This is a genomic window from Qipengyuania sp. ABI-127-1 (assembly GCA_022953095.1).
GTDB lineage: Bacteria > Pseudomonadota > Alphaproteobacteria > Sphingomonadales > Sphingomonadaceae > Qipengyuania.
The window spans coordinates 683462-793332 of the sequence record JALJCR010000001.1; the positions used below are offsets into that span (position 1 = coordinate 683462).

The window sequence follows — 109871 nt, forward strand, 5'->3', positions numbered from 1 at the left end:
ATGAGCATGGTGATCTGCCGCCCCCTCCCGCGAGCCATCAGCACGGCGAAGGCCAGCAGCGGCCACACCAGTGGGACGAGCGCGAGGACCATGACATTGGCATCGGCCTCTGCCGACCGCCAGCCGACCGCCAGACTGCGTGCTGCCAGCGCAGCAGCCACCGCCACCGCCAGCGCGACCGGGCCGGCCAGGAGGAAGGTTGCTCCCCCGCGAGCCCAGTCTCCCCGTCCGCCCGTGGCTATCGCTCTGATCGGTGCGGGCGTGCGGCGTACCGAGCGCGGCTGTTCCAGTGCGGCCCGGGCAATGAACAGCGCCGCGGTTCCCATGGCGAAAAGTGCGTCGACAGCCACACCCCACGCCCCCTCGGCCATTCCGGCCAGCAGGCTGCCGCCGGCCAGCATCCCCCAGCCCAGCGTATTGAGCCGGGCGGATCGCGCGGCGCGGCTCCACGACAGCCGCAATATGGTAACGCCGCCGGGGGTGAGCGCGCAGCCGAGCCACAACATGGCGTCGCCCGGCATCAGAAGCTGCCCCGCAGGGTAAGCGTGTAATTGCGCGGGGCCGCGTAATAGGCCTGCTCCCAATAGAGGCTGGCGAGATGTTTCTTGTCGGTCACATTGGCGACATTCGCTTGCAGTTCGAGCGAGTCCGTAAGCTGGAAACCGGCCTGCAACTGCACTGTCGCATAGGCATCCTCTTCGATCCGCCCGACCGCTGTGTCGAGATAGACATCGTCCTGCCAGCCGAGGATCGCGCCGAGCGAAAGGCGCTCGGTCGGCTGCCAGCGCAGGGCGATGTCCGCCGTGGTCCGCGGCACATAGGTGCGGACCTCATTACCCTGATCGTCTTCCAGCGAGAGATGCGTGATGCCCGCCTGGATCAGCAGCCCTTCGGCGATACGGCCGGTTATCTCGGCCTCCACGCCTTTGCTGACCACCTCGATCCCGGTGTAGAGTGTCAGCCCCGATGCCGGATCGAAGCCGGCGGATTCGGCGATATTCGATTGTTCGGCGCGAAACACTGCCAGCGTGCCGAGCAACGCGCCATCGGCTGTCTGCGCCTTGAGGCCCGCTTCCATGCTCTCCCCCTTCGCCGCGCCCAACGGCGTGAGGTCGGTGCCGGTTTCACTCTGGGGCAGGAAGATATCCGAATAGCTGGCATAGAGTTTGACCCCGTCGATCGCCTCGAAGGTCAGCCCGGCAAATGGGCTGAGCGCCTTTTCGCTGCGCCCGAAATCGGCGCCGAAACTGAAGCCTTCCGATTGGACATCGATGTAATTCGCCCCGCCGATCAGGCTCAGCCGGTCGCTCAGCGCCAGCCGGGTCGCGGCATAGGTGCGCCACATGCGGTAATCGAAATCGGCTTGTACCGCAGGGGCATCGTAGGCGGGGCGTCCGACTTCGCGCCCGGTCCAGTCGGGCAGGGCGGGCAAGGCGCCCCAGGCGGGATCGCTGCGGGGCACCGAGCGGCCGAGATAGTCGAAATCCGTGTCGCTGTACTGGATGCCCACACTCACATCGTGCTCGCGCCCGAAGGCCGCGAAAGTGCCGCTCAGTTCGGTGTCGGAAATCCATCCCTTGGTGTCGAAATCGTACGCACCGGGAAAGCCGAACAGGCCGAGGCCGCTATCGGGATCGGGCGTGCCATAGACGTAGAATATCTCCGACAGGCTGCCGATCTCCTGGCGGGTCAGGACGGTGCGCAGCGTCCAGTCACTCGCAAGGTCCCATGCCAGCTCGGCAAAGGCGCGGCTATTGGTCGTGTTCCAGAAGGTCCAGTCCTGCGTGGTCGAGGTTCCTACCGGGAAATCGGTCGGCGTGCCGTCGGTATAGAGCAGCGGCAGCGCACCCCACAGGACGTCGTCGGCTTCGTTGAGCTGATGCGAATAGCCGAGGGCGAGCGAGAGGTCGGGCGTGATTTCGCCCGCCAGGATCACCTGACCGGCATAACGGGTGGATGTATAGTCGCGCAGATAGGAATCCCCGCTAGTGACTGCCCCCGTCGCGCGCAGGCCCCAGTCGCCGTTTTCCGTCATCGCGAGGTCGAGATCGGCCTCGGCGCGCGCGGTATTCCACGATCCGAAGCTCATCGCCGCCGACCCGCCGGTTTCGCCCGTTGGCCTGCGGCGCACGAAATTGATCGTGCCCGCCGGATTGCCGATGCCCGACAGCAGCGCATTGGCGCCGCGCACCACCTCGATGCGGCTGTAGAATACCGTGTCGAGCGAACCGCCGGTCGGGCCATAGACATTCGGCGTGGCCAGGCCGTCGACCATCAGCCAGCTAATGTCGAAGCCGCGCGCGGTGTAATAGGTGCGGTCGGTTTCGACCTGCTCGACCTGGATGCCGGGGACCACGGCCAGCGCATCGTTGATCTCGTCGAAGCCGAAATCCTCGATCAGATCCTCGCCCAGCACGGAAACCGATTGCGGCGTATCGACCACTTCCAGCGGGAGCTTGGTCGCGCTGCGCGGGGCATCCTCCACGCGATCACCCCAGACGACGATACGCGGTGCGTCTTCCGCGCTATCCACCGTGTCATCGGCATGGGCCGGGGCGCTGACCGCGACGAGGGATGCCAATGCCAACGCAGCACCCGATAAGCCGTGGCGCATGGTCGATCCCCGCAGTGGCCTCGGGCCATCGGGCAGCACACTATGCTGTGCGCCGGTGGCGAGCCCCGCCATCGCTTGAAAGCGGTTGCTCTTCACTGCCTTATACGGCTGTCTCATTGAGTTGCTGACCTTTCTACAGTCGAAATTGGGAATGCGTCGCATGTGCAGTGCTGCCTCGGAGCCGGGCAGGCGGACGCGGGATATTCGTGGGTGGAGGCGGGGTTGGGGGCGGGTGCTTTCGCGGGGACGGGTGCGATCTTGATGCACCCGCCCACAGTTCCTCGATCGCTCAGCTTTGCGACGTGTGCGATGCGATCAGGCCGCGCGCCTTGGCGATTGCTTCGGCCTGATCGAGCTCTCCCGCCAGGATCGCATCGCCCAATTGCAGCAGTTCTCCGCTGATTACTGTGCCCGTCTGCGCCTCTTCCTCGATCGCGATCCCGCCATTGGCATCGGCGATCCGAGTCCACTGGTCGCGTACGGCCGCCCAATATTCGCTGGTGGCCGCCCAGTATCGATCCGCCGCTGCCGTGTCGTAGCCATCGAAGCGGGCATAGGTGTTGAGAACATATTCCTGCACCACCGGCTGGTGCTTCCCCTCGACCAGCTCCATTTTGGTGTTGTCCTGCCAGTGGATCCAGCCATCGGGGGTAAGCTGGTGGCGGTTGATCGCGGTATAGAGGTCATAGACCGGATCGCGCACCGCATCCCTGCGGGCGAGCGGGCGCTGCGTCCAGTTGCTGCGCCAGCGGCGGATGCCATTGGTGGTTTCCCACTGACCCCATCCGGCATAGCGCGGGCTGTCATCGACCTGGTACACGGTCTGCGACCAGCGTCCCCTGCGCATCGGTTCGGGCACATCCGACCATACCCAGCGGTTCGGGCCTTGATAGGTCAAAATGCGTTCGGGTTCATATTCCCAGTCCTGCCGCCAGTGCTTGATGACGAAGGCATCCTGGCCCGAGCCCACCACCAGCAGGTGCTGCAGCACGATCCGCGTGCCTGTATCCTCGATCACCCGCACCGATTCATGACCGCCCGAAATCTTGCGCTCCAGCGGTTCGTAGCCTTCGCGCCAGGGCGTCGATTCCTGCATGTCGAAACGAACCTTATAGTCGCCTGCCATCGCCAGGATATTTGCGCGATCCTGCTCGAAGACGGCGGCTTCGGCTGCTTCGCCGCGCTCCTTCACAGGGGCGTCCGCCAATGCCGGACCGACCGGCAGCGCCAGGGTGAAAAGGGCCGTGCCGATCAGCGCGGCGGAAGTGTATCTGCGGATATTCATGATGCTGTCCTCCATCAGAACGTAAAGCTGGCCGACACGCTGAAATTGCGTCCGGGTCGGGTATATGCCTCGGTCACCCTGCTGGCGGCCGACAGCCCGCGCACGTCGGACCAATAGGCATAGGTTTCGTCGGTCAGGTTGAAGATGCCGCCGCGCAGCTTGATCCGCTCGGTTACGGAGAACCAGGCGAGCAGGTCGAGCACGACGAAGGAATCGGGCCGGAAGCATTCGGTGCTGCACACACCGGCGGTATCTTCGAGCGATTTGCGGGCATTATAGATCGCCGACAGTTCGGTGCCGAACCGGCCTTCGGGATCACGATATCCCGCGCCGACCACCAGGCTGAAAGGATCGATCGTGCCCAGCGGCTGTCCTGCCGCCCCGGGGGTACGCCTGTCGCCATCCGCATAAGCTGCGGCGAGGCGTCCGAAAATCCCGTTGTCGAGGTCGAACGATGCGCGGGCCTCGACCCCTTCGATCCGCGCGCTGTCGATATTGACGAACTGGTATTGCGCCGGATCTGCAGGCGTGAAGGAGCCACCGACCACCTCCTGGCTGATGAAGTCGTCGTAGTCGGCGCGGAAGGCGCTGGCCGACAGCGTCACGTTATCGCCGATAAAGCGCAGTCCGGCCTCGTAGCTCTCGCTACGTTCCGGCCCGAGGTCGGGATTGGGCAGCGACGTATAGCCGAAGGCCAGGTTTTCGAAGAAATTGTTCACCTGGCTGGGTGTCGGCGCGCGAAACCCGGTGCCGAAATTGGCGAAGAACAGAACAGTGTCCGACAGGTCCACCGTCAGGCCGATCTTGGGAGATAGGCGGCTGTCGCTCTGGCCCTTGCCGGCAAAGTTCGGCAGCAGCGGGTCCTCCGTCGGGTCGAGCTCGTAGAAATCGAAGCGCAGCGCGGGAAAGAGCGTCACTCTCCCGTCGAACAGGGCGATCTCGTCGGCCAGGAAGATCCCGCCCAACATGAAATCGGTGGCGGGAAAGGCGCGCGTGGGAAAACTCTCGCCAAAGGATGGCTCCACCCCGTCGCGAAGCCCCTCCTGCCGCGTCCATGATATGTCCCCGCCGAAGGCCAGCACATGATCGGCCGATCCGGTGGCGAAGGTGGAGCGCGCTTCGGCCACCGCGCCGTACACCTCGTTCTCGAACGTGTTCAGGCGCTCGCGATCGGGGCGGGGTCGGGGGCCGACGGGGGAACGGTCCTCGTCGGTGAACTGCACGTCTTCGCCATCCTGATAATACAGCGCCAGATGCGCATATTTGAGCGTGCCTTCGCCTTCCCAGGTCCAGTCGATGGAGGTGCGGATGCGCTCGGCAGTGTCACGTGCTGTAAGCGCGTCGACGATCCAGCTCGGCGTGGGGCCGAACAGGAAGGCCGGGCCCTGGCCCGTCAGCACGTCGCTGGTCAGCTTGCTCTCGTAATATTCGCCGGTCAGGCGCAGCCGGTGGCCGCCATCGGCCCAGACCAGCTTGCCGAGCAGGGCGTTGGAATGGCCATTTTGCGGGTTGGGCAGCGTGCGGGTTTCGCCGATACCGCCCACCGTGCCTCTATTGTCGAGCTCCTGAAAATCCCGCCGACTATAGGCGATCATGCCCGACAGCGCGCCGCTACTGGCGGCCAAGGCCAGCGTTTCGGCGAACTCTTCGTCGGCCGTCTGATATTGCGCGGTCGCGAAACCGCCAAAGCTCTCGCCCTCGGCTATCAGGTCCGCCGGATCACGGGTAGTGAAGCTGACCGCCCCGGCCAGCCCGTCGCTGCCATAGAGCGCGGATGCCGGGCCGCGCAGGATCTCGACTGATTTGATCAGCGAAATGTCCGAATAGCCGCCGCGCCCGGCATCCTGCGCGCCGAAGCCGAAACCCTGGGGGCTGCGGATTCCATCGACCTGGATCAGCACCCGATTGCCGCCGATGCCGCGGATCGCGATATCCTCGTTACGTGCGCGGCCCGTGGCGCCCAGCGCCGCCCCGAAGCGGGCCGGGGCGCGGCGGACGGTGACGCCGGGTTCGTAACGCACCAGGTCCTTGATATCGGTCGCGTGCATGTCGGCGATCTCTTCCGCATCGATCACCGTGACCGTGGCCGGAGCCTCGATTTCGGCCACCGGAATGCGCGTGGCGGTCACCGTGATCGTGCGATCCTGCGACGCCTCCTCGGCGGTTTCGCTCTCCTCGGCAGCTTGCGCTTGCGGTGCGAGCAGGGCGAAAGCCATGGCCAGCGATGCGCAGGCTGGCCGCGCCGCGCGAAGTGACGGGGCCGCGCGTCCAGTGCCTGTCTGCCGATATGTTCGCCCAAGCCCGAACGCCTGCTTGTGATCCTTCATGAGTTCCGCCCATCCATCATTTACTGAGAATGATTCGCAATTGCAGAATAGCGGAACCGGCGTCAACCTATTTTGCAAATGAGTCGCAATCGCACTCAAAATCGGGTTCGACTGCGATGGACACGCGGCACCAAACCGCCTAAAGACGCTCTATCCCCGGGGAGCCAGCAGAGCCTTTGCGCTTTGGGCTGAGAGGGGCAGGTTGCGCTGCCCGACCCGTCGAACCTGAACCGATTAGCATCGGCGGAGGGAGTGGACCGGGTCAGGCCCGCAATCCGCTCTCCCGCCACGAGGAGAGAACTCGCATGGCCGACATCAACAGCAAATTCGACATCGGTGTTACCACCGGGCCGATCCGGGGCAGCCGCAAGGTGCACATCGGCGCGAAGTCGGGCAGCGGCGTGCGCGTCGCCATGCGCGAGATCGACCTCGAGGGCGGCGAATTGCCTGTGCGCGTCTACGACACTTCCGGCCCCTATACCGACCCCGATGCGACCATCGATATCAACAAGGGCCTACCCCAGCTACGCCGCGAATGGATCATGGCGCGCGGCGATGTCGAGGAATACGATGCGCGCGAGGTGAAGCCGGAAGATAACGGCCAGCTCGGCCCCGACCGTTCGGGCGGTGTCCCTGCCTATCCCAATGTGGTCCAGCGCCCGCTGCGCGCCAAGCCCGGCCAAAACGTCAGCCAGATGCACTATGCGAGGGCCGGCATCATCACGCCTGAGATGGAATATGTGGCGGAACGCGAGAACCTCGGCCGCGAAATGCTGCGCGACGAGGCCGCGCGTCTCACCGCACGTAACGATGGCCAGCCCTGGGGCGCAGAGCTGCCCGATTATGTCACCCCCGAATTCGTCCGCGACGAGGTCGCCCGCGGCCGCGCGATCATCCCCTCCAACATCAACCACCCCGAAACCGAGCCCATGGCGATCGGGCGCAATTTCCTCGTCAAGATCAACGCCAATATCGGCAATTCCGCCGTTGCATCGGACGTGGCGAGCGAGGTCGACAAGATGGTCTGGTCGATCCGCTGGGGCGCGGACACCGTCATGGACCTTTCCACCGGCCGCAACATCCACGACACGCGCGAATGGATAATCCGCAATTCGCCCGTCCCCATCGGTACCGTGCCGATCTACCAGGCGCTGGAAAAGGTCGGCGGCATTGCCGAGGACCTGACATGGGAAATCTTCCGCGACACGCTGATCGAGCAGGCCGAACAGGGCGTCGACTATTTCACCATCCACGCCGGCGTGCGCCTCCCCTATGTCCCGATGACCGCGAAGCGCGTCACCGGCATCGTGTCACGCGGCGGAAGTATCATGGCGAAATGGTGCCTCGCGCATCACAAGGAGAGCTTCCTCTACGAGCGCTTCGACGAGATCACCGAGATCATGAAGGCCTACGACATCGCCTATTCGCTGGGCGACGGCCTGCGCCCCGGCTCCATCGCCGACGCCAATGACGAAGCCCAGTTCGCGGAGCTCTATACCCTGGGCGAACTCACCAAGCGCGCCTGGGAGCAGGATGTGCAGGTGATGATCGAAGGCCCCGGCCACGTGCCGATGCACAAGATCAAGGAGAATATGGACAAGCAGCTGGAAGCCTGCGGCGAAGCGCCCTTCTATACGCTCGGCCCCCTCGTCACCGATATCGCGCCGGGATACGACCACATCACCAGCGGCATCGGCGCGGCGCAGATCGGCTGGTACGGCACCGCCATGCTCTGCTACGTCACGCCCAAGGAACACCTCGGCCTGCCCGACCGCGACGATGTGAAAGTGGGCGTGGTGACCTACAAGCTCGCCGCCCACGCCGCCGACCTCGCCAAGGGCCACCCGGCCGCCAAGGTCCGCGACGACGCATTGAGCAAAGCCCGCTTCGAGTTCCGCTGGCGCGACCAGTTCAACCTCAGCCTCGACCCCGACACGGCCGAGCAATACCACGACCAGACCCTCCCCGCAGAAGGCGCCAAGACCGCCCACTTCTGCAGCATGTGCGGGCCCAAGTTCTGCTCGATGAAGATCACGCAGGAAGTGCGGGACTTTGCGGCGAAGCAAAATTCGGACAGCTATTTGGCGAGCGAAAACATCAAGCGCGAGACCTCAGCCGAGGAGGCCGAGCAAGCGCGCGAGGGGATGGAGGAGATGAGCAAGGTGTACCGGGAGAAGGGTGAGAAGTTGTATTTGCCGGAGGGGGACACTCCCGAGTGAGCACTCCTCCTGCGTCGATCACTCATGAGGCGATGAGACTTATCTTCGCTTCCATGAGTGCGGTCGGACCAGGCTCTCAAGTGTCATTCATAATTCAGAAGCCCGGACAAATTGGAATGGGCGGGCTTGGGACAGAAGTCTTCTTTAGATCTCCTGAAATATTGGAGGCTGCGTTCTTCCTCCGAAGAGAAGGTGCGTCCTTTTTGCGCGACGTTTCAATGTCGTTCATACAATCAGAAATAAAAAATTTCGTCACGCAGAACTATTTTCGGATTATTGACCACGCATTCTCAAATGATGATCGCACATACGATAAATTCGTAACAGGAAGCCAATTGAAAAACATGGCGGATGCCCTTGCTTTATCGCGCTTGTTTACGCCACCTGCCTCGTTGCACCTTTTCCCTCTCGTGACAGTAGAAGTAAGAGAGCCACTTAAAGGTTCGGTGGCGAGCCTATGGAGCGCCGACCAACTTGCGGATGAGTTTGCTTCCGAGTCAAGATTCTCGGGCTTAGATGCAAGGTTCTTCCCGCCATTGTCCGAAAAACGTCCGCTGCAGCACCGGCCACTGAGCTGGTTGGGCGTGCGCTCACCGGCCAAGGAGGCTTCAAGAAAAGCTCGAAATGCGCTGCTAGGAGCAGTCCAGCTAAAGGTCTCGCATAGATACCGCTACCTTTGGACCGGACGGGAAGTGTTTGGTGGGTGGTGCGAGATTGATGGTGGCAGAGTCACATATTCGCTTTCCGATAAGTTAACCCCCTCGCTTTCCAATGACATTATTCTCACCGAGCAAGACGAGGCGTGGTTCAGAGAATTGGATAGAATGCTTCCGTCCCCGCAATCCGCAGACATTCGTGCGAGGAAAGGTCTAGAGTATTATTATCGTTCTTGGTTCCTGCCGGAGAGCGATCGCTTTCCAGTTTTGTGTATGGCACTCGATGCACTCTACGGGGATGTTGCCGCTGCCACACAGTCGCTCATCAAGGGCATTCAAGATACGCTCTTGGCGCCTGCAGATGAGACGCGCCTGCGTCTGATGATCAAGCTGAGAGCGTCAGTTATACATGGCGGTGCGCCAGACGTGTACGAATCATCCAAGTATGAGAAATATTATCGGGATTATGGTGTTAACCCGATAAAGGACATGGAGGTTCTCGTTGCTGAGTGCTTCCGTCGAAAGGTCTTCGACGGTTCGATTGAGGCAAACGTTGATCCATATGCCGATGTTATTAAAGCAGAACAAGAAGCTGGCCGGTTTCCGCTCAATCTGCATGACGATCTGATTGTGGCGGGCGGAAGTTGAAGACCAGAAAGGTTGGTTGATTCCGACGATGAGCTGACTTTGACACAGAGGAGTTTTTGATGGGATTACCCTCAACCAACGAAGCATTGGCAAGCTCTATACGATCGCTCACTCCGATGGATGCTACCGAGGCGCTAAATCGGATCCGTACATTGGTTCAGACGGAGCCGAATTTCCGAGCGATCGGAGATGATTCAGAGATCGTCCCCGAGACGCTCAAATGGATAGGTCAACTCGGAGCGGTGTTGCACGGGATGAAGCTGAGCGTGGAAGAAGGGATGCTTGCCGCCACGACCAACACGTTGGTGCGAAGCCAAGGTCGCGATGGGGGCGGTGAAATTCGCGCAATTTTATATCGTGCATTGGGAAAAGCTGAGTTCAATGCGCCCGCGTCTGAACAAGGTGCATTTATTGCTGCTGGAGAAGAGATGGATGCGTACGCAGCCATTTCGCGCGTGCTACAGTCTGCCGACGGGCGACTTTTGATCGTCGATCCTTACATGGATGGAAAGGCACTCACAGATTTCCTACCTAGTGCAAATGAGGGAGTTGAACTGCGGGTATTAACCGACAAGGCGACGATGAAGCCGACCTTGAACCCTGCGGCTGAGAAGTGGGTGTCGCAGTATAAGACTTCACGACCGCTGGAATTGCGTGCCGCATCATCAAAGTCGTTACATGATCGACTGATTGTCGTGGACGAGGCCACCGTATGGTCACTCACTCAGTCGTTAAAGGATTTTGCGAGACGGTCTCACGGCGCAATCTTGAAGGTAGATTCTGAGACCGCATCACTGAAGATCGGTGCGTATTTAGATACGTGGGATCACTCTGAGCGGCTGGAGCTGTAGTCTTCCCATCCCCACCAGCACCCGGTCTAGCGCCTGCAGAAACCGCCAGCGATCCGCCTTGCCGAAGGGCGGCGGGCCGCCACCGACCCCGTCCATGCCGGCGCGCAGGACTTCCATGACCGCTTCGGCGGATTGAGGGGACAGTAAACTTAATTCTCTCGGCGCCCAATACGCCCTCCCCGCGAAACCATCCCTCCCTCCCGCCGTTGTTGCAATGCAGCATCTCGTTGCCGGAGCATCTCCCATGACCAAGACCCCCACCAAAGCGCCCCAGAAATCTTGGCCCGAACTCGCGATTGAGGGGTGGATGCTCGGGGCGGAGATGTCCGCTGTAATCTGGCTGCGTAGCTTGCGGATGATGACGGGCGGCAGGCTGGCGACCCGCGAGGCGGAGCGGATGGTGGGCGAGAAGATTACCGCCGCGATGACCCTCGTGCCCTCGATCATAGCGGGCGGCATCGGGCAATCGGCGGAAGAGGCGACGGGCCGCGCCATCGCGCATTACCGCAAGCCGGTCCGCGCCAATCGCAAGCGCCTGAGTAGGTGATACCCGGCACCGCTGGCGTTCCTCTACTGGTTTTCTGGGCCACCAGCGCCCATAGCGGCCTATGGCCGATCTCTACCGCAAGAACCTCGAGTCCGAACGTCGCAAGCTGTGGGGCGAATGCCGCCTCAAGGGGCTCAAGCCCGATACGCCGCAGCGGTTGCGGATTGCCGAGATCGACCGGCTGCTGGCGGAGCACACAGCGAAACAGCAGCAGCCGCCGGTCGAGCGCGAAGAGGGCTAAGGCCCCCTAGCTGTTACGCATATTCTCCAGCCCCTTGATCGCGCCGGGCTTGGTGCTGGGGTTGGAGGCATTCTGCTTGGGCGGCTGTTCCTTCTTGGGCTTGCGGTTCTCGCGGCTTTTCTTCTGCTGGCCCTTGGCCATGGTCTCTTCCAATCGGGGCGGTATGCCCCGCTTGCGGCCCTACACCCGATCGGCAGGCAACCCTGCATCAATTCGGCAGGCTGGCACTAGCGCCGCAATGAGGTCAGCACCCGGTCGAGCGCCTGCAGGAACCGCGAGCGATCCGCCTTGCTGAACGGAGGCGGGCCGCCACCCATTCCGTCCATCCCGGCGCGCAGGTCTTCCATGATCGCGCGGGTGGCGATGGCGCTGCCGATGCTCGCGGCGGTGAACGCCTCGCCATTGTGCTTGAGCACGCGCGCGCCTGCTTTCAGGCAGCGTTCGGCGAGCAATATGTCGGCGGTGATGACCACGCTGCGTTCGTCGGCGTTCACCGCAATCCAGTCGTCCGCCGCATCGAAGCTGTCGGAGACCACCACGCGCTTGACCCGCTCGCTCACCGGCACGCGAAAAGGGCTGTTGCTGACCACGCGGACATGCGCGGCGTGCCGTTCGGCGACGCGGTAGACCTCCTCCTTCACCGGGCAGGCATCGGCATCGACGAGGATGGTGAGCGGGGGTGGGGCGGACAGGCTCATGAAAAGCGCTCTAACCCCGTGCGATTGTGCTGGAAAGTGCCGCGCGAGGACCCATATCGGAAAGCGGACGGGATAAAGAGAATAAGAGGAAGTCACACATGCAGGTCCAGTTCAATTCCGACAGCAGCGTCATGGGCACGGAAAACGTTGCCGAACGCATCGAAGCGTCCGTGCGCGACAAGCTGGCGCGGTTCGAGGATCGGCTGACGCGGCTCGAAATTCATGTTCGCGACGAGAATGGCGCGAAGGGCGGGGCCGACGACAAGGCCTGCACCATCGAGGCGCGGCCCAGCGGTGGGCGGGCGATCGGCGTGACCGAACATGCCTCCACTGTCGATGATGCCGCGCGCAAGGCCGCCGCCACGCTCTCCCAGCGGCTCGACCGGCATTTCGGCAAGAGCGAGAAGCATAAGCACGACGCGCGTCCCGACAAGGTGATGTAGGAGCCGCTGCCGGGGACTGGAGCCGAACCCGCCCTGGCGGGTTCGCCCTTTCTCGCCGCTTCATCGGGAAGCCCGTAATAGGGTTAGGTGTTTCGCCACGGGCGTGGTAGAGCATCTCTGCTGACGTCGAAATTTGCGACGGACTTCGGATTTTGACGACGCCGCTTGCCCCCTTGCTTTGCATTCGTGGCCCCGGCGAAAACCAGACGACGACTTCCTTTCTTCGGACGACCTTACGCACGACCGTTCCGCATGTCGCGGCGCGGTAAACCCTCGCGTTCTTGAAAGGAACGACACATGAGCAAGACTGGCACAGTCAAATTCTTCAACTCCGACAAGGGCTATGGCTTCATCCAGCCCGATGACGGTTCGGACGACAGCTTCGTCCACATCAGCGCCGTACAGGCCGCTGGCATGACCACGCTCGATAAGGAGCAGCGGCTCAACTACGAAGTCGAAATGGGCCGCAACGGCAAGGCCAGCGCGGTGAACCTGTCTAGCGCAGACTGATCGCACGCGTCGCGCGCCGTTTCGGCTTTGGCCGGCGGCGCGCGGCATACCCTCAGAACGCTCGAAAGGGGCACGTCATGAGCCAGACCTACGACTTTTACGCTGCACGTGCTCGCGAAGCGCGCGCCGCGGCCGAGGAGGCCACGCTCGACAATGTGCGCCAACGCGAAATGCGCGCCGCCGCCACCTGGACCGAGCTGGCCGATCAGGCACGGCGGGTAGCCGAAGGCCGCGCCAAGGTGGAACGCGAAAAAGCCGCAGCGCGCGATGCGTTGGCCGCACAGGGCGGCTGACTCTTTCTTTTGCCATCAAGGCCCCAGACCTTACCCCGCAGCACGGGTGAACCGGTTCCCCGCAGCACCGCCAATCCGGACAACCCCGCCAGAGGGGTGATGAGACATCGACTTTCGACGGGCTGTTCGCCCGCACCGGCCAGGCCGTGCCCTCCGCGTGCATCTTGCCACGGCTTAACGCACACACGCGCCGCTTCGGCACAATGAGACGGATGTTCGAAACATCCATGCGCGCCCATCGTTCGTATTTAGAAGCACCGGCCGGATGACTCGGCTCTGGGCATGCTCACGGACTACCGAAGAAGGACCTATCATGAACAAGCTAACCCTCGCACTCGCCTCTACTGCATCGCTGGCGCTTGCCGCCTGCGCGGAAACGCCTCCGGAAAGCGATACCTATGAAGAAGCCGCCGCCGCCGATCAGATGGCCAATGCCGAAGCAATGGCGCCAGGCACGGTTGTGGAAGTCGCGCAGGGCGACGAGACCTTTTCCACCCTGGTCGGCGCGGTGACTGCCGCAGGTCTGGGCGAGACGCTGTCGGGCGAAGGGCCGTACACTGTCTTTGCACCGACCAACGATGCCTTCGCCAAGATCCCCGAGGCGACGCTTACCGAACTGACCACCAACGACACCGAGACGCTCGGCACCATCCTCACTTACCATGTGGTGGAAGGTAATGTGGACGCCGCCACGCTGACGCAGGCCATCAGCGATGCGGGGGAGGACGGACACACCATCACCACCCTCAATGGCGGTACGCTGACCGCCACTGTGGTCGACGGCAATGTCGTGCTGACCGACGCTGCGGGCGGTACGTCGACCGTCACCGCGACCGACGTCGCGGCCTCCAACGGCGTGATCCATGTGATCGATACGGTGCTGATGCCGCAATAGGCAGACCGCGCCAGGTCGTAGGAATGCGAGGCGGTCCCGGCGACGGGGCCGCCTTTCGTTTATCGGGCTTCCCAGCATGGTTTCCGGCAATATCGGTTGGCCTATTCGCTCGATGTAGCGGCCTGCCCGAGCGCTGTTTCCTCCAAGCCGGGCTGAGGCATGGCAACGGGCGCCGCAATTGGCCCCGATGCCCGTGTGATGGCTTCGTCACGCGATTGCGGGGAAGAAACCACCACATGCGGTATCTGCCCGGTTACGACCGCACGATCCGCAAGACCGGCGCGGGCAAGGCTCGGCTGCCACTGATCGAGCCGGTCGATCTCCGCATCGCTCAGCTCGCGGCCATAATCGGCGCCGAGCAGGGTTCGATCCTCGGCATGGCGGCTGACGGTTTGCCATTCATCGCGCAGACGCCCGTGGCGAGCCAGCTCCGTCACCGGAATCGTGCCGGACGGCGTGACGAGTGGATAGTGGTTGGGCGGGGGCTTGCGCGTATCGAGGCGAAATTCGCCGATACCGGCATTGCGCGGCGCCTCGGGGATCATGCTCTCGCTCCGCGCAAGGATCGGCGTCGACCCGATCGCGCTGCCACTGAGCGCCCCCGCCGCGAGGATTGCGGCAATGAGCGGGGCGGCGTACCAGCGGGGATCGAGGCGGGGTAGCTTCATGGGAATGCGTCTTTCGTCCGGTCAACGCCTATCCAGGCCCTGATGTTCCGACACGCTGCGTTCCGGCGCGCTGTCGGGGCCTTTGCCGTTTATGGGGCGGGCGGAGACGAAGGCGGGGGCGGCGAGATGAGCAGCGACTGTGCTGGACACGCGCATCGGCCGGGCTAGTCTCGCGCGACGAATGGAGGGAGAGGAAGGTATGAAGCGTTTCGAAGGCGGCTGTCTATGCGGCCAGGTCCGCTACACGATCGAAGGCGATCCGGCGGCATCGATGGTGTGCCATTGCAGCCATTGCCAAAAACAGTCGGGAAGCGCGTTTTCCACGATCATCGGGGTGCCCGAAAATCAGGTGTCCATAAGCGGGGAACCCGTGACCTATCGCGATAGCGGTGAAAGCGGCAGATCGGTTGAAAGGCAATTCTGCGGCACCTGCGGTTCGCCGCTCTTCTCAAGGGTGGAGGTGTCGCCGGGGATGTTGTGGGTCAAGGCGGGGACGCTAGACGATCCGTCCGGTTATCAACCGTCCGCGCATATCTGGACGCGCAGCAAGCAATGCTGGGTCGATACGGGCGACATTCCCGCTTTCGATACGAACCCGGGCTGAGGGAACGAGACAAATGGCCAGTATCCGCGCGCGCCTCGTCAACCTCGCTCTGCCCTTGCTCGGCATCAAGCGTTTTTTCGCCGAACCCGACAGACTCGATGAAAGGATCGCGAAACTGCGCGCGCGAAAGCCGGTCCGTCCCCGGGCCAAATGGCATAAGCGCTTCGACATTCGCGAATTCGCCAGTCGCGGCTTTCCTGTGGTCACGATCGAGCCGAGGGGCGGGGCCAGGCCCGGTGCGTCGCACCTGTTCTACCTCCATGGTGGCGGCTATGTGATGGATATTGCCGCCGTGCACTGGGACACTGTGGCGGATCTGTGCGAGCGGCTGGGGGCCTCGGCAACGGTGCCGGTCTATCCGCTCGCGCCGGAAAACAAGGCGCCCGAGGTGCTCGCAGCGATGCATTCGCTTTATCTCGAATTGGCAGCTCGCCATGGCGCGCAGAACATCACCGTGATGGGCGACAGTGCGGGTGGCGGGATGAGCCTGGCGCTGGCGCAAATGCTCAAGGCGGATGGCGGCCTGATGCCCGGCACCCTGGTGCTTTATTCGCCCTGGCTCGACGCGACCGCCACCGCCGAAGGTCAGCGCGCGATCGAGCGGCGCGACCGGATGCTGGCAGTGACCGGGCTGGAAGCCTGCGGCGCGATGTATAGTGGCGATCTGGCGCGCGACGATCCCCGTGTCAGCCCGCTGTTCGGCGACCTCGAAGGCCTGCCGCCGATAGCCATATTCTCGGGCACTTCGGACATTCTGATCGTCGACGGTCGTCGGCTGGCGAAACGGCTGGATGAACCGGGGATGCCCGAACATGTCTATTACGAGTATAAGGACATGTTCCATGTCTGGATGTTGCTGCCGGTGCCCGAAGCCAAGCAGGCGCGCAGCCAGACGGTCGATTTCATCCGCGAACACAGGAGAGCGGCTTGATCAAGATTACGAGTTTCACACTTTGCGCGGCGCTGGCCTTGGCGGGATGCAGCGGTAACGACGATCCGGGACCCGGTTCGCTGCAGAGCTCGACCTTTGACGGTATCGCCGATGCCGAAGTGGTCCATTACACCGGAACGGAACCGTTCTGGGGTGGCGCGGCCGGGAGCGGCATGGCGACCTATTCGACACCCGAAAATCCCGATGGTGCAGAGTTTCCCGTCGACCGCTTTGCAGGCAATAACGGGCTCGGCATCAGCGGCACGATCGGGGGTGCAGGGTTCGACCTCACCATTACGCCGGGCGAATGCTCCGACGGGATGAGCGATCGCACCTATCCCTTCACCGCCACCCTGCTGATCGGCAACGAGCAGCGACAAGGATGCGCGTGGACTGAAAGCCAACCTTTCACCGGGCCGGAAATGCCCTGATGATCGACCGGTATCGGATCGCTGGCGCATCTTTCCCGCGCTTGCTGTCGCCTGCAATCCGGCTATCGGCCTCGGGATCATCCTCGGTGCCAATCGGCGGGGCGCAGCGGTGAATAGTGTGCCTGCCTGGCCGCGCTGGCTCGGCCTGACCGGACTGCTGCCGCAATTGGCCTGTGTGGCGATTCTTTATGTCGGCCCCGGCGAATGGCGCGGCGCGGCTCTGGGCGTCGCTTTCGCTTACGCAGCGCTTATCCTGTCATTCCTCGGCGGGATGTGGTGGGGGATCGCCGCCGCCGCACCCGCTGCGGAGCGCCGCCGTACGCTCGGCTGGCTGTGGGTCGCGGCCGTCCTGCCCAGCCTGCTTGCCCTGGCGGCTTTCCTGCCCTGGGTTTTCGAGTGGCCATGGCCCGAGCCTTCGCTGGCCATGTTGGGCGGCGCCTTGCTGGTCAGCCTCGGCGTCGATGCCAAGCTCGGCCCCCTTGCGCCGCGTTGGTGGATGGCGCTGCGCGTGCCCTTGTCGGCCGGGTTGGGGCTGACGACACTGGCCGCCGCGCTCGCCTAGGTGCGGGAAACGCCCGCTGCTTTCAGCTCGGGCTCCAGCCTGCCTGTCAGCCACAGCCACCACATGCGAAAATCGGCGCGCAGGCTCCACAATGGATAGGTGAAGGTGGCCGGGCGGTTCTTCTCGTGCCCGAAATGTGCGATCCAGGCGAAGAAATACCCGGCCACCGGCATAGCAGCCAGCAACAGCCATCGACCCGTCAGCACTGCCGCCACGGCGAGCGCGACGACCAGCGTGGTGCCGACATAATGCAGGGCACGCGTGCCCGGGCGCGAATGCTCACGCAGATAGAACGGCCAGAATTCGGCAAAGGTCGAATAGCGATGCTGGGTCATAATAGCCCCGGCACCTCGAGTTGAGCGGGGCTGGGCGTATCGGGCATCATCAGTTGCTGCCTGTCCGGGTCCTCGCTGCCCGATGCTGTCGTGCCCGGCGCGGCACCTATGGCCGAACAACTGCGCCCGGCAAGGAAATCGAGTGCTGCGGCGATCGAGGCTTCACCCGGATCGCCCAGCGGCGTGAGAATGTCGTCCACGGCAGCACAGGTTCGTGGCATTACGCTGGCAAGGCCGCTGTAATAGCCGCCCTGATCGTTCGCATTGACCGAACGGAAGGCAACCACCCGCAGGCGATCGTCGCAAGCCGAACGGTCGCGGGCGATCTGGCCAACCGGCTTGCCGAACGTATTCGAACCGACCAACGCGATATTATTGCCCAGATAGGGGATGAAGGCGTTGGCCACCAGCTCGCTTGCCGATGCCGTCGCGCGCGTGCCGATGACTGCAATCTTGGTCGCTGCGATTGCCTGTGGTTCCGCGCCGAAGGGCCGCGTTTCGTTGAACGCGCTTTTCGAACTGCGGTACAATGTGCGGCTGAAAACCTGGCCGGTCCTGTTATCGGCCAGCAGATCGCCAAGCACTTCCGCGACCGAAACGAGCCCGCCGCCATTGTACCGAAAATCGAGGATAATTTGTGTCACGCCTTCGGCACGGAACACGCCAAAAGCGTCGCGCAATTGCTGGGCGGCATTGTCGATGATGAAGGTGCGCAGGTTGATATAGCCGACCTTCGTGCCGCCATTGTCCAGTATCTTCGCGCCGTAGCGGTCGGAAACGGGATCGAGCGAGAATTCGGCCTTGGTGATGGTGACGGTGCTTTCGCTACCGTTCGGCTGGCGGATGCGCAGCGAGCGAGTAACGCCCGCATCATTCGCGCCTAACGCGTTGACGACCGCTTGCGGCCCGCCGCTCGACATCAGCGCGCTGACGCTCTGCCCCCCGATTTCCAAGATTTGCGTGCCCCGGTCGATGCCTTCCGCGAATGCGGGGGCATTTTCGAACGCCTCGGCCACGAACACCGTCTGGACGTTCTCGTTATAAATCAGACGAATACCGAAGCCGGCGTTCGAGCCGCTGTTTATCAGCGCGTTCTCTTCCTGAATCGATGTGATGTAGGTGAAGAAGCGGTCTCTGTTCTGCGCACGCGCGGGTGCGACCAGAGCGTCGATATAGCCCTGCACCGAGCCGAAATTGGCTTTGTTTACCGTCTGGTCGATCAGGTCGGGGAACAGATACCATTCGTCGATCTGGCCACGCACCCAGTCCTGTCGACTGCCGAGCGAGCAGACATTGGTGCCGCCGCCCCCGCTGCTGCTGCCCCCGGCGGTGGTCCCGCCTCCGCCGGAGCTTCCGCCACCGCCGCCACATGCGGCGAGCGAGAATGCCAGAATTGCGCTGATTGCGGTGCGACCCATACCCATGCAGCTATTTCCCCTCCGAGACATCCGGTCCCAAGCAGGCACCGGCCCGCCTTCTTCATGGCGGTATTATCGGTTCCGGGCAACATGTCTGACGTGGGTCTTGCGGTCTTGTGCCGGTGAAAACGGTGCAAATTTCCCGCGTCGGGATGGTTTGTCGGGCCGAGCTATGCCTTAAAGGTTGGCTGAAAGGTGCCTGAAAAGGCGAAAAAGAGGAGTTTTCATGGCTAGCGGCGTTGTGCCCTGGGTTCAAAAGGCGGTTGGCGGAAGTCCGGCCGGGCATGGATTGACGCTTGGAAAGGTGGCGGATGAGCGCGTGATGGGACGTGGCGGCTTCACCCTCAAAAGTGCAGCATTTGCCCATGGGGGTGAACTCGATCCCTCCTTCACCGCGATCGAAGAAGATTCGGTGGCTCCCCCACTCGAGTGGACGGCGCCGCCACCCGGCACCCAGGAACTGGTGCTGATCGCCGAGGACGCGGACAAGGGACACGTCCACTGGACCGTCTGGGGCCTGGCGCCACAGAAGGGCAAGCTGATGGAAGGCGAAGTCCCCCCACGCACGGGCAAGAACGCCCAGGGCAATTCGGAATGGCTGTTGCCCGATCCGCCGCTGGGCGAAGAACATCGTTACGTTTTCCAGCTTTTTGCGATCGACCTCCCGCTCACATTGATGCCGGGGGCGACGCATGAGGAACTCGTCCGCAATCTGGACGGACACGTGACCGCCGCCGCGGTTCTCACTGCCCGGTTCGAAGGCCATGAGGTCGAAGAGCTGGATATCGAGGATCTGGGCGACGTAGAATGAAGCATAGCCAAGGAAAGGATTAGTCATGGCTGGCAAGAACAACGCACTGCAGAAGCCGGTGAACCTGTCGCCGCAGCTCGAAAATGTGGTCGGCAAGGGTCCGCTGACCCGTGCGCAGGTGACCTCGAAAGTGTGGGATTACATCAAGGCCAAGGGCCTGCAGGATTCCAACGATAAGCGCATGATCAATCCCGACGACACGCTCGGCGGCGTGATCGGCAAGGAACAGATCTCCATGTTTAAGATGACGGGCGCCGTCTCGAAGCACATGAGCTAAAGTCTGGTTATCGGCGGCGGCACGGCCAGTCCGTGACGCCGCCGGTCCACAGCGCCAGCCAGACAAGAACCGGCTGCGCGAGCATACGCGGGACGTGGTAACCCAGTCCCAGCCCGCCATCGGGCCGCGCCATGTCGAGTGCGAAATGATGGATGTTCGCCGGAAACACGCAGATTGCGTAGAGCGCGAGGCCCACAGCACCCGCGCGGCGCAAGCGCGAATTGGCCCATTGCACCAGCGCTGCCGCGCCGAGCAGTTCGGCAATTCCGGTCCAGAAAACCACCGCTTGTGGGGCGGGTACCCAGCCCGGCATGATCGCCAGGAACGGTGCCGGATCGGCGAGATGCATATATCCCGCAAAGGCATAGAAAGCACCGAGCAGCCAGCGTAGCCCGGTTCGGATCATGTGCCGGGGTGCCAGTCTGCGGCGGCCAGTTCGAAGCCGGAAAATTCGAACCCCGGCGATACGATACAGGACATGAGCGCGTAGCCAGCCTTGCCTTGCGCCGATCGTGCTGCCTGCCACCAGTGCGGTGGAACGACATGCTGAACCGCCTGCCCGCCGATAACGTCTGACCCGAGCAGAACGGTTTCGATGGGGCCGTCGTCACCCTTCGCAAGCGACAATTCGAGCGTGTCGCCCGCATGCCAAAGCCAGATTTCGGCCGCATCGACCCGGTGCCAGTGCGAGCCTTGGCCATGTTCGAGGAGGAAATGGATCGCCGTCGCGCTTGCTCGCTGGCCATCGGCGACAGGCGCCCGCCAGGTCTCGCGGTACCATCCGCCCTCCGGATGTCGCGCCAGACCGAGCTTCTCGATAATCGCCGCGGCGGATGTCACGCCTCGACCACCTCGACGCCGTTCCAGAACGCGATCCGGTCCCTGATCTTGGCCGCCGCCTCTTTCGGCTCGGGATAATACCAGGCGGCGTCGGTGTTCATTTCACCGCCGGCATTGATCGAGTAATAGTTCGCCGTGCCCTTCCACGGGCAGTGGCTGGTCGTCTCACTCGGCACCAGCACGCCGCGCGCGACATCACCCGCCGGGAAATAGTGATTGCCTTCGACGACGACTGTGTCGTCGCTGCGCGCCAGCGTCTCGCCGTTCCAGCGGGCGGTGATGGTCATGAATGAGGCCTTTCCTTGCCGATCCTCTTTGCTAGGACAGCCCGCAAGATGATAAGGGGTTCCTGAATATGCGCCAATTTCTGTTTGCCACCGCTGCTGCAACCGCTCTTGCCATCGCGGGTCCGGCGTCCGCCCAGAACGGTGCGGAGAAAACAGCCGCCGCGGCGCTCGAAGCGGCGCCGGTGTGGGACGGTCATAACGACGTGCCGATCCAGCTACGCTCGCGTTTGGGCAACCGGATCAACGATTTCGATTTCCGCGATACGCTGGATACCGCGCGTGACGGGCGCAGCGCCATGCATTCCGACCTGTTGCGCCTGCGCCAGGGCAAGGTCGGGGCGCAGTGGTGGTCGGTCTATGTCAGCGCCAGCCTGCCCGAACCCGAAGCGGTACAGGCGACCATCGAGCAGATCGATGTGACCAAACGGCTGATCGCGCGCTATCCCGACGATCTGCAACTGGCGCTGACCGCCGACGATGTCGAACAGGCGATGGAAGCGGGCCGGATCGCTTCGCTTCTGGGCATGGAGGGCGGCCATTCCATCGGCTCGAGCCTCGCCGTGCTGCGCCAAATGTACGATATGGGCGCGCGCTACATGACGCTGACGCATGGCAAGACGTTGAGCTGGGCCGACAGCGCGACCGACGCGCCCAGGCATGACGGGCTCAACGCCTTCGGCATGGACGTGGTGCGCGAGATGAACCGCATCGGTATGCTGGTTGATCTCAGCCATGTGAGCGAAGCGGCAATGCACGATGCGCTCGACGTGGCGAAGGCTCCGGTCATTTTCAGCCATTCGGGTGCGCGGGCGATCAACGGCCATCTGCGCAACGTGCCCGATGGCGTTCTCGCCCGTCTGCCTGAAAATGGCGGGCTCGTGATGGTGGTCGCGCTGCCGTGGTTCATCACCGAAGACCTGCGCAACCATGCTGCCGACCGCGCGGCGGAGAAGGCGCGGCTCGAAGCGCTCCTTCCCGGCCTGCCCGACACGGTGGAGGCGCAACTGGCGAAATGGGATGCCGAAAATCGCCCGCCGGTTTCGACCATTTCCGACATGGCCGACCATATTGATCATATTCGTGATGTCGCGGGGATCGATCATATCGGGATTGGCGGCGATTACGACGGCATGCCCACCGGCCCGATCGGGATGGAGGATGTAACCGGCTATCCGGCGCTGTTCGTCGAACTGGCCAAGCGCGGCTATTCGCAGGAGGATCTCGAGAAGATCGCCTCGCGTAATATGATGCGGGTGATGCGCGATGCCGAGATCTATGCGGCGAGCGTGGGCGACATGGTTCCGTTCGAATATGCCGCGGGCGAGCCGCGCGACGCTGGCGAATAGGCGTCAGCGGAGCTTCCCGTCCTCGCCTTCGAGGCGGCCGAGTATGCGGACGAAGAAGGCGGTCGACCATCCCAGCAGGATGATGCCGACCACGCCTTCCAATGCCGCGACCATGCGCCATTCCTGATGGATCGAAGCATCCGAGTAGCCGATCGTCGCATAGCTGATGGTCGAGAAATACAGCGCCTCGCTGAAGGAATGCAGCGCGCCTAGGTAGTCGTAGAGGAAGGCGAACAGCCAGATTTCGACGAAGTGGATGAAGATGATCGCGAACACGGCGATCAGCGTGAATCCCGCCCCGGTGACGGACAAGGGGCGCAGTTTCTCGAACCGCTCGGTCATCCGTTCTCCGGAAAGAATGCGCTGGATCGTGAACAGGCCCATGCCGTGAATGACGACGCATACTGCGATCATCGCGGCACCTATCAGCAATTGCTGATTGAAGGTCGCGCTGATGACCTGGGCATTATCGGGCAGGCTGCTGGTCATCGCTTTGCGAGCGTCAGCGGGTCACGCTCGCCATCGTAGAACCGATCCAGCGCATCGACGCATGGTTGCGCGTCGTCATCGCTGCAAAATTCGTAGCCTATGCGGCGGGCCATCAATCCCCGTCCGCGTTTTCCGGCAGGTCGGAGCGGTCGGTGGATGCCATTTCCTCCAGCTCTTTTTCGCTCATACCGTCATACATCTGCCGGGATGCACCCTGGAGGTCACCGATATCGGTTTCCCCGCGCTTGGCCGCCAGCGCCGCACCGGCGGCTCGCTGCTGGGCCTTGCTTTTGGCTTCCGGCATGGTTCAGTCCTGCGCTTCGAGTTCGCTGCCGCGCTTGAGCACCTCGTCGCCATCATCCTGCCGGATGAGATAGGCCGGATTGTCCTCGTCTCCGCTTTTGGTGACCTCGGTACCTTGCAAGGTGCGGGTAACTTCGCGCTCGAAACGCTCCTTGATCTGGCCGCAACCGGTGCCGTCGCCCCAGTTCCATTTGACGTATTGGTTGGCCTGGAAGCTGTTGGGATGGCTCATGCGACCTCACTCCTTGAAACGGTCAATTCTCGATAACTTCGAGCCCGTCCTCAATCCTGGTCTGATCCCCGTCGGGCGCCGCGACCTGATCGTCCCCCAGATCGGTCTCGCCATCGATTCCCACGATGCTGTCGGTGCTGTCGCCATCATCTTCCATGGAGGATATCTGCCCGCTGACCGTGCCTTCTTCCTCGACATCGCCGGTCGACAGTGCGGGGATGATCCAGACGATCGACATCAGGATAAGCGCGAGCAACAGCCCGCCTGCCAGCACCCAACGCACCACACCCTCTTTCGAGCCGCCGCTCGCCTCGGTGCCGGTAACGTGGACTTCTTCGCCTTCTTTGCGCACGTGGTTCTACTCCCTGAATATCTTGCGATCCCGCAGTTTCTGGGAGGTTTACGCTCACGCGGCGCGAATGTTCCGGAAGTTCAGTCGCGCAGGAGGTCGTTGATCCCGGTCTTTTCGCGCGTTTGCGCATCCACCGTTTTGACGATCACTGCGCAAGCGAGGCCGGGGCCGCCATCCTTGCCGGGCATGGTGCCGGGTACGACCACCGAGAAGGGCGGGAGATGGCCGCGAATGACTTCGCCGGTCTCGCGATAGACGATCTTGGTCGACTGGGTGATGAATACGCCCATCGAAACCACGCAGCCTTCACCGACGATCACACCCTCGACGATTTCCGAACGCGCGCCGATGAAGCAATTGTCGCCGATGATGGTCGGATTGGCCTGCATCGGTTCGAGCACGCCGCCAATGCCCGCCCCTGCCGAGATATGGCAGTTCTCGCCGATCTGCGCGCAGCTGCCGATACTGGCCCAAGTGTCGACCATAGTGCCCTTGCCGACATAGGCACCGATATTGACGAAGCTGGGCATGAGCACGCAGCCGGGCGCGATATAGGCGCCTTCGCGGGCGATTGCGCCGGGCACGACGCGGAAGCCCGCCTCGCGGAAACGCGCATCGTCCCATCCGGCGAACTTGCTCGGCACCTTGTCGAAGGCGGGGTGGCCTGCGCTGCCGCAATCCATCACGCGGTTGTCGTTGAGGCGGAAGCTGAGCAGCACCGCTTTCTTGAGCCACTGGTTGACCGTCCAGCCGCCCTTGCCGTCGGGCTCGGCAACGCGGCCCTCGCCGCTGTCGAGCAGGGCCAGCGCCGCCTCGACCGCCTCGCGCACATCGGCGCTTTGCGGCGTGACATTGGCGCGGTCGTCCCACGCGGCGGTGATGCGGTTTTCGAGGTCGGTGCTCATGCTGGTCTCCGGTTCACGTTCGGAAGCGGTCGTTAGCAGGCCCGCGTCGCTAGTCCATCCCCGCCGCTTGCGCGAACTCATAGGCGCGGTCGATCAGCGGCGCGACGCGTTCGGACATGGATTTCGCATGCGCGGAAGATGCGGTGCCGTCGATCACGCGCTTCTTGATGCCCTGCATGATCCCGGCCAGGCGGAAGAGATTGTAGGCGAAATACCAATCCATCGGCGGGACCGGATAGCCGGTCTTGCCAACGTAACGGTCGACCGCTTCCTGCTGCGACGGGATGCCCAGCTCCTCGAGATCCAGCCCCAGCAGCCCCGCGCGCCCGTCATGCGGGTTGTGCCAGTTGAGCATGAGATAGCTGAAGTCGGCGATCGGATCGCCCAGAGTCGACAGTTCCCAGTCGAGCACGGCAAGGACACGGTTGGCGTCCTTCTCGAATATCATGTTGTCGAGCCGGTAATCGCCATGCACGACGCTGCTCTCATGCTGCGGCGGGATGGTCTGCGGCAGCCATTCGATCAGCCGCTCCATTTTCGGCATATGCTCGGTTTCGGACAGCTTGTATTGCTTCGACCAGCGGCTGATCTGGCGCGCGCAATAGTCGGTCGGCTTGCCATAATCGCCGAGGCCGATCTGGTCGGGCTTGCGAAGGTGCAGCTCGGCCATGGTGTCGATCATGGCGTTATAGATTTCGCGCCTCTCCTCGGGCGAATAATCGGGCAGCGCACCGTTCCACAAGCTGCGCCCATCGGCGAGGCCCATGACGAAGAACTTGGCTCCGATCACCTCGATGTCTTCGCACAGGCCATAGGTCTTCGGCACGGGAAAGCCGGTCGGCCCCAGCGCGTGCATGGCCTTGTATTCGCGGTCGACGGCATGCGCGCTCGGCAGCAGCTTGCCGAAGGGCTGGCGCCTGAGCACGTAGGACCGGCCCGGCGTATCGATGCGATAGGTCGGGTTCGACTGCCCGCCCTTGAACTTCGAATAGCTGATCGGGCCGGCGAAGCCCTCGACATGGGCCGCGAACCACGCGGTCAGCGCGTCCATATCGAGCCGGTCGGCCTCGGGCACTTCCACGGTGCCGACCATCTCCTTGTCGAAATCGATCGCCTTCTCGCTCATCAGTCGAACACCACCACGCTGCGCGCCGAATGGCCGCTCTTCATCTTTTCGAAGCCTTCGTTGATCTTCTCCAGCGGAATACGCTCGGCGATGATCGTGTCGAGATCGAGCAGGCCGCGCATGTAGAAATCGACCAGGCGCGGCAGGTCCACCGGGAAATGGTTCATTCCCATGATCGCGCCCTGCAGCTTCTTGCCCGAGAGCAGGTCCATCGCGCCGAGGCCGACCTTGCAGTCCAAGGGCATCATGCCGAGGATCGTGGCCGTGCCGCCGCGGCGCAGGATTTTCACCGCGAGATCGGCGCTGGCCTGCCGTCCGACGGCCTCGATCGCGTGGTGCACGCCGCCGCCGGAAATCTTCATGACCTGTTCCACCGCATCGGCGGCCATGGCATCGACCGTGTGGGTTGCGCCGAGCACTTCGGCGAGCTGGCGTTTTTCGGGCAGCGGGTCGATCGCGATGACCTTGCCCGCCCCGGCGATCTTGGCGGCGTTGATCGTGGCAAGGCCGACACCGCCGCAACCGACCACGGCCACAGCTTCACCCGGTACGACAGAACAGGCGTTGAAAATCGCGCCAGCGCCGGTCGTAACCGCGCAGCCGATAATGGCCGCACGGTCGAGGGGCATGTCCTTGTCGATGGCAACGCAGGCGTTTTCGTGGATCAGCATCTGTTCGCAGAAGGCCGACAGGTTGAGCATCTGCCCCACCGGTCCGCTGCCGTCGGCGCGCATGATGCGGGGCGGGGCATCCTGCGCGCGGCGGGTATCGGCGCCCATGCACAATGCCATGCGCCCGGTGACGCAGAACTCGCAATGCCCGCAAAAGGCGGACAGGCAGGAGACCACGTGATCGCCTGGCTTGACCGTCTTCACCTCGCTGCCGACTGCGCGCACCACGCCCGCCGCTTCATGGCCGGGAATGGCCGGCAGCGGGTGCGGATAAGCGCCTTCGATGAAGTGCAGGTCGGAATGGCACAGCCCGCAGGCCTTGGTGTCGATCAGGACCTCATGCGGGGCCGGGTCGGCAAGTTCGACCTCGCCGATGGTGAGCGCGCCGACGGATTCGAGGATTGCTGCCTTGGCCATCAGCGCGCCACTCCCATATCGCCCGAGCTGAGATGATCGTCACCCGAAGTCGGTGCCGCGCCTTCGCGCAGGGCATTGGCGGTCGGCCCCTTCTCGGGCAGGTGTTTGGCGAATTCCATGCGTGCGATCGAGCGGGCGTGAACTTCGTCCGGACCATCGGCCAGCCGCAGCGTGCGCTGGTGCGCATAGGCGTTGGCGAGGCCGTAATCGTCGGACACGCCGCCGCCGCCATGCGCCTGGATCGCATCGTCGATGATCTTCAGCGCCATGGTCGGCGCCTGGACCTTGATCATCGCGATTTCCTGCTTGGCGGCCTTGTTGCCGACCTTGTCCATCATGTCGGCCGCCTTGAGGCAGAGCAGGCGGGTCATGTCGATGTCGATGCGGGCGCGGGCCACGCGTTCTTCCCAGACCGAATGCTTGTAGATCGGCTTGCCGAAGGCTTCGCGCTCCTGCAGCCGCTTGCACATCTTGTGCAGCGCCTCTTCGGCGACGCCGATGGTGCGCATGCAGTGATGGATGCGGCCCGGGCCGAGGCGGCCCTGCGCGATCTCGAAGCCGCGGCCTTCGCCCAGCAGCATATTGTCCACCGGGACGCGCACGTCCTTCAGTTCGACTTCCATATGGCCGTGCGGCGCATCGTCATAGCCAAACACCGGCAGGTGGCGCAGGATCGTCACGCCCGGCGCGTCCATCGGCATCAGGATCATCGATTGCTGCGCATGGCGCCCTGCCGAAAAATCGGTCTTGCCCATCACGATGGCGACCTTGCAGCGCGGATCACCCACGCCCGAGGACCACCACTTGCGGCCATTGATGACGTATTCGTCACCGTCGCGTTCGATCCGAGTCTCGATATTGGTCGCGTCCGAGGAGGCGGTGAAGGGCTCGGTCATGAGGAAGGCAGAGCGGATCTCGCCATTCATCAGCGGTGTCAGCCATTCGTCTTTCTGCGCACGCGTGCCATAGCGGTGGAACACTTCCATATTGCCGGTATCCGGCGCGGAGCAGTTGAACACTTCCGAAGCGAATCCGATGCGCCCCATCTCTTCGGCGCATAGCGCATATTCGAGATTGGTCAGGCCCGGGCCTTCGAATTCGAAACTTTCTTCGACATGGTGATGCCCGTCATTGCGCGGCGGCATGAACAGGTTCCAGATGCCTTCCTTCTTGGCCTTGGCCTTGAGGTCCTCGACCACCTGGATGACCTTCCAGCGCTCGCCCTCAGCGTCCTGCGCCTTGTAGGTCGGGACGGCGGGGCGGACATGCTCTTCGATGAAGTTCTTCACCCGGTCGCGCCAGTATGCTTGCCGTTCTGTCGGTTCGAAATCCATCGTGGTGTCCTCTTCTCTCTTCGTATCGGTTGCTTTGCGAAACTGGCACGACAAACCGCTCGCGCCAAGCTCTAATCAGGGGGGCGTGACGGCGGCGTCGACATCGGCGCGCGCGGCGGCATCGAGCGCGGCGACGCGCGCCTCGTGCTGCGCGCGGTCGATCGGGAAACGACCCAGCCAATAGGCGGCGATGCAGCCGAGCACGGTGATCGCCCCGCAATAGAGCAGGATCATCTGGGTGATGACATCCTGCGAAACGGCTTCCGGCGCGGCCCCGGCGGGAAGGTTCGACAGCGCGATCACCTGGCCGCCTATAAGAATGCCGCCCCCCGTGGCGCATTTCTGGACGAACCAGTTGCCCGAATAGAAGCTGCCTTCGGCGCGACGGCCGGTGCGTTCCTGATAGGCTTCGACGATCTCGGCGATCATCGAACTGCCCGATATCATTACCACCACGCCCAGCGTATTCGATATGAGCAGGAAACAATAGAACAGCGCCGCGCTCGCGGCCGAGCCCACAGTCGGCCAGTACCCGGTGAGGTAGAGCGTGAACGGCATCAGGATCACGCCGAGCGAACCCAACGCGCCGATCACCGCGCTTTTCGGCTTTCCCCAGCGGCGATGCATCGGCCCGACGATGAAGAACATCAGGATCACCGACAGGAACAGGATAATCGGAAAAATCCGCAACTCGGTCGTGTCGAAGCGCCAGACGAAGACGTTGATGTAGTTTGTCAGCGAGAAAGTCAGGCCCTGACTGATATAGGCCGCCAGCGCGCCCGCCGCGAAGATCAGGAACGCCTTTTCGCTGAACGCATCGACGATTTCGCCGAACGCGCTGCGCCAGGTGAAGGGCGGCGCCTTGGTTTCGGGATAGCCGGCTACGAGCGAATGCTGGCCGAGCGCCGAACCGAGCACCGATATGACCATCAGGATCGCGCCGACCAGACCGAACCAGAAATAGCCCTCTGGCTGCAACAGGCCCTCTGCTCCAGGCATCAACACGAAATAGGCCAGGAACATCATCAGCAGCCCGCCGCACCATCCGAACAGGTAGCGATAGCGGAACAGCGTGGTGCGTTCGTCGTAATCGGCGGTGATTTCGGGCAGCAGGCTGACCGAGGGGACTTCGCAGGCCGACAGCAACACGCGGACCGAAACCGCGATCGCCAGCAATTCCCAGAAGCTTGGTGTGCCGCCGCCCGGTGGATGCCAGAGGAAGACCCAGGCGAAAGCCAGCGGGATGGGGGCCGCGTAGAGCCACGGCAGGCGCCTGCCCCAGCGCGACCAGGTGCGGTCGGACAAATTGCCCAGCAACGGATCGACAAAGGCGTCGATCAGCAAAGCCAGCGCCAGCGCGAGGCTGACCGTGCCTGCATCCATTCCCAAGGCCTGATTGTAGAAGATCAGCAGGAAAAACGAAAAGCCGGAGTCCTTCACCCCGAAGGCAACGGCGCCGAAACCGTGGATCAGTTTGAGGCGCTGGGGCAGGGGGCCGGTGACGAAAGGCATCAGACGGACTGCTGTGCCTTCTTCACCTGTTCCTCAAGCGCCATCAACGCCTCGAAGGCGCCGCCTTCTTCCGGGTCCCAACTATGGCGCGGCCCGATCGTGATGCCCCCATCGACGATCAGCGATGTCCCGGTGACGAAGCCTGCCGCTTCGCTTGCGAGATAGGCGGCGGCCTCGGCAATATCGCGCGGTTTGCCGCCGCGCGCCACCGGCTGGGCATTGGAGGACATCTGCGCGATCATCGCCTTCGCCTGGGTTTTAAGCTCTTCGGGAATTTCGAGGCTGGCTGTGAAGATGTTGGTGTTGATGAAGCCGGGCTGCACGGCATTCACGCGGATCCCGTGCTGGGCAAGGTCGGCAGCGGCGCATTTGGTCAGATGCAGCACCCCGGCCTTGGCGACCGCGTAAGTGGTCGGCGAATAGCCCGGTCCGACTGCGGCGACACTCGATACATTGACGAAGCTCGCCCCGCCGGTCTTGGTGCTGGGCCGGTCTTTCATGTGCGGGACGGCATAGCGTATGCCGAAGGCGACCGACCGCAGCAGCAGGTCCATCGTGCCGTCCCATTCATCGGGTTCGATTTCCGATATGTCGGCGCGCGCACCGCCGGCCCCGGCATTGTTGAACACCGTGTCGATACCGCCGGTTTCCTGGGCCGCGCGGTCCATCAGCGCCTTGATCTGGGCGGGGGCGCAGACGTCGCAGCGCACGAAACGCACATTGCCTTCGGTTTCCGCAGCCAATTTCTCGCCGCTAGCGACATCGATGTCGCTGGCATAAACCACCGCGCCTTCGCTGGCGAACAGCGCGGTCGCGTCGGCCCCGATACCCGATGCCGCACCAGTGACGATCACCGTCTTGCCTGAGAATCGCATCCCTACTCTCTCCCCGAATTTCTTTGCGCGCAGCTTAGGCGAGCGTGCCAATGCGTCAACGCATTCCGGCTGACGTTACGGCAATGCGGGCCATCGCGAGTGGCCTTGCGCCGATGGGCCGAATCACCCTAACGTAAGCGTCAACATACCGATGGTTTGAAAAGAGAGGATTGGACAATGTCCGACAGCGACCTGGAAGCCTTCCGCGCGGAAACGCGCGCCTGGCTCGAAGCCAATTGCCCGCCCGAGATGCGTCAGCCCGTGCGCGACGAGGAAGACGTCTATTGGGGCGGCCGTAATGCGACCTTCAAGAGCGAGGCGCAGAAGGCCTGGTTCGAAGCCGCGCGCGACAAAGGCTATACTGTCCCGGCCTGGCCCAAGGAATATGGCGGCGCCGGTCTCTCGCCCGCGCAGGCCAAGGTGCTGCGCGAGGAAATGGCCGCCATCGGCGCGCGCCCGCCGCTTTCCAGCTTCGGTATCTGGATGCTCGGCCCGGCGCTGCTGCACTTCGGCACCGAAGGCCAGAAGCAGCGCTTCCTCAACGAAATCGCACGCGGCGAAATCCGCTGGTGCCAAGGCTATTCGGAGCCGGGCAGCGGCTCGGACCTCGTGAGCCTGCAGACCTTCGGCGAGGACAAGGGCGACCACTGGGTCGTCAACGGCCAGAAGATCTGGACCTCCTATGCCGACAAGGCCGACTGGATCTTCTGTCTCGTCCGCACGGATAAGGAAGACAAGTATCGCGGCATCACCTTCATGCTTTACGACATGGCGAGCGAAGGCGTGTCGACGAAGCCGATCCTGCTGATCAGCGGCAACAGCCCGTTCTGCGAAACCTTCTTCGACGATGTGAAGGTGCCCAAGAGCTATGGCGAGGATGTTCCCGCTCAGGTCGGCGAGATCAATCGCGGCTGGGATGTCGCCAAATACCTGCTCGGCCACGAGCGCGAGATGATCTCGGGCGCGGATGGCGGCAATACCGGCACGATCGGTGCCGCGCTGACCCGCGCCAATGGCGAGATCGATCCCGTGCTGCGCGCCGAGCTTGCCCAGTTCGACGTCGACGCGCTGGCCTATGGCGCGATGGGCGAGAAGTTCCTCGACGAGATCAAGGTCGGCAAGGCGCACCCCGCCCAGCCGAACATGATGAAATATGCCGGGACCGAGCTGAACAAGCGCCGCCACGAGCTGATCATGGCGGCGGGCGGCAGCCATGCACTTGAATGGGAAAGCGAGGAGACGAGCGGCGGCAAGCCCTCGCGCGGGTGGCTGCGCACCAAGGCGAACAGCATCGAAGGCGGCACGTCCGAAGTCATGCTCAACGTCATTTCCAAACGCATTCTTGACCTGCCGGGAGCCTAGTATGAGCGAGGTGTATCTCTCAGAGGAAGCGGAAGAACGCGTAAAGCAGGGTGCGATCAACAAAGTCTTAGTTGCTACAATCGCCACTCTAGTCGCTCGTGATCGTGACCCAGCGGGTTGTTTGGCCAATCTGAAGGAGATTGCATTCGGAGCCGCGGGAAAGGGCAACCATTCTCAAGACGCTGCGACGAATGAGTATGCCCGCAATCTGGAGACGGAGATTGTAGAGGCGTTTTTGAACCAAATTTCAATTGGAGGGGGTAACTAAGATGCCTCTGTATTACGACGACGACCAGACGATGCTGGCCGACACCGCAGGCCAGTTCATGGCCGAGGAAGGTTCGATCAAGAACCAGCTCCGCCACTGGCGCGACCGTCAGTGCAAGGACGGCTTCGGCCATGCGCTGTGGCAGCAATTCGCCGAAATGGGCTTCACCGGCATGCTGGTGGATGAAGACGATGGCGGGCTCGGCATGGGCCAGGTCGAGGCGAATATCGTGCTCGAGGAAATCGGTCGCAATCTGACGCCTTCGCCCTTCCTGTCCTCTTCCGTCCTCGCGGCCACTGCTCTGAAGCATGGCAGCAACGACGTGAAGGGCCGCTGGCTTCCCGGGCTCATCTCGGGCGAGAAGGTCTATGCCGCAGCGATCGACGAAGGCCGCAAGCATCGCCCCGAGCGGATCGCCTGCAAGGCCGAGCGTTCGGGCAATGGCTTCAAGCTCACCGGCAAGAAGGACTTCGTGGTCTATGGCGCATCGAGCGAGATGATCGTCGTCGCCGCGCGGACCTCGGGCAGCGATAGCGACAAGGACGGTGTAACCCTGTTCGCCGTGCCGCAGGATGCTGCCGGGATGAGCCATGACAGCGTGCGCCTGGTCGACAGTTCGATGGCCAGCCATGTGACTTTCGATGGCGTCGAGCTCGATGGCGATGCGGTGATCGGCGAAGTCGATGGCGGGCGCGAGGTACTCGATGCCATGCTGGTGGCGGGCCGCGTCGGCGCCGCATCGGAAGGGGTGGGCGTGGCCCGCGGCGCGATGGACATGACCGTCGACTATCTCAAGCAGCGCAAGCAATTCGGCCGGGTGATCGGTGAATTCCAAGCATTGCAGCACCGCGCGGCCCATCTGTATTCCGAGGTCGAAATCGCGCGTGCGGTCACGATCAAGGCAGCCCAGTTGCTCGATGGCGGCAGCGAGAAGGCCGACCTCATGGCTTCGGTCGCCAAGGCCAAGGTCGCCAAAGTGGCGGGGCTCGCAGTGCGCGAAGGCGTGCAGATGCACGGCGGAATCGGTATGACCGACGAATACGATATCGGCCTCTATATGAAGCGCGACCGGGCGTTGCAGGAATTCCTGGGCGACCAGTATTACCACGCTGGCCGCGTTGCCGAGATGAGCGGCTATTGACGCCAGACGATCACCACTCCCAGTCATTGCGAGCGAAGCGAAGCAATCCGGGGGGCGGCAAAATGGATTGCCGCGTCGCCTGCGGCTCCTCGCAATGACTGATTTGGGAGAATTGCAATGACACTTGAAGACCTGTTCAGCCTCAAGGGGCGCGTAGCGCTCGTCACCGGCGGAAGCCGTGGCATCGGCAAGATGATCGTCGAAGGCTTCCTCGCCGCCGGGATCGAGCGCGTCTATATCAGCGCGCGCAAGATCAACGAGATAGAGGAAACCTGCGCCGAACTGGGCGAGCGTGTGATCGGCATCCAGGGCGACCTGTCGACCCTGGACGGGATCGACGCGCTGGTGGAAGAGCTTTCCAGCCGCGAGAACAAGCTCGACATATTGGTCAACAATGCCGGGGCTGCCTGGGGCGTGGACTACCTCGAATTTCCCGAGGCGGGCTGGGACAAGGTGATGGACCTCAACGTCAAAACGCCGTTCTTCCTCACGCAGAAGCTACACACGCTGTTGACCGCGGCTGCCAGCGCGGAGCGACCGGGCAAGGTGATCAACATCACCTCGGTCGACGGCCAGCGCATCAACCCGTGGGAGACCTATAGCTATCAGGCTTCGAAGGCGGCGCTGATCCACCTCACGCGCCGGATGGCCGCGCGGCTGGTCAACGACCATATCTATGTCACCAGCCTTGCGCCGGGGGCCTTCCCCTCGAACATGAATCGCGCCGCACGCGATTTCGAAGAGCAGTCCGCTGCGGGAATTCCCAGCAAGCGCGTGGGCGACAAGCTCGATATGGGTGGAACCGCGGTCTATCTTGCCAGCCGGGCTGGCGATTACACCATCGGGGAAACCGTCACCATCGATGGCGGCATCGTCAACGCTTTGCTCCCGAACCACTTCGCCCAGGCCGGGTGAGGGGGGCGGCGAAGGGCGGCCGTCAGGCCGAGAGGATGCGATTGCGACCTTCGGATTTGGCGCGGTAGAGCGCCTGGTCAGCCTGTTTCAGCGTCGCGGCATTCGCATCCGCGCCGCCGGCTGCCAGCGCCACACCTCCTGAAAAGGAAATGAGGCCCATCGGCTGATCCGTCTCGCGCAGCTTGAATTCCTTTCTGGCGAGCTCGTGCCGGGCAAGGTCGAGCAGGTTCACGCCTGCTTCGACATTGTCCGACGTCATGATGACGATGAACTCCTCGCCGCCCCAGCGCCCGATGAAATGGGGACGGCAGATGTCTTCCAGTGTCTTCGCCACAAGTTTGAGCACGCGGTCGCCCACGCTGTGACCGTAGCGGTCGTTTACCGACTTGAATTTGTCGATGTCGCATAGCGCGATAACGCGTGGCTCGCCCGCTTCGGCCAATTCGGCAAGATGGACTTCGATCGCGCGGCGGTTGGCGAGTCCCGTCAGTTCGTCGCGATGGGCATCGTTGCGCGCCGCCTCGAGCTCTTCGCGCAGCTCCTTCACCTCCCGCATGGCATCGGTCAGGCGACTTTGCGCCTGTTCCGACTGTGCGATCATGCGCCCGACGATCGACAGCGTATTGCCGCTGTCGCCGGAAAATTGATCGGCCTCCTCGGTCAGTTCGCGGGCGAAGGCGCCCGTGGCGTCCGCGGCCGAAGAGGCAAGCTCGCCCAGCTTGATCGTCTGGTGACGCAGATGGGCGGCGCGCTCGCCCTGCGCCTTGTCCGTTAGGCCATAGATCGCCGCGCCGCCATGGCGGTCGAAGATCGTGTCCACCTCTTCCTGCTTGATGCGATAGCCTTCGTCGACGATTTCCTGAATGGCGCGGCCGATCGGCGATCCGCTATCGAACAGGGCAATATAGGCGAGCGTATAGTTTTGCGGGCTCGGGGGCAGGCGATGGCTTTTCAGGAAAGCCATCGTCTTGTCGCCCTTTTCGAAATCAACTGCGGCCATCGCTATCCTGCAAGATCGAAGTGATATTGCGACAAATCGCACGAGCGATCCTGCCGCGCAACGATTGACATTTCGCGTTCCGGTTGCGGTTTTGCGCGCCGGATCATGATCGGTTTCAAGCCATCAGCTCGCGGACGAAAGGGATGAGCCCCGTCTGCCGCTGGCGCTTCATGCGCTCCGCATCGAGGATCTCGCGGACCTGATCGAAGCAAGCCTCGACGTCTTCGTTGATGACGACGTAATCATAGGCATCCCAATGGCTGATTTCCGCCCGCGCGCGCTCCATCCGCGCGGCAATCACCGCGTCGCTGTCGGTTCCGCGGCTCCGCAGCCGACGCTCCAGTTCGGCGATGCTGGGCGGGAGGATAAACACACGCACTACGTCCTGCTGGTCTTTCTGGAACAGTTGCTGCGTGCCCTGCCAATCGATGTCGAAAAGGAAATCCTGCCCTTCTTTCAGTGCGTTGCGGATCCTGCCTTTGGGCGTGCCGTAACGGTGGCCGAACACATACGCCCATTCGTAGAAGTCGTCTTCCGCGACCATTTCGTCGAATTCGGCATCGTCGACGAAATAGTAATGCACGCCGTCGATCTCGCCGGTTCGGGGCGGACGCGTGGTGACGCTGACCGACAGCTTGATCTCGTCATCGGCATCCAGCAGCATGCGCGAGATTGTCGTCTTTCCCGCTCCGCTGGGCGAAGAGAGGATGAACATGAGGCCCCTGCGGGCGAGCTTGTCGTGCGAGACGGTGGAATCGGCCATGCGCGCTGTTGGCGCATGGAGCAGGGACTAATCAACCCCCGCACCCGGTATCCCCTTAAATCTTGCCGTCGGGATCGGCCTGACGGCGCAGCGTCCGATTGCCCTGGCGGCGCGATTTGCGCCGCGACTGGCTGCGATCGAACAAGACCTTGAGCGCCAGCCCCGTACCGACGATCAGCGCACCGGGGACCGATTTGGTCGCTACCTTGGTCACACCATAGGCGGCAAGCGTGTGCACCAGGCTGCGGTTTTCGACCGCGTCCTTGGCGAACTGTTTGCCATATTGCCGGCCCAGCACCGCTTTTTCGACTGCCATGCGCGACAGGCGGCCGGCGCTGCGCAGCATGATGTCATGGATGATGAGATTGGTGGCCGGGTTGGGGCTCGGCCCGGGGACGGGCTCGTCCTGGTCCGGCAGTTTGTCGGTCGCCCGTTCGAGCGTGTCGCCCACCACATCGGTCAGGTGATTGGGTTTGTCTTCTTCGGTAAGGCCGAGTTTAGCCATGTCCTGCCCCGTTCCATGCCGGGAAGGCCCGGCGCCTATTTCTTGCGGCCGAAATCGACCGTGACGACATTCGAGCCGTCTTCCGATCCTTCAACGGCTGCGTCATCGCCCTGTTCCGTGCCATCGTTTTCGGGATGTTCGGTGGGCGCGGGACCCATATCCGCCACCGTGGCCTGGAACTGCAGCCCGAAATCGACCGCCGGATCGACGAACTGCGTGATCGCGGCATAGGGAATGTCGAGTTCGGCAGGGATCTGGTTGAACGACAGGCCGACCGCGAAGCCATCTTCGCGCACGTTCAGGTTCCAGAACTTGTTTTGCAGCACGATGGTCATCTCGTCGGGGAACCGTTCGCGCAGGCTGGCCGGGATCGAGACGCCCGGGGCGTGGGTCTTGAAAGTTATGTAGAAATGATGCGCGCCGGGCAGTTCGCCGCCACCCTGCTCGATCTCGCCGAGCACCCGGCCGACCACGGCACGCAGCGCTTCCTGGACGATGGAATCATAGGGGATCAGGCTGTCGGGCGTGTCGTCGCTCATGAGGCGTAGGTGGAGCGGCAGGCGGTCCGGGTCAAGCGGTTTAAGCGCGTCTTTACCCTGTGGATAGGCGCATTTTCTTGCACGGCGACGCCCGCCCCTCTAGCGCGGCTGGCATGCGTACAGGCCGGATCGAACGAAATACCGCGGAAACCAGAATTCTCGTCGAGGTCGATCTCGACGGAACGGGCACATACGATGTCGCGACGGGCATCGGTTTTCTCGATCATATGGTCGAACAGTTCGCCAAGCATTCGCTGATCGACGTGACGCTGAAGGTGACGGGCGATCTGCATGTCGACCAGCATCACACCACCGAAGACAGCGCGCTGGCGCTGGGGCAGGCGCTGGCCGCCGCATTGGGCGACAAGGGCGGGATCGCGCGCTACGGCAGCGCCTATTCGCCGATGGATGAAACGCTGGCGCGGGTCGCGCTGGATATTTCGGGGCGGCCCTATCTCGTCTGGCGCGCGGGCTTCAGCCAGGAAAAGCTGGGTGAATGGGATACCGAGCTGATCGAGCACTGGTTCCATTCGGTTGCCCAGACCTGCGGCCTGACTCTGCATGTCGAACTGCTCTACGGCGTCAACAACCACCATATCTGCGAAGCGATCTACAAGGGGTTCGCCCGCGCGATGCGCGCGGCGGTCGAGGTCGATCCGCGCAAGGGCGGGGCGATCCCGAGTACGAAAGGTCAACTCGGTGGCTGATCGTGCCGGATGGGCTGCGCGGCAGCCGCAAGGCCGCCCGGCCGCCCGCAGCGACGCGATCTTCGATCGCCTGAGCGAGGAGGTCGCGCGCCCGGAGGGGCGTGCGGAACGCAGGAATGGCTGAGGTCATCGCGCTGGTCGATTACGGGGCCGGCAATCTTCATTCGGTGGAAAACGCCCTGCGCAAAGTCGGGGCGCATGTCACTGTCACCGCCGATCCCGATGTGATCCGCGCGGCGGACCGGATCGTGCTGCCCGGTGTCGGGTCATTCAAGGCCTGCGCCGAAGGGCTGCACGCCGAAAAGGGCGCGGTCGAAGCGATGCACGAACGCGTCTTTGTCGGCGGGGCGCCCTTTCTGGGCATTTGCGTGGGGATGCAATTGCTCGCCACGCGCGGGCTCGAACATGGCGAGACGCCCGGCCTGGGTTGGATCGACGGTACGGTGCGCCTGATCGAGCCGACCGACACCAGCGTCAAAGTGCCGCATATGGGCTGGAACGATGTTGCGCCCTTGCCGCATGCCCATGGGCATGAAGTGGTGGCCGAAGGCGAAGCCTATTTCCTGCATTCCTACCATTTCAAGGTCCGCCACCATGAGGATGTGCTGGCCATGACCGATCATGGCGGCGGCCTCGTCGCTGCCGTCGGGCGCGACAATTTCCTTGGCGTGCAGTTTCACCCCGAAAAGAGCCAGGCCTATGGGCTCGATCTGCTCTCCCGCTTCCTCGAGTGGACCCCGTGACCATGCGCCCGCTCCCCAGACCGGACCGAAAACTATGATCGTCTTTCCCGCCATCGATCTCAAAAACGGCGAAGTCGTGCGCCTCGCGGAAGGCGATATGGACCGCGCGACCGTTTATGGCGACGACCCTGCGGCGCAGGCGAAACTGTTCGCCCGGGCCGGTGCGAGCCATCTCCATGTGGTCGATCTCGACGGGTCCTTTGCCGGCAGCGCGCAGAACCGCGAAGCGGTCGAGGGCATCGTTGCCGCCTTTCCGGGCAAGGTCCAGCTCGGCGGCGGAATCCGCACTCCGGCCGATGTCGAGGGTTGGCTCGAAGCGGGGGTCGAACGCATCGTGATCGGCACCGCAGCGCTCAAGGACCCGCAATTCGTGAAGGCCATGGCGCGTGATCACGCCGGGCGGATCGTGGTCGCGGTCGATGCGCGCGATGGCATGGTCGCCACCGATGGCTGGGCCGAGGTTTCCGACGTCTCGATCGTCGACATGGCGCGGCGGTTCGAGGATGCGGGCGTTGCCAGCCTGCTGTTTACCGACATCGGTCGCGACGGACTGCTCAAGGGCGTCAATATCGACGCGACCGTGAGCCTGGCGCGGCAGGTGGAGATTCCGGTAATCGCCAGCGGCGGGGTCAAGAATCTCGTCGATATCGACACGCTGATGCAATTCGCGGGCGAGGGGATCGAAGGTGTGATTACCGGTCGGGCACTTTATGACGGGCGGCTCGACCTGGCGGCGGCGCTGCGCGTGGCAGAGCGCGCATGACTGTCCGCATCCGCGTCATACCCTGTCTCGACGTGGCCGACGGGCGCGTGGTCAAGGGGGTCAATTTCGTCGACCTCAAGGACGCCGGCGATCCGGTCGAGCAGGCGCAGGCCTATGACGCGGCGGGCGCGGACGAACTGTGCTTCCTCGACATTTCGGCCAGCCATGAAGGGCGCGGCACCTTGCTCGACATGGTTCGGCGGACTGCCAAGGTATGCTTCATGCCGCTGACAGTGGGCGGCGGGGTCCGCAGTGCCGAGGATGCGCGCGCCCTGCTGCTGGCCGGTGCGGACAAGGTCGCCATCAATTCCGCCGCCGTCAGCAACCCCGAACTGGTCTGCGAGATTGCCGAGAAATTCGGCAGTCAGTGCGTCGTCGCCAGCATCGATGCGCGCGCCTCGACCAGTGGTGAGGTGCGCGGGTGGGAAATCTTCACCCATGGCGGACGCAAGCCGACCGGGATCGATGCGGTCGAACATGCCATCCGGCTGGCCAAGCTGGGGGCGGGAGAATTGCTGGTCACTTCGATGGACGGCGACGGGACGAAACGGGGCTACGACGTCGAACTGACGCGCGCCATCGCCGATGCGGTTTCTGTCCCGGTCATCGCCAGCGGGGGTGTGGGCACGCTCGACCATCTCGTCGAGGGGGTAACGCGCGGCCACGCCAGCGCGGTGCTCGCCGCGTCGATCTTCCACTTTGGCGAGCACACGATTGCCGAGGCCCATGCGGCTTTGCGGGCGGCAGGCCTGCCCGCCCGGGGCTGACCGCCTGACCTGTCCCGAGGCGGGACACGGGCTCGGCGCGCCGCTGCGCAATTTTTAGCAAATGGTATAAATACGCCATGACCAGCCAGTTCATATCGCTGGCCGCGCAATTCGCGGATCTCGGTGGCCCCGCCGGCATTGCCGCGCGCCTGGTCGAACCGAGCGCGCTGACGCTCCTTGCCATCGGGATGGCGGGCGTGCTGGTCGGCCGTTTCCTGATGGGCCGCAACTCCGATTGACGCTGCGCGCATGGGCCGTGCATAGCGCAGGCCATGGATACGCTTACCCGCCTCGAACAGACCATAGCGCAGCGGCGCCAGGCCGACCCTTCGCAAAGCTATGTGGCGAGCCTTCATGCCAAGGGCCTGCCCCAGATCGCGCGCAAGCTGGGCGAGGAAGGGGTAGAGGCTGCGGTCGCGGCCCTGTCGGGCAGCAGCGAGGAACTGATCGGCGAGGCGGCCGACATTCTGTTCCATCTTCTCGTCACTCTGAATGCGCGCGACATTCCCTTTGCCGCGGTGCTGGCCGAACTGGACCGGCGCGACGGGGTTTCGGGAATTGCGGAGAAAGCCAGCAGGAGCCAATGATGCCGATCGATCCCACTCAGCCCTATGACGACGAGAACATCTTCGCCAAGATCCTGCGCGGCGAGATCCCCTCGACCAAGGTGTATGAGGACGAGTGGGCCTTTGCCTTCGAGGATATCAATCCGCAGGCCGAAATTCATACGCTGGTGGTGCCCAAGGGGCGCTATGTCAGTTGGGACGATTTCGCCGAAAAGGCGAGCGATGCGGAAATTGCGGGCTTCGTGCGTGCGGTGGGCAAGGTGGCCCGCGATAAGGGGCTGGTCGAGCCCGGCTATCGGATGATGGCCAATATCGGCGCGCATGGCGGGCAGGAAGTGCCGCATCTGCACGTACATATCTTCGGCGGGCAACCCCTCGGCCCGATGATAGCGAGGCGCGGTTAGCCGCGCGGGTTCGAACCTGGCCGGTTCGGGCACTGTACCGCGTACCACCTCGCCTTCTCTTGCGCGCGCGGCGGCCCGGATGGTCCATCCCGCTCCCGGCCACGTGTAAGATTCCGCGCCGTGGGCGATCGGGAGAGGGGGCGAAATCGAACGGCAAGGGCAAGACGGATATCCCGACCCTATGCAACAAAGACTCACTCTTGCCTTGACCGAATCCCCGCCACGCTTTAACGGCGCGCTTGATTTCGGCGCGTCGGAATACCATTTCCGGCGCGTATTTATTTGACGAGAGACATCATGAAGATCCGTAACAGCCTCAAGTCGCTCAAGGGCCGCCACCGCGATTGCCGCGTCATTCGCCGCCGCGGGCGCACCTATGTCATCAACAAGACCAATCGCCGCTTCAAGGCCCGCCAGGGCTAAACGGCGCGCCGCCCGGCGAGGGTGGCAAACGTCTTGCAGACAAGGCCCGGCCCCGACGAGGGGTGCGGGCTTTTCTGTTTTGTGCGCCTTCGACATCCGTCGAAGGCTTGTGGGATGGCACAGCAAAGGTCGGGACGGATGTCCCGACCGCACACGGCAAAGACTCAATAACTCAGGACACCCTCCCCATGACCATCCAGGCTGTCGTCTTCGATGTCGGGCGCGTCCTCTACCAATGGCAGCTTGCGCACCTGTTCGAAAAGATCGTCGCCGACCCGGCGCGGCTTGCCACCGTGCTGGACGAGGTCGTGACCGAGGAATGGCATTTCGAACACGATCGCGGCACGCCGCTTGCCCAAATGGTGCCCGAGCGGATCGCCCGCTATCCGGAGTACGAGACGGAAATCCGGGCCTATGCCGCGCGGTTCAACGAATCCATTCCGGGGCCGGTGCCGGGCAGCCTCGCTTTGGTCGAACAGCTCGACAAGCGCGGTGTGCCGCTGTTCGCGATCACCAATTTCGGGGCGGAATTCTGGGCCGGTTTCCGTCCGACCGCGCCGATCTTCGACCGGTTTCGCGATATCGTGGTGTCGGGTGAGGAGAAGCTTGCCAAGCCCGACCCGGCGATCTTCGCCCTGGCGGAGGAGCGCTTCGGTCTGCCAGGCACGGACATGTTGTTCATCGATGACAACCGCGCCAATGTCGAAGCCGCCGCGGCGTGCGGCTGGCAGGTCCATCATTTCCTCGATGCGCCGAGGCTCGAACGCGATCTGGCAGCGCGTGGACTGATATAAAAAGGCCCCGGCGATCGCTCGCCGGGACCCTCAAGTCGGCCACCCTATGGAGGGGGCGGGGATGGAGACGGTTCAGTCGTTACATTTCGCCAGCTTGTCGGAATCGAGTGCCTTGTTTCGGGCCGTGAAGGCAGCGATTTTGCCATGTTCGCGCTGGAGTTCGCGGCAGACGCGAAGCGGACGCGAATTGGCCTTCTGAGCGACGCAGGTCGTGCCCTGGCAGTTCCACGCGACGCCGGCGGCGACAGTGGTGGTGCGCTGGGCAACCGGCTGGGCCAGTTCGGCGGTGTAGAAAGGTGCGCTCGAACGCGCCTGGGCTGCGGTAGGGGCGATAGTGGCGCCCAGAGCCAGCGAAGTGTAGGCGAAGGCGGCGGCAAGGGCGCCGAATTTCGCCTTCCGGGGGGACATGGAGGTCATGGGGGGTCCTTACCTGGTTGCAATTTTTTCAAGGGCGGTTGAGGTTCTTGCAATTGAGTTTCAAAAAGCAACCCGTTGCTAACCGCTACCTATGATCGTCTATTGTGCAGTGCAACCATTTTTTCGAAAAATTTGGCAAAGTCGGTTTTTGCGCTAGATAGGTTGTCTGAAGAGGACTGACTTTATGGGTGACATCCGCGAACCGCTCCGTGAACTGACCGAATGCGGCCTGCCGCAGGCTCTCGAAGTCATGGGGGAACGATGGTCCTTCATGATCCTGCGCGCCAGCTTCAATGGGCTCCACCACTTCGAGGAATTCCTCAGCGAGCTTGGGATTGCGCGCAACATCCTGTCGAATCGTCTCGCGAAGCTGGTCGAGCACGGCATTCTGCGCCGCGATCCCTGCGCGGACGACAAGCGCAAGATCGAATACCGGCTGACCGATAAGGGGCTGGATCTGCTGCCCGCCATGGTTGCGCTGCGGCAGTGGGGTCAGAAATACGGCGCCGAAGTGGTCGAAAACCCGGTTCTCGTCGACGAACGGGACCGCCTGCCGATCGGTCCGACCTCCATCCTCAGCCATGACGGGCGGATTCTCGGCCCGTCCGATCTGCATCTCGTCGACCGCGCGAATCTCGGTATTCGGGCCGATGGCAGCAGGGCCGAGCCCGCCGATGGGCTGAAAACGAGCGAGGTCGTGCATATCGACCCCGCTCGCAAATCCAGAGATGCCGCCTGACGGAAGCGGTCCGGCGCACGCGTGACGGGCGCTACATCATCGTGCGTGGCCGCTTGTGGCGCGCCAGCAATCCGGCGCTTCCCGAAACCGAGCGAAAGCGTCTCGTCGACAGTCTGATGGATGCGCGGCGGGCCGTGGCGACGGCACGGCGTGCGGGCGATGCGGATGCCGAGCGCGAGGCGCGCGCGCGGGTCCATGGCGCCAAGATTGCGCTGGGCGAGCGTGGCCCTGTCTGGTGGGCCGACGGCGCGCCGGACTATACCCGTCATCTGGTGGAGAACACGCCCTATGCCGATCCGGCCATGATCCGCGGCTAGGCCTCGCCACGGCGCGGTATTGGCTGCGTGACGTCATCGTTAAAACGATCTCAACATGTCGTTGGCAAATTGACGATCATTCGCGAATCCCACCAGAATTGCCGGACCAAATCCCGTGATTGAAATCGAAGTCCAGAACGAAACGCATCAGAACGTGCATCGCATCAAGGCGATGGCCGTCCCGCGCATCGGGGAAGGCATCCGGCTTCGTGAACCCAACGGGAAATGGGCCTCGTACGACGTGCTCGACGTGTGGTACCAGCAGGCCGAATTCGGCGAGGTCTGGATGCCCTATATCCATGTCCGCATGACGCCGGACGAACTGAAGGCCGTCGACATGGCGCAGTCGAATCCGCTGGTCGACAGAAGCCAGGCGGTGCCGATCGAAGATTTCCTGTCGAAATTCGAAGGCGACCGCGAACATGAAACGGTCAAGCTGAACCTCGACCTGAGCGAGGCCGACTGACGTTCACCGGCGCTTCATTCGGGCCTCGCTAGCCGCCACCCCATCTTGGGGAGGTGGTATGACAGGTCGTTCCGTCGCGCTGATCGCGCTCCTGCTTGGTGCACCGGTAGCTGCCCAGCCGTCGCTGAACGAAGTGCTCCTGCGGCCAATCGGGATCGAACGCTCCGCCGTCCTGACCGAGCTGCCCCTGACGATCCGCAGCGGGAAGCTGCATATCGAAGCCGAGGTCGATGGCCGGGCGGGCGAATTCCTGTTCGACACCGGATCGCCCACCGTCCTGTCGAGGCAGTTTGCGGATACGCTCGACCTTGAGGTGATCGGACAGAACACCGGGATCGATTCGCACGGCAATCGGGTCACGATGGAGTTCGCTATCGTCGACCGGCTGGTGCTGGGCGGTGTTGCATTCCGGCGCGTCCCCGTCCTTATTCACGATTTCTCGAAAGCAGGCATGGGGCGCTGCCTTGTAGGCAATGGCCTCATCGGCTCGGAAATCTTCGATGGCAGCGTCTGGCGGATCGATACCCAGGCGAAACGGCTTTCGATCGCCACCAGCGCCGAAAACCTGCCAACGCAATCCGCCGATACCGTGCGCGCGAAACTGTATGACGCGGGCTATCCGCACGCTCCGATCCTCGACTATTCCGTCGGCAATTTCGCCGACAAGGCTATGTTCGATACCGGTAATGCAGCCAATATTGCATGGTTCGAAAGAGCGACCGAACATCCCGACGTTCGCAACGCGATCGCTTCGGGGAGCTTGAGCCATGGCCGCGGCTATGAGGGGGAGTCGGCGGGCGGTCTGAGCGAGGTTGGAGAGCTCACGCGGTTCGATGCGTCTCGCGTGTCGTTCGAATCGGGCGGACTGACAGATGCGCCGTCGATCACGAGATCGAACGCGCCAACCCTCTTCGGCGCCGGGCTTCTCGAAAGCTACATCGTCACGCTCGATTATCCGGGCGGACAGGTGACGTTCGAACGACGGTCCGAACCTGCCCCGCTACGGCGTGTGGCGGATTACGGGATCGCGATGATCGAAGGGCGCGCGATCGTCGCGCGACTCTTCGCCGGGTCCCCGGCAGCCCGTGCCGGTCTGGAACTGGGCGACGAGGTGATCGAGGTGAATGACCGCTCCATGCTATACGGCGACGAAGCAAGTTACTGTGGCGCGGTGAACTGGCTCGTCGATCGCTTCGATCCCAACGAAGCGGCCCAGATCGTGGTGCAAAGGGGCGACGAAACGTTGCGCCTCAGTATTCCGGCGCCTGGCTGAGCTGGCCTCTCTCACAACCGCAGCGCGGGGTCGAGAGGCCCCGTCCTCACGCCCGCGGCGGCTGCCTGCGGTAGCTGAGCGCCTCGGCCACATGAATCCGACCCACGCTTTCCGCCCCCGCCAGGTCTGCGATCGTCCGCGCGACGCGTAGCATGCGGGTATAGCTGCGCGCCGACAGCCGCATGGCGGTGGCGGCCTGCATCAACAGCGCACGACCGGCCTCGTCCGGCCCGGCGAATTCTTCCAGCGCGTCGCCGTCCAGTCCGGCATTGGTGCGCGCGCCGGTCGTATCGGCGCGGGCGGTCTGGCGCTGGCGGGCGGCCATGACGCGCGCGGCGACCTGATCGCTGCCCTCGGCGGGCGGGGGCAGGGCAAGGTCGGCGGCGCTGACCGGATCGACTTCGACATGCAAATCGATCCGGTCGAGCATCGGCCCCGAAACCTTGCCCTGATAATCGGCGGCGCAGCGGGGCGCGCGGCTGCATGCCAGCGCCGGATCGCCCAGATGGCCGCACCGGCACGGATTCATCGCGGCGATCAGTTGAACATCGGCGGGAAAGGTGACGTGCGCATTGGCGCGCGCGACATCGACCTTGCCGGTTTCAAGCGGCTGGCGCAGCGAATCGAGCACCGCGCGCTGAAATTCGGGCAGTTCGTCGAGGAACAGCACGCCCAGATGCGCCAGACTCACTTCGCCGGGCTTCACCCGTAGCCCCCCGCCGGTCAGCGCGGCCATGCTGGCCGAATGGTGCGGCGCGCGAAACGGGCGGGTGCTGCTGATCCGGCCTTCCTCCAGCGTCCCGGCAACCGATTGCACCATCGAAACCTCCAGCGCCTCGGCAGGCGAAAGCGGCGGGAGGATGCCGGGTAGACAGCTCGCCAGCAGCGATTTGCCTGCGCCAGGCGGACCGATCATCAACAGATTGTGCCCGCCCGCGGCCGCGATTTCGAGCGCGCGCTTCGCGGTTTCCTGCCCTTTGACCTGTTTGAGATCGGCGCCGCCCGGTTCGCTTTCGACCACGCCGGGTTTCGGATCGGGCAGGTGCTGCGTGCCCTTGAGATGGTTCAGCAGGCTGGCCAGATCGGGCGCGGCGCAGACCGGCACCTCGCTGGCCCAGCGCGCTTCGCTCCCCTGTGCCTTGGGGCAGATCAGCCCGACTTCCGCCTTGCTCGCATGGATCGCCGCGAGCAGCACGCCGGGCGAGGGCACGATCCGCGCATCGAGCGCCAGTTCGCCCACCGCGATCCAGTCGCCCAATTGCTCGGCATCGGTCACGCCCATCGCCGCGAGCAGCGCCAGCGCGATCGGCAAGTCGTAATGCGAACCTTCCTTGGGCAGATCGGCAGGTGAGAGATTGATCGTGATCCGCTTGGGCGGCAGCGCGAGGCCCATGCTGGCCAGCGCGGCGCGCACGCGCTCCTTGCTTTCGCCCACCGCCTTGTCCGCCAGACCGACGATATTGAATTTGGGCAGGCCGGGCGCGACCGAGCACTGCACCTCCACGCCGCGCGCTTCCAGCCCCAGATAGGCCACGGTTTTGACCAGAGCGACCAGCGTTAACCCCCATACCGTGTTCGTACGTAACCGATGACGCGAAACCCCCGGATTGTCGAGGGTTAATCACGTCCATCACGGTCCAAAGGAATATGGTTAACAACGAGTTAACCATACCTCTTGAGCAGCTGGAAAGCGGGCGAGCGGCAAAAATTTGCCATGTTCCGAATAACCGCAATTCTCGCATCCGCCCTCGCCACACTCTTTGCAGCGCCTGCATCCGCGCAATCGCTGGCCTTGGTCAGCCTGCCGGTCGTCTATGTATCGAGCCCGGTGGTCCAGTCGACCCATCAGGGCAAGGCAATCGCTCCGGCGGCACAGGTTCGCCCCATCGCGCAGCCGCGTGTGGAACGGCAGAACCTCGCCGCCATGCGTCCGCAGACATACCAGCCGGGTGCATTGCCAGCGTGGAAGGCACCGACCTTCATCGACCGCCGCTTGCGCAATTACAATCGCGGGCTCGCGCAATATGGCCCGTTCCGCGTCATCGACGCGCGCCGCGTGGCGCTGGTGGGCGAAACCGATGCCAGCACGCCGGGCTTTTTCCGGGCGATGATGCGTGACTTCCCCGGGCTCGAACAGCTCGATATGGTCGAATGTCCGGGTACGCGCGATGATCGTGCCAATCTCAAGGTCGGCCGGATGATCCGCGAAGCCGGGCTGGTCACGCATGTTCCGGCGATCGGTTCGGTCCGTTCGGGTGCGGTCGAGCTGTTCTTCGCCGGTGTCGAGCGCGATATTGCGCGCGGTGCCGAATTCGCGGTGCATAGCTGGATGGATGTCCACGGCCGCGAGGCGGACGATTTTGCGATGGATGCGCCGGAGAATCGCCAATATCTCGACTATTACCGGGAAATGGGCATGAGTTCCGACCAGGCCCGCGCCTTTTACGAATTCACCAATTCGGTGCCGCACCGCCGGGCGCTATGGCTGGATGCCAGCGATATGCGCCGCTGGACAGGACGGGTGCAACAGGCCAAGCGCCCCGCGCAACGCAAGCCTGCCCGGCCCGCCCCGACGCTGGCCTATGCCAACGTCACCTTTTCCTGACGCGTTGTTGGACTTGACCTCGGGGCTGGTTTCGCTTAGGCGCGCGGCCCTGTAGGCGGTCGCTTGAACAAGCGGCCCTTTTTGTTGGTGCGAATCGTTCGGGCCGACAGCCAACCAAATTCTTTTGTAAGGACGATCCGATGAAGCGGACATTCCAGCCCTCGAACCTCGTGCGCGCCCGTCGCCACGGTTTCTTCGCGCGTAAGGCTACTCCGGGTGGCCGCAAGGTCCTGCGTGCGCGTCGCGCTCGCGGTCGCAAGAACCTCTGCGCGTGATGTGAAACGCCGCGCTTTCGTACGCGGCGATTGTCACGACCAGCCAGCGGGCTCCCCTCGGGGAGCCCGTTCGCGTATCTGACGTCCATGCATCCGAATCTTTCCGTCATCCGCAAGCGCAGCGATTTTCTCGCGGCGAATCGCGGACTGCGGGTGGCGCGGCCCGGCTTCGTATTGCTCACCCGGCCCAATGACGGGCAGGGCAAGCGCTACGGCATCACCGTGACCAAGAAGATCGGCAACGCCGTTGTGCGCAATCGCATGAAGCGGCGCTTTCGCGAGCTGCTGTGGGCTGCGCTGCCCGAACAGGGGCTGCCCGATCACGATCATATCCTGATCGGGCGCGAAGGCGGGGTGGAACGCGATTTCACGACCCTGCGCGACGAACTGACCGTGGCGCTTACGCGTGCGGCCGAGGGCAAGGGCGACAAGCAGCGCGCACCCCGCCACCGCCGGAGCAGGCGCGCGTGAAGTATCCGCTCATCTGGATTGCCCGGCTGTGGCAGCTCGGCCCCAGCCGCATCCTGCCGCCCACCTGCCGCTATCACCCTTCATGCAGCCAATATGCGATCGAGGCCTTGGGAAAATACGGCGCGATCAAGGGTGGATGGATGGCCTTCAAGCGTATATTGCGCTGCAATCCCTGGGGGGGCCACGGCCACGACCCGGTGCCTTAGAGCTGTCTTGACAGGCTAAGACACCACCCCACATTCATATTTCGACCGGACAAAGACGGGACCGACCTTGGACAACCAGCGTAACCTGATCCTCGCCATTGCGCTCTCCTTCCTGCTGTTGCTGGGATGGACATCGGCGATGGACTATTTCTATCCGCAGCCGGAACAGGCTCTGGTCGAAGACCGGGCGGATACACCGACCGAGCAGGCGAGCCAGGCCGCGGCCACCAAGCATTCGCGCACTGGCGGGCTTGTCGATCCGGCGATGCGGGCGCAGGAAGTGGCCGACCTCAAGGTCGCGCTCGCCAGCCCCGACCGCGTGCGGATCGACGCCCCGCGCGTGGCCGGCTCGATCAACCTGCGCGGCGGTGTGATCGATGACGTCGTGCTCAAGGGCTATAACGAGACCACCAAGGACGAGAGCGAGCCGGTTCGCGTCTTCTCTCCCAACGGTACGCCCGCGCAGCAATTCGCCCAGTTCGGCTGGGTCGGATCGAACCTCAAGGTGCCCGGCCCGCAGACGCTATGGGAAGCCGATGGCGATGTCCTGACCGCCGACACTCCCGTCACACTCACGCATGACAATGGCCAAGGCCTGACCTTCTCGATCCGCTATTCGATCGACGACCAGTATATGGTCACTGCCGAACAGTCGGTCGCCAACACCAGCGGGAATCCCGTGGTCGTGCAGCCCTTCGGCCTGGTCAACCGCACCAGCCGTACGGCCAGCGAAGATTTGTGGATCGCCCATTCCGGCCCGATCGGCGTGTTTGGCGACACCGCCGAATACGATATCGATTACGACGATATCGACGAAGACCAGCGCGTATCGCCCGAGGGGCGCACGAGCTGGGTCGGTTTTACCGACATTTACTGGCTCGCCGCGCTGGTCCCGCAGGACGACACTGCGCCCGAGACGACGTTCCGCGCGATGGGCAACGAGACCTATCGCGCCGACATGATCTATGACGCGACGACCATCCCGGCGGGCAGCGCACTTACCGTCTCGTCGCGCCTCTATGCGGGTGCGAAGGAAAGCGCGGTGCTGGACAGCTATGAAGATGCGGGCCTGCAGAAATTCGGCCTCGCAATCGACTGGGGCTGGTTCCGTTGGTTCGAAAAGCCGATGCTGTGGCTGCTGCGCACGATCTACGATGCGGTGGGCAATTTCGGCATCGCGATCATCGGCCTGACCTTCATCGTGCGCGGGCTGATGTTCCCGATCGCGCAGAAGGGCTTCGCCAGCATGGCCGAAATGAAGGCGATCCAGCCGAAAATGAAGGCCATCCAGGAGAAGTACAAGGACGACAAGCAGAAGCAGCAACAGGAGATCATGGAGCTTTACAAGAAGGAGAAGGTCAACCCGGTCGCGGGCTGCCTGCCGATGTTGCTCCAGATCCCGGTGTTCTTCGCGCTCTACAAGGTGCTCTATCTCGCGATCGAGATGCGTCACCGCCAGTTCCTGTGGATCGAGGATCTCTCCGCGCCCGATCCGGCCAACCTCGCCAATGCGCTGTCGCTGGTGGGGATTGAGGTGCCGCAGTTCCTGATGATTATCTTCGGCCTCGGCGTGCTGGCCGTGCTGCTCGGCTTCACCATGTGGCTGACCTTCAAGCTGAACCCCAGCCAGATGGACCCGATGCAGCAGAAGATCTTCGACATCATGCCGTGGATCCTGATGTTCGTGATGGCGCCCTTCGCGGCCGGCCTGCTGCTCTACTGGGTGACCTCGAACATCCTCACTGTGGCGCAGCAGAAGTACCTCTATTCGAAGCACCCGCAATTGAAGGCCGCGATCGAGGAGGAGAAGGCCAAGAAGGCGGCCGATGCGGCCAAGGCGGGTTGATTGAAACACCCTCCGTTCGTGTCGAGCGGAGGCCGAAGGCCGTAGTCGAGACAGGTGTCTCGACTGCGCTCGACACGAACGGATTTGATATGGACGAGCAGGAAAAAGGCGAACGGGCCGAACTCGAAAAGCGGGCGAACAAGCTGTTCTCGGGCCGGGTGGATTTCCTCCTCTCGGCCCCGCAATTGAAGTTCCTGCCCGAACCGACCGTGCCCGAAATCGCGTTTTGCGGACGCTCCAACGTCGGCAAGAGCTCGCTGATCAATGCGCTCACCGGGCGCAAGGCCATCGCCCGCGCCTCGGTCACGCCGGGCCGCACGCAGGAGCTGAACTTCTTCGAGGTGGGCGAGCCGACGCTGTTTCGCCTCGTCGACATGCCCGGATACGGCTTTGCCAAGGCGCCGGTGAAAGTGGTCGAGAAATGGAAGAACCTCGTGAAGACCTATCTGCGCGGCCGCCCCGTGCTGGCCCGCACGCTGGTGCTGGTCGATGGGCGCCACGGCCCCAAGGAAGTCGACCGCGAGATGATGAAAATGCTCGACGAGGCCGCCGTGGGCTACCGCGTCGTGCTGACCAAGGCCGACAAGATGAAGGCCAGCGAACTCGCCAAGGTGATCGAAGCAACCGAAGCCGAAGCCCGCAAACACGTTGCCGCCTATCCCGAAGTGCACGTGACCAGCGCGGAAAAGGGCATGGGGATCGGCGAGCTAAGGGCTGCGGTGCTGGCGGACGCGGGGGTCTGAACCCCGAGCCCCATTCGGGTCATTGCGAGCGCGGCGAAGCAATCCATGGCCGGACCCTTGCGAAATTCCCTGGGGTCGCGGCTCTGGCGAGTTTTCGCGCTGGATTGCCGCGTCGCCTGCGGCTCCTCGCAATGACAGGAAATGGGACTTCGAACTAACTCGCAAACAGCATCGCGTCGTCCGCAAAGGCTTTCATTTCCAGCGCGTTGCCGCTGGGGTCGCGGAAGAACATCGTTGCCTGTTCGCCGGGCTGGCCCTTGAAGCGGATCGTCGGCGGTATCGCGAATTCCACGCCTGCCGCCTGAAGCCGGTCGGCCAGCGCCTGCCAGTCCTCCATCGTCAGGACGATGCCGAAATGCGGGACCGGCACGCCGTGGCCATCGACATGGTTGCTGGCCCTGTCGCCCGTGTGACCGGGGGCAAGGTGGGCGACGATCTGGTGGCCGTAGAAGTCGAAATCGATCCATTCCGCACTGCTGCGCCCTTCGTGGCAGCCCATGGTCCCGCCATAGAAAGCGCGTGCGGCGGCAAGATCGTCGACGGGGAAGGCGAGGTGAAAAGGGCGCAAGGTCATGGCTCCGATCCCTACGCCGCCCTTGCCGGGGCAGGAAGCGCTTTCCTACATGGCGCAGTTTCTGCCAGAACCAGTATCGATCCAGCCAGGGCAAGCGAGGGGGCGGGGGCATCCCCCTTTTTCAACCCGACATGGATTTGTTTCAACAGATTGAAATACAGTCATAATGTTGGTGATTGCGGTGGGTGACACAGTGTCTCCTTTGTCACCCATATGTCACCCTGCCTGTTCAGCCTCGACACTGCCAAGCTGAACCTTTACCGCCGCGCCACGCAAGGTGGGATACACGCATGAAACTGATCGTCGGCAATAAGAACTATTCGAGTTGGAGCCTGCGCGGCTGGCTGGCGGCCAAGCAGTCGGGCCTGTCTTTCGAGGAAATCACCGTCCCCATGTTCGGCGAGATGTGGGACGCCATGAAGTCGGGTGATGGCGGCACGCAGCCCTCGAGTGGCAAGGTCCCGATCCTGTGGGACGACGAAGCAGTGGTGTGGGACAGCCTCGCGATCCTCGAATATCTGGCCGACAAGGTGGGGCGCGATCGCTTCTGGCCCAAAGATGCCGTGGCGCGCGGGATGGCGCGATCCATGGTCGCGGAAATGCACTCCTCCTATGCCGCATTGCGCAGCGAATGCCCGATGAATGTGCGCAAACGCTTTGACGGCTTCGAACCGAGCGAGGCGTGCAAGGCCGACATATTGCGCATTCTCGGCCTGTGGGCGGAAGCGCGCAGCCGCTTCGGCAATGGCGGGCCGTTCCTGTTCGGGACCTTCGGTGCGGCGGATGTCTATTTCGCCCCGGTAGTGTCACGGTTCATCAGCTACCAGATCCCGGTCCCCGGTTTCGCCGCCGCCTATATGCAGGCCGTGTGGGAGCATGAGTGGATGACGGCATGGATCGAAGCATCGGAAAGCGAAGAGTGGGTCATCGAACAATACGAAACCATTGCCTGACCGTTTTTGCGGCGCTGGTCGCGCTGCTGCTGCCCGCGCAGGCGCAGGCTTGGGGGTTCTACGCGCATCGGGTGACCGCCGATATCGCGCAGGCGAACGTGCGCCCCGAAACACGCGCCGAGATTGCGCGATTGCTCGAGGCGGCACCGCTGTTGGGCACGCCCGATTGCGCGCTGGACAGCCTTGCGGACGCTTCGGTCTGGGCCGATTGCGTGCGCCGCGATCGCGACCGCTGGGGCTATACCGCGCAGTGGCACTATAAGACCGCGCCGATCTGCGAGGAGTATTCCGCCTTCGCCAATTGCCCCGGCGGGGCCTGCGTCAACGGCCAGATCGAGCGCGCGATGACCGTGCTTGCGCGGCGCAACCTACCCGACAACGTGCGGCTCGAGGCGCTGGCGTGGCTGGTCCATTTCACCGGCGACATCCACATGCCGCTGCATTCGGGCGACAAGGACGATCGTGGCGGCAACGATCGCGAGACCGATTACGGCATCGTACCCTCGCTCAACCTGCACTGGATCTGGGACGGCCCCATGGCCGAACGCGCGATAACCTCTGCGCGGCCCGCGCTGGTGCGCCGCTACGACAGGGCCGAACGCGCCGCGCTGGCAGGCGGCACCCCCGCCGACTGGGGGCGTGAAAGCTGGCAGCTCTCGCGCGAGCTGGTCTATCCCACCGCTTTCGACACGGACGATCCGTGCGCGGGGGGCCTGCCCGACAAGACCGCGCTGACGCAGGAAGACATCGTGGCGCAACTGCCCGCGCTGCGCCGCCGTGTACAGCAGGCCGGACTGCGCATGGCCGAATTGCTCGACGAGGCGCTGGGTCCTGCCCAAGCATCGGAGCGCGGCGTTCGCCCTTTCCGCGCCCCACCGCGCGGAGGCGACTAGCGATCTCAGGGGATACGCTTGGTCGGGTAACGTGTGCCATCCTTGCGCGCGTAACCGTCGGGATCGAAGACCATGTCGATATCGGGATATTCGCCCGAATCGCGGTCCTTGTCGCCCGCGCTGACCGCCACGAAGATGCAGTCCGCGTCCGACCGGTTGTGAAGCCGGTGGCCGTTCTCGACCCCCGCCGCCCAGGCGAGCACATCGCCGGGGCGGACAACGGTCTCGCCCTCGTTCTCGATCAGTATTGCCTCGCCTGCAATCATCACCAGCAGCTCGTCTTCGAGGCGGTGCCAGTGGCGCTGCGAGGAATAGGCGCCCGGCTTGAGCACGACATGGCTCGCCCCCATCTGCGTTAGGCCGGCAGCGGGTGCGAGGCGGCGATACCAGCGGCCCGCAACATCGGCGTCGAAGGGCGCGGGATACCCCGTGGCATTGGTTTGGGGGATGGCATCGAGATCGAGCTTGGGCATTGTTGCGCACTCCTGCTAGCGGGACAAGGATGACCGAAGTTCTCGACCTCGCCAAGGCGCTGATCGCCGCGCCCAGCGTCACCCCGGCAACAGGCCCGGTGTTCGATGCGATGGAGGCCATGCTGGCCCCGCTTGGCTTCGAGGTGACGCGGTTCAAACGCGGTGAGGGCGAGGAAGGTTCGCCCGAGGCCCCGGTAGAGAATCTCTTCGCGATCCGCCGCGGCCCCCCCGGTTCGAAGCATTTCGCCTTTGCCGGCCACCTCGATGTCGTCCCTCCGGGCAGCGGCTGGGCGAGCGAGCCCTTCGAGCCGGAACAGCGCGGCGAACTGCTTTACGGGCGCGGCGCGGTAGACATGAAGGGATCGATCGCCTGCATGGTCGATGCGGTGGCGAAGGTGCCTGCCGATGCCGGGACGATCAGCTTCATCATCACCGGCGACGAGGAAGGCCCCGCGCTGCACGGCACGCGCGCGCTGATCGATTTCATGCGCGAACACGGCCACCAGCCCGATCTGTGCCTGGTCGGCGAACCGACCTCAGTGAACCGGCTCGGCGACATGATGAAGATCGGGCGGCGCGGCTCGGTCAATATCTGGCTCGAGGTCGAAGGCACGCAAGGCCATGTCGCCTATCCGCACCTCGCCGATAATCCGATCCCCAAGCTGGTCGCCATGCTTGCAGAGCTGGACACGCTGGTGCTCGACGAGGGGACCGACTGGTTCCAGCCCTCCAACCTCGAGATTACCGATCTAGAGGTCGGCAACATGGCGCATAACGTCATCCCCGCGAAGGCCGAGGCGCGTATCTCGATCCGCTTCAACGACCAGCATTCGGGCGCGTCGCTGTCGGAGAAGGTAGGTGCAATCGCCGAGAAGCACGGGGGCGTGGCAAAGCCGATCATTTCGGGCGAGCCCTTCCTCACCCCGCCGGGCGAATTCAGCGATATCATCGCCGCCGCCGTAAAGGCCGAGACGGGAATCGATCCCGAACCTTCCACCACCGGCGGCACCTCCGATGCGCGGTTCCTGCGCGCCGTGTGCCCGGTGATCGAATTCGGCCTGTGCAACGCAACCATGCACAAGCGCGACGAGGCGGTGGCCATCGAGGACCTTTCGACGCTAAGCCGTATTTATGCGCGGATTGCTCGTGACGCCTTGACTGCCTGATCTTTTCAATCAGTCATTGCGAGCGTAGCGAAGCAATCCAGGGAGGGGCGCTCGGCGCTCTGGATTGCCGCGGCGACTTTGTCGCCTCGCAATGACTTGGAAATGGGGTGCGCCGAATGCTGAAGACCTGGTTCGAAATTCCGCTGTGGCAGCGCGTGCTGACCGCGCTCATCCTCGGCGTGCTCACGGGCTGGGCCTGGGGGCCGGAAGCGGAAAGCATCAAGTGGATCGGCGATTTCTTCATCAAGTCGATCAAGATGCTGGTGGTGCCGCTGATCTTCTTCAGCCTGGTCGCGGGCGTTGCCGCCATTGGCGATCTGCGCAAGCTGGGTGCGGTCGGAGGCAGGGCGATGCTGCTGTTCATCGTCACCGGGCAGATCGCGGTATGGTTGGGGCTGGGGCTCGGCACGTTCGTCGCGCCGGGTGCAGGCGTCGATACCAGCGCGATCCAGAAGGGGGCGACCCCCGAACCGCAGGAGACCACTGCGGTCGACATGATCCTGTCCATCGTACCCGAAAGCCCGGTGCAGGTGATGGCCGATGTGGCAGTGCTGCCGCTGATCGTCTTCTCGCTCCTCATCGGGATCGGCATATTGATGGCGGGCAAGGACGGCGAGCCGGTTCAGAAGGTGTTCGATAGCGGCGCGGTCATCATGCAGAAAGTCACCATGCTGGTGATGGAGCTGACCCCTTTCGGCGTCTTCGCGCTGATGGCCTGGGTGGCGGGGACGCTGGGCATGGATGCGCTGGTCAGCCTCGCCAAGCTGGTCGGCCTCAATTACCTCGGCTGCCTGCTGATCATCGTGCTGATCTATGGCAGCATGATAAAGTTCCTCGCGCGGTTGCCGGTGCGCGATTTCTTCCGCGGCATCGTGGATGCGATGGCGGTGAGCTATTCGACCGCCAGCTCCAATGCGACGCTGCCGGTGACGTTGCGCTGCGCGGAACGCAATCTCGGCGTCTCTAATTCGGTGGCGAGCTTCGTGATCGCTCTGGGCGCGACCATCAACATGAACGGCACGGCGATGTATCTCGGCCTTGCCACGCTGTTCGGCGCCCAGATCTTCGGGGTCGACCTGTCGATGGGCGACTATTTCCTCATCTCGATCCTCGCCACACTGGGCGCGGTCGGCGCGGCGGGCATTCCGGGCGCGGGCCTCATCATGATGGCGCTGGTCTTCGGCGCGGTCGGCGTGCCGCTCGAAACGATCGCCTTCGTCGCGGGCGTCGACCGGATCATGGACATGATGCGCACAACGACGAACGTCAGCGGCGATGCTGCGGTGGCGACGACGGTGGCGGTGATGACGGGCGAGATCGACCGGGGCGAAATGGTCTCGGCGGATGATGTTTGATTGGAGCGTCCACTCAGGACTGAACGAATAGAACCTTGATCGCTGCGGCCACTAGCGCGGCAATGATCACGCCGATGCCAACTCGCCAATCATCATTCTCGATACTCATTCCCTCGACGATCTGGTCGTCCTCCACCCAACCTTTACGGTAAGTGTTGCGCAGCCAGAAATAGATGATGAGCGCGCCAGGAAGTGGCACGATCGGAGCAAGCCACACAGGAATTAGCTCACCACCCATGAACACAAATAGCATCGCTGCACCTAGATAAGCGAGCGAGGCTGTCCACATAGCCCGTTCGTCCGGTCGCTTCTTCAATGCTATGGTTCGACCAAATACGAAGACGAAGGGGATGTTTAGGGCAAAGCCCATGGCGAGTATGAATCCTAGCATCATAGCCATCTCTGATGGCGTGGCGTCTTGAAGCATTTCATTCCACATTTACGACCCTCCTCATCTCACCCGTCCCTTCGGCACCTCCAATACCTTCTTCCGGTAGCTGCACAAATCCACCACCGGGCAGCGCCAGCACTCCGGCGTGCGCGCCTTGCACACGTACCGGCCGTGCAGGATCAGCCAGTGATGCGCGCCGAGGCGGAAGGGCTGGGGGACGCGTTTTTCGAGTTTCGCCTCGACCTGCTCGGGCGTCTTGCCCTTGGCGAGGCCGGTGCGGTTGCCCACGCGCAGGATATGCGTGTCGACCGCGAAGGTTTCCTGCCCGAACCAGCAATTGAGCACGACATTGGCGGTCTTGCGGCCCACGCCGGGCAGGCGGACCAGATCCTCGCGCGTGTCGGGAACCTCGCCGCCATATTCGTCGACCAGCAACTGGCTAAGCGCGATCACGTTCTTCGCCTTGGAGTTGAAAAGGCCGATCGTCTTAATGTGCTCCTTGAGCCCCTCTTCACCCAATTCCAGCATTTCCTGCGGCGTCTCGACCTCGCGGAACAACGCGCGCGTGGCCTTGTTCACGCCGACATCGGTTGCCTGTGCCGAGAGCGCCACGGCCACCACGAGCTGGTAGCAATTGCCATATTCCAGCTCGGTCTCGGGCGAGGGATTATCCTCCGCCAGCCGCCGGAAAAACTCGAAAATCTGGTCTTTGGTCACTGCGCCTCGGGATCTGTCACGGGAGGAGTAGGATCGGTCTCGACCTCTGTCCCATCCAGCGGAACCGGGTCATCGATTGCGGAGTTTTCGGCCTTATCGATTAGCCCGCTCCTGCGTTTCTCCTCTTTCTTTTCCTCTTCTTCGGCAGCCGTCAATTCCTGGGCGGCTTGTTTTGCTAGGGTCGCGACAGCTTTTTCGACCGAGGCCGCATCTTCATACCGGCCGATATCCATGAACGCTTCGGGAAGTCCGTAGGTTATCGCATGGTCGGCGGTCCGGTCGTTCGCCAGCTTGCGCAGAATGTCGGTCCGCACCCGTGTGCGCTCCGCCTCCATCAGATTGATGAGTGCGGGCAAGGTCTGTTCATAGAAGAGATCCTTGTTCAACGCGCCCTGCGCCCCCTGGAAAAAGGTCGAACTGGTCGAGAATGCCGTCGCCAGATTGCCCGAAGATACGGAAGCCAGGGCGCTGGTATACAGGCCGAACAGCGATGCGAGGGCATTGCCCGACTTGTTCTGGCTGGTGAGCCCGATCACGAAATTGCGATACTTCGCATCGATCGCCGCCAGATAGGTGAACAGCACTTCGTCGCGAAACGACCGCTTGCGATCCTTGGACAGCGAGGCGTATTTCTTAATCGCCTTGTCGGGCGAATAGGTGGTTTGCGCCGTAGATTGGAGGCTGTTCATATCAAGAACCGGCGTCGGCCGCCCCTGCAGTGTCGAACAGCCCGACACGGATATTGCCGATAGAATGAGAATCGCTCTTTTCATTGGTATTCCCCCCCGGAAATGATGAAAGCTAGCCTATCACACTATTTGGCATATGAAAGAATGGAGGGGCTATATGTTGCTGTTCCCTTCGATCTCTTCGAGTGCTTTGCGCATGGCCTCGCGCCGCCGCTGCATCGCGTCGCTGAAAGCCGCCGCGACAATCCCTGTCGGCAGCGCCACCAGCAGCACGCCGCCCACAGCCACCACCATTCCGATCAGGCGTCCGGCGGGGGTAATCGGATAGACATCGCCATAGCCTACCGTGGTCAGGGTGATGACCGCCCACCACAAGGCGCGGGGGATCGATCCGAAGGCCTGCGGCTGGATCGCCCCCTCGATCCAGTAGAGCCCCGCCGCGCCCAGCAGCACGAGCACGAAGGCCAACGTCGCGCAGACTAGCAGATCGTAGCTGCGTTCCTTCAGAGCGCCCATGATTTCGCGCATGGCGGCGGAAAAGCGGCTGAATTTCAGAATCGAAACGATCCTGAGCAGCCGGATAACGCGCAGCACGGCGGCGTTTGCGATGAAGAAGGGAGCCAGGCTGACCACGACCACCAGCAGATCGACCAGCCCGATCGGCGAGATCATAAACCGCCAGCGCTTTGACCAGTCGGACCCTGGCCCCTCGCGCTCCGGCGCGGCATAGATGCGCGCCACATATTCGAGCAGGAAGATCGTTCCGAAGATGAGTTCGGCGATCAGCAGCTCGCGATTGTAAGGCTCGCGTATCAGCGGTTCGGTTGCCACGATACTGACGGCCAGTGCGGCAAGGATGGTCCAGACCACCACGATGTTGAGCCCCGTGAGCTTGCCGTTAGGCCAGGAGCCGATATGCAATTGCTGGTGAAGGCGCTCGCGCAGGGTCACGGTGTCAGATGCCCAGGACTTCTTCCATCGTGTAACGTCCGGGCGCGCGCCCGATCAGCCACTCGGCAGCCCGCACCGCGCCGCGCGCGAAAATGCTGCGGTCCTCGGCACTGTGAGACAGGGTGATGCGCTCATCCTCGCCGGCGAGAATGACGCTGTGCTCGCCCGCCACCGTTCCCCCGCGCAGCGCGGCAAAGCCGATCGCGCCGTCTCGCCGCGCGCCGGTATGCCCGTCACGCCCGCGCTCGGAATGGTCGGCGAGGGTGATCCCGCGTCCCCCGGCTGCTGCTTCGCCGAGCAAGAGGGCGGTCCCGCTGGGGGCGTCGACCTTGCGGCGATGGTGCATTTCGACGATCTCGATATCCCAGTCAGGCCCCAGCCGTGATGCCGCCTCGCGCACCAGATGAGCGAGCAGGGTCACGCCAAGCGACGTATTGCCGGTCTGCAAGACCGGAACTGCCCGCGCAGCGTCGTCGATCGCCGTGTGATGCCTGGCTTCCAGCCCGGTCGTGCCGATCACGATGGGAATGCCCGCGCCGATCGCCGCGTGAAGGTTCGCCTCCAGCGCCGCGGGTGCGGAAAAATCGACCAGCGCGCTGCTTCGATCGGCCAGACCGGCCACGTCGCCGCCCCTGTCGATGCCGCCAGCTACCGTGTGGCCGCTCGCCGTGATAACCTCGGCAAGCGCCTGTCCCATCGCGCCTTCGTTACCGACTATTCCGATCAGCGCCAATTTGCTCCCCCTTATGCGGCAATGGTTCTGTGTCGAGCACTAGCCGTGCGCCCGCAAGGGTCAAATGGTGGCTGTCGAAATAGAGCGGTCTGTCCGCAATTGCGATCCGACCGGTTTCATCGTCGAACAAGGCGATGGCGGGATCGACGATGGCGACACCTTGCGCCCCCCATTCATCATAGCGGTGTGTGATCCATGCGGTCTGCCTGAGATAGTCTTCCCGCGTGCGGGGGGCGGGCATGGTTGTGCCATAGGCGGCCGAACGGGCAAGGGCGCGCGGCACATCGTATGGCTGCGTCGGAACCGGACCGGCCAGCACGACCTGTTTTCCCGCAGTAAGCAGTCGGGAGATGGTTTGGTCGAGCAGGTCCGCGGCTTGCGTCCTTCCATCCTCGATCCCCGTCCAGAAGGCGGCGAAATAGACGGTCGTGATTTCCGGACGGGTCAGGATTTCGGACAGGACGGCATCGTTGAAGGTTCCGCAATCGCGGTTTCTCCCGTCGACGAATCCCGGGATCGGCGGGCAACTGCCCAGTGTACGCTGCTCGATCGCGCGGCCCTCCCGCTCCGCGCGTTCTCCCAGCACCCAGGCGAATTCCACTCCGTGACTGTCGCCCCACACGACAGCGTCCGGGACGGTCTTGGCACCCAGTGTGCAGGCGGCCTGAGGAGGTGCGTATTCGCTTTTGAGACATCGGCCGCGCAGAGGGCTGGTATCCTTCGCTCCACTGGCAATCCGGCCGACCGGATCCGGAAAACGCGATGCCCAAGGTCCCAAGGCAATCAAGGCGAGGCAGAAGGCGCCGAGACCGGCAAACCCCGCCGCGCTCATAGCGAAAATCCCTTTTCGCGAATGACGCTGGCTATCGCGCCAGGGCGTTTCGATCCATCTCAGGCTTGCCCAGGACAGCAGGATCGAAACCGCGATGACGAGCACCGATTGCCAAGGGGAAAGCGCCGACCCTTGCGCATATTCGGTGAAGACGATCAGGGGCCAGTGCCACAGATAAAGCGAATAGCTGATCAGGCCGATCCAGACTGCCGGTCTCCAGGAAAGCGCACGCCCCGCGCTCGTGCCCGGCGCGCAATGGATCAGTAAGGCAGCGCCCAGAACCGGCGGGACGGCGGCCAGGCCCGGGAAGACCGTGGTGCTGTCGTACATGAAGACGGCAAAGACGATGAGCGCGATCCCTGCCCAGGCGAGCGCTTCGCGGACCGGCCGCGATGCCACCGGCGGGATGGCCCCGATTGCCAGCAGGGAACCGGCAAGCAGTTCCCAGCCGCGCGGCGGCAGCATGTAGAAAGCGAAGCCGCCGGGGTCGGCTTGCGTGGCCAAGGCCCATGCGAAACTCGCCATCGCCGCCAGCCCTACCAATACAATGCGCCAGCGCGGAACCACCGCCGCGATCAGGACGAGGCCCAGGGGAAAGAAGATGTAGAACTGCTCCTCCACGCCCAGCGACCAGGTGTGCAGCAGCGGCATGGTCTCCGCCGCGCCCTGAAAATAGCCTGTCTGGCTGAAGAACCAGATATTGCCGAGGAAGAACAGGGCAGCGAGGGCCGACTTCGGCACATCCTCGAAATCGCCCGGCATAAACAGGGCCGAGGCGGCTGCCAGCACGAACAGAACGAGCGCGAACAGCGCCGGCAGAATGCGGCGCGCCCGGCGCTCGTAGAAGTGCCAGAGCGAGAAGCGACCCTCGTCCACCTCGCGTGCGATGATCCCGGCAATCAGGAAGCCGGAGATGACGAAAAAGATGTCGACCCCGACGAAACCGCCCGAAAAAGCCGGAGTGCCAGCATGATAGAGTACCACCGGCAGCACGGCGAGTGCGCGCAACCCATCGATGTCGGCGCGGTAGGCGGATTTGCCTTTAGGTTGCATCACTGTTGACCTTGCCGCCTTGTCCGTCAGATGGACGTTCCATGACAGACATTCGCAATATCGTCATCCTTACCGGAGCAGGTGTCTCGGCAGAGAGCGGAATCGACACGTTTCGCGATGCGGGCGGGTTGTGGGAACAGCACAAGGTCGAGGATGTGGCCACGCCCGAAGGCTTCGCGCGTGATCCCGATCTCGTGCTGCGATTCTACGATATGCGGCGCGAGGCGATCCAGACCAAGCAACCAAATGCCGCGCATGACGCGCTGGCACGGCTCGATGCCGAATGGGATGGCGAACTGCTGATCGTCACGCAGAATGTCGATGATCTGCACGAACGCGCCGGGGCTGGCCGGGTGCTGCACATGCACGGTACACATCTCAATGCGTGGTGTACGGCCTGCGATAAGCGCATGCCTTGGACCGGACCGATGATCGATCGACCCGCCTGTCCCGCCTGCGGCGAACGCAGCCTTCGCCCCGACGTCGTCTGGTTCGGCGAGATGCCCTATGGAATGGGGCGCATCCAGGCCGCCTTGCGGCAGGCCGATCTGTTCGTGAGCATTGGCACCAGCGGGGCAGTCTATCCCGCAGCCGGCTTCGTGCAGGATGCCCGCGCCATGCGAGTCCGAACGCTCGAGCTCAATCTCGAAGCCAGCATGGGTTCGCGCTGGTTCCACGAATCGCGCCATGGCCCGGCAACCCGGATCGTGCCGCAATGGGTCGATGAGCTATTAGGCGGTTGAGCCGCAACCCGTACAGGCGGGGTCCTTGGCGATGGTGAAGCTGCGCATTGCGGGCTTCAGACCATCGAGCAGATGCACGCGGCCCCAGTCGCTTTCGCCCAGCGCGCCGACCCCGTCGAGCAGAATGCGTACCGCCTGCATCGCCGCGAAGGTGGCGACCCAGCCGGCCATGGCGCCCAGCATGCCGTCTTCGGCGCACGTATCGCAGTCCTCGGCATCGAAGGCATCGCCGACGAAACAGCGATAGCAGGCCTCCCCCGCCAGGTGCCCCGCAAAGGCACCGACCTGTCCCTGAAAACGACCGACGGCGGCCGACAGTAGCGGCACGCGTTCCGCGACGCAGGCGTCGGAGACGGCGAGACGGGTGGCGAAATTATCGGTCCCGTCGAGCACGAGGTCCGCCCCGACGACCAGGTCGTGCGCATTGTCGGTCGTGATCCGGCGATCGCTGATGCTCACTTCCAGCTCGGGGTCGAACCCCGTTACCCAGCGCTTGGCCACCACAGCCTTGCCGTGTCCGATATCGCGGGTGTTGAAGAGGGTCTGGCGCTGGAGGTTGCTGACATCGACCCGGTCGTCATCGACCAGCGTCAATTTCCCGATTCCCGCGCCAGCCAGATATTGCAGCGCGGGGCTGCCAATCCCGCCGAGCCCCACCAGCACCAAATGCCTGCCCGCCAGCGCGACCTGGCCCGCGCCACCGATCTCGGGCAGCACGATATGGCGCGCGAAACGGTCGAGGCGGTCGGGGGATAAGCTCATGAGCAGGCTGTTGGCAGGCTGTGGGCAAGCTGTCGACAGGTCTGTGTACAGACCTGTCGACAGAGAGCGCTTAATGTGTGGAGCAACCGAAAGGCCGCGCTAGTTCCCCGTCAGCTTTCCAGCTGTCTCAACAGGCTGCGCACATCGCCATCCATATCGGCATCGCGCTGGCGCAGGTCCTCGATCAGGCGCACGGCGTGGATAACGGTGGAATGGTCACGTCCGCCGAACTTGCGCCCGATCTCGGGATAGCTGCGCGGCGTGAGAACCTTCGAGAGATACATAGCCACCTGACGCGGGCGGACCACGGCGCGCGCACGGCGTTTGCTGCTCATTTCCGACCGGTCGATCCGGTAGAACTGGCAGACCGTGCGCTGGATTTCGTCGATCGTAATCCGGCGGCGATTGGCCGACAGGATATCGGTCAGTTGTTCCTCTGCCAGTTGGAGCGAGACTTCCTGACCCGTCAGTTGGGCATAGGCGATCAGCTTGTTGAGCCCGCCCACCAGCTCGCGGATATTGCGCGTGATGGTTCGGGCGAGGAAATCGAGCACGTCGCCGGGCACCTCGAGCGGCGCAAAACGTGTCAGCTTGGAGGTGAGAATCTTCTTCCTGAGTTCGATGTCGGCCGCCTGGATATCGGCGACCAGACCCATGGAGAGACGGCTGAGCAGGCGCGGTTCGACGCCGTCGAGTGCCTGCGGTGCACGGTCGGCCGCGAAGACCAGACGCTTGCCTTCGGCCAGCAGCGCGTCGATCGTATAAAGCAGTTCTTCCTGCGCCGACGCCTTGCCGATGATGAACTGGATATCGTCGACCAGCAGCAGGTCGAAGCTGCGCAGGCGGGCCTTGAATTCGAGCATCTGGTTGGCTTTGAGCGCCTGGACGAATTCGACCATGAACCGCTCGGCGCTGCAGTAGAAAATGCGGCTGCGCGGATGGGCCTGCAAAAAGCTGTGGCCGATCGCGTGGAGCAGATGCGTCTTGCCCTGGCCGGTCGCGGCCTTGAGATAGAGCGGCGAGAACTGCGGTTTTTCCGTCGCACCCATGCGCTGCGCCGCGTTGAAGGCCAGCACATTGGCTTCGCCGGTGATGAAGGCGGCGAAGGTCAGGCTCGGGTCGAGGCCGACCGAGCTGGTGAAGCCGGTGTCGCCCAGCGTGTCCGCACCGATTGCCATCATCGACGTGTCGGCTCCGTCATTGGCCGGACGGCGGCCATCGGCATGCAGCCGCAGATCGGCGACCTGGCGGCGGCCCGGATGGACCTGGATGCGCACGTCGCGTACTTCGCTGCGGGCAATCTTCCATGCCAGGCTCAGCCGGTCGGCAAAACGATCCTTGACCCAGTTGGCGCTGAATTCGGTGGGCAGGAACAGGTCGAGCGTGCCAGTATCCTTGTCGATGCCGCCGACCTGGATCGGCCTGATCCATTGGCTGTGCAATTGGTGGCCAAGATCCTTGCGGAGCCCCTGGCTGATATCGGCCCAATCCGCAGCCAGGTTTACCGCTTCTTGATCTTCCATGAAATCGTCCTGTGACTGCCGGGCGCCATTATTCGATGCCTTGCGCATTCTCTTACCATCCCCCGCTCGGCGTCTCGCGACGCCTGTTTCGTTCGCCCGATAGCGACAAGGGCAGGCACAGCACGGCCTTGTCCGGAAAAGGCGTTTCCGGAAGTCCCCTTGGCATATTCGGTTTTTAAAGGGCCCGGGCTGTCCCGCCCCGGGCTGAGAACCATTGTGTAGGTCTCACGCCGGATGAGTCGCAAGGGGGATAACTGCAAAAAATCTGAAATATACTTGTTGACTCGTGCCTAAGCCGCAGGCCTTCGTTCAACCCTATGGTTTTATTGGGAAAGACCCGATTTGATGCTACGAATCGCGGGATTTGCGTGGGTTCGATTACTATGCCGTGACAGGTCCGTATCGGAATGAAACCGGAATACGACAAAGGGGCCGCCGGGAACCCGGCGACCCCTTTCGTTTTCGCGTCCGGACGAGCCGGAAAAGCGAATCAGAGCGCGGCGACGCGCTTCGTCAGGCGGCTCATCTTCCGGGCCGCAGTGTTCTTGTGCAGTACGCCGCGCGCGACACCGCGGGCGAGTTCGGGCTGGGCAGTCTTGAGCGCGGACTGTGCGCCATCCTTATCGCCCCCTTCGATCGCCACTTCCACCTTCTTGAGGAAGTTGCGGATACGGCTCATGCGGGCACCGTTGATTTCGGCCCGGCGGGCGTTGCGGCGGATGCGCTTCTTGGCTTGCGGCGTGTTGGCCATAAAGGTTCTCGGGTCTGTCCTCGTCAGGCCGCACGAGATGCGCGGCGGGTAATACTATACGATGCGTGCGAAAAGGCGGCACGGGCCGCCGGAAAGCGGCGCACTTAGCGCTGCCCCCCCGAATCGTCAAGCAATTCGTCGACCATTTCCGGAACCGTGTGCACTGGCTCCGGTTGGCCCTATATGAGGTGTTCCAGAGGAAAGGACAAGGCGTGCGCGACAAGCCCGAATTGAGCGATGCCGAATGGCGTGAGAAGCTGACGCCCGAACAATACCACATCCTGCGCGAGGCAGGGACCGAACGCGCTTTCACCGGCAAATACGACAAGCATTATGATGCCGGGGAATATTACTGCGCGGGGTGCGGCCAGAAGCTGTTCGGGAGCGAGGACAAATACAATAGCGGCTGCGGCTGGCCGGCCTTTACCGAACCTGCCGAGGGAGAGGCAGTGGAAGAGCATCGCGACGTGTCGCACGGAATGGTTCGTACCGAGGTTACTTGTTCAAATTGCGGCGGCCATCTGGGGCATGTGTTTCCAGACGGACCACGCGATCGCGGCGGTTTGCGCTATTGCATCAATTCCGCAGCGCTCGATTTCGAACCCGAGGGCTGATTGGCCGGAACATGCGCTTTGGCCGTTCACGCGGTGTTAGACCTCGCCATGCGAGTTTGTGACACTTAATAGGGCCGCGAACAACAAGGGTGCCTGCACAGCCGATGGATAAAAGAGGGAGCCGCCGCAAGAGCGCGGCGCGCACGAAACGCGCTGGACGGGCGTCCGCCGACAAGCCGCACAGCCGCGTCAGGTTCTGGGCGCGCCGCGTGGCGATCTGGGGCGGCGCGCTGGCATTGCTGGCCGCCTTGTTCGTCGGCCTCGCCGTGGCCTTCGCGGCACGCTCCATGCCCAGCTACTATCAGCTCAAAGCGACGCAAACCGCGCAGACCATCGTGGTTCGCGCGCGCGATGGCACGGAAATCGTCGAGCTCGGGCCGAGCTTCGGCAAGTGGCTTACAGCGGACGAAATTCCGCAGGTCATGAAGGATGCGATGATCTCGGTCGAGGATCGGCGCTATTATTCCCACTTCGGGATCGACTTCTGGCGCACGGGCGGCGCGATCGTGGAGGGCATTACCGGGTCGCGCTCGCGTGTGGGCGGGACATCGACGATTTCCCAGCAGCTCGCCCGCAATGTCTTTCTCAACACCAACCGCACGCTCGATCGCAAGCTGCGCGAGGCGGTTCTGGCCATGGCGCTGGAAGCGAAGTTTTCGAAGGAACAGATCCTCGAGCTCTATCTCAACAAGGTCTATTTCGGTGGCGGAGCCTATGGCATCGACAGCGCCAGCCGGAAGTTCTTCAGCCATCCCGCCACCGAATTGTCCGTTGCCGAAGCGGCGATCATCGCCGGCCTGGTCAAGGCGCCCAGCCGCTATTCACCCACTGCCGATATCGATGCCGCAGTCGGCCGTGCGAGCGTGGTGCTGCGTCTGATGAAGGAACAGGGGCGTATCGCACCCGATGTCACGGTCGATCCCAGTGCCGTCAATCTGAAAGAGGAAGCCGGGCAGAATTCGGTCCGCTACTTCACCGACTGGGTGCTGCCGCAGCTCGACCTGCTGCTGCCGGAAACGTTCGAGCCGATCGAGGTGTGGACCACGCTCGATGTCGGAATGCAGCGCGCGGCGACCGCAGCGATCCAGTCGAACACGCCGGACAGTGCGCAGGGCGCGCTGGTCAGCATGGACCGCGATGGGGCGGTCCTCGCCCTGGTAGGCGGCACCGACTATGTCGAGACCAATTACAACCGCGCCACAGATGCGATGCGCCAGCCCGGCTCTGCCTGGAAGCTGTTCGTCTATCTAGCGGCGCTCGAGGCGGGATACACGCCGGACGACCGCGTGATCGATACGCCGGTGAGGATCAACGACTGGAGCCCGCGCAATTCCAGCGGGCGCAATGTTGGCGAAATCGACCTGCGCACCGCCTTTGCGTATTCGATCAACACGGTCGCGGCGCAGCTCGGCAACGAGGTCGGCTTTGGCACGGTCGCCTCGATGGCGCGGCGTTTCGGCATCAGCAGCGAGATCAATACCTATCCGGCGATGGTCCTGGGCACCAACGAAGTTCGTCTGATCGATATGACGCGGGCCTTCGCGGGCGTTTCGGCCAAGGGCAATTCGGTCGAGCCGTACGGCATCCTCAAGGTCGAAACGGGCGAGGGGGAATTGCTGTATCAGCACGAACAGGCGCGCAGCACGCAGCTCGTGCCCGATTATGTCGCGGCCGGAATCACCGATCTGTTGCAGACCGCCGTTGCCACCGGCACGGGACGCGCGGCGCAGATCGGGCGTCCGGTGGCGGGCAAGACCGGCACGACCAGTTCGAACAAGGACGGCTATTTCGTCGGCTTTTCGTCGGGCATCACGACCGGCGTGTGGATGGGCCGCGACGACAATAAGCGGGTGGGCGGATTGCAGGGCGGCACCGCGCCGGCGCGCGCCTTTGCCGCCTATATGCGCTATGCGGTGAAGGATCGCCCGGTCGAGGAATTCGACACCGACCTGCAATTGCCCGAATGGCAGCTCGAGCCCGATGACGAATACATGCTCGGCGATCCGGAGGATTACTATTTCATCGACGAGCAGGGCAATCTGATCGAACCAGGCACGTCCGACAGCCTGCGCGAAGACCCTTTCGCAGAGGAATTCGATCGCACGCTCGATCCCGATCGCCAGCGTACTCCGGTCGCCCCCGCTCCGCGCCCGCTCCGGCAACCCTCGCGCGGGGCCGATGGCGCCCCGCAGGCGGTGGGCGACGATTTTCTCGACGAAGCGACTGGCGCCCGTCCAGAGCAACGTCAACCGCCTGCGCCGCGCCCGACCAACTAATCTGACCGACTAATCTGGCGAGCAAGAAAAAGGGCGGCCCTTCCGGTGGGGAAGGACCGCCCTTTACTGTCAGCGTGCCGCGCTAGCGCAGTCTGACCGCGATATACTGTGCCGGACCGCCACGGCGTTGAGCGCGAAGCAAAACCGCTTCACGCTTGTCACGCTGTGCCTCGCGGATGGTGTTCTCCAGATCCTCGAGACTTGCCACCGGACGATAATTGGCCGTGAGAATGATGTCGCCCCGGCGCAGACCCTTGCGCGCGGCGTCCGAATTCTGGTCCACGCCTGCCACGACCAGGCCCCTTGTATCGGCGCTGACACCGAGCTGGCGCGCGATCTGCGGGGTAAGCGGGAGCGCTTGCAGGCCGAGCTTCTCCTCGATCACTGCATTGTCGCCCGGCTCCATCGTCTCCTCTTCCTCGGCATCGGGATTGAAGAGCTGCTGCTGGCGCAGTTCCTCTTCGCTCGGCCGCTTGCCGACGGTCACATTGACGCGGCGGGTTTCACCGTCGCGGATCAGTTCGACCGGAATCTTGGTGCCGGGACGGATATTGGCGACCAGGAAAGAGAGCGTCTGGTCGGGCGTCACATCCTGACCGTTGACCTTGGTCACGATGTCGCCAGGGCGGATACCGGCCTCTTCGGCAGGCTCTCCGGGCTGGACCGACTGGATGAACTCGCCCCGGTTTCGCGCGATGCCGAGCGAATCGGCAACATCGTCGGTCACCGGCTGGATTTGCACACCGAGATACCCTCGCTCGATTTCGACCCCGTCGCGCAACTGGCTGACGATCGGCGCGGCGATTTCAGCGGGGATGGCGAAGCCAATGCCCACGCTGCCGCCCGAAGGCGAGAAGATCGCGTTGTTGATGCCGATGACATTGCCCTGCATGTCGAACAGTGGACCACCCGAATTGCCGCGATTGATGGCGGCATCGGTCTGAATGTAGCGGTCATAGGCGCCGCCCTGGCCGGTGTTGCGATAGACTGCGGAAACGATGCCCGAAGTCACCGTGCCGCCGAGGCCGAAGGGATTGCCGATGGCCACCACCCAATCGCCCGGGCGCGCCTGCGCACTGTCGCCGAATTCGACGAAGGGGAAGGCGTCGCGGCGGCTGATCTTGAGCACGGCAAGGTCGCTCTGCGCGTCGGTGCCGACCAATTCGGCCTCGTATTCGGTGCCATCGGGCATGGTCACGGTGATTTCTTCCACCGTGCCGCGTCCGCTGGGGCTGACGACATGGTTGTTGGTCACGACATAACCGTCTGCCGAGATGATGAATCCCGAACCGAGCGACTGGCCTTCGCGGAATTGCGGTTCCTGCTGCTGACCACGGCGGCGGTTGAACAGGCCTTCGAACGGCGTGCCCGCGAAGGGGTTGCCGTTACCGGTCGCCACTTCGATCCGCTGGCGGGTCGAAATGTTGACCACCGCCGGTTGGAGCTGCGCCGTCAGATCGGCGAAACTCTCGGGAGCACCGGCACGCGGCACGACCCGGGCCATGTGGCTGTCGTCGTTCTGGGCGACCTGGGCGCCCGCCGGATAGCCGGTCGCGAGCGAGATTGCGGCGCCGCCCACCAGCAGCGCACTCGTCACGGAATATGCATATCGCACTGGCTTCACGTCCTTTTCGTCCTCTTCCTTAGCTTGCATGGTTTGCAGTCAGCTATTGTTACCGATCTGCTTGCCCTGCGTTTCGGCGGGCGACTGTCGCGCCCGCCGCTGAACGCCGTTTGAACGACGTCCAAACCACTCGACGAACGATCAACGCCGCCCGCGGAACTGTCGCAGATATTCATTGTCCGGCGACAGGATGATGCTGCTTTCCGATGGGTTTTCGCCATTGGAAAAAGTGGCGTCGTAGCTCTGCATGGCGCGGTAGAAATCATAGAATTCGGCATCCTTGCCGAACGCGTCGGCATAGATACGCGCCGCTTCGGCGTCAGCTTCGGCGCGAATGATACGCGCATCGCGGCTGCCGCCTGCACGGATCGTGCGCGCCTCGCGCTCGCGATCCGATTCCATCCGTCGGAAGGCCGATTGCAGCGGGGCTTCGGGCAAATCGGTGCGCATGATCTTCACGTCGACCACCTCGGCGCCATATTGGCGTGCCTGCCGATCTAGATTGGCGCGGACATTGGCCAGCGCGCTGCCCCTTTCGGCGGTCAGCATCGACTGGAAGGTCCGGCGGCCAAGTTCCTGACGCAATACCGAGTTGAGGATCGGCTCGAGCGCGTTGCGCACGCCTTCGGTGGTGCCTGCGCGTTCGACCATGCGAACCGGGTCGGTAATGCGGAACCGCGCATAGGCATTGACCAGCAGGCGCTGCTGGTCGGCCGAAAGCACTTCCTCGTCGTTCATCTCGAGATCGAGCAGGCGCTTCTCGATCCGGCGGACCGAATCGATGAAGGGAATGCGCAGGTAGAGGCCGGCATCCGTTTCGCCGCCGGGCGTGTTGACCACGCCGACTGGCTCACCCGTCCGGATTATGACGGCCTGTTCCTCTTCGGGGACGACATAGGCGCTCATCATGAAGGCGACCAGCAATACGCCCAGCGCGATCACGGCGGTGCGATGGTTTTGCAAGAAATTGGTCATGTTACTGCCCTTCCGGTGCCGTCACGGTGGTCGTGGGTTGCTGCGCCCGGCGTCGAATTTCCGGCAAGGGGAGATAGGGGGTCACATTGCCGGTTTCGACGATGGTCTTGTCGGTCTGGCTCAGTACACGCTCCATGGTCTCGTAATAGAGGCGCTGGCGCGTGACCTGCGGCGCGAGGCGGTACTGTTCGTACACCTTGTCGAAGGCTTCGGCCTCACCTTCGGCCTGGGCGAGCACTTGCTGCGCATAGCCGCGCGCCTGGTTGCGCGCCGCATCGGCGTTTTGCTCTGCCACCTGCACGTCACGGAAGGCGTCGACCACCTGAGCGGGCGGGTCGGCCTTCTCGATTTCGACACCCAGTACGCGAATGCCCGCGCCATAGCTGTCGAGCGTCGCCTGCATGCGTTCGCGCACGTCCTGTTCGATCGCCGCACGGCCCTGGCCGGAGAAAGTCTCGTCGAGCTCGGTCTCGGCCACCGAAGCGCGCATCGCTGCCTCGGCTGCCTCGTTCACGGTCTCGACCGGATCGACCACGCGGAATTTGAAGCCCTCGAGGTCCTTGATGTTCCACCGCACGATATAGGACAGGTCGACCAGGTTCTGGTCGCCGGTCAGAATCAGTTTGGCCTGATTGTTATTGCCGGGGATCCTGACCGACCGGACACCTTCGACGTCCTCGATATCGACTGTCTCGATGGGGAACGGGGCAGTGAAGTTGAGCCCCGGTTCGAGCGGGCGCGTGTAGTTGCCGAGCGTTTTCACGACCCCCTGCTGTTGCGGGCCGACCAGGTGGACGCTGGTCGCCAGCACACCGATGCCGATCACGGCGATGACCGCGATCGGGAACCAGCTCTTGCCGCCGGGGCGCTGGGGGAAGCGGAAATTCGGGCCGCCGGGGCCTCCGCCACCGCTGCGGCGCGGCCCTTCGGGTCCGCGGCTCTTGAAGATATCCTCGATATTCGGCGCCCGGCGACCGTCATTGCCGCCCGGGGGCAGCCAGGGATTGCGCGGCCCCTTCGGCTTGTCGCCATCCTGTGCACCCGTCGGCTTGTCGCCATCGCCACCCTTGCCGGAATCGCCGCCCCAAGGGTTTTTCTTACCTGTCATCGCGAGGGAAATCCTCTGTCCGAACCCGTCCAAAACTCTCATGGTGCTTGTTATAGGTGTGCTTCGCGGGAAAAACAGGGGTTGCAGCGCGCTTTTCGATGCTACAGCAGCCGCCCTCATGAGTTCGATCGATCCAAAAACGCTACTGCCCCCCAGCCTTGCCGCGCGCGTGAGCGCGCTCACCATCAAGAACGGGAGGGCGATAGCCGTCGTGGATGCCGCCGGGTTGGGCACCAAGGATCGCGGCGATATCGAGCGCGCGATTTCCGATACGCTCGGCCAGCGCGAGGATGTTTCCGAAACCCGCGTGGTCTTGACCGCCGAGCGCAAGCTGCGCCGCCTGATCGCTGTTGGCAGCGGCAAGGGCGGGGTCGGCAAATCGACGCTGACCGCCAACCTCGCAGTGGCGCTGGCCAAATTGGGGCACAAGGTCGGGCTCGTCGATGCCGATGTCTACGGCCCATCGCAGCCGGTCATCTTTGGCAATCAAGGGCAGAAGCCGGTCGCGCGCGACGAGAAACTCGTTCCGGTCGATAGCGATATCGGTATCCCCGTTCTGTCGATGGGCCATTTGGTCGAACCGGGCCGCGCGCTTGCCTGGCGCGGACCGATGGCGGGCAATGCCCTGTCGCAACTGATCGATGCGCATTGGGACGATGTCGATACATTGCTTGTGGATCTGCCGCCGGGCACGGGGGATGTGCAGTTGACGATGCTCCAACGGTTCAAGCCCGTGGGCGCGGTGCTGGTCTCTACACCGCAGGACCTTGCCTTGATCGATGCCGCGCGGGCGGGCCAATTGTTCGACCAGGCGGGTGTGCCGATCATCGGCCTGGTCGAAAACATGGCGGGATATGCCTGCCCGCATTGCGGCGAAGTGTCCGATCCCTTTGGCAAGGGCGGGGTCGAGACGGCGGCACAGCGGCTCGACCTCCCTTTCCTGGGGCGCATCCCGCTCGATCTCGCCATTCGGGAGGGGAGCGACAAAGGCGTGCTTCCGGCCGCAGGTGATGATGTGCTGGCCCAGCCCTTCGATGACATCGCCGCCAAGATCCACGCATGGATTGGCGCGCAAAGCTAGACGAACTTCCGGTCACGCGGCGCCAGTTGATCGCGGGCGCGGCAGTGGGCGGCGGGCTGGCGGTCGCCTGGTGGCTGTGGCCGCGCCACTATTCCAGCCCGCTCGCTCCCCGCCCCGACGAACGCGATTTCGGTGGCTGGATGACGATCGGCAGCGATGGTGTGGTGACCGTGGCTGTGCCGCAGCTCGAAATGGGCCAGGGGGTTGCCACGCTGCTCGCGCAGGTCGTGGCGGTCGAACTGGGGGCCGACTGGCGCCAGATAGCGGTGGAACCGGTTCCGCCATCGGGCCTTTACGCCAATGTCCCGCTCGCGGCGAAATGGGCTCCGTTGTGGTCCAATCTACCCAGCCTGGCGGGTGATGCTGACAGCCTTCTGGCAGAAAATTTCGCGCGCGCAAACGCCTTCGCGGCGACGGCACGGGGCTGCTCGCTTATCGCCTATGAACAGCCCATGCGCGAGGCGGCGGCGAGTGCGCGCGCCATGCTGGCCATGGCGGCGGCGGCACGCTGGGAGGTCGATTGGGAGGAATGCGAGGTCCAAAGCGGGCTGGTGCGGCATGGCGAGCGACAGCTCGATTTCGGCGTGCTCGTGGCCGAGGCTGCCGAATTCGACCCGCCCGACCCTGCGCCCTTGCGAGTTCAGCCTGCGAGCGAGGATACCTCTCCGGCAGAGGCTGAGCTCGATCCCGATTTCCCGCGCCTCGACCTGCCCGCCAAGGTCGATGGCAGTTTCCTTTTCGCGGGCGACATTCGCCTGCCGGGGCTCGTCTATGCCTCCATCCGGCACGGCCCGCTGGGCAAGCCGGACCTGTCCGCGTTCGAGGCGGGAGCTGTCGAGGGTCTCAGGGGCCTGGTCGGCGTGGTCAAGTCGAAACGCTACCTCGCCGCAGTGGCGGAAAGCTGGTGGATCGCCGAACAGGCGCTGAAGAAAATGCGCCCTGTGTTTGCCGGGCCACCTGCCGTCGAGAGCGCCGCTGCGCTGGAGGCGCTGGAGGCCGCGCATGACGAGGTCGATCCCAGGCGCATACGGGAAGTCGGCAGCCCCGACGATCTTCTCGTTCGGCCCGATTATTCGCAAAGCTATTCGGTGGCACCGGCCGTCCACGCGACGATAGAGACCGCAAGCGCGACCGCGCGGTTCGATGGCGATACGCTGGAATTATGGATCGCGGCGCAGGCGCCCGAGCTCACGCGCCGGGCGGCCGCCAAGGCGATCGGCATTTCGCGGCAGGATGTGGTCCTCTATCCCACAGCCGCCGGGGGAAGCTTCGATGCACGGCTCGAACGCCGCCATGCGATCGAGGTGGCGCAGATCGCGAAGCAGATCGGTCGCCCCGTCAATCTGACCTGGCCGCGTGTGCAGGAATTGCAGTCGGTGCCCGTACGCACGCCGGTAAGCGCGCGCCTCGAAGCTGCATTCCTCCCCGCATCCGGCGGACGGATTGCGGCGTGGCGCTCGCGTCTGGCGATGCCTGCGACCGTCCGTGAATTCGGGCGGCGGCTGTTCGACAACAAGACCCCGCAGGCGGCCATGGAGCACGCGGCGGGGGAAACCGATGCGCTCGCCTGCGAAGGCGCCGTGCCGCCCTACAGAATAGACCATGTGGCAGTCGATCACCTGCCCGTAACCCTGCCATTTCCGACCGGGCAGATGCGCGGGAATGCGCAGGCCTACAACGCCTTCTTCTCAGAGAGTTTCGTCGATGAGCTGGCCGAACGCGCGGGCCGCGATCCCTTCCTCTACCGCATGGAAATGCTGTCCGGCTTGCCGCGCATGGCCGACACGCTGCGCCGTGCGACCCGGCTTGCCGGATGGGATGGTGGACGCCGGGGCACGGGGCAGGGGTTGGCGCTGGCCCGCTTCGGATCGCCGGAAAGCGGCGGCTGCATCGCCTGCGTTGCGCAGGCGGCGCTCGGCCAAGGCGGGGTGCGCGTCAGACGTTTGCATGCCGCAGTCGATATCGGGCGCGTGGTGAATCATGACATCGCCCGGCAACAGATCGAAGGCGGGCTGATTTTCGGGCTCTCCCTCGCAACCGGGTCCAGCGTGGCTTATGAAGACGGCAAGCCCGTGCCCGGTCGCCTCGCCGGACTGGCCCTGCCGACGCTAGCCAACACGCCCGAAATCGTTGTGGAATTGCTGGCCAGCGATGCGCCGCCCTTCGATCCAGGCGAACTCGGCGTGGCCGTCGCGCCCCCTGCGATTGCGAATGCCCTTTACTCCGCGACCGGAGTGCGCTTTCGCCGCCTGCCATTGCTATCGGAGGGCCTATGACCTGGCAGACGCAGAAACTTCCCCTCGATCATCCCCCGGTGAAGTCGGGCAGGGTCGGGGTGTTGATCGTTAATCTCGGCACGCCCGACGCGCCCGAAGCCGGGCCGGTGAAGCGCTATCTGGCGGAATTCCTGTCGGACCGCCGCGTGGTCGAAATCCCGCCGATCGCCTGGCAGCCGATCCTGCGTGGGATCATCCTCAATACCCGGCCGAAAAAGAGCGCCCATGCCTATCGCCAGGTCTGGACCGAAGAGGGATCGCCCCTCGCGGTTATTACGCGCAAACAGGCCGATGCGATGCAGGTGCGACTGGGCGAGCAGGTGACGGTCGATTGGGCGATGCGCTATGGTACGCCGTCGATCCCGGACCGTTTGCAGTCGCTGATGGATGCCGGGTGCGAGCGCATCCTGCTAGCCCCCCTCTATCCGCAATATAGCGGAGCGACGACGGCAACGGTGGTCGACAAGGCGGCCGACAAGCTCAAAGCCATGCGCTGGCAGGCCAGCTTGCGTACCTTGCCGCCCTATCATGACGATCCGGCCTATATCGATGCGCTGACGAGCGATTTGTCGCGTCAGTTGGATGGTTTGGAGTTCGAGCCCGAAGTGCTTCTGCTGAGTTTCCACGGCATGCCGCAGCGCACGCTCGATCTGGGCGATCCCTATCACTGCCACTGCCAGAAGACCTCGCGATTGCTGCAGGAGAAACTGGCCCGCCCGGGCCTGCGCTTCCGCACCACGTTCCAGTCGCGCTTCGGGCGTGCCAAATGGCTCGAACCGGCAACCGATGTGGTGCTCGAGGAAGAGGCGAAAGCGGGCACGAAGCGTCTGGCCATCGCCGCGCCGGGATTTTCCGCGGATTGCCTCGAAACGCTGGAGGAACTCGCCATCCAGGGGCGCGAACAGTTCACCGAAGCGGGCGGGGACCATTTCGCCGCGCTGTCCTGCCTCAACACATCGGATGCGGGTCTCACCATGCTCGAAACCTTGCTGCGGCGCGAATTGGCGGGGTGGATTAACGCCTAGAAATTACTTACACTGCGGTAAGTTGTCAGGAGCTACCTATGGCCACGCTTGCCTCGCACCAACCCGCCGACCTTGCGCCAACGCACTGGACCGAAGGCAATCCCAGCGACGACGAGCTCGCCCACATTCCGGGAGAGGCTGGCTGGCCGCTTGTCGGCAACACTTTCAAAATGCTCGCCGATCCGCACGGCATGGCCAAGTCGATGGTCGAGAAGTACGGCCGGGTGTACAAGAACAAGGCGTTCGGCGGATGGAACATCGCGTTGATCGGCGCGGATGCCAATGAACTTGTCCTGTTCGACCGGGACAAGCTGTTTTCATCCGAGCAGGGCTGGGGGCCCATACTCGACAAGCTGTTCCCGCGCGGGTTGATGCTGATGGATTTCGACCATCACCGGGCCGACCGCCGGGCGCTGTCGATTGCATTCAAGCCGGGGCCGATGCGGCATTATTCGGGCGCGCTCAACCGGGGAATCGCCAAGCGTGTGGCGGAATGGGGTGCCAATGGCTCCAAGGGCGGAATGCGCTTCTACCCCGCGATCAAGGAACTCACGCTCGATCTCGCGGCGGACAGTTTCATCGGCATCCCCTGGGGGCCTGAGGCGGAGCGGATCAATCGTGCATTCATCGATATGGTTCAGGCCAGCGTGGCCCCCGTGCGCAGGCCGTTGCCCTTCACCCAGATGAGGAAGGGCGTCGACGGGCGCGCCTTTCTGGTCGACTATTTCACCAAGGAAACGCATCGCCGCCGCGCCGAAGGCGGCGGGCAGGACATGTTCAGCCAGTTTGCTACGGCAGAGTACGAGGATGGCAGCCTGATGCCGGTCGACGAGGTGGTCGACCATATGAATTTCCTCATGATGGCCGCGCATGACACGATCACCTCCAGCGCGACCTCGCTGCTGTGGCTGCTTGCCAAGCATCCCGAATGGCAGGACAAGTTGCGGGCCGAGGTCGAGACCGTAACCGGGGGCGTCGATGCCGATGGCCGCGTGCGCGATCTGGCTTACGAAGATCTCGGGAAGCTCGAGCTTACCGAAATGGCGTTCAAGGAAGCGCTGCGCTTCATTCCACCTGTGCCCTCCATGCCGCGCCGCGCGCTGCGCGATTTCGAATATGGCGGTTACAGGATTCCGGCGGGCACTCCGGTCGGAATCAACATCCACTGGACCCATCACAGCGAGGATTACTGGGACGAACCGGAAAAGTTCGATCCGATGCGCTTCACGCCCGAAAAGGTGAAGGCGCGCCACAAATACGCCTGGGTTCCCTTTGGCGGGGGCGCCCATATGTGTCTGGGCCTCCACTTTGCCTACATGCAGGTGAAAATCCTGATGGCCCAGCTCCTGCCGCGTTACCGTGTGGACCTCGTCGGCGGCGACCCGGAATGGCAGGCCTGGCCGATCCCCAAACCGAAGGACGGGTTGAAGATTACGCTGACGGCGCTGTAAATTTCCGGAACGAGCGGGGGTCTCGCATGGCGGGATGTGGCTTCCACACCTGTCGCCCCGCCATCGCGGGGATCGCAGCTAGAAGTCGATCGCGATACCGTCCTTCACCCAATCGCCATACCGGGTCGGGCTCAATTCCTCCTCGTCCTCGTTCTTCTTCGGTTCGGGCGGAGGATCGTTGGTCCAATGGGCGGGTTTCTCGAACCCGTCGGGCCGTTTCGTTGCGCGGTCGGTCATGCTTGCAAGATGATGACGCTGGCGGCTTTGCGCAAGTGCGCGTAAGGCGCGCGGCCAATGGCCCAACCCCAAGGTATCCACGCCCGCCGCGCGGCGCTACGCCTGCTCGATGCGATCCTGCGCCGCGGCGAGACGCTCGACATTGCCTTTAGTGGCGCGACTAGGGACGTGCGCAAGTTCGAGGACAAGGCGCTCGCCCGCGCCATCGCCAGCGAAGTGCTGCGCTGGATGGTCGATATCGATGCGCTGATCGATTCCGCGACCAAAAAGCCGCTGCCGCATGATGCCAAGGCGCGCATGGTGCTGCGCATGATGCTGGCCCAGTGGTTGCGGCTGGGCACCCCGCCGCATGCGGTGGTGGCGACCGGGCTTGACCTTCTGGCAGGCGGCCCGCGTCGTCTGGCGCATGGAGTTTTTTCGACGCTGACGAGCAATGCAGCATCGCTGCCCGATGCGCCGACCCTGCCCGGAGAGGCTGCCATGCGCTGGGGGGAGCGAGCCCCAGCCATCGCCGCCGGTCTCGCGGACCCGCCGCCGCTCGATCTCACATTGCGCGATCCGGCCGAAACCGAGCACTGGAAGGTCCAGCTTTCCGCCGACAGTCTGATGCCCGGCCAACTGCGCCTGCCGCGGGGCGAGAATGTCGAGAACCTGCCCGGTTTCGCCGAAGGGGCATGGTGGGTGCAGGACCTTGCCGCATCGCTGCCGGCGCGCTTGCTGGGGCAGGGTGAGGGGCGGCATGTGCTCGATCTGTGCGCGGCACCGGGCGGCAAATCGCTGCAACTGGCGGCACAGGGATGGCAGGTTACCGCGCTCGATATTTCCAAGCGTCGGCTCGATCTGCTCAAGGCCAATCTCAAGCGAACGGGCTTGAAGGCCAGCACCGTGCGCGCCGATGCCCTGAAGTGGGAACCGAAGCACCAGTTCGACGCGATCCTGCTGGATGCGCCCTGTACCGCCACTGGCACGGCGCGCAGACACCCCGATGTGCTGCATCGTATCGGTCAGCGCCAGATCGAGGAGATGGCAGAACTGCAAGCCACTCTGCTGGAACGCGCGCAGGGATGGCTCAAGCCCGGCGGTACGCTGATCTACGCCACCTGCTCGCTGGAGCGCGAGGAGGGCGAAGAGCGGGCGCGAGATGTGAGACTGACACCATCGCCGATCACCCCGGACGAGCTACCCGAAGGCCTGGCCCCTGCCGCTGAAGGCTGGCTGCGCACCGATCCGGGCCTGCTTGCCGAGGACGGCGGGCTCGATGGCTTCTTCGTCGCGCGTTGGGCTAAGGCCTTGGGCTGACCACCCGAGTCCGGGCTCGCAACCAGCTCGCCGAAGTTCGCGGGTGCGTTAGCGTGCGAGCTCCCGTTCGGTTTGTCGAGCAGCCCTGAGACCCGAGAGATGCGCGCCGTAGACAGTGGTAGCAAAGGGGCCTGGCGCTGCGTCGCCCGCGAAATGGACACGGCCTTGCAGTGGCTGTGCAAATTTGCGACGAGCATTCCCGGCACCTGGTCTGACCGCGCTGAAGCTGCCGCGGGAAAGGGGGTCGGCCGCCCAGTCATAGGATGTCGAGGGTCCTAGGCGATCTGCCATACTCTTCCCCAGAATCTGCGTTATTCGCTCAACCGCATAAGCGCGACGCCCCGCCATATCCTGCCGCGCCAACTCCGAAGCCAGATCTCCTGATGCGATCAAGGTCAGGACGGGGTCGAACTGATCCGCCACGAGCATTTCGAGATTGCCGGACGCCAGTGTGCAGATGTCGGCATGATATTCGGCAAGCCGGCCCCCCATTCCTTCGAGGAGAAAGCCGATTTTGAGGAATTGCCCGATCGTGAATCCGTTCAAAGCCTCGGTCTTGGCCTGGGGCAGGTCGGGGCTGAACCGGATCGCGCCGGACGCAAGGACAGTTGGTGGAATGGTGATGATGACGTGCCTGGCGGTCGCGCTGCCCCAGTCGCCTGATACGGAAATTCGATTCCCGTGGTGCCAGTCGATCAGCGTCACCCGATGATTCAGGCGTACCGGCACGCTTCCGAAGACTGCTGCGACGAGGGCGCCATAACCCCCTGACACTGTACGCTCTTCGCCGTCTTCCAACGACAGGAAATCGTCAAACGAGATGTTATCGGGTTGCGCACCAAGCGAGAATGCAGCGATAGCGATCATCGCATCGTGCCACTCGTCACCCGACAGGAAGGACGCGAGCGAGCGGCTTCCGGGCAGAATGGAAGGAATGAACATGCGGCGTTCAAGATCGCTCGTTGCCTTGTTCATATGCGATGTGGCGTTCTCGTCCGAGAGCGCCTTTCCGGCACAATAGAGCCTGCGGTCGGAGATATCCGCAACCTTCAGCGCGAGCCCTCTGTCTTTGGCGAGTTGCGTGAAGCTGTTGTGCTCGGCGTTATGAAGCCAGTGTGCCCCTTGGTCGAACGGGGCACCGAGGCTGTTCGCGTCGGTCCAGGCACGTCCCCCTATGCGGCTTCGAGCCTCGAGAACGAGAATTCTCCGGCCTTTGGTTGTGAGAGCATGGGCCGCACTGAGGCCTGCGACTCCGGCGCCGATGATGATCGCGTCGAAATCAGTCGGAACTGGTAACCGTACACAGGCAGGGGCGGCCAACAGGCTCGCAATCCCAGCAACTACCTTCCGACGGGCAAGCACGACGCAATTCTCCAAAAGTGACGATACTGTCATTTTTCTATATGACAATATCGTCACCTTTTCAATTGCCAGCTTGCGATGGCGCGGGGTAGACCACCAACATGGCGAACAGGGGGGTCATGAAGCCGAAACAAGAGCGCTCGCGGATGCGCGTGAGCGCCCTGCTCGATGCCGCCGAGGAATTGGTTGAAGAGCTCGGCGTCGAGGGTTTTGCAATGTCGGAAGTGGCACGGCGTGCGGGGGCCGCCCATGGATCGCTCTACCGCTATTTCGAATCGCGCGAGGCTCTCCTCGCAGCTCTGCATGAGAGGCAGATCTCGCAGCTTGAAGCTGCTGTCATCGAAGCGAGTGAGAAGCTCAGTCTCACGCAGGTCGTGCCATCTGCACGGGAGTTTCTGGATGCCTTTCTCGATCCACTGCGCGATTTCCTTATTCGCAATCGGTCCTACCGCCTGCTGCGAATCGGCATGCCGGATGCATGGCAGGTGGCTTCCTCCGAAGCGGAATTGGATGCACGTGTTATTGCCGAGCTCGCGCACGCATTGAAGAACTTGGTCCCAGGGCTTGAGGAAGAAAGGCGCTTGCTTGCGGCCACGCTCCTACTGTCACTAACCGATTCCACTATCATCATCGAACACAGGCCTGAAGTTCAGCGCGAGGGCCGCCGTGTTCTGGAATTATACCTCGAGGACCTCGTCTCTAATGTCAGCTGTGAACCATCGCGAACCGGTGGCACGACAAGCTGACATTTTCAGGCCTCTTCCTTGAGATACTTCTGGAAGCTCTTGCGCAGCTTCATCAGCTTGGGCGGGATCACGGCGAGACAATAGGGATTGCGCTGGCCTTCGCCGTCCCAATATTCCTGATGATAGTCCTCCGCCGGATACCACTCGCCGCTTTCGATCGACGTCACGGCTTGCTGGCCCGGATGCTCCTCGTTCCAGCGCGCGATGGCGGCCTTGGCTTCGTCCTCCTGCCCTTCGAGCGGGAAGATCGCGCTGCGGTACTGGGTGCCGACGTCGTTACCCTGCCGGTTGAGCTGGGTCGGGTCGTGCGTGCCCATGAAGACGTCGTAGAGCTGGGCGAGCGTGATCTGCTCGTCATCGAAGGTGACGCGCACGCCCTCGGCATGGCCGGTGTTGCCGGTACAGACTTCCTTATAGGTGGGATCGGAGGTGTCGCCGCCGATATAGCCGCTTTCGACTTCGCTGATGCCGATAACGTCCTTCATCACCGCTTCGGTGCACCAGAAACACCCACCCGCGACGATCGCCTGCCGTTGTGCCATATACGTCATTCTCCTTTGCGAGGAACAGATAGGGTGCCACAACGTCATTGTCATGCAGACCCGCACAAAGAATGCCGTGCCGGTACAAACAGGGGAGAATTTCATGCGTAGACCGATTGCCGCGATGCTTGCGGGCGCCGCGCTGGCCACTCTTGCCGCGCCCGTTGCCGCGCAGCAGCAGGAAGAAAGCAACCAGACCCGTCAGGTTCTGGGCCGGATTCTCGATGTCATCCTTGGCCCGGGCGAGCAGGACCGGAAAGACGGGACCGATGCCGAACGATCGACTGTCGCCCCGCTCACCATGGATCAGGTTCTCGCCGATCCGCGCCGCGACGGTGATCGGGCGCGCGATCAGTTCCGCCACCCCGCGCAAACGCTGTCCTTCTTCCGCGTCGAACCAGGGCAGACGGTTGTCGACTATATGCCGGCAGGCGGCTGGTATACGCGTGTGCTGGTACCCTATCTCGGATCGGAGGGGCTCTATATAGGACTGACGCCCGATCCTGCCGCGACCGATAGCGAACGGTTCGAAACCTACGTTTCTCAATTGCCGGGCCGCTTCCGCGAGGCGGCACCCGGCTGGTCGCTGACCGGCGCACCGATGGCCGTTTATGGATCGCAGGACCTGCCCGAGGAACTGAACGGCCAGGTCGACCGCGTGCTGATTTTCCGCGAAATGCACAATCTGCTGCGTTCGGGGGCGATGTATACCGAACTCACCCGTATCCGGAGCTTGCTCAAGCCCAATGGCATGGTCGGTATCGTTCAGCACCGGGCCAAGGAAAACGCGTCCGCCGATTATACTTTGGGCGCGAACGGTTATCTGCGCGAAAGTGACGTGGTGGGGCTGATGCGCGTCCACGGTTTCGAGCTGGTCGACAGCAGCGCGATCAATGCCAATTACCGCGATTCCGCGAACCACCCGAAGGGTGTGTGGGAACTGCCCCCCACACTCGGTACGAAGCGCGAGGAATTGCGCGAGATCGGGGAGAGCGACCGGATGACATTGCTGTTCCGCAAACGCTGATCCGTCAGCCGCGGTTCATGTGAATGGAGGCAGGCCCTCGATGTAACACCATTACATCGAGGGCCGTGTTTTATGTTTCGCAATTGGATTCTCCCGCTCGCAAGTCCGCTTGTTCTGGCCGCCTGTACCGATCGCGTCGATGAGGCGCGGGGCGTCGATCATGGCGAAACGCTGCTGTCGGTCAGTGCCGGCGGGCAGGCCGAAAGCAGGCCTGATCGGGCGCAGTTCCAGGCCGGTATCGAAACCTGGTCGCGCAGTGCCAAGACCGCGAGCGAGGAGAACAAGGATAAGATCGCCGAGATCGTGACGGCCTTGCGCGAGATCGGTGTGGAAGAGAAGGACATCCAGACCCGCGCGGTCCATGTCCGCCGGATCGACTGGGGTGATCGCAAGGGTCAATTCCAGGCGAGCAATGTGGTCGAGGTGACGATGCGCGACCCGGACAGGGCCGGCGATGCCGTGGCTGCGGTAACCGAAGCGGGGGCGAACATCGTCTCCGGTCCGAACCTCTCGATGACCGATCCCGAAGCAACCGCCAATCTTGCCTATGCCGATGCCTACAAGGCAGCGCGAAAGCGGGCCGAAGCCTATGCCGAGGCAGCCGGGATGGAGGTCAGCCGGGTGCTCTATATCCGCGACGCGGGCGGGACGCAGGGCCAGACCTGGCTCCGCGGTGCCGACGCAATGAACGAAGCCGTGGTTCAGCGGACGGCACCCACCCCGCCGCCGCCGGTTTCAATGGCCCCGCGCCCGGAAAGCGGTGACGGGATGATGGTCGGCATGACGCGTTCGAATGTTTATATCCAGGTGGACTTCGCCCTGCGGGAGAAATAACGCTGATCCGATGAGAGAACTGACTGTCGCCGTCCTGCAGCTTGCCCTCGCACGCGCGGAGGAGGCTGAGAACATTGCCGCCGTATCCGCGCTGGTCGAGGAAGCGGCAGGCAAGGGTGCGCAAGTGATCCTTCCGCCCGAACTGTTCGCCGACGAATATTTCTGCCGCGAGGAGGAAGAGGAACTCTTCGCTCTTGCGCGTCCGACCGCCGAAAGCCCGAGCGTGCGCGCGATGCAGGGCCTCGCCGCGAAGCTGGGCGTCGCTATCCCCACCAGCTTCTTCGAGCGCGATGGCCACCACTATTACAACACGCTGGCGATGATCGGTCCTGATGGCGCGATCATGGGTACCTATCGCAAGAGCCACATCCCCGACGGGCCGGGCTACGAGGAGAAATACTATTTCCGCCCCGGGAACGACGGTTTCAAGGTGTGGGACGTCTTCGGCGCGCGCATCGGCGTGGGGATCTGCTGGGATCAGTGGTACCCCGAATGCGCGCGGGTCATGGCGCTGAAAGGCGCCGAAGTGCTGCTTTATCCCACGGCCATCGGATCGGAACCCTATGACGCCGATCTCGACACCAGCCGCATGTGGCGCCGCGCGATGATCGGCCATGCGGTGTCCAATTGCATGCCGGTATGCGCTGCCAACCGCATCGGCCACGAAGGCCCGGCCGATCGCCAGCAGAGCTTTTACGGCCACAGCTTCATTTCCGACGAATGGGGCGATCTGGCCGAGCAATTCGGTGCCGCCGAAAGCGGTGCGCTGGTCGCGACGATCGACCTTGATCGGGCGGCGAAACATCGCGCGGGCATGGGCTTTTTTCGGGATCGCCGCCCGCAGCTCTATGGCCGGATCTGCGAGGATATCTGACCGTGCCGCCTGGCATCGACCAGGCGCAGCTCGACGCGTTGTTCACGGCCGCTCTCGAGGCCGGCATCGCCCGGATCGAGAAAGACGGCACCTTCTTCCCGCTTTTGTTCGAATTGCGTGCAAATGGCGCGATACAGAATGTCGCCGTGCTCGAAACCGGGGCCATCGACGGAGCGCAGACGGTGCTCGACCGGTTCGCCGAATTGCTGAAACCGCGCGCGCGGGAGGGCACGATCCGGGCCGCCGCCATCGTTCTGCATCGGGCGCATCGAGACATGATGGAAGTTCGGCTGCGAGCCGCCAACTATGCCAGCGATGTCCAGGTTCCTTTCGCCATCGCGCGGGGCGGGCTGTTCGCGAGAAAACGCAAGCTTACGCTGGACGTGTTCACTCTTAGGGCAGCCGAGAACGAGATATTCTAGCGCCCGGCCAGGTCTTTCAGAACGATGCTCCAATGGTCCAGCCCGTCATAGAAGGCGTCTACCCGCATCCTTTCGTTCAGCCCGTGTGCGTAGATATCCTGCGGGCGGCTGGCCCCGGCCCCGATGGCCACCGTGTCGTAGCCGAGCGCGCGATAATGCATGCCGTCCGTGCCGCCCGAAGACATCGTGGGTATCATCGGGATCGGCTGGCCGAAACGCGCTGTCAGCGATTTGGCCAGTGCTGTCCGGACCTCGTCAGGAAGCGTGCTCATCGGGCTCTCGGTTGCTTTCTCGCGCTGGGTAACGGTGAGTTTTTCGTCGCCGATCACAGTCTCCAGCGCGGCCTTGACCGATTCCACGCCTTCGCCCGGGAAGACGCGGCAATTGACCGCTGCGCTGGCCGATTGCGGCAATGCGTTCTCCGCATGGCCGGCCTTCAGCATGGTCGCGACGCAGGTGGTGCGCAGTGTGCCGACGAAGCCGGGATTGGCGCTGATCGTGTCGATGGCGTCGGCATCGTTCGGATCGGCGGCGAAAGCGCGCATGGCCGCGCCGAGTTGTCCGGGGATGCTCCGGCCCATGGCAGCGAAATAGCTGCGCGTCAGGGCGCTCTCGCGCACGGGGAAGCGATGCTGCGAAATCCGGGTCAGCGCGGCGGCCAGATCGTAGATTGCATTGTCGCTGCGCGGGCGCGATGAATGGCCGCCCGGATTGGTCGCGGTAATGTCGAATGTGACATAGGTTTTCTCGGCGAGCTGGACCTGCTGGGCGAGCGGGGAATAATCGTCGGCCAGACCGATCCCGCCCGCATCCGAATTGAGAACATAGGCCGGATCGACATTCTCGGCGACCCATTTCGCCTGTGCGCGGGTGGAGACCATCCCGGTTTCCTCGTCGCCCGAGAAAACCAGGTAGAGATCGCGACTGGGCGTCCAGCCTTCCTTTTTCAGCCGGATGAAGGTCCCGGTGAGATTGGCGACGCCATATTTGTTGTCCTGCGTCCCGCGTCCGAAGAAATACCCATCTTCCTCGATCAGCGTGAAGGGGTCGCGTTCCCAATCCTCGGGCAGGGCGTCCACCACATCCATATGCGCCAGCATTACGATGGGTTTCGCGCCCGAAGAGCCATCGCCGCGATAGCGCACGATCAGGCCCTGGGTTGCATCGCCATCGCTATCGTAATCGGTCACCAAAAGGTCCTCGTCGGCAAATCCGGCTTCGGCCAGGCGATCGGTCAGATAGGCAACCATCTCATCCATCTGCCCGTGTCCGGCTGCGGTTCGGAAGGCAATGATGTCGCGGTAGATGTCGTGCACGCGCTGCTCGTGTTCGGTCAGGTCGCGCGGCGATCCCTCGCTTGCCGCGGCATGCCCCGAAATCGCCAAGGCACCTGCCAGCAGAAACGCCTTCATTATCATCGTCCACCCTTCCCGATTGGCTGCTGTCGGTTGCGACGCTAGGGCGGAGATATGAGGGACGCAAGCAAGCATCGCTACCTGATCGGGCTTGGGTCCAACCGCCGGGTGCCGGGCATCGGCGCGCCGCGCGCAGTGCTGGCTTCGGCTGCCGGGGCGCTGGTGGATGCGGGCTGGCGGGTCGAGGCCTTCTCGCGTCTCGCGGACAGTGCACCGGTCGGCCCGTCCCTGCGGCGATACGCCAATGCGGCCGCGGTGATCGTTGGGGATCTTTGCCCGCCCGATGCGCTGGAAAGCCTGCAGGATATCGAACGGGCTTTCGGCCGGGAACGGCGCGGACAGCGGTGGCGATCGCGCACGCTCGATCTCGACATTGTGTTGTGGAGTGGCGGGATGTGGCAAGCGCCCGGCCTTTCGGTGCCGCATCCGCTGTTCCGCGAACGCGATTTCGTTCTGCACCCCGCTGCGCAGATCGCTCCGCACTGGCGCGATCCGGTTACCGGCCTCACCATCCGCCAGCTTGCCGCGCGCCTTTCCCGGCCACTGCGGACAGAATGACGCATGACCCGCTTGACCACCCGCAACCGCATCCCTAGGTGGCACGCCGTGGTCGGGCCGTTAGCTCAGTCGGTAGAGCAACTGACTTTTAATCAGTAGGTCGCTGGTTCGAACCCAGCACGGCTCACCACCACAATTTCGCCCCGAGGCCGGAGCGCCGGCATCCACCGTCCGGAGCATTCGCCTATGAAGACCCGCGCCGCCGTCGCCTTCGCCGCCAAGCAGCCCCTCGAAATCGTCGAGCTGGATCTGGAAGGCCCCAAGGCGGGTGAAGTGCTGGTCGAGATCATGGCCACGGGCATCTGCCATACCGATGCCTACACGCTCGACGGGTTCGATTCGGAAGGAATTTTTCCCAGCGTGCTGGGCCATGAAGGCGCGGGAATCGTGCGTGAAGTGGGCGCGGGCGTGACCAGCGTAAAGCCGGGCGATCACGTGATCCCGCTCTACACGCCAGAATGCCGCCAGTGTAAATCGTGCCTCAGCGGCAAGACCAATCTGTGCACCGCGATCCGCGCGACGCAGGGCAAGGGCCTGATGCCCGACGGGACCACGCGCTTTTCCTACAAGGGCGAGCCGATCTTCCACTATATGGGCTGTTCGACCTTTTCGAACTTCACCGTCCTGCCAGAAATCGCGGTCGCCAAGATCCGCGAGGACGCGCCCTTCAAGACGAGTTGTTACATTGGCTGCGGGGTCACGACCGGCGTCGGCGCGGTGACCAATACCGCCAAGGTGCAGGTCGGCGACAATGTCGTGGTCTTCGGCCTTGGCGGGATCGGTCTCAATGTCATCCAGGGCGCGCGGCTGGCGGGCGCGAACATGATCGTCGGCATCGACATCAACCCCGACCGCGAGGAATGGGGCCGCAAGTTCGGCATGACCCACTTCCTCAACACGAAGGGGATGAGCAATGACGAGGTGGTCGCTAAAATCGTCGAGATGACCGACGGCGGGGCGGATTATTCCTTCGACTGCACCGGCAACACCGATGTCATGCGCACCGCGCTGGAGGCTTGCCACCGGGGCTGGGGCACTTCGATCATCATCGGCGTGGCCGAAGCGGGCAAGGAAATCGCGACGCGCCCGTTCCAGCTTGTGACGGGCCGCAACTGGCGCGGCACCGCATTCGGCGGAGCCAAGGGCCGCACCGACGTTCCGAAAATCGTCGACTGGTATATGGACGGCAAGATCGAGATCGAGCCGATGATTACCCATGTCCTGTCGCTGGAAGAAATCAACAAGGGCTTCGACCTGATGCATGCAGGCGAATCCATCCGCAGTGTGGTGGTGTATTGATGGCAGACAAGCTTTATCCCGACGCCGCGGCGGCCCTCGACGGGCTGCTGACGGACGACATGCTCATTGCCAGCGGCGGCTTCGGCCTCTGCGGCATCCCCGAGCGTCTCTTGACCGCGATCCGCGACAGCGGGGTGAAGGGCCTGACCTTCGCCAGCAACAATGCGGGGATCGACAATGAAGGCATCGGCATGCTGCTGCGCAGCCGCCAAGTGAAGAAGATGATCTCGTCCTATGTCGGCGAGAACAAGGAGTTCGAACGCCAGTTCCTATCCGGCGAGCTCGAAGTCGAGTTCTGCCCGCAGGGCACGCTCGCCGAACGCATGCGCGCAGGCGGTGCGGGCATTCCCGGCTTCTACACCAAGACCGGCGTCGGCACGCAGGTCGCCGAGGGCAAGGAGCACAAGGATTTCGACGGCGAGACCTATATCCTCGAACGCGGCATTTTCGCCGATCTCGCCATCGTCAAGGCGTGGAAGGCCGACGAGACGGGCAACCTCGTCTTCCGTAAGACCGCGCGCAACTTCAACCTGCCCGCCGCCACCTGCGGCAAGGTCTGCGTGGTCGAGGTGGAAGAAGTGGTGCCCACAGGCAGCCTCGATCCCGACTGCATCCATTTGCCGGGCGTTTACGTCCAGCGGATGATTGTGGGCGCGCCCTACGACAAGAAGATCGAATTCACGACGACCCGCGAAAGGGAGGCCGCATAATGGGCTGGGATCGCAACCAGATGGCCGCCCGCGCGGCGAAGGAACTGGAAGACGGCTATTACGTCAATCTCGGAATCGGCATTCCGACGCTGGTCGCCAACCACATTCCCGAAGGCATGCATGTCACGCTGCAGAGCGAGAACGGCATGCTCGGCATCGGGCCGTTTCCCTATCCCGACGAGGTCGATGCGGACCTGATCAACGCTGGCAAGCAGACCATCAGCGAACTGCCGCACAGCGCCTATTTCGACAGCGCGGCGAGCTTTGCGATGATTCGCGGCGGGCATATCGACCTCACCGTGCTGGGCGCAATGGAAGTCGCGCAGAACGGCGACATCGCCAACTGGATGATCCCCGGCAAGATGATCAAAGGCATGGGCGGCGCGATGGACCTCGTCGCCGGGGTGAAGAAGATCATCGTGGTGATGGACCACAATGCCAAGGATGGCAGCCCCAAATTCATCCCCGAATGCACGCTGCCGCTGACCGGGCAGAACGTGGTCGACATGATCATCACCAATCTCGCCGTCTTCCACCGAGTTGACCATGACAGTCCGTTCCGCCTGATCGAGCTGGCGCCGGGCGTGACCGCAGAGGAAGTGGCCGAGAAAACGACCGCGAAATACGAGGTCGCGCTCTAGGACATGGCGAGCGTGCTGGAGACGCTGGAGGAACATCGCAGCCACGGCGGCGTGCAGGGCGTCTATCGCCATGCCTCCTCCAGCACCGGCACCGACATGACCTTCTCGGCTTTCGTGCCCGAGCATGACGCAGGTGCGAAGCTGCCGGTATTGTGGTTCCTTTCCGGCCTCACCTGCACCCATGCGAACGTGACCGAGAAGGGCGAGTACCGCGCCGCATGCGCCGAGCATGGCGTGATCTTCCTCGCGCCCGACACCTCGCCGCGCGGCGAGGACGTGCCCGACGACGAAGCCTATGATTTCGGCAAGGGCGCGGGCTTTTATGTCGATGCGACGCAGGAACCGTGGGCGCGGCACTTCGCCATGCGCAGCTATATCGAAGGGGAGCTTCCGGTGCTGGTGGGCGAACATTTTCCGGTCGATCTCGATCGGCAGGGTATCACCGGCCATTCGATGGGCGGACACGGTGCGTTGACCACGGCGCTGCGCAATCCCGACCGTTTCGCTTCGGTCAGCGCTTTTTCACCGATCGTCAGCCCGCTGAACTGCCCCTGGGGCGAAAAGGCGCTGGGCGGCTATCTTGGCCCGGTCCGCGAAGCCTGGCGCGCATACGATGCCTGCGCCCTGATCGAGGACGGCGCGCGGTTGCCGCATCTTCTGGTCGATCAGGGGACGGCGGACGACTTCCTCGAAAACCAGCTCAAGACCGGGCTTCTCGTCGAGGCATGCGAAAAAGCCGGTATCGCGGCGGATATCCGCATGCAGGATGGCTACGACCATTCCTATTATTTCATCTCGAGTTTCATGGCCGACCACGTCGCCTGGCATGCACAGCGCTTGGGCTGCTGATTAAACGATGATTTCGGGATAGCATGCGAACACCGCGCGTTGGGCCGGTATGATATTCGACAATCAATGGCTCGATATCGCCGTGCGCGGCGGGCTTCTCTCTGCCGCAGCGATCGGGTGGATAGTTTTGCTGATCCGCGTGAATGGGCTGCGGTCGCTATCCAAGATGACCAATTTCGATTTCGTCATGACCGTCGCGCTGGGCAGTCTCGTCGCGGGGGCGGGGCAGGCAAGCGACTGGATGGCATTTGCGCAGGCAATGGCTGCGATGCTGGGATTGTTCGCCGTGCAGTACACTGCCGCTCGCCTGCGCAGGGCTTCGGACGCTGCGGAAAGGGCGATGCAGAACGAGCCCGTTTTTCTGATGCGCAATGGCGAGTTCTTTGAAGACGCGCTGGAATCGACGCGCGTTGCCAAGAGCGATCTTATTGCCAAGCTGCGCGAGGCCAACGTGCTCGACCTCGCGAAAGTGCGCGCGGTGGTGCTCGAAACCACGGGCGACGTTTCGGTGCTGCATGGTGACAGCCTCGACGAAACCCTGATCGCGAATGTGAAACGGGTTTAACGGCGGTCCAGCCAGCGGGCGAGGGCGACCCCGCCGGTGATGAGGAAGGGCACCAGCACCAGGCTCAAAACGACCTTGGCGATGATTTGGCCGATCAGCAGATTGGTGATCGCGAACTGGCCGTAGAAGGCCAGCGTGATGAAGATCACCGAATCGATCGCCTGGCTCAATGCCGATGCAATCGCGCCGCGCGCCATCAGCGATACGGTCGATGCGCCCTCGGATGATCCGCGCAGCCGCGAAAAAATCCAGACATTGAGCAGCAGTGAAACGATATAGGCGGCGGGACCTGCCATCCACACGCGCCACAAGGTCGCATGGACGCGCTCGAAAGCGGCGAGATCGTCCGACCGGAATTCGACCATTTCGGTAGAGGCGGGCAGGTTCAGCACGAGCTGCATCAGCAGCGAGGCCACCAGCAAGGGCACGAAGCCCCACCATACGATCCGGTTCGCCAGCTTTTCGCCGTAAAGCTGGGCAATCGTGCTGGAGATCACCACCAGCAGCAGGAAGGCGAAAATGCCCGATTCGACCGCAAGGTCGGTCGGCCATAACTGCACCTGCTTGTAGGCCAGCACGCCCGCCAGCACGGTCATTCCGCCATAGAGCAGCGTATAGACGAACAGGCCCGGCGGCATGGCAGCGGCTGCGAGCCTGGTCTCGTTGGCGGGTTCGTTCATGTATTTCGGCCTCGTAGATATCGTGGACGGCGAGGCCGTCGGCGGGGCGTGAAAATTGACTAATGGAGCGCCGCAAGCAAGACAGCAGACGATTTCATCCGCAACTTGTCTTTCCCAAAGGGAACCCGATGTCCCCCATCCTGATCAATCTCGTCGGCATTGCGGCGATCTTGCTGATTGCCTTCCTGCTGTCGACGGGGAAACGGCGCATCAAGCTGCGCGTGGTAGGCGCGGCCTTCGCCCTGCAGGCGCTGATGGCGCTGCTTGTGCTGCGCACCCCGTGGGGTGTCCAACTGATCCAGACGATGTCGAACGGGGTGATCGCGCTGCTCGACTATTCGAAGGTGGGGATCGAGGCGGTGTTCGGCCCGATGGCCGCCAATCCCTTCACCAACACATTCGTCATCGCCGCGCTGCCGGTAATCGTCTTTTTCGCGGCGATCGTCTCGATCCTCTATCACTGGGGGATCATGCAGCGGCTGGTACGCTGGGTCGGCGGGGCGATCGGCTGGATCACCGGGATCAGCAAGGTCGAAGCGCTGGGCAGCGCGGCCAATATCTTCGTCGGGCAGTCCGAAAGCCCGCTCGTGGTGCGTCCCTATCTCGCCGCGCTCACGCCGAGCCGCCTGTTCACGCTGATGAGTGTGGGCATGGCAGGTGTCGCGGGGACGATTCTGGCGGCTTATGCCAGCTTCATCGGCGCGGAAGCGGTACCTTTCCTTCTGGCGGCGGCCTTCATGTCGGCGCCGGGCGGTATCCTGATGGCCAAGATCATCATGCCCGACGATGAGAGCATCTTGGCGCGCGATGCGGCGGAAATGTCCGGCGTGGACCCCGAGGCGGAGATCGTCCTGCCCGATGCGCGGATCAGCGCGGAAGGACCCGCTGCCCTCACCGAAAGCGGCAAGCCGCATGAGGTCGAAGTCGCGGAAACCTTCGAGGAAGGTCACCGGCCCGCCAATATCATCGAAGCCGCGGCGCAGGGGACGCAAACCGGCGTGAAGCTCGCGGTGGCCGTCGGCGCAATGGTCATGGTCTTCGTTGCCCTCGTTGCGCTGGCCAACGGTATTCTCGGTGGAATCGGCGCGTGGTTCGGCTATCCCGATATCAGTTTCCAGCAATTGCTTGGCTTCGTCTTCGCGCCAGTCATGTTCCTGATCGGCATTCCGTGGGAACAGGCAGGCACGGCTGGCGGGCTGTTCGGCACCAAGATCGTGCTCAATGAATTCGTCGCCTTTATCGATCTGGGAGCGATGGACGCTTCGGTGCTGTCGGATCGAAGCCGCGCGATCGTCACTTTCGCGCTGTGCGGCTTTGCCAATTTCAGTTCGATCGCGATCCAGATGGCGGTTACCGGCGGACTTGCGCCAAATCAAAGACCGGTGATCGCCAAGCTGGGTATCCGCGCGCTCGCTGCCGGCAGCCTCGCCAATCTGATGAGCGCGGCGCTGGCGGGACTCTTCCTACCATACTAAAGGGCGCACCCATTATGACCGATTCGAACACCGATATCGCGGTTGTGTCGCTGGCACAGCCGCTCGACAGCATTGCCGACGAGCTGGGCCGCAGCTTCCGGGAATACGGCTTCGCCGTGATCCGCGACCATGGCATTCCGCAGGACCTGATCGACCGGGCCGAAGCCTTGTCGAAGGAATTCTTCGCTCTGCCTGACGAGGTGAAGAAAGCATATCACATTCCCGGCGGTGGCGGCGCGCGCGGCTATACGCCCTTCGGCACCGAAAAGGCCAAGGACGCCAAGATCCATGATCTGAAGGAATTCTGGCATGTCGGGCGCGAATTGCCCGAGGGCCACGAGCTGTCCGAATATATGGCGGACAATGTCTGGCCGAGCGAGGTCGAGGGATTCCGTAAAACCTTCACCAAGCTCTATTCGGCTTTCGAGGAGGCTGGAGCGCGCGTGCTCGAAGGCATCGCCCTGCATCTCGGACTCGAACGCACCTTCTTTGCGCCCACGGTCGAAGACGGCAATTCGGTTATGCGCCTGCTGCGCTATCCGCCGCTCGAGGGGGAAGAGGCCGAAGGGGCGATTCGTGCTGCAGCGCATGGGGACATCAACACCATCACCCTGCTGCTCGGTGCCGAGGAAGCGGGTCTCGAACTGCTGACCAGGCAGGGCGACTGGAAAGCCGTCGACGTGCCGGAAGGGGCGCTGGTCATCAATGTCGGGGACATGCTCGACCGGCTGACCAACGGCAAGCTGCGCTCGACCACGCACCGCGTGGTCAATCCGCGTGGGCAAGCGGCCTATCGTGCCCGCTATTCGATGCCGTTCTTCCTGCATTTCCGGCCCGATTATGTGATCGAAACGCTGCCATCCTGCATCGATCCGCAGGCTCCCGATGCTCATCCCGGGCCGATCTCGAGCCACGAATTCCTGATGCAGCGTCTGCGCGAGATCAATCTGGCTTAACTTGTTGCATTGCAGCAATTCCGGCCGGACGATTTCGGGGAATCGGCAAAAAAGCTCACCAGTTGCAAAAATGCAACTTATATAGAGCGTTGATTTATAGGGTGTAATTTGCCGGTGTGGGTGTGGGTTTAACATATCTGCCACGCCCGTCTTGACTCTGTCACATTTCCGTAGCTTGGCGGCAACGCATCCCGCCTAGCGGGGTTCTGCGACACCTTTTATCCCCCCGAACAAGACACCAAGAGGTCTTTCCCGATGAAGTTCAAATATCTTCTGGCTGCTTCTGCGGTCAGCACAGCCAGCGCCATGCTCGCCGCTCCGGCCGCCGCGCAGTCGACCGGCTCGGTCGATTTCGACGACAATGTGATCATCGTATCCGGCGCCCGCGATACGGGTGTCGGCGGCGTCGATATTCCCGATTCCCCCAAGGCCAAGCAGGTCCTGAGCGAGGAAATCATCCGTCGCCAGCGCCCCGGCCAGACGGTCAACGACATCGTCAATCTGGTTCCCGGCGTCAGCTTCCAGAACAACGACCCTTGGGGCTCGTCGGGCGGCAAATTCACCATTCGCGGCTTTGACGACAGCCGTATATCGCAGACCCTCGACGGTTTGCCGTTGAACGATTCGGGCAATTACGCGCTCTACACCAACCAGCAGGTGGACCCCGAAATCCTCGACAACGTCAACGTCAACCTCGGCGTCACCGATGTCGACAGCCCGACCGCTTCGGCCGTCGGCGGCACCATCAACCTGCGCACGAAAGAGCCGGACGACGAATTCGGTGTCACCATGACGCTGACCGTCGGCGACATCTTCGCCAAAGGCAACAATGCGAACTACGAGCGCGATCGTCTGTTCGGACGCGGCTTCGTGATGATTGATACCGGAGATATCACGGGCCTCGGCACCAAGGCTTTCGCCTCTGCCAGCTTCTCGCGCTATAACAACCCCTTCAACAATTACGGCGTTGTCGAAAAGCAGCAATATAATGGCCGTATCTGGCAGGACGTCGGCGACAATGGCGATTTCGTCGCCGTGGCTGGTCACTATAATGAGAACCGCAACAATTTCTTCGGTTCGTTCGCGCCCTATGCTTTTCCCGAAACGCGGGAAGATCGCTTTTACGAGATCAACTATCCCTGCACCGTCGATCTTCCGACCCCGGGCGTGCGTGACACGGACAACAATTGCGGTGCCGAGTTCGATCGCCGGTACAACCCGTCGAACACGGGCAACATTCGCGGTGCCTCGCGTTTCACCCTGGCCGATGGTCTCGTTCTTACGGTCGATCCCAGCTACCAGTACGTCAAGGCCAATGGCGGCGGCGACGAAGAGCTGCTCGAGCAGCGTTGTTATCTCGAGGCCGATGGCGACTGCAACACGACGCCGAACGGCACCACGGGCTATACCGGGTACTTCAACAACACCAACAACGGTCGTCAGTACTTCTTCGGTCGCGATCTTAATGGCGACGGCGATATGCTGGACGAAGTCACCGGCCACGACCCGAGCCAGACCCGGACACATCGTTTCGGCGTGATCGCGAACCTCAATTACGAGATCAATGCGGACCACGCCATTCGATTGGCATACACTTGGGACCGGGCCAACCATCGCCAGACCGGTCAGACTTCGGTCGCTTTGGCGAATGGCGAGATCGCCGATGTATTTCCGATCAACGATCCCCTTCTGACTGCCGATGGCTTCGCGCTCAACAAGCGTAACCGCCAATCCTACGCGATCCTGCACCAGGTCTCCGGTGAGTATCGCGGCCGTTTCGGCAATCTGACGGCGAATATCGGGCTGCGTGCGCCGTTCTTCACCCGCGAACTGGAACAGAAGTGCTATACGCTGGATGCTGATGGCGATTTGGCATGCTTCGAAAACCAGGATCCCAGCGAATTCATCGCGCTCAATCCCGATGCGGTGGCTCCGCTGGCTCGGACCTACAAATACGATGAGCTGCTGCCGAACGTCGGCTTCACGTATGATTTTGGTGATGCGTCGATCTTCGCGAACTACGCCAAGGGAATTTCGGTTCCAGGCACCGACGTGCTGTATGACTCGCTGTTCTTCGTGAACAGTGATGCGGCGCGGCCCGTACCCGAAACCACCGACAGTTTCGACCTCGGCGTTCGGTACCAGAACGGCCAGATCACTGCGCAGCTTGCCGCTTGGTACACGCAGTACGACAACCGCCTGCGGACTTCCTTCAACGACCTGCTGGGCGAATCGATCACCACCAACCTCGGCCGGGTCGATAAATGGGGTCTTGATGGCTCGATCGCATGGCAGCCGACCAGCAACCTGATGCTCTACGTCTTCGGTTCTATCAATGACTCGGAGATCAAGGACAATGTCGATGGCGGCGTTTGCGGCGCGTCGGATGTCGGCGTCCCCGGCAACACTTGCGGGGCCGTTGGCGAAGACAAGTTCCTGCTGACCGCCGGCAAGCGTGAAAGCGGTGCGCCGACCTTCACTGTTGGCGGCCGTGCGCAGGCTACCTTCGGCGATCTGGAAATCGGTGCGCAGGTCAAGCACACCGGCAAGCGGTACCTGAACGATGTCAACCTGCCGCTCATCGCGTTCGGCAATGAAGCATATGGGGCGACTTTCTCGAGCTATACGCTGGTCGATTTCGACGTTCGTTACCGCATCGGCGAAATGTTCAATGGTACCGACGCCGCAATCCAGCTCAATGTCACCAATGCGTTCGATGAACTGTTCGTCGGTGCAGCCGACGGAACACTCGACAATATTTGGAGCTTTGGCCAGTTTGTTCAGATCGGCGCGCCGCGTGCTGCGACGCTTTCTCTGATCCTCGGCTACTAAGTATAATGGCTGCGGGGCTCGGTGCCCCGCACGCAAACTGCGGGGCGGCCCTCTTTACGGAGGGCCGCCCTTTTTCATTCCGGGCCGAGCCGTGCATGGAACATGCGGGCCGTGATCGCCGTTTTGTTCCAATGGACTCTCAGACCTCTCGCTATGCGCAGACTCGCAAGCGCCTCAATCCTTGGGTGATCTTGCTCATTGCCCTGCTGCATGTCGGGCTGTTCTATCTGCTCGTGCGTGCGCTCGCCCCGGCTGCGGTGGACCGTGTCGAACAGTCCGTGGTTTCCGCCTTCACCGTGACGGTTGCCGCGCCGCCGCCGGAAGCGGAAGAGGACCCCGAGCCTGAGCCCGAGGGCGCTCAGGGCGATCCCGGACGCGAGGCGGTGCCCCAGCCAGTCACCGCGCCCGAGCCGCGGCGGCGGGTGCGCGACGATCCACCAGCGCCGCGAGCAGCCTCGACCGGGGCCGCCCAAACCTCGGGCGCCACCGACGATGGCGAAGGAACCGGCCGTGCTGGCGAGGGGCAGGGCACCGGGAGCGGCGATGGCGGCAGCGGGCAGGGCGCAGGCGCGGCGACCAAACCCGTCCTCACCCGTGCGATAACCGATGCGAGCGCGTTCCCCGTGCCGCCAGGTGGGCGCGAGGCGCGCATCGGCAAATCGGTGATCGTCAGGCTGACCGTCTCGGCACAGGGGCGCGCCACGCGGTGCAGTATCTATCGCCCAAGCCCGTTTCCGGAAACCGATGCCGCCGTCTGCCGCCTTGCGCTGGAGCAGCTACGCTTCGAACCGGCGCGCGATGCACGCGGCAATCCGGTTGCTGCGACCTTCCATTACCAGCAGCGTTTTTTCAATTGAGCCAGCGCGGCAGGCGGGTCAGTCCTGCCCGGCCTGGGTGAGCACTTCGACCAGCTCGTCCTTGCCATAGGGCTTGGTCAGCAGGCCGGACGCACCCAATTCGGCGATCCTGTTTTCCATCTCGCCATATCCTGTCGCCAGCCAGAAGGGGATGCCAAGCTCCCTCAGCCTCTCCGCGACCGGTTCGCTGTTCTCCTTGCCGAGATTGTAATCGAGGATTGCCAGGGCCGGGGGCGATTTGGCCAGCGCGTCGAGAGCTGACGCAACCGTGCTCTCCACCCGCACCCTGTCTACCCCCAGTTCCTTGAGGCAGTCTTCCGCATCGAGCGCGATAATTATGCTGTCTTCCACCAGCAATACGCTGTCGGGCACGTTTTCCAGCTTGTCGTCCATGGTCTTCTTCGCTTGCGAGCTACGCCCTTCGCCTTCGGCGCGCGCGCGCCACTGGACAAAGCGCGCGGGGATGCAGAAACGCGCCTCTACGCCCTGCAGCCGGTAGTGAATTTCCGCAGTCCCTTCGAGTTCGTAGGGAAGTGAACGTTCGATGATCGTACTGCCGAAGCCCCGGCGTTTGGGCGGCTTGACCGGTGGCCCGCCGCTTTCGCGCCAGTCGAGGCAGAAATTGTCTTCCGCATCGCGGCTGACCTCTACCTCAAGCTTGCCGGACTGGTCGCTGAGCGAGCCATATTTGGCCGAGTTGGTAATCATCTCATGGATGACCAGTGCCACAACCGTATAGGCTTCGGGCGCGATCATTGCTTCGGGGCCTGTGAGATCGAGCCGCTCTTTTTTGTCCGAAAGATAGGCATTGGCCTCGGTCTCGATCAGTTCCGAGAACGGTGCGTGAGACCAGTTGCCCTTGGTGATGTTGTCATGCGCGGAGGCTAGCGAATTGACCCGCCCGCTCACGATGTCCACGAAGGTCCGAATGTCCTCCGCATCGTTTTTCGACTGGTTGATCAGGCCGAGAATGAGGTTGAGGATGTTGCGCACGCGGTGGTTGAGTTCCGCGATCAGCAATTCCTGCTGTTCTTGCGCCTTGGCCCGTTCGGCCACCGCCTCGTCGGTCAGCCGCAGGATGACTTCGAGCAAGGTGACGCGAAGCCCCTCGGCGATCTCGAGTTCGGCCTGCGACCATTTCTCCGCGCGACCTTCGACCGTTTCCTGCCAGGCTGCGAAACTCTTGCGCGGAGTCAGGCGATCGCCATGGACGCCGGATTCCACGGGCTTTTCCGGATTTCCGGCCCAGGTCACCGTTTGCGTCAACGGTTTACGCCACAGCACCAGATAGTCGCGCGGCGTACGCGATACCGGGATGACCAGAGCCCCGGCCGCGCGTTCGGCGAACCGAGCGGCCCGCGGCAGCCGCTCGGCAATCGCGTCGCTCGACAGCAATCGGCTGGTGGCAGCGGCATTCAGACTGGCGACGATAGCGCGGAACTCTTCCTCGTTCGGCGCCGATCCGCGCGAATCGTAAATGTCCTCCACGAAAATACTGACCCCGTCATGCGGGATCACCTGCTGGATCACGGGCTCGATCATCGGCAGGCTTGCCGACAGGGGGGTGCCCGCCGCGATGTCGCGCATCAGCCGCGAATGAACTTCGCGGCCCAGTTCGCGCCGCTCCGCGATCTGCCGCGACAGCGTGCGGTCCAGCATGAGCGAAAACAGTTCGGAAAACAGTTCCGCCGCCGTGCGCTGCGAATAGGGCAGCAGTTTGGGGCCGTAATGGTGGCAGGCGAACAGGCCCCACAGCTTGCCGCCAATGATGATCGAGATCGACAGCGAGGCGCCGACGCCCATATTCTTGAGATATTCGATATGGATCGGCGATACTGCGCGCAACGTGCTCATGCTGAGATCGAGCGGCTCACCGTCGAAAGACACGCCGGGTTCGATCTCTACGGGTTCGGTCGCGACATCGGCGATGATGCGAAACCGATTGCGCAAATAGAGCGCGCGCGCCTGACTAGGGATGTCCGACTTGGGGTAACGCAGCCCGTGGAATTTCTCGAGGTCTTCGCGCGCAGCCTCGGCGATGACTTCGCCGGACAGATCCTCGCGAAAACGGTAAACCATCACCCGGTCGATCTGCAGCGCGTGCCGCAACTGCCGGGCCGCTTCGTCGGCAAGATCCCGCACATCGGTGTATTTTCCCAGCCGCGCCATGATCGGGCGGAGCAGGGCGAGTTGGCGGTTGAGGTCGCCTGCGGCGTGCCGCTCCACTTCGATGACGGTATTGCCGCCCGAGCTGTGCAACGCGCAGTCATACAGGGTTCCGTCATCGAAAAGGTCGACGCCGAACAGGCGTTCGACCTGATCCGTGCTCGACAGGGCGGAAGCGGAACTGCGAAGCTCTTCCAGCGCAGGACGGGCGAACAGTGAGCTGAGGCGCTCGCCGATTTCCAGCGTCCGGCCGGGGCCGAAGATATCTTCGAGATTGGTTGACAGATGGGCGGCAAACCAATCGGCATTGACTGCGATCAGTGCGCCAAAAGCCTGGATGCGGCCTAACTGATGGATGGGCTCGCGGTCGCAGTTGGACAGGTTCACGTCCTGCGCATTCATATGGTGGTCTCCGGTGCCCTGACTTGGCTCGCCACGGCATTGAAATGGGCGAAGCTTGCCTGCGCTGCGCCGAGCACCGACGGATCGTCAGCGGGTGAATGCGGTCTCTCGATAAGCGGTCGCAGGCGCTTCCAGTATTCGGCCACGCGCCGGTCGGACAGGAACGCAACCGGCCATTGCACGTCGGCTTTCACAAGCCGCGCGAGGATGGCCCGGTTGCCCAGCGATGACCCCGCCAGCACCCAGCATATGCCCAGCGGATCGGAATCCGCCGATACATCGAAGGCGGGCGAGTCGGGGGGAATCGGCACGCCTAACTCGGCAAGGTCTCTGGCGATCGCATCGGTCTGGCGCGGCGGTGCCATGTCGGCGCATCGCTCATCCAGCCAGCTCTCGATATTCACACGTGCGCGGTACTGGATTTCGAGAAATTGCGCATAACCGCGCTCGTCCCCTTCAACGAGTGTGCCCAGGCGCACGTCCAGCGTGTCATGGGCCGCTGCGGTCCCGATCCTGAGGTAATCTCTGGTGGTGCGACCCGCCACGTTCTTTCCCCGCATCCCCTCTGCCTCACATTCGCTGCGGTATGCCCATTCCACCAAAAAGCAAGCCAGCCCCTTTGCCTAGAGCGAATTTTGCATCGCTATAAAGCGTTCGGCGAACGGATCGGTTCCGGTCTGCGGCAGACTTTTCAATAGTTCTCGGCTCGGGCGCTATTTGGCCTCGATCAATTTCTGGCCCTGCTGCCGGATCGCGCTGGCGACCATGGGTTCGAAGAACGATAGCGCCAACGGCAAATTGACCTCGAAGATCAGTTGATCCTCTTCGATGATGACGCATCCGTCGATGCCCTGGCCCATGGCTTTCACCTGCAGATCCATGCGGTCTTCGTGGGGCCAACTGGTCGTGACATCGGCCATGCCGCCAGGCACATACTTCCCGATTTCGTGGCTGCGCGATCGCAGGCGGCGGCGGACTTCGTCCTTGCCGATCGAATGGGATATGGGAACGCGCATCAGCTTTTGTCCTCCAGCTGCGGGCTGGTTTGAGCCCCTTCGCCGAACTTGTAGTCGAGATAGCGGTGCTTGATCGCCAGATCGTCGAGCGATCCTTCGGCAAGCTGGCGGGTGATCGAATCGATTTCGCCGCTGATTTTTCCGAGGCTGTCGGTCAATTGCTGGTCGGGTGTCGCCCCGGCGCGCTCCTCGGTCCGCAGATGTGCGGGGATGCGGCGATAGCTGTCGATCATCTCGGGCAGTTGCTCGCCCACCAGGCTGCGCACTTCGCGCGCCTTGGGATGGCTCTGGTCGAGCCCCTCGAGCTGCAGCCCCAGCGCATCGAGCTGCACGCCCATATCGCTCACGATTTTCGCCGCTGGCGGGGGCAGGGCGGGGCGCTGCGCCTCCAGCCACAGCTCGGTGCGGCCGACCATTTGCTGGACATTTCCCTTGTTGATGTCCGCGCGTTTGGGCGTCTTCATCTTGGGATAGTTGCCGAGCACGCCCACGGCCACGACACTGGCGATGACCAGCGCCATCACGCCGATGAAGCCGATGCCGTCGACGATCACGCCCAGCACGCCCATTCCGACCCACAGTGCGAAAAGCGCGATGGCGATGTTGCGGACCTTTTTGAGAAGATGGTCGCGCTTCACCTTCGCCGAAGCCTGGCCGATCGAGGGCGCGCGGCGATGACGGCCGCCTTCGCGGTTGTCGCGCACCAGCGCCTTGCCTTCCGACAGGATGCGTTCACTATCGCGGGTGAGGTCGTTCACGCTCGGGCGTCCCTCAGTCTTCGATGCTCAGCAGATTGCTCTCGGCAACCTGCTTCTGCGCCTGCGCCTGGCCTTCGGCCCGGGCGATATAGCCCTTCGACTTCTCGACTTCGTCGGTTAGCAGATTGACCGTCTGCTTCATGCTGTCGAGCGCGCGTAGTTTGAAGCTGTCGACCTCGTCCATCGTGTCGTAAATGTTCTGGAACGCGCGTTGCAGCGTTTCCAGCGGGATCGTGCTGGCGGCGGCCTGTTCGTGGATCTTGCCGGTCTGGTCGCGCAGCAGAGTGCTGGTGCTGTCGATGATGCCCGCCGTCGTGTCGTTGAGCGCGGTGATCTGGCCCAGCACCAGCCGCTGGTTGGTCATCGCCTCGGCCACGGTCACGGCTGTACGCAGCGCGCCGACGGTGGTGGTGCTAGCGCGGTCGACACCTTTCACCAGCTCGACATTGTTTTTCTTGACGAGATCGAGCGCGAGATACCCCTGCACGCTCACCGCCATTTGCGTCAGCAGATCCTGCGTGCGCTGGCGGACATAGAACAGCGCGGTTTCGCGCACCGCCTTGGCCTTGGCCGGATCGGTCGCGTCGAGTTCGGCGGCCTTGTCCTCCAGCTTGGCATCCAGCGTGTTGGAAATATGGATCATCTGTTCCAGATTGCCCATCGCCTCCCACAGCTTCTGCCGTTCGACGTCGATCGCGGCATTGTCCATGATCAGCTCGTCCTTGCCGCTGGAAAGGTTGTTGAGGATCGACTGGATATGCGTCTGCGCGCTCTGGTAGCTGCGGAAATAATTGGTCAGCTTGTTACCGAAGGGGATGATCCCGAGGATCTTGCGCGGGCCCGACAGCTTGCCGCGCTTGCCGGGATCGAGATCCTCGACCACGCGGCGCAATTCGGCCAGATTGGCCCCGACGCCTTCGTCCTTGTCCATGGCGCGCACAGGCCGGTCGAGAAAGCGGTTGGACATGCCGGCCGCCGCCATGATTTCCTTACGCCCCATATTGGTGAGCTGATCGACCTTCTTGCCGAATTCGGGCGAATTGGCGTCTTCGGCGATCAGGTCGGCAACGAAGCCATCGACCTTCGTTTCGAGCTTGCTTTTGACCTCTTCAGAAACCGGGACGAGACCGGCGGCCTTTTCCGGCTTGACCTCGGGCACCGGGTCGGGCGGTGTCAGGTCGAAAGCGGTTTCGGTGGCAGTCTGCGTTTTTATCTCGCTCATCGGGCGGTCGTCTCCGGTTGGCTCGCGGTGGCCGTCAATCCTGTATTAGGGTTGCAATACACGATCTTCAAGCGCGGTTTCGCCGCGATACGCGATCATGCCGCTTGCCCAGCCGGTTGGGCAAGCCAAATCTCGTCGATTCCGAAATCCCTGCTTGAGGGGGAAGACACGGGGATTTTGTCTAATTATGGTAATGCCTTGCGACTCGTAGGGGGCGGGGCTGTGACCGATCTGTTCATGACCGAATTCGCCGATCAAGCGAACGACATCCTGAGAGGGATCCTCGACCAGACCGCCGAGTGTATCATGCTGGTCAATCTCGATGGTGAACTGGAATACATCAATCCCAACGGACTGCGTGTTCTGGGTTTCGACAATCTTGCCGGTATCGGTGACCGGCGATGGATCGATTTCTGGCCTGTCGAACGCCGAACACAGGCCATGGCGGCCTTCGACCGAGCTCGTCGCGGCCAGCAGGACCGGTTCGAAGGGTATTCACCCGACCGGCATCAGGCGCCTCATTGGTGGGATGTCAGCGTATCTCCGATTGTCGGGAAGGATGGCACTGTCACGCAGATTCTCTCCACCATGCGCGACGTGACGATGGGCGTACAGGAACGGCTTGGGGAGCGCATGAAGCGCGAGGAAGCGGAGCGTTTCGCCAAGCGGTCCGACAGCGTGGCGCGCGAAATGCGGCATCGGCTCAAGAACCAGTTGGCCGTAGTCGCGTCGGTGGCCATGCTGCTGTCGCGCAATTCCGATAGTCCGGCCGACCTTACTGAGCGGCTGACGGTAAAACTGCAAGCCCTGGCGCGCGCGCAGGACCTGCTTACCATCGATCGCGACGAATCGCCGGACATCTGCGTGGCGATTTCACAGATACTCGAGGCGAGCGGAGCGGGCGAGCGGATCGAGGTCGGCACCATGCCGGAAGGCAAGCTGGGCGACGACGCCATCCAGCAACTGGCCCTGATCCTGGGCGAATTGCAGACCAATTCGCTTAAATATGGCGCGTTATTTTATGACAGCGGCCAGATTACCCTGACGGGAACGCGCAACGGTACCGATCTGGCGCTACACTGGCATGAGGATACCGGCCGGAAGATCGATCCGCCGGAAGTGGAAGGGTCGGGCTTCAAGCTGCTTCAGCGCTTGGGGTCCACCGCGCAGTCACGTGCCCGAGTGCAGTGGCATTCACGCGGTCCCACGATCGATTTCCATGTCCGCGCGCTCGACTAGGCGTTCGGCTGGCCGGTAAAAGCTATCAGGGCTTCCACGATCTCTTCGTGAGCGGCCGGTTTTTCGATACAACGCCGTCCTTTGAAGGGGTCGGGCAAGAGATCGGTTCGGCACTGCGCGCTGACGAAGGCGTAGGGCACGCTATGCCGCTCGAGCTCTTCGGCGATCGGCCATACATATTCGCCGCCGATGTCCACATCCAGCAAGGCGGCGTCGAGATGGTTCTCGCGAACCAGTTTCATGCCGGTTCCGACATCAAGCGCGGGGCCGACGGGTTCGGCCCCGACCTCGTCCATCAGATCGCTGATGTCATAGGCGAGGATGGGATTATCCTCGACAATGAGGATGCGTTTACCCGGCAGTTTGTTTTTCATCACGGCAATGGGTGCTCTTCAGCGGATGCGACCCGGCTGGTATGGTTAAGAACCGTATAAAAAGCACGGAGTTCCGCCAAAAAGCGACGAATTGCGAGCCTTGCGCGACGATCTGCGAAGCGCTTGATTTTGTTAAATGTTACTATGTCGAAAAAGCCTCAGGCAGCGAGGTCGAGCGGCTGGATCTCGCCGGCGAGATACAGTTTTTTCGCTTTGGCCCGGCTCAATTTGCCCGAACTGGTGCGTGGCAGCGTGCGCGGGGGAACCAGTTCGACCACGCAGCTCATACCGGTAACCCCGCGGACCTTGTCGGCTATCTGATCGCGCAGTTTGATCCGTTCCTCGGGGTCGGACACGCGGCAGTGGACCAGCACTGCGGGCGCTTCCTCGCCGCTTTCGGTATCGACCGAGAAGGCCGCGATGTCGCCGTGGTTGAAGCCCGGCAATTGTTCGACCGCCCATTCGATATCCTGCGGCCACAGGTTCTTGCCGTTGATGATGATCATATCCTTGGCGCGGCCGACGATGAACAGATAGCCATCGGCCGTATAGCCCATATCGCCCGTATCGAGCCATCCGTCGACGAGGCAGTCCTTCGTTGCCTCTTCGTTGCGGAAATAGGAATGCATCACGCTCTTGCCGCGGCACCAGACCTTGCCGATCTGGTGGTCGTTCCTGACCTCGCCATTCTCGCCGCGGATTTCCACCTCCATGCCGGGGATCGGCTTGCCGCAATTAACGATAGCCCGATAGCGCGCGGGTTTCGACAGATCGCGCGGGCGGCCGGACAGGCGCTCCTCCTCGACCAGTTCGACGCGGATACCTTCACCCGGGGGCATCACGGTGACCGCCAGCGTCGCTTCGGCGAGCCCGTAGCTCGGATTGAAGCTGTTCGCCTTGAAGCCGGCATCGGCAAAGGCGTTGACGAAGCTTTGCATCACATCGGGGCGGATCATGTCCGCGCCATTGCCGGCCACGCGCCAGCGCGACAGGTCGAAGCGATCGGCGACGTGGCTCTGGCTGGAAATGCGCCGGGCGCAGATGTCGTAACCGAAGGTCGGCGAATAGCTCAGCGTCGTGCCCTGGTTGCGGCTGATCAGGTCGAGCCAGGCGAGCGGGCGGCGCGCGAAATGCTCGGTCTTGATCAGATCGACCGAGACCTGATTGGCGATCAGCGACAGAAAACAGCCGACCAGCCCCATGTCGTGATACCAGGGTAGCCAGCTTACCACGCGGTCATTGGTGCCGATATTCATCGATTCGGCATGGCCGCGCAGATTGTGCAGCAAGGCTTCGTGCGTCACCGCGACGCCGGTCGGGAAACGAGTCGAACCCGACGAATATTGTAGATAGCAGATATCCTCGGGCCGGGCCTCGGGCAGGTCGACCGGGGGGGCGGGGCGCCGGGCGAAATCGTCCCAGCTTTCCCCTGCGCAGCCCTGTTTGTCGGCAGCGGCCTTGGCCATTTCGGCGATCTCGCCGGGATAAATGAGAATTTTCGGGTCCGAACTCTGCAATTGAACCGAAAGCTGGTCGATATAGCTTTCCTTGCCGCCGAAGGTGGTCGGCAGCGGCAGCGGCACGGGCCAGGCGCCCATCAGTGTGCAGGCACAAAAAAGCGCGGCGAATTCGGGGCTGGTTTCGGCCACCAGCGCAACGCGGTCTTCCTTCTCGATACCCATGGCCACGAGCCGGTGGGCCGCCTCGAGAGCATCCTCGCGCATCTGCGCATAGGGATAAACCCGGTCGAGCGTCCCGCGCATGTCGTGGAAATTGAGGCCTTTCGCACTACGCGCTGCATAGTCGATGGCATCGTTGAAGGTCGCGAAGTCCGAACGGCGGCGCGGCAGGTTGCAGTCGTTCGGCGTCGGCGTCAGTACGGCGTCGGTCATAATTATCGGCGATACCCGTGAATAGCTGGGGCCTTGCGGCCTCCCTCATTACTTGATCTCACGCGCAATCCATATGGTTGCACGCTCTCCCGCATTTCCCAATCTGAAAGGAGTGTGGCAGGAATATGGCCGATGAATGATGAAGACGCAACATTCTCCCGCACACGTCGCCCGGCAAAACCGCTTGATCGCACGCGGCTGGAGGAACTGGCGGTCGCCTATGTTGCGCGTTTCGCGACCAGCGCGGGCAAGCTGAAGACCTATCTCAACCGCAAGCTGCGAGAGCGCGGATTCGCCCAGGGGGAGGCCCCCGATGTGGACGGTCTGGTCGAAAGGTTTGTCGCCAGGGGCTATGTCGACGATGAAGCCTATGGCCGTGCCAAGGCGGCCGATCTGACCGCGCGGGGCTATGGCGCGCGGAGGGTGGAAGCGAACCTTCGGGCGGCCGGAATTGCCGACGAAATGCGCGGGTCGCTGGCACCGGGAGAGGCGGAAAAACGCCAGGCCGCGCTGGTACTTGCGCGTAAACGCGGCTTCGGCCCTTTCGCCAGGCCGCGTGATCTCGGCCCGGACGAACGCCATAAGCTGAAGGAAAAGCGTCTTGCGGCAATGATGCGCGCGGGCCATGATTTCGAACATGCCAGGCGCGTCATCGAAGCACGCGATATCGAGGAGCTGGAGGAATGGGTCGCGCAAGCACGGGACGAACGGGAGTGAGAACGTTAGGTACCTGCGCGGCGCTTGCGCTGCTGATGGCCTGTTCGCCGCAAACACAGGCGGAACCCCGCGGCGACCAGGCCATGACGATTGCCGAAACCGCCGCGCCGAATGCGCATCCGGTTTCAGGCCTCGCGATCATCCCGCTCTCGGTGACGAGCGATGGCGAACGAATCGGCTTCCGGGTGGAGGTGGCCGATTCGCCCGAAGCCCAGGCGCGGGGTCTCATGTTCCGCACGGAACTGGGGGATTTCGAAGGGATGATCTTCCCCTATGACGGGACCACGGCGCAGAGCTTCTGGATGAAGAACACACCGCTCCCGCTCGATATCATCTTCATCGGGCCGGACAGACGGATCGCCAATATCGCCGCGATGACCGAACCCTATTCGCTCGAATCGGTCCATTCGGTGGGGCCTGTCCTGGGTGTGCTGGAGCTGCGCGGTGGGCGCGCGGCCGAACTCGGCATCGAACCCGGCGATCTGGTGGAATGGTAAGCGTCGAACTGGCTTGGCCCGCGCGCGCGAATCCGCTAACCGCGCGGCCATGAACTTCCTCGGCAAGATCTTCACCTGGTGGGACGGCGCCACGATCGGCACTCTCCTGTGGTCCTCGCGCAATGGCGAACACGTCGGCACCGACGCGCAGGGGAACAAATACTACCGCTCGAAAAAGAAGACCGGGGACGGTCGCGAGCGGCGTTGGGTAATCTACGAAGGTTCCAACGATGCGAGTCGCGTGCCCAGCGAGTGGCATGGCTGGCTGCACGGTGCCTTCGACGACGTGCCGGAAAGCCACCTGCCTCCGGCGCGCATATGGGAAGCCGATTACACGCCCAATGTAACGGGAACGGCAGCCGCTTATCGTCCGGCCGGCGCGCTGGAGCGTGGCGGCAAGCGTGCCCCCGCAACGGGCGATTACGAAGCCTGGTCGCCTGAGGCGTGA

General features: G+C 63.1%; 125 protein-coding genes and 1 tRNA gene (1 of these 126 cut by a window edge). 72 read left to right on the forward strand and 54 right to left on the reverse strand.

What is annotated here, in order from left to right:
• From MUY37_RS03185 to MUY37_RS03200, 4 genes are all read right to left on the reverse strand, one after another.
• On the reverse strand, positions 1 to 506 hold the 5' portion of the coding sequence (locus tag MUY37_RS03185; RefSeq protein ID WP_499193964.1) for a hypothetical protein. 55 nt of this gene lie to the left of the window's left edge; only the first 506 of its 561 coding nucleotides appear in the window; its start codon is at positions 504 to 506; the stop codon falls past the left edge of the window.
• A 14-nt stretch (positions 507 to 520) separates the two neighbouring features.
• The gene (locus MUY37_RS03190) at positions 521 to 2731 is read right to left on the reverse strand and encodes a TonB-dependent siderophore receptor (protein ID WP_499193965.1); all 2211 of its coding nucleotides are present in this window, start codon (positions 2729 to 2731) and stop codon (positions 521 to 523) included.
• 172 nt (positions 2732 to 2903) lie between these two features.
• Positions 2904 to 3899 carry a DUF6607 family protein gene (locus MUY37_RS03195; protein ID WP_499193966.1) on the reverse strand — a complete coding sequence of 332 codons (996 nt, stop codon included), beginning with the start codon at positions 3897 to 3899 and terminating at the stop codon, positions 2904 to 2906.
• A gap of 14 nt (positions 3900 to 3913) precedes the next feature.
• A complete protein-coding gene (locus MUY37_RS03200; RefSeq protein WP_499193967.1) occupies positions 3914 to 6115 on the reverse strand; it encodes a TonB-dependent hemoglobin/transferrin/lactoferrin family receptor in 2202 nt (733 codons plus the stop codon).
• A gap of 416 nt (positions 6116 to 6531) precedes the next feature.
• On the opposite strand from MUY37_RS03200, the gene thiC reads away from it, so the two are divergent.
• The 5 genes from thiC to MUY37_RS03225 all read left to right on the forward strand — a co-directional run bounded on the left by thiC (position 6532) and on the right by MUY37_RS03225 (position 11388).
• Complete coding sequence (gene thiC, locus MUY37_RS03205) at positions 6532 to 8445, forward strand: phosphomethylpyrimidine synthase ThiC (protein WP_499193968.1); 1914 nt, start codon at positions 6532 to 6534, stop codon at positions 8443 to 8445.
• 32 nt (positions 8446 to 8477) lie between these two features.
• Complete coding sequence (locus MUY37_RS03210; protein ID WP_499193969.1) at positions 8478 to 9749, forward strand: hypothetical protein; 1272 nt, start codon at positions 8478 to 8480, stop codon at positions 9747 to 9749.
• A gap of 116 nt (positions 9750 to 9865) precedes the next feature.
• Positions 9866 to 10600: a hypothetical protein gene (locus tag MUY37_RS03215; protein WP_499193970.1), complete on the forward strand. Its 735-nt coding sequence runs from the start codon at positions 9866 to 9868 to the stop codon at positions 10598 to 10600.
• Positions 10601 to 10844: 244 nt separating this feature from the next.
• Positions 10845 to 11147 (forward strand): hypothetical protein, encoded by a 303-nt coding sequence (locus MUY37_RS03220; protein ID WP_499193971.1) that lies wholly within the window; start codon positions 10845 to 10847, stop codon positions 11145 to 11147.
• A gap of 61 nt (positions 11148 to 11208) precedes the next feature.
• Complete coding sequence (locus MUY37_RS03225) at positions 11209 to 11388, forward strand: hypothetical protein (RefSeq protein WP_499193972.1); 180 nt, start codon at positions 11209 to 11211, stop codon at positions 11386 to 11388.
• Positions 11389 to 11394: 6 nt separating this feature from the next.
• Here MUY37_RS03225 and MUY37_RS03230 read toward each other — a convergent pair whose 3' ends face one another.
• Together MUY37_RS03230 and MUY37_RS03235 are read right to left on the reverse strand one after the other, a co-directional pair.
• Positions 11395 to 11529, reverse strand: coding sequence for a hypothetical protein (locus tag MUY37_RS03230; protein ID WP_499193973.1), 135 nt, complete (start codon positions 11527 to 11529; stop codon positions 11395 to 11397).
• Between the two features lie 86 nt (positions 11530 to 11615).
• Positions 11616 to 12086, reverse strand: coding sequence for a YaiI/YqxD family protein (locus MUY37_RS03235; RefSeq protein ID WP_499193974.1), 471 nt, complete (start codon positions 12084 to 12086; stop codon positions 11616 to 11618).
• A gap of 98 nt (positions 12087 to 12184) precedes the next feature.
• Here MUY37_RS03235 and MUY37_RS03240 point away from each other — a divergent pair, with 98 nt between their 5' ends.
• From MUY37_RS03240 to MUY37_RS03255, 4 genes are all read left to right on the forward strand, one after another.
• Positions 12185 to 12529, forward strand: coding sequence for an HPF/RaiA family ribosome-associated protein (locus MUY37_RS03240; protein WP_499193975.1), 345 nt, complete (start codon positions 12185 to 12187; stop codon positions 12527 to 12529).
• 297 nt (positions 12530 to 12826) lie between these two features.
• The gene (locus MUY37_RS03245) at positions 12827 to 13039 is read left to right on the forward strand and encodes a cold-shock protein (RefSeq protein ID WP_499193976.1); all 213 of its coding nucleotides are present in this window, start codon (positions 12827 to 12829) and stop codon (positions 13037 to 13039) included.
• A 77-nt stretch (positions 13040 to 13116) separates the two neighbouring features.
• Positions 13117 to 13332: a hypothetical protein gene (locus MUY37_RS03250; protein ID WP_115415177.1), complete on the forward strand. Its 216-nt coding sequence runs from the start codon at positions 13117 to 13119 to the stop codon at positions 13330 to 13332.
• A 313-nt stretch (positions 13333 to 13645) separates the two neighbouring features.
• Positions 13646 to 14227: a fasciclin domain-containing protein gene (locus tag MUY37_RS03255; protein WP_499193977.1), complete on the forward strand. Its 582-nt coding sequence runs from the start codon at positions 13646 to 13648 to the stop codon at positions 14225 to 14227.
• A 101-nt stretch (positions 14228 to 14328) separates the two neighbouring features.
• On the opposite strand, the gene MUY37_RS03260 is transcribed toward MUY37_RS03255, so the two are convergent.
• Positions 14329 to 14895, reverse strand: a complete 567-nt coding sequence (locus MUY37_RS03260) for a hypothetical protein (protein ID WP_499193978.1) — start codon at positions 14893 to 14895, stop codon at positions 14329 to 14331.
• A 199-nt stretch (positions 14896 to 15094) separates the two neighbouring features.
• Here MUY37_RS03260 and MUY37_RS03265 point away from each other — a divergent pair, with 199 nt between their 5' ends.
• The 4 genes from MUY37_RS03265 (at position 15095) to MUY37_RS03280 (ending at position 17423) form a co-directional block, all read left to right on the forward strand.
• On the forward strand, positions 15095 to 15499 hold the full coding sequence (locus tag MUY37_RS03265) for a GFA family protein (protein WP_499193979.1): 405 nt from the start codon (positions 15095 to 15097) through the stop codon (positions 15497 to 15499).
• A 13-nt stretch (positions 15500 to 15512) separates the two neighbouring features.
• Positions 15513 to 16430: an alpha/beta hydrolase gene (locus tag MUY37_RS03270; RefSeq protein WP_499193980.1), complete on the forward strand. Its 918-nt coding sequence runs from the start codon at positions 15513 to 15515 to the stop codon at positions 16428 to 16430.
• Positions 16427 to 16861, forward strand: a complete 435-nt coding sequence (locus MUY37_RS03275) for a COG3650 family protein (RefSeq protein ID WP_499193981.1) — start codon at positions 16427 to 16429, stop codon at positions 16859 to 16861. The genes MUY37_RS03270 and MUY37_RS03275 overlap by 4 nt, the downstream gene beginning before the upstream one ends.
• Positions 16862 to 16970: 109 nt before the next feature.
• Positions 16971 to 17423 carry a DUF3429 domain-containing protein gene (locus MUY37_RS03280; RefSeq protein WP_499193982.1) on the forward strand — a complete coding sequence of 151 codons (453 nt, stop codon included), beginning with the start codon at positions 16971 to 16973 and terminating at the stop codon, positions 17421 to 17423.
• On the opposite strand, the gene MUY37_RS03285 is transcribed toward MUY37_RS03280, so the two are convergent.
• Positions 17420 to 17758, reverse strand: coding sequence for an Mpo1-like protein (locus MUY37_RS03285; RefSeq protein WP_499193983.1), 339 nt, complete (start codon positions 17756 to 17758; stop codon positions 17420 to 17422). The genes MUY37_RS03280 and MUY37_RS03285 overlap by 4 nt on opposite strands.
• Positions 17755 to 19182: a S41 family peptidase gene (locus MUY37_RS03290; protein ID WP_499193984.1), complete on the reverse strand. Its 1428-nt coding sequence runs from the start codon at positions 19180 to 19182 to the stop codon at positions 17755 to 17757. Before MUY37_RS03290 ends, MUY37_RS03285 begins: the two co-directional genes overlap by 4 nt.
• 220 nt (positions 19183 to 19402) lie before the next feature.
• On the opposite strand from MUY37_RS03290, the gene MUY37_RS03295 reads away from it, so the two are divergent.
• Entirely contained in the window at positions 19403 to 19987 is a 585-nt protein-coding gene (locus MUY37_RS03295; RefSeq protein WP_499193985.1) for a YbhB/YbcL family Raf kinase inhibitor-like protein, read from the forward strand.
• 25 nt (positions 19988 to 20012) lie between these two features.
• The gene (locus MUY37_RS03300; RefSeq protein ID WP_499193986.1) at positions 20013 to 20264 is read left to right on the forward strand and encodes an SWIB/MDM2 domain-containing protein; all 252 of its coding nucleotides are present in this window, start codon (positions 20013 to 20015) and stop codon (positions 20262 to 20264) included.
• Between the two features lie 7 nt (positions 20265 to 20271).
• Here MUY37_RS03300 and MUY37_RS03305 read toward each other — a convergent pair whose 3' ends face one another.
• Genes MUY37_RS03305 through MUY37_RS03315 form a run of 3 tightly spaced genes read right to left on the reverse strand, consistent with a single transcriptional unit; the run spans position 20272 to position 21391 of the window.
• Positions 20272 to 20670, reverse strand: coding sequence for a DoxX family protein (locus MUY37_RS03305; RefSeq protein ID WP_499193987.1), 399 nt, complete (start codon positions 20668 to 20670; stop codon positions 20272 to 20274).
• Positions 20667 to 21104 (reverse strand): cupin domain-containing protein, encoded by a 438-nt coding sequence (locus tag MUY37_RS03310; protein ID WP_499193988.1) that lies wholly within the window; start codon positions 21102 to 21104, stop codon positions 20667 to 20669. The genes MUY37_RS03305 and MUY37_RS03310 overlap by 4 nt, the downstream gene beginning before the upstream one ends.
• Positions 21101 to 21391, reverse strand: a complete 291-nt coding sequence (locus MUY37_RS03315; protein WP_499193989.1) for a DUF427 domain-containing protein — start codon at positions 21389 to 21391, stop codon at positions 21101 to 21103. Before MUY37_RS03315 ends, MUY37_RS03310 begins: the two co-directional genes overlap by 4 nt.
• A 68-nt stretch (positions 21392 to 21459) precedes the next feature.
• Between MUY37_RS03315 and MUY37_RS03320 the strand changes: the two genes are divergently transcribed.
• A complete protein-coding gene (locus MUY37_RS03320) occupies positions 21460 to 22737 on the forward strand; it encodes a dipeptidase (RefSeq protein WP_499193990.1) in 1278 nt (425 codons plus the stop codon).
• Positions 22738 to 22740: 3 nt separating this feature from the next.
• Here MUY37_RS03320 and MUY37_RS03325 read toward each other — a convergent pair whose 3' ends face one another.
• The 10 genes from MUY37_RS03325 to MUY37_RS03370 form a co-directional block, all read right to left on the reverse strand.
• Positions 22741 to 23226, reverse strand: a complete 486-nt coding sequence (locus MUY37_RS03325) for a potassium channel family protein (protein WP_499193991.1) — start codon at positions 23224 to 23226, stop codon at positions 22741 to 22743.
• Positions 23227 to 23338: 112 nt separating this feature from the next.
• Positions 23339 to 23530, reverse strand: a complete 192-nt coding sequence (locus MUY37_RS03330) for a DUF3008 family protein (RefSeq protein WP_499193992.1) — start codon at positions 23528 to 23530, stop codon at positions 23339 to 23341.
• 3 nt (positions 23531 to 23533) lie between these two features.
• The gene (locus tag MUY37_RS03335; protein WP_499193993.1) at positions 23534 to 23761 is read right to left on the reverse strand and encodes a hypervirulence associated TUDOR domain-containing protein; all 228 of its coding nucleotides are present in this window, start codon (positions 23759 to 23761) and stop codon (positions 23534 to 23536) included.
• Between the two features lie 22 nt (positions 23762 to 23783).
• Positions 23784 to 24113, reverse strand: coding sequence for a hypothetical protein (locus MUY37_RS03340; RefSeq protein WP_499193994.1), 330 nt, complete (start codon positions 24111 to 24113; stop codon positions 23784 to 23786).
• An 80-nt stretch (positions 24114 to 24193) separates the two neighbouring features.
• Positions 24194 to 25018: a 2,3,4,5-tetrahydropyridine-2,6-dicarboxylate N-succinyltransferase gene (gene dapD, locus MUY37_RS03345; protein ID WP_499193995.1), complete on the reverse strand. Its 825-nt coding sequence runs from the start codon at positions 25016 to 25018 to the stop codon at positions 24194 to 24196.
• A gap of 49 nt (positions 25019 to 25067) precedes the next feature.
• A complete protein-coding gene (locus tag MUY37_RS03350) occupies positions 25068 to 26144 on the reverse strand; it encodes a phosphotransferase family protein (RefSeq protein ID WP_499193996.1) in 1077 nt (358 codons plus the stop codon).
• Positions 26144 to 27232: a Zn-dependent alcohol dehydrogenase gene (locus tag MUY37_RS03355; RefSeq protein ID WP_499193997.1), complete on the reverse strand. Its 1089-nt coding sequence runs from the start codon at positions 27230 to 27232 to the stop codon at positions 26144 to 26146. The genes MUY37_RS03350 and MUY37_RS03355 overlap by 1 nt, the downstream gene beginning before the upstream one ends.
• Positions 27232 to 28566, reverse strand: a complete 1335-nt coding sequence (locus MUY37_RS03360; RefSeq protein WP_499193998.1) for an acyl-CoA dehydrogenase family protein — start codon at positions 28564 to 28566, stop codon at positions 27232 to 27234. Before MUY37_RS03360 ends, MUY37_RS03355 begins: the two co-directional genes overlap by 1 nt.
• A gap of 75 nt (positions 28567 to 28641) precedes the next feature.
• Positions 28642 to 30078 carry an MFS transporter gene (locus MUY37_RS03365; protein ID WP_499193999.1) on the reverse strand — a complete coding sequence of 479 codons (1437 nt, stop codon included), beginning with the start codon at positions 30076 to 30078 and terminating at the stop codon, positions 28642 to 28644.
• Positions 30078 to 30953, reverse strand: coding sequence for an SDR family NAD(P)-dependent oxidoreductase (locus MUY37_RS03370; RefSeq protein ID WP_499194000.1), 876 nt, complete (start codon positions 30951 to 30953; stop codon positions 30078 to 30080). Before MUY37_RS03370 ends, MUY37_RS03365 begins: the two co-directional genes overlap by 1 nt.
• 177 nt (positions 30954 to 31130) lie before the next feature.
• Here MUY37_RS03370 and MUY37_RS03375 point away from each other — a divergent pair, with 177 nt between their 5' ends.
• From MUY37_RS03375 to MUY37_RS03390, 4 genes are all read left to right on the forward strand, one after another.
• Positions 31131 to 32315, forward strand: coding sequence for an acyl-CoA dehydrogenase family protein (locus tag MUY37_RS03375; RefSeq protein ID WP_499194001.1), 1185 nt, complete (start codon positions 31131 to 31133; stop codon positions 32313 to 32315).
• Position 32316: 1 nt separating this feature from the next.
• A complete protein-coding gene (locus MUY37_RS03380) occupies positions 32317 to 32583 on the forward strand; it encodes a hypothetical protein (protein ID WP_499194002.1) in 267 nt (88 codons plus the stop codon).
• Position 32584: 1 nt separating this feature from the next.
• Entirely contained in the window at positions 32585 to 33724 is a 1140-nt protein-coding gene (locus MUY37_RS03385; RefSeq protein ID WP_499194003.1) for an acyl-CoA dehydrogenase family protein, read from the forward strand.
• A 117-nt stretch (positions 33725 to 33841) separates the two neighbouring features.
• The gene (locus MUY37_RS03390) at positions 33842 to 34639 is read left to right on the forward strand and encodes an SDR family NAD(P)-dependent oxidoreductase (RefSeq protein ID WP_499194004.1); all 798 of its coding nucleotides are present in this window, start codon (positions 33842 to 33844) and stop codon (positions 34637 to 34639) included.
• 22 nt (positions 34640 to 34661) lie between these two features.
• Here the strand turns inward: MUY37_RS03390 and MUY37_RS03395 are convergent, their stop codons facing one another.
• The 4 genes from MUY37_RS03395 to MUY37_RS03410 all read right to left on the reverse strand — a co-directional run bounded on the left by MUY37_RS03395 (position 34662) and on the right by MUY37_RS03410 (position 37446).
• The gene (locus MUY37_RS03395) at positions 34662 to 35639 is read right to left on the reverse strand and encodes a GGDEF domain-containing protein (RefSeq protein WP_499194005.1); all 978 of its coding nucleotides are present in this window, start codon (positions 35637 to 35639) and stop codon (positions 34662 to 34664) included.
• A 115-nt stretch (positions 35640 to 35754) separates the two neighbouring features.
• Complete coding sequence (gmk, locus tag MUY37_RS03400) at positions 35755 to 36402, reverse strand: guanylate kinase (RefSeq protein WP_499194006.1); 648 nt, start codon at positions 36400 to 36402, stop codon at positions 35755 to 35757.
• Between the two features lie 55 nt (positions 36403 to 36457).
• The gene (locus MUY37_RS03405; protein WP_499194007.1) at positions 36458 to 36907 is read right to left on the reverse strand and encodes a hypothetical protein; all 450 of its coding nucleotides are present in this window, start codon (positions 36905 to 36907) and stop codon (positions 36458 to 36460) included.
• Positions 36908 to 36942: 35 nt separating this feature from the next.
• Positions 36943 to 37446 (reverse strand): SspB family protein, encoded by a 504-nt coding sequence (locus MUY37_RS03410; RefSeq protein ID WP_499194008.1) that lies wholly within the window; start codon positions 37444 to 37446, stop codon positions 36943 to 36945.
• Between the two features lie 113 nt (positions 37447 to 37559).
• On the opposite strand from MUY37_RS03410, the gene hisB reads away from it, so the two are divergent.
• From hisB to MUY37_RS03460, 10 genes are all read left to right on the forward strand, one after another.
• On the forward strand, positions 37560 to 38153 hold the full coding sequence (gene hisB / locus MUY37_RS03415) for an imidazoleglycerol-phosphate dehydratase HisB (RefSeq protein ID WP_499194009.1): 594 nt from the start codon (positions 37560 to 37562) through the stop codon (positions 38151 to 38153).
• Positions 38146 to 38277, forward strand: a complete 132-nt coding sequence (locus tag MUY37_RS03420) for a hypothetical protein (RefSeq protein WP_499194010.1) — start codon at positions 38146 to 38148, stop codon at positions 38275 to 38277. Before hisB ends, MUY37_RS03420 begins: the two co-directional genes overlap by 8 nt.
• Positions 38270 to 38896, forward strand: coding sequence for an imidazole glycerol phosphate synthase subunit HisH (gene hisH / locus MUY37_RS03425; RefSeq protein WP_499194011.1), 627 nt, complete (start codon positions 38270 to 38272; stop codon positions 38894 to 38896). The genes MUY37_RS03420 and hisH overlap by 8 nt, the downstream gene beginning before the upstream one ends.
• Positions 38897 to 38930: 34 nt before the next feature.
• Complete coding sequence (gene hisA, locus MUY37_RS03430; protein ID WP_499194012.1) at positions 38931 to 39659, forward strand: 1-(5-phosphoribosyl)-5-[(5-phosphoribosylamino)methylideneamino]imidazole-4-carboxamide isomerase; 729 nt, start codon at positions 38931 to 38933, stop codon at positions 39657 to 39659.
• The gene (gene hisF / locus MUY37_RS03435; protein WP_499194013.1) at positions 39656 to 40426 is read left to right on the forward strand and encodes an imidazole glycerol phosphate synthase subunit HisF; all 771 of its coding nucleotides are present in this window, start codon (positions 39656 to 39658) and stop codon (positions 40424 to 40426) included. Before hisA ends, hisF begins: the two co-directional genes overlap by 4 nt.
• Positions 40427 to 40503: 77 nt before the next feature.
• On the forward strand, positions 40504 to 40665 hold the full coding sequence (locus MUY37_RS03440; RefSeq protein ID WP_499194014.1) for a hypothetical protein: 162 nt from the start codon (positions 40504 to 40506) through the stop codon (positions 40663 to 40665).
• A gap of 33 nt (positions 40666 to 40698) precedes the next feature.
• Entirely contained in the window at positions 40699 to 41013 is a 315-nt protein-coding gene (locus MUY37_RS03445) for a phosphoribosyl-ATP diphosphatase (RefSeq protein WP_499194015.1), read from the forward strand.
• A complete protein-coding gene (locus MUY37_RS03450) occupies positions 41013 to 41396 on the forward strand; it encodes a histidine triad nucleotide-binding protein (RefSeq protein WP_499195105.1) in 384 nt (127 codons plus the stop codon). The genes MUY37_RS03445 and MUY37_RS03450 overlap by 1 nt, the downstream gene beginning before the upstream one ends.
• A gap of 297 nt (positions 41397 to 41693) precedes the next feature.
• Entirely contained in the window at positions 41694 to 41819 is a 126-nt protein-coding gene (gene ykgO / locus MUY37_RS03455; RefSeq protein WP_050599643.1) for a type B 50S ribosomal protein L36, read from the forward strand.
• A 188-nt stretch (positions 41820 to 42007) separates the two neighbouring features.
• On the forward strand, positions 42008 to 42613 hold the full coding sequence (locus MUY37_RS03460; RefSeq protein WP_499194016.1) for an HAD family hydrolase: 606 nt from the start codon (positions 42008 to 42010) through the stop codon (positions 42611 to 42613).
• Between the two features lie 72 nt (positions 42614 to 42685).
• On the opposite strand, the gene MUY37_RS03465 is transcribed toward MUY37_RS03460, so the two are convergent.
• A complete protein-coding gene (locus MUY37_RS03465) occupies positions 42686 to 43030 on the reverse strand; it encodes a DUF8200 family protein (protein ID WP_499194017.1) in 345 nt (114 codons plus the stop codon).
• A gap of 184 nt (positions 43031 to 43214) precedes the next feature.
• Here MUY37_RS03465 and MUY37_RS03470 point away from each other — a divergent pair, with 184 nt between their 5' ends.
• The 4 genes from MUY37_RS03470 (at position 43215) to MUY37_RS03485 (ending at position 45825) form a co-directional block, all read left to right on the forward strand.
• Positions 43215 to 43769: a winged helix-turn-helix transcriptional regulator gene (locus tag MUY37_RS03470; protein ID WP_499194018.1), complete on the forward strand. Its 555-nt coding sequence runs from the start codon at positions 43215 to 43217 to the stop codon at positions 43767 to 43769.
• 41 nt (positions 43770 to 43810) lie between these two features.
• Complete coding sequence (locus MUY37_RS03475; RefSeq protein ID WP_499194019.1) at positions 43811 to 44086, forward strand: hypothetical protein; 276 nt, start codon at positions 43811 to 43813, stop codon at positions 44084 to 44086.
• A 115-nt stretch (positions 44087 to 44201) separates the two neighbouring features.
• Positions 44202 to 44552, forward strand: coding sequence for a hypothetical protein (locus MUY37_RS03480; RefSeq protein ID WP_499194020.1), 351 nt, complete (start codon positions 44202 to 44204; stop codon positions 44550 to 44552).
• A gap of 58 nt (positions 44553 to 44610) precedes the next feature.
• Positions 44611 to 45825, forward strand: a complete 1215-nt coding sequence (locus MUY37_RS03485; protein WP_499194021.1) for an aspartyl protease family protein — start codon at positions 44611 to 44613, stop codon at positions 45823 to 45825.
• Positions 45826 to 45871: 46 nt separating this feature from the next.
• Here the strand turns inward: MUY37_RS03485 and MUY37_RS03490 are convergent, their stop codons facing one another.
• A complete protein-coding gene (locus tag MUY37_RS03490; RefSeq protein WP_499195106.1) occupies positions 45872 to 47380 on the reverse strand; it encodes a YifB family Mg chelatase-like AAA ATPase in 1509 nt (502 codons plus the stop codon).
• 159 nt (positions 47381 to 47539) lie between these two features.
• Between MUY37_RS03490 and MUY37_RS03495 the strand changes: the two genes are divergently transcribed.
• The 6 genes from MUY37_RS03495 to yihA all read left to right on the forward strand — a co-directional run bounded on the left by MUY37_RS03495 (position 47540) and on the right by yihA (position 51971).
• Entirely contained in the window at positions 47540 to 48430 is an 891-nt protein-coding gene (locus MUY37_RS03495) for an alpha/beta hydrolase (protein ID WP_499194022.1), read from the forward strand.
• 140 nt (positions 48431 to 48570) lie between these two features.
• Positions 48571 to 48705 (forward strand): 50S ribosomal protein L34, encoded by a 135-nt coding sequence (gene rpmH / locus MUY37_RS03500; protein WP_006833929.1) that lies wholly within the window; start codon positions 48571 to 48573, stop codon positions 48703 to 48705.
• 87 nt (positions 48706 to 48792) lie between these two features.
• Positions 48793 to 49176: a ribonuclease P protein component gene (rnpA, locus tag MUY37_RS03505; protein ID WP_499194023.1), complete on the forward strand. Its 384-nt coding sequence runs from the start codon at positions 48793 to 48795 to the stop codon at positions 49174 to 49176.
• Positions 49173 to 49382 (forward strand): membrane protein insertion efficiency factor YidD, encoded by a 210-nt coding sequence (gene yidD, locus MUY37_RS03510; protein WP_499194024.1) that lies wholly within the window; start codon positions 49173 to 49175, stop codon positions 49380 to 49382. Before rnpA ends, yidD begins: the two co-directional genes overlap by 4 nt.
• 67 nt (positions 49383 to 49449) lie before the next feature.
• Positions 49450 to 51228, forward strand: a complete 1779-nt coding sequence (gene yidC / locus MUY37_RS03515; RefSeq protein ID WP_499194025.1) for a membrane protein insertase YidC — start codon at positions 49450 to 49452, stop codon at positions 51226 to 51228.
• Between the two features lie 89 nt (positions 51229 to 51317).
• On the forward strand, positions 51318 to 51971 hold the full coding sequence (yihA, locus tag MUY37_RS03520) for a ribosome biogenesis GTP-binding protein YihA/YsxC (protein ID WP_499194026.1): 654 nt from the start codon (positions 51318 to 51320) through the stop codon (positions 51969 to 51971).
• 154 nt (positions 51972 to 52125) lie between these two features.
• Here yihA and MUY37_RS03525 read toward each other — a convergent pair whose 3' ends face one another.
• Complete coding sequence (locus tag MUY37_RS03525) at positions 52126 to 52545, reverse strand: VOC family protein (RefSeq protein WP_499194027.1); 420 nt, start codon at positions 52543 to 52545, stop codon at positions 52126 to 52128.
• Positions 52546 to 52835: 290 nt separating this feature from the next.
• Between MUY37_RS03525 and MUY37_RS03530 the strand changes: the two genes are divergently transcribed.
• Together MUY37_RS03530 and MUY37_RS03535 are read left to right on the forward strand one after the other, a co-directional pair.
• The gene (locus MUY37_RS03530) at positions 52836 to 53498 is read left to right on the forward strand and encodes a glutathione S-transferase family protein (protein ID WP_499194028.1); all 663 of its coding nucleotides are present in this window, start codon (positions 52836 to 52838) and stop codon (positions 53496 to 53498) included.
• The gene (locus tag MUY37_RS03535; protein WP_499194029.1) at positions 53465 to 54391 is read left to right on the forward strand and encodes a S1/P1 nuclease; all 927 of its coding nucleotides are present in this window, start codon (positions 53465 to 53467) and stop codon (positions 54389 to 54391) included. The genes MUY37_RS03530 and MUY37_RS03535 overlap by 34 nt, the downstream gene beginning before the upstream one ends.
• Positions 54392 to 54396: 5 nt before the next feature.
• Here MUY37_RS03535 and MUY37_RS03540 read toward each other — a convergent pair whose 3' ends face one another.
• Positions 54397 to 54864: a cupin domain-containing protein gene (locus MUY37_RS03540; RefSeq protein WP_499194030.1), complete on the reverse strand. Its 468-nt coding sequence runs from the start codon at positions 54862 to 54864 to the stop codon at positions 54397 to 54399.
• A 29-nt stretch (positions 54865 to 54893) separates the two neighbouring features.
• Between MUY37_RS03540 and dapE the strand changes: the two genes are divergently transcribed.
• Positions 54894 to 56030, forward strand: a complete 1137-nt coding sequence (dapE, locus tag MUY37_RS03545; protein WP_499194031.1) for a succinyl-diaminopimelate desuccinylase — start codon at positions 54894 to 54896, stop codon at positions 56028 to 56030.
• Between the two features lie 116 nt (positions 56031 to 56146).
• Complete coding sequence (locus MUY37_RS03550; RefSeq protein WP_499194032.1) at positions 56147 to 57385, forward strand: dicarboxylate/amino acid:cation symporter; 1239 nt, start codon at positions 56147 to 56149, stop codon at positions 57383 to 57385.
• A 13-nt stretch (positions 57386 to 57398) separates the two neighbouring features.
• Here the strand turns inward: MUY37_RS03550 and MUY37_RS03555 are convergent, their stop codons facing one another.
• The 6 genes from MUY37_RS03555 to MUY37_RS03580 all read right to left on the reverse strand — a co-directional run bounded on the left by MUY37_RS03555 (position 57399) and on the right by MUY37_RS03580 (position 62751).
• The gene (locus MUY37_RS03555) at positions 57399 to 57824 is read right to left on the reverse strand and encodes a hypothetical protein (RefSeq protein ID WP_499194033.1); all 426 of its coding nucleotides are present in this window, start codon (positions 57822 to 57824) and stop codon (positions 57399 to 57401) included.
• A gap of 12 nt (positions 57825 to 57836) precedes the next feature.
• The gene (gene nth / locus MUY37_RS03560; RefSeq protein ID WP_499194034.1) at positions 57837 to 58493 is read right to left on the reverse strand and encodes an endonuclease III; all 657 of its coding nucleotides are present in this window, start codon (positions 58491 to 58493) and stop codon (positions 57837 to 57839) included.
• Positions 58490 to 59266, reverse strand: coding sequence for a hypothetical protein (locus tag MUY37_RS03565; protein ID WP_499194035.1), 777 nt, complete (start codon positions 59264 to 59266; stop codon positions 58490 to 58492). Before MUY37_RS03565 ends, nth begins: the two co-directional genes overlap by 4 nt.
• 69 nt (positions 59267 to 59335) lie before the next feature.
• A complete protein-coding gene (locus MUY37_RS03570) occupies positions 59336 to 60133 on the reverse strand; it encodes an ion transporter (RefSeq protein WP_499194036.1) in 798 nt (265 codons plus the stop codon).
• Positions 60134 to 60137: 4 nt separating this feature from the next.
• A complete protein-coding gene (dapB, locus tag MUY37_RS03575; protein WP_499194037.1) occupies positions 60138 to 60866 on the reverse strand; it encodes a 4-hydroxy-tetrahydrodipicolinate reductase in 729 nt (242 codons plus the stop codon).
• Entirely contained in the window at positions 60841 to 62751 is a 1911-nt protein-coding gene (locus MUY37_RS03580; protein ID WP_499195107.1) for an acyltransferase family protein, read from the reverse strand. Before MUY37_RS03580 ends, dapB begins: the two co-directional genes overlap by 26 nt.
• 41 nt (positions 62752 to 62792) lie before the next feature.
• Here MUY37_RS03580 and MUY37_RS03585 point away from each other — a divergent pair, with 41 nt between their 5' ends.
• Positions 62793 to 63494 (forward strand): NAD-dependent deacylase, encoded by a 702-nt coding sequence (locus MUY37_RS03585; RefSeq protein ID WP_499194038.1) that lies wholly within the window; start codon positions 62793 to 62795, stop codon positions 63492 to 63494.
• Here the strand turns inward: MUY37_RS03585 and MUY37_RS03590 are convergent.
• From MUY37_RS03590 to rpsT, 3 genes are all read right to left on the reverse strand, one after another.
• Complete coding sequence (locus MUY37_RS03590) at positions 63483 to 64256, reverse strand: HesA/MoeB/ThiF family protein (RefSeq protein WP_499194039.1); 774 nt, start codon at positions 64254 to 64256, stop codon at positions 63483 to 63485. The two genes, MUY37_RS03585 and MUY37_RS03590, sit on opposite strands and share 12 nt — an antisense overlap.
• A 110-nt stretch (positions 64257 to 64366) precedes the next feature.
• A complete protein-coding gene (gene dnaA, locus MUY37_RS03595; RefSeq protein ID WP_417323238.1) occupies positions 64367 to 65779 on the reverse strand; it encodes a chromosomal replication initiator protein DnaA in 1413 nt (470 codons plus the stop codon).
• A 490-nt stretch (positions 65780 to 66269) separates the two neighbouring features.
• A complete protein-coding gene (gene rpsT, locus MUY37_RS03600) occupies positions 66270 to 66530 on the reverse strand; it encodes a 30S ribosomal protein S20 (RefSeq protein WP_115417690.1) in 261 nt (86 codons plus the stop codon).
• Between the two features lie 212 nt (positions 66531 to 66742).
• On the opposite strand from rpsT, the gene msrB reads away from it, so the two are divergent.
• Both msrB and MUY37_RS03610 read left to right on the forward strand, forming a co-directional pair.
• Positions 66743 to 67144, forward strand: a complete 402-nt coding sequence (gene msrB, locus MUY37_RS03605) for a peptide-methionine (R)-S-oxide reductase MsrB (RefSeq protein WP_499194040.1) — start codon at positions 66743 to 66745, stop codon at positions 67142 to 67144.
• A gap of 104 nt (positions 67145 to 67248) precedes the next feature.
• Positions 67249 to 69420 (forward strand): transglycosylase domain-containing protein, encoded by a 2172-nt coding sequence (locus MUY37_RS03610; protein WP_499194041.1) that lies wholly within the window; start codon positions 67249 to 67251, stop codon positions 69418 to 69420.
• Between the two features lie 82 nt (positions 69421 to 69502).
• Here the strand turns inward: MUY37_RS03610 and MUY37_RS03615 are convergent, their stop codons facing one another.
• The 3 genes from MUY37_RS03615 to hflK all read right to left on the reverse strand — a co-directional run bounded on the left by MUY37_RS03615 (position 69503) and on the right by hflK (position 73127).
• Positions 69503 to 71074, reverse strand: coding sequence for a Do family serine endopeptidase (locus tag MUY37_RS03615; protein ID WP_499194042.1), 1572 nt, complete (start codon positions 71072 to 71074; stop codon positions 69503 to 69505).
• A 111-nt stretch (positions 71075 to 71185) separates the two neighbouring features.
• Complete coding sequence (hflC, locus tag MUY37_RS03620) at positions 71186 to 72019, reverse strand: protease modulator HflC (RefSeq protein ID WP_499194043.1); 834 nt, start codon at positions 72017 to 72019, stop codon at positions 71186 to 71188.
• A 1-nt stretch (position 72020) separates the two neighbouring features.
• The gene (gene hflK / locus MUY37_RS03625) at positions 72021 to 73127 is read right to left on the reverse strand and encodes a protease modulator HflK (RefSeq protein ID WP_236925813.1); all 1107 of its coding nucleotides are present in this window, start codon (positions 73125 to 73127) and stop codon (positions 72021 to 72023) included.
• A 118-nt stretch (positions 73128 to 73245) separates the two neighbouring features.
• Between hflK and MUY37_RS03630 the strand changes: the two genes are divergently transcribed.
• From MUY37_RS03630 to MUY37_RS03645, 4 genes are read left to right on the forward strand one after another with little or no spacing between them, the layout of a single operon-like run.
• Complete coding sequence (locus tag MUY37_RS03630) at positions 73246 to 74208, forward strand: Mrp/NBP35 family ATP-binding protein (RefSeq protein ID WP_499194044.1); 963 nt, start codon at positions 73246 to 73248, stop codon at positions 74206 to 74208.
• Complete coding sequence (locus MUY37_RS03635) at positions 74187 to 76484, forward strand: xanthine dehydrogenase family protein molybdopterin-binding subunit (RefSeq protein ID WP_499194045.1); 2298 nt, start codon at positions 74187 to 74189, stop codon at positions 76482 to 76484. The genes MUY37_RS03630 and MUY37_RS03635 overlap by 22 nt, the downstream gene beginning before the upstream one ends.
• Positions 76481 to 77509 (forward strand): ferrochelatase, encoded by a 1029-nt coding sequence (hemH, locus tag MUY37_RS03640; RefSeq protein ID WP_499194046.1) that lies wholly within the window; start codon positions 76481 to 76483, stop codon positions 77507 to 77509. Before MUY37_RS03635 ends, hemH begins: the two co-directional genes overlap by 4 nt.
• 38 nt (positions 77510 to 77547) lie before the next feature.
• On the forward strand, positions 77548 to 78960 hold the full coding sequence (locus tag MUY37_RS03645) for a cytochrome P450 (protein WP_499194047.1): 1413 nt from the start codon (positions 77548 to 77550) through the stop codon (positions 78958 to 78960).
• Positions 78961 to 79038: 78 nt separating this feature from the next.
• Here the strand turns inward: MUY37_RS03645 and MUY37_RS03650 are convergent, their stop codons facing one another.
• Positions 79039 to 79197 (reverse strand): DUF1674 domain-containing protein, encoded by a 159-nt coding sequence (locus tag MUY37_RS03650; RefSeq protein WP_499194048.1) that lies wholly within the window; start codon positions 79195 to 79197, stop codon positions 79039 to 79041.
• 57 nt (positions 79198 to 79254) lie between these two features.
• On the opposite strand from MUY37_RS03650, the gene MUY37_RS03655 reads away from it, so the two are divergent.
• Entirely contained in the window at positions 79255 to 80496 is a 1242-nt protein-coding gene (locus MUY37_RS03655; RefSeq protein ID WP_499194049.1) for an RsmB/NOP family class I SAM-dependent RNA methyltransferase, read from the forward strand.
• A 48-nt stretch (positions 80497 to 80544) separates the two neighbouring features.
• Here MUY37_RS03655 and MUY37_RS03660 read toward each other — a convergent pair whose 3' ends face one another.
• A complete protein-coding gene (locus tag MUY37_RS03660; RefSeq protein WP_499194050.1) occupies positions 80545 to 81816 on the reverse strand; it encodes a flavin monoamine oxidase family protein in 1272 nt (423 codons plus the stop codon).
• A 194-nt stretch (positions 81817 to 82010) separates the two neighbouring features.
• On the opposite strand from MUY37_RS03660, the gene MUY37_RS03665 reads away from it, so the two are divergent.
• Complete coding sequence (locus MUY37_RS03665) at positions 82011 to 82604, forward strand: TetR/AcrR family transcriptional regulator (protein WP_499194051.1); 594 nt, start codon at positions 82011 to 82013, stop codon at positions 82602 to 82604.
• Positions 82605 to 82609: 5 nt separating this feature from the next.
• On the opposite strand, the gene msrA is transcribed toward MUY37_RS03665, so the two are convergent.
• Positions 82610 to 83146 (reverse strand): peptide-methionine (S)-S-oxide reductase MsrA, encoded by a 537-nt coding sequence (gene msrA, locus MUY37_RS03670; protein WP_499194052.1) that lies wholly within the window; start codon positions 83144 to 83146, stop codon positions 82610 to 82612.
• A gap of 103 nt (positions 83147 to 83249) precedes the next feature.
• Here msrA and MUY37_RS03675 point away from each other — a divergent pair, with 103 nt between their 5' ends.
• The 4 genes from MUY37_RS03675 (at position 83250) to MUY37_RS03690 (ending at position 86303) form a co-directional block, all read left to right on the forward strand.
• Positions 83250 to 84173: a class I SAM-dependent methyltransferase gene (locus MUY37_RS03675; protein ID WP_499194053.1), complete on the forward strand. Its 924-nt coding sequence runs from the start codon at positions 83250 to 83252 to the stop codon at positions 84171 to 84173.
• 72 nt (positions 84174 to 84245) lie between these two features.
• Positions 84246 to 85007: an SIMPL domain-containing protein gene (locus MUY37_RS03680; protein ID WP_499194054.1), complete on the forward strand. Its 762-nt coding sequence runs from the start codon at positions 84246 to 84248 to the stop codon at positions 85005 to 85007.
• Between the two features lie 10 nt (positions 85008 to 85017).
• Positions 85018 to 85881, forward strand: coding sequence for an N-carbamoylputrescine amidase (gene aguB / locus MUY37_RS03685; RefSeq protein WP_499194055.1), 864 nt, complete (start codon positions 85018 to 85020; stop codon positions 85879 to 85881).
• Between the two features lie 2 nt (positions 85882 to 85883).
• Positions 85884 to 86303 (forward strand): hypothetical protein, encoded by a 420-nt coding sequence (locus tag MUY37_RS03690; protein WP_499194056.1) that lies wholly within the window; start codon positions 85884 to 85886, stop codon positions 86301 to 86303.
• On the opposite strand, the gene MUY37_RS03695 is transcribed toward MUY37_RS03690, so the two are convergent.
• Positions 86300 to 87715, reverse strand: coding sequence for a M20/M25/M40 family metallo-hydrolase (locus MUY37_RS03695; protein WP_499194057.1), 1416 nt, complete (start codon positions 87713 to 87715; stop codon positions 86300 to 86302). The two genes, MUY37_RS03690 and MUY37_RS03695, sit on opposite strands and share 4 nt — an antisense overlap.
• Positions 87716 to 87772: 57 nt before the next feature.
• On the opposite strand from MUY37_RS03695, the gene folK reads away from it, so the two are divergent.
• The 7 genes from folK (at position 87773) to MUY37_RS03730 (ending at position 92340) form a co-directional block, all read left to right on the forward strand.
• Positions 87773 to 88276, forward strand: coding sequence for a 2-amino-4-hydroxy-6-hydroxymethyldihydropteridine diphosphokinase (gene folK, locus MUY37_RS03700; protein ID WP_499194058.1), 504 nt, complete (start codon positions 87773 to 87775; stop codon positions 88274 to 88276).
• Positions 88277 to 88330: 54 nt separating this feature from the next.
• Positions 88331 to 88406: transfer RNA gene (locus tag MUY37_RS03705), tRNA-Lys, on the forward strand.
• A gap of 56 nt (positions 88407 to 88462) precedes the next feature.
• A complete protein-coding gene (locus MUY37_RS03710) occupies positions 88463 to 89575 on the forward strand; it encodes an S-(hydroxymethyl)glutathione dehydrogenase/class III alcohol dehydrogenase (RefSeq protein ID WP_499194059.1) in 1113 nt (370 codons plus the stop codon).
• Positions 89575 to 90285 carry a CoA transferase subunit A gene (locus MUY37_RS03715; RefSeq protein ID WP_499194060.1) on the forward strand — a complete coding sequence of 237 codons (711 nt, stop codon included), beginning with the start codon at positions 89575 to 89577 and terminating at the stop codon, positions 90283 to 90285. The genes MUY37_RS03710 and MUY37_RS03715 overlap by 1 nt, the downstream gene beginning before the upstream one ends.
• Entirely contained in the window at positions 90285 to 90926 is a 642-nt protein-coding gene (locus MUY37_RS03720) for a CoA transferase subunit B (RefSeq protein WP_499194061.1), read from the forward strand. Before MUY37_RS03715 ends, MUY37_RS03720 begins: the two co-directional genes overlap by 1 nt.
• A 3-nt stretch (positions 90927 to 90929) precedes the next feature.
• Positions 90930 to 91775 carry an S-formylglutathione hydrolase gene (gene fghA / locus MUY37_RS03725; protein WP_499194062.1) on the forward strand — a complete coding sequence of 282 codons (846 nt, stop codon included), beginning with the start codon at positions 90930 to 90932 and terminating at the stop codon, positions 91773 to 91775.
• Between the two features lie 49 nt (positions 91776 to 91824).
• Positions 91825 to 92340, forward strand: coding sequence for a DUF421 domain-containing protein (locus MUY37_RS03730; RefSeq protein WP_499194063.1), 516 nt, complete (start codon positions 91825 to 91827; stop codon positions 92338 to 92340).
• Here MUY37_RS03730 and MUY37_RS03735 read toward each other — a convergent pair.
• Positions 92337 to 93020 (reverse strand): queuosine precursor transporter, encoded by a 684-nt coding sequence (locus tag MUY37_RS03735; protein ID WP_499194064.1) that lies wholly within the window; start codon positions 93018 to 93020, stop codon positions 92337 to 92339. The two genes, MUY37_RS03730 and MUY37_RS03735, sit on opposite strands and share 4 nt — an antisense overlap.
• 128 nt (positions 93021 to 93148) lie before the next feature.
• On the opposite strand from MUY37_RS03735, the gene MUY37_RS03740 reads away from it, so the two are divergent.
• The 4 genes from MUY37_RS03740 to MUY37_RS03755 all read left to right on the forward strand — a co-directional run bounded on the left by MUY37_RS03740 (position 93149) and on the right by MUY37_RS03755 (position 99140).
• Positions 93149 to 94495, forward strand: coding sequence for a NupC/NupG family nucleoside CNT transporter (locus MUY37_RS03740; protein ID WP_499194065.1), 1347 nt, complete (start codon positions 93149 to 93151; stop codon positions 94493 to 94495).
• Positions 94496 to 94509: 14 nt separating this feature from the next.
• On the forward strand, positions 94510 to 95451 hold the full coding sequence (locus tag MUY37_RS03745) for an isopenicillin N synthase family dioxygenase (protein WP_499194066.1): 942 nt from the start codon (positions 94510 to 94512) through the stop codon (positions 95449 to 95451).
• 255 nt (positions 95452 to 95706) lie between these two features.
• Positions 95707 to 98283 (forward strand): TonB-dependent receptor, encoded by a 2577-nt coding sequence (locus MUY37_RS03750; RefSeq protein WP_499194067.1) that lies wholly within the window; start codon positions 95707 to 95709, stop codon positions 98281 to 98283.
• Between the two features lie 131 nt (positions 98284 to 98414).
• The gene (locus MUY37_RS03755) at positions 98415 to 99140 is read left to right on the forward strand and encodes a TonB family protein (protein WP_499194068.1); all 726 of its coding nucleotides are present in this window, start codon (positions 98415 to 98417) and stop codon (positions 99138 to 99140) included.
• Positions 99141 to 99158: 18 nt separating this feature from the next.
• Here the strand turns inward: MUY37_RS03755 and MUY37_RS03760 are convergent, their stop codons facing one another.
• The 5 genes from MUY37_RS03760 to MUY37_RS03780 all read right to left on the reverse strand — a co-directional run bounded on the left by MUY37_RS03760 (position 99159) and on the right by MUY37_RS03780 (position 104704).
• Positions 99159 to 101708, reverse strand: a complete 2550-nt coding sequence (locus MUY37_RS03760) for an HWE histidine kinase domain-containing protein (RefSeq protein WP_499194069.1) — start codon at positions 101706 to 101708, stop codon at positions 99159 to 99161.
• On the reverse strand, positions 101705 to 102268 hold the full coding sequence (locus tag MUY37_RS03765; protein WP_499194070.1) for a biliverdin-producing heme oxygenase: 564 nt from the start codon (positions 102266 to 102268) through the stop codon (positions 101705 to 101707). Before MUY37_RS03765 ends, MUY37_RS03760 begins: the two co-directional genes overlap by 4 nt.
• A 153-nt stretch (positions 102269 to 102421) precedes the next feature.
• On the reverse strand, positions 102422 to 102724 hold the full coding sequence (locus tag MUY37_RS03770; protein WP_499194071.1) for a polyhydroxyalkanoic acid system family protein: 303 nt from the start codon (positions 102722 to 102724) through the stop codon (positions 102422 to 102424).
• Positions 102724 to 103482: a hypothetical protein gene (locus MUY37_RS03775; protein ID WP_499194072.1), complete on the reverse strand. Its 759-nt coding sequence runs from the start codon at positions 103480 to 103482 to the stop codon at positions 102724 to 102726. The genes MUY37_RS03770 and MUY37_RS03775 overlap by 1 nt, the downstream gene beginning before the upstream one ends.
• A 13-nt stretch (positions 103483 to 103495) precedes the next feature.
• Entirely contained in the window at positions 103496 to 104704 is a 1209-nt protein-coding gene (locus MUY37_RS03780; RefSeq protein WP_499194073.1) for a toxic anion resistance protein, read from the reverse strand.
• 222 nt (positions 104705 to 104926) lie between these two features.
• Here MUY37_RS03780 and MUY37_RS03785 point away from each other — a divergent pair, with 222 nt between their 5' ends.
• On the forward strand, positions 104927 to 105943 hold the full coding sequence (locus MUY37_RS03785) for a sensor histidine kinase (protein WP_499194074.1): 1017 nt from the start codon (positions 104927 to 104929) through the stop codon (positions 105941 to 105943).
• On the opposite strand, the gene MUY37_RS03790 is transcribed toward MUY37_RS03785, so the two are convergent.
• Both MUY37_RS03790 and MUY37_RS03795 read right to left on the reverse strand, forming a co-directional pair.
• Positions 105940 to 106317 (reverse strand): response regulator, encoded by a 378-nt coding sequence (locus MUY37_RS03790; protein WP_499194075.1) that lies wholly within the window; start codon positions 106315 to 106317, stop codon positions 105940 to 105942. The two genes, MUY37_RS03785 and MUY37_RS03790, sit on opposite strands and share 4 nt — an antisense overlap.
• A gap of 158 nt (positions 106318 to 106475) precedes the next feature.
• Positions 106476 to 108209 (reverse strand): fatty acyl-AMP ligase, encoded by a 1734-nt coding sequence (locus MUY37_RS03795; protein ID WP_499194076.1) that lies wholly within the window; start codon positions 108207 to 108209, stop codon positions 106476 to 106478.
• Positions 108210 to 108341: 132 nt separating this feature from the next.
• On the opposite strand from MUY37_RS03795, the gene MUY37_RS03800 reads away from it, so the two are divergent.
• The 3 genes from MUY37_RS03800 to MUY37_RS03810 are packed head-to-tail and all read left to right on the forward strand — an operon-like array spanning position 108342 to position 109871.
• On the forward strand, positions 108342 to 108926 hold the full coding sequence (locus MUY37_RS03800; protein WP_499194077.1) for a regulatory protein RecX: 585 nt from the start codon (positions 108342 to 108344) through the stop codon (positions 108924 to 108926).
• A gap of 35 nt (positions 108927 to 108961) precedes the next feature.
• The gene (locus tag MUY37_RS03805; RefSeq protein WP_499195108.1) at positions 108962 to 109423 is read left to right on the forward strand and encodes a DUF192 domain-containing protein; all 462 of its coding nucleotides are present in this window, start codon (positions 108962 to 108964) and stop codon (positions 109421 to 109423) included.
• Positions 109424 to 109472: 49 nt separating this feature from the next.
• Positions 109473 to 109871 (forward strand): NADH:ubiquinone oxidoreductase subunit NDUFA12, encoded by a 399-nt coding sequence (locus tag MUY37_RS03810; RefSeq protein ID WP_499195109.1) that lies wholly within the window; start codon positions 109473 to 109475, stop codon positions 109869 to 109871.

Coding starts and splice junctions, on each gene's coding strand:
- MUY37_RS03295 (WP_499193985.1), top strand. CDS start 19,403: ATGGCTAGCGGCGTTGTGCCCTGGGTTCAAAAGGCGGTTGGCGGAAGT.
- MUY37_RS03300 (WP_499193986.1), top strand. CDS start 20,013: ATGGCTGGCAAGAACAACGCACTGCAGAAGCCGGTGAACCTGTCGCCG.
- yihA (WP_499194026.1), top strand. CDS start 51,318: ATGGACGAGCAGGAAAAAGGCGAACGGGCCGAACTCGAAAAGCGGGCG.
- MUY37_RS03800 (WP_499194077.1), top strand. CDS start 108,342: ATGAATGATGAAGACGCAACATTCTCCCGCACACGTCGCCCGGCAAAA.
- MUY37_RS03585 (WP_499194038.1), top strand. CDS start 62,793: ATGACAGACATTCGCAATATCGTCATCCTTACCGGAGCAGGTGTCTCG.
- MUY37_RS03380 (WP_499194002.1), top strand. CDS start 32,317: ATGAGCGAGGTGTATCTCTCAGAGGAAGCGGAAGAACGCGTAAAGCAG.
- MUY37_RS03525 (WP_499194027.1), bottom strand. CDS start 52,545: ATGACCTTGCGCCCTTTTCACCTCGCCTTCCCCGTCGACGATCTTGCC.
- MUY37_RS03330 (WP_499193992.1), bottom strand. CDS start 23,530: ATGCCGGAAGCCAAAAGCAAGGCCCAGCAGCGAGCCGCCGGTGCGGCG.
- fghA (WP_499194062.1), top strand. CDS start 90,930: ATGGCGAGCGTGCTGGAGACGCTGGAGGAACATCGCAGCCACGGCGGC.
- MUY37_RS03395 (WP_499194005.1), bottom strand. CDS start 35,639: ATGGCCGCAGTTGATTTCGAAAAGGGCGACAAGACGATGGCTTTCCTG.
- MUY37_RS03230 (WP_499193973.1), bottom strand. CDS start 11,529: ATGGCCAAGGGCCAGCAGAAGAAAAGCCGCGAGAACCGCAAGCCCAAG.
- MUY37_RS03290 (WP_499193984.1), bottom strand. CDS start 19,182: ATGGGTATGGGTCGCACCGCAATCAGCGCAATTCTGGCATTCTCGCTC.
- MUY37_RS03445 (WP_499194015.1), top strand. CDS start 40,699: ATGGATACGCTTACCCGCCTCGAACAGACCATAGCGCAGCGGCGCCAG.
- MUY37_RS03410 (WP_499194008.1), bottom strand. CDS start 37,446: ATGAGCGACGACACGCCCGACAGCCTGATCCCCTATGATTCCATCGTC.
- MUY37_RS03675 (WP_499194053.1), top strand. CDS start 83,250: ATGCGTAGACCGATTGCCGCGATGCTTGCGGGCGCCGCGCTGGCCACT.
- MUY37_RS03795 (WP_499194076.1), bottom strand. CDS start 108,209: ATGACCGACGCCGTACTGACGCCGACGCCGAACGACTGCAACCTGCCG.
- MUY37_RS03760 (WP_499194069.1), bottom strand. CDS start 101,708: ATGAATGCGCAGGACGTGAACCTGTCCAACTGCGACCGCGAGCCCATC.
- MUY37_RS03360 (WP_499193998.1), bottom strand. CDS start 28,566: ATGGATTTCGAACCGACAGAACGGCAAGCATACTGGCGCGACCGGGTG.
- MUY37_RS03580 (WP_499195107.1), bottom strand. CDS start 62,751: ATGCAACCTAAAGGCAAATCCGCCTACCGCGCCGACATCGATGGGTTG.
- hisF (WP_499194013.1), top strand. CDS start 39,656: ATGACTGTCCGCATCCGCGTCATACCCTGTCTCGACGTGGCCGACGGG.
- MUY37_RS03375 (WP_499194001.1), top strand. CDS start 31,131: ATGTCCGACAGCGACCTGGAAGCCTTCCGCGCGGAAACGCGCGCCTGG.
- hflK (WP_236925813.1), bottom strand. CDS start 73,127: ATGACAGGTAAGAAAAACCCTTGGGGCGGCGATTCCGGCAAGGGTGGC.
- MUY37_RS03590 (WP_499194039.1), bottom strand. CDS start 64,256: ATGAGCTTATCCCCCGACCGCCTCGACCGTTTCGCGCGCCATATCGTG.
- rpsT (WP_115417690.1), bottom strand. CDS start 66,530: ATGGCCAACACGCCGCAAGCCAAGAAGCGCATCCGCCGCAACGCCCGC.
- MUY37_RS03770 (WP_499194071.1), bottom strand. CDS start 102,724: ATGCGCGTTCCCATATCCCATTCGATCGGCAAGGACGAAGTCCGCCGC.
- MUY37_RS03695 (WP_499194057.1), bottom strand. CDS start 87,715: ATGAAGGCGTTTCTGCTGGCAGGTGCCTTGGCGATTTCGGGGCATGCC.
- MUY37_RS03740 (WP_499194065.1), top strand. CDS start 93,149: ATGTCCCCCATCCTGATCAATCTCGTCGGCATTGCGGCGATCTTGCTG.
- MUY37_RS03250 (WP_115415177.1), top strand. CDS start 13,117: ATGAGCCAGACCTACGACTTTTACGCTGCACGTGCTCGCGAAGCGCGC.
- dnaA (WP_417323238.1), bottom strand. CDS start 65,779: ATGGAAGATCAAGAAGCGGTAAACCTGGCTGCGGATTGGGCCGATATC.
- dapE (WP_499194031.1), top strand. CDS start 54,894: ATGACCGAAGTTCTCGACCTCGCCAAGGCGCTGATCGCCGCGCCCAGC.
- MUY37_RS03195 (WP_499193966.1), bottom strand. CDS start 3,899: ATGAATATCCGCAGATACACTTCCGCCGCGCTGATCGGCACGGCCCTT.
- MUY37_RS03220 (WP_499193971.1), top strand. CDS start 10,845: ATGACCAAGACCCCCACCAAAGCGCCCCAGAAATCTTGGCCCGAACTC.
- MUY37_RS03750 (WP_499194067.1), top strand. CDS start 95,707: ATGAAGTTCAAATATCTTCTGGCTGCTTCTGCGGTCAGCACAGCCAGC.
- MUY37_RS03190 (WP_499193965.1), bottom strand. CDS start 2,731: ATGAGACAGCCGTATAAGGCAGTGAAGAGCAACCGCTTTCAAGCGATG.
- MUY37_RS03470 (WP_499194018.1), top strand. CDS start 43,215: ATGGGTGACATCCGCGAACCGCTCCGTGAACTGACCGAATGCGGCCTG.
- MUY37_RS03265 (WP_499193979.1), top strand. CDS start 15,095: ATGAAGCGTTTCGAAGGCGGCTGTCTATGCGGCCAGGTCCGCTACACG.
- aguB (WP_499194055.1), top strand. CDS start 85,018: ATGAGAGAACTGACTGTCGCCGTCCTGCAGCTTGCCCTCGCACGCGCG.
- MUY37_RS03730 (WP_499194063.1), top strand. CDS start 91,825: ATGATATTCGACAATCAATGGCTCGATATCGCCGTGCGCGGCGGGCTT.
- MUY37_RS03495 (WP_499194022.1), top strand. CDS start 47,540: ATGTTCCGAATAACCGCAATTCTCGCATCCGCCCTCGCCACACTCTTT.
- MUY37_RS03565 (WP_499194035.1), bottom strand. CDS start 59,266: ATGAAAAGAGCGATTCTCATTCTATCGGCAATATCCGTGTCGGGCTGT.
- thiC (WP_499193968.1), top strand. CDS start 6,532: ATGGCCGACATCAACAGCAAATTCGACATCGGTGTTACCACCGGGCCG.
- MUY37_RS03615 (WP_499194042.1), bottom strand. CDS start 71,074: ATGCAAGCTAAGGAAGAGGACGAAAAGGACGTGAAGCCAGTGCGATAT.
- MUY37_RS03335 (WP_499193993.1), bottom strand. CDS start 23,761: ATGAGCCATCCCAACAGCTTCCAGGCCAACCAATACGTCAAATGGAAC.
- MUY37_RS03370 (WP_499194000.1), bottom strand. CDS start 30,953: ATGCGATTCTCAGGCAAGACGGTGATCGTCACTGGTGCGGCATCGGGT.
- MUY37_RS03245 (WP_499193976.1), top strand. CDS start 12,827: ATGAGCAAGACTGGCACAGTCAAATTCTTCAACTCCGACAAGGGCTAT.
- MUY37_RS03720 (WP_499194061.1), top strand. CDS start 90,285: ATGGGCTGGGATCGCAACCAGATGGCCGCCCGCGCGGCGAAGGAACTG.
- MUY37_RS03710 (WP_499194059.1), top strand. CDS start 88,463: ATGAAGACCCGCGCCGCCGTCGCCTTCGCCGCCAAGCAGCCCCTCGAA.
- MUY37_RS03715 (WP_499194060.1), top strand. CDS start 89,575: ATGGCAGACAAGCTTTATCCCGACGCCGCGGCGGCCCTCGACGGGCTG.
- MUY37_RS03355 (WP_499193997.1), bottom strand. CDS start 27,232: ATGGCCAAGGCAGCAATCCTCGAATCCGTCGGCGCGCTCACCATCGGC.
- ykgO (WP_050599643.1), top strand. CDS start 41,694: ATGAAGATCCGTAACAGCCTCAAGTCGCTCAAGGGCCGCCACCGCGAT.
- MUY37_RS03540 (WP_499194030.1), bottom strand. CDS start 54,864: ATGCCCAAGCTCGATCTCGATGCCATCCCCCAAACCAATGCCACGGGG.
- MUY37_RS03365 (WP_499193999.1), bottom strand. CDS start 30,078: ATGCCTTTCGTCACCGGCCCCCTGCCCCAGCGCCTCAAACTGATCCAC.
- rpmH (WP_006833929.1), top strand. CDS start 48,571: ATGAAGCGGACATTCCAGCCCTCGAACCTCGTGCGCGCCCGTCGCCAC.
- hflC (WP_499194043.1), bottom strand. CDS start 72,019: ATGACCAATTTCTTGCAAAACCATCGCACCGCCGTGATCGCGCTGGGC.
- MUY37_RS03215 (WP_499193970.1), top strand. CDS start 9,866: ATGGATGCTACCGAGGCGCTAAATCGGATCCGTACATTGGTTCAGACG.
- msrA (WP_499194052.1), bottom strand. CDS start 83,146: ATGGCACAACGGCAGGCGATCGTCGCGGGTGGGTGTTTCTGGTGCACC.
- MUY37_RS03745 (WP_499194066.1), top strand. CDS start 94,510: ATGACCGATTCGAACACCGATATCGCGGTTGTGTCGCTGGCACAGCCG.
- MUY37_RS03610 (WP_499194041.1), top strand. CDS start 67,249: ATGGATAAAAGAGGGAGCCGCCGCAAGAGCGCGGCGCGCACGAAACGC.
- MUY37_RS03305 (WP_499193987.1), bottom strand. CDS start 20,670: ATGATCCGAACCGGGCTACGCTGGCTGCTCGGTGCTTTCTATGCCTTT.
- MUY37_RS03450 (WP_499195105.1), top strand. CDS start 41,013: ATGCCGATCGATCCCACTCAGCCCTATGACGACGAGAACATCTTCGCC.
- MUY37_RS03270 (WP_499193980.1), top strand. CDS start 15,513: ATGGCCAGTATCCGCGCGCGCCTCGTCAACCTCGCTCTGCCCTTGCTC.
- MUY37_RS03385 (WP_499194003.1), top strand. CDS start 32,585: ATGCCTCTGTATTACGACGACGACCAGACGATGCTGGCCGACACCGCA.
- folK (WP_499194058.1), top strand. CDS start 87,773: ATGAGGGACGCAAGCAAGCATCGCTACCTGATCGGGCTTGGGTCCAAC.
- hisB (WP_499194009.1), top strand. CDS start 37,560: ATGCGTACAGGCCGGATCGAACGAAATACCGCGGAAACCAGAATTCTC.
- MUY37_RS03810 (WP_499195109.1), top strand. CDS start 109,473: ATGAACTTCCTCGGCAAGATCTTCACCTGGTGGGACGGCGCCACGATC.
- MUY37_RS03210 (WP_499193969.1), top strand. CDS start 8,478: ATGAGACTTATCTTCGCTTCCATGAGTGCGGTCGGACCAGGCTCTCAA.
- MUY37_RS03405 (WP_499194007.1), bottom strand. CDS start 36,907: ATGGCTAAACTCGGCCTTACCGAAGAAGACAAACCCAATCACCTGACC.
- MUY37_RS03460 (WP_499194016.1), top strand. CDS start 42,008: ATGACCATCCAGGCTGTCGTCTTCGATGTCGGGCGCGTCCTCTACCAA.
- MUY37_RS03465 (WP_499194017.1), bottom strand. CDS start 43,030: ATGACCTCCATGTCCCCCCGGAAGGCGAAATTCGGCGCCCTTGCCGCC.
- hemH (WP_499194046.1), top strand. CDS start 76,481: ATGACCTGGCAGACGCAGAAACTTCCCCTCGATCATCCCCCGGTGAAG.
- MUY37_RS03555 (WP_499194033.1), bottom strand. CDS start 57,824: ATGTGGAATGAAATGCTTCAAGACGCCACGCCATCAGAGATGGCTATG.
- MUY37_RS03650 (WP_499194048.1), bottom strand. CDS start 79,197: ATGACCGACCGCGCAACGAAACGGCCCGACGGGTTCGAGAAACCCGCC.
- MUY37_RS03390 (WP_499194004.1), top strand. CDS start 33,842: ATGACACTTGAAGACCTGTTCAGCCTCAAGGGGCGCGTAGCGCTCGTC.
- MUY37_RS03255 (WP_499193977.1), top strand. CDS start 13,646: ATGAACAAGCTAACCCTCGCACTCGCCTCTACTGCATCGCTGGCGCTT.
- MUY37_RS03240 (WP_499193975.1), top strand. CDS start 12,185: ATGCAGGTCCAGTTCAATTCCGACAGCAGCGTCATGGGCACGGAAAAC.
- MUY37_RS03350 (WP_499193996.1), bottom strand. CDS start 26,144: ATGAGCGAGAAGGCGATCGATTTCGACAAGGAGATGGTCGGCACCGTG.
- rnpA (WP_499194023.1), top strand. CDS start 48,793: ATGCATCCGAATCTTTCCGTCATCCGCAAGCGCAGCGATTTTCTCGCG.
- MUY37_RS03790 (WP_499194075.1), bottom strand. CDS start 106,317: ATGAAAAACAAACTGCCGGGTAAACGCATCCTCATTGTCGAGGATAAT.
- MUY37_RS03755 (WP_499194068.1), top strand. CDS start 98,415: ATGGACTCTCAGACCTCTCGCTATGCGCAGACTCGCAAGCGCCTCAAT.
- MUY37_RS03225 (WP_499193972.1), top strand. CDS start 11,209: ATGGCCGATCTCTACCGCAAGAACCTCGAGTCCGAACGTCGCAAGCTG.
- MUY37_RS03325 (WP_499193991.1), bottom strand. CDS start 23,226: ATGACCAGCAGCCTGCCCGATAATGCCCAGGTCATCAGCGCGACCTTC.
- gmk (WP_499194006.1), bottom strand. CDS start 36,402: ATGGCCGATTCCACCGTCTCGCACGACAAGCTCGCCCGCAGGGGCCTC.
- MUY37_RS03285 (WP_499193983.1), bottom strand. CDS start 17,758: ATGACCCAGCATCGCTATTCGACCTTTGCCGAATTCTGGCCGTTCTAT.
- MUY37_RS03200 (WP_499193967.1), bottom strand. CDS start 6,115: ATGGCTTTCGCCCTGCTCGCACCGCAAGCGCAAGCTGCCGAGGAGAGC.
- MUY37_RS03315 (WP_499193989.1), bottom strand. CDS start 21,391: ATGACCATCACCGCCCGCTGGAACGGCGAGACGCTGGCGCGCAGCGAC.
- MUY37_RS03440 (WP_499194014.1), top strand. CDS start 40,504: ATGACCAGCCAGTTCATATCGCTGGCCGCGCAATTCGCGGATCTCGGT.
- MUY37_RS03320 (WP_499193990.1), top strand. CDS start 21,460: ATGCGCCAATTTCTGTTTGCCACCGCTGCTGCAACCGCTCTTGCCATC.
- MUY37_RS03645 (WP_499194047.1), top strand. CDS start 77,548: ATGGCCACGCTTGCCTCGCACCAACCCGCCGACCTTGCGCCAACGCAC.
- MUY37_RS03680 (WP_499194054.1), top strand. CDS start 84,246: ATGTTTCGCAATTGGATTCTCCCGCTCGCAAGTCCGCTTGTTCTGGCC.
- MUY37_RS03735 (WP_499194064.1), bottom strand. CDS start 93,020: ATGAACGAACCCGCCAACGAGACCAGGCTCGCAGCCGCTGCCATGCCG.
- hisA (WP_499194012.1), top strand. CDS start 38,931: ATGATCGTCTTTCCCGCCATCGATCTCAAAAACGGCGAAGTCGTGCGC.
- MUY37_RS03805 (WP_499195108.1), top strand. CDS start 108,962: ATGGCCTGTTCGCCGCAAACACAGGCGGAACCCCGCGGCGACCAGGCC.
- MUY37_RS03235 (WP_499193974.1), bottom strand. CDS start 12,086: ATGAGCCTGTCCGCCCCACCCCCGCTCACCATCCTCGTCGATGCCGAT.
- MUY37_RS03635 (WP_499194045.1), top strand. CDS start 74,187: ATGGATTGGCGCGCAAAGCTAGACGAACTTCCGGTCACGCGGCGCCAG.
- MUY37_RS03485 (WP_499194021.1), top strand. CDS start 44,611: ATGACAGGTCGTTCCGTCGCGCTGATCGCGCTCCTGCTTGGTGCACCG.
- hisH (WP_499194011.1), top strand. CDS start 38,270: ATGGCTGAGGTCATCGCGCTGGTCGATTACGGGGCCGGCAATCTTCAT.
- MUY37_RS03630 (WP_499194044.1), top strand. CDS start 73,246: ATGAGTTCGATCGATCCAAAAACGCTACTGCCCCCCAGCCTTGCCGCG.
- MUY37_RS03780 (WP_499194073.1), bottom strand. CDS start 104,704: ATGAGCGAGATAAAAACGCAGACTGCCACCGAAACCGCTTTCGACCTG.
- MUY37_RS03260 (WP_499193978.1), bottom strand. CDS start 14,895: ATGAAGCTACCCCGCCTCGATCCCCGCTGGTACGCCGCCCCGCTCATT.
- MUY37_RS03765 (WP_499194070.1), bottom strand. CDS start 102,268: ATGCGGGGAAAGAACGTGGCGGGTCGCACCACCAGAGATTACCTCAGG.
- MUY37_RS03550 (WP_499194032.1), top strand. CDS start 56,147: ATGCTGAAGACCTGGTTCGAAATTCCGCTGTGGCAGCGCGTGCTGACC.
- MUY37_RS03530 (WP_499194028.1), top strand. CDS start 52,836: ATGAAACTGATCGTCGGCAATAAGAACTATTCGAGTTGGAGCCTGCGC.
- MUY37_RS03655 (WP_499194049.1), top strand. CDS start 79,255: ATGGCCCAACCCCAAGGTATCCACGCCCGCCGCGCGGCGCTACGCCTG.
- dapD (WP_499193995.1), bottom strand. CDS start 25,018: ATGAGCACCGACCTCGAAAACCGCATCACCGCCGCGTGGGACGACCGC.